106 protein-coding genes, 1 tRNA gene, 3 pseudogenes and 5 riboswitches (2 of these 115 running past the window's edge) are annotated in these 113,280 nt (G+C 63.7%); of the genes and pseudogenes, 45 read left to right on the plus strand and 65 right to left on the minus strand.

The window, feature by feature from the left end:
- A protein-coding gene (locus CD04_RS0100300) for a DUF4010 domain-containing protein (protein WP_031403837.1) crosses the window boundary here: on the minus strand, positions 1–801 show its 5' portion. It extends 450 nt beyond the left edge of the window; 801 of the gene's 1,251 nt are visible here — the first part of the coding sequence; it begins with the start codon at positions 799–801; the stop codon falls past the left edge of the window.
- 108 nt (positions 802–909) lie between these two features.
- Here CD04_RS0100300 and rfbB point away from each other — a divergent pair, with 108 nt between their 5' ends.
- Both rfbB and rfbD read left to right on the plus strand, forming a co-directional pair.
- The gene (gene rfbB / locus CD04_RS0100305; RefSeq protein WP_031403838.1) at positions 910–1,998 is read left to right on the plus strand and encodes a dTDP-glucose 4,6-dehydratase; all 1,089 of its coding nucleotides are present in this window, start codon (positions 910–912) and stop codon (positions 1,996–1,998) included.
- On the plus strand, positions 1,995–2,924 hold the full coding sequence (rfbD, locus tag CD04_RS0100310) for a dTDP-4-dehydrorhamnose reductase (RefSeq protein ID WP_031403839.1): 930 nt from the start codon (positions 1,995–1,997) through the stop codon (positions 2,922–2,924). Before rfbB ends, rfbD begins: the two co-directional genes overlap by 4 nt.
- A gap of 3 nt (positions 2,925–2,927) precedes the next feature.
- Here rfbD and CD04_RS0100315 read toward each other — a convergent pair whose 3' ends face one another.
- Genes CD04_RS0100315 through minC form a run of 4 tightly spaced genes read right to left on the minus strand, consistent with a single transcriptional unit; the run spans position 2,928 to position 5,895 of the window.
- The gene (locus CD04_RS0100315; RefSeq protein WP_031403840.1) at positions 2,928–3,989 is read right to left on the minus strand and encodes a glycosyltransferase family 4 protein; all 1,062 of its coding nucleotides are present in this window, start codon (positions 3,987–3,989) and stop codon (positions 2,928–2,930) included.
- Positions 3,990–4,016: 27 nt separating this feature from the next.
- The gene (gene minE, locus CD04_RS0100320; protein WP_031403841.1) at positions 4,017–4,268 is read right to left on the minus strand and encodes a cell division topological specificity factor MinE; all 252 of its coding nucleotides are present in this window, start codon (positions 4,266–4,268) and stop codon (positions 4,017–4,019) included.
- Between the two features lie 14 nt (positions 4,269–4,282).
- A complete protein-coding gene (gene minD / locus CD04_RS0100325; RefSeq protein WP_031403842.1) occupies positions 4,283–5,095 on the minus strand; it encodes a septum site-determining protein MinD in 813 nt (270 codons plus the stop codon).
- Positions 5,096–5,124: 29 nt separating this feature from the next.
- Positions 5,125–5,895 (minus strand): septum site-determining protein MinC, encoded by a 771-nt coding sequence (gene minC, locus CD04_RS0100330; protein WP_031403843.1) that lies wholly within the window; start codon positions 5,893–5,895, stop codon positions 5,125–5,127.
- Positions 5,896–6,029: 134 nt separating this feature from the next.
- Here minC and CD04_RS0100335 point away from each other — a divergent pair, with 134 nt between their 5' ends.
- Positions 6,030–6,173 (plus strand): hypothetical protein, encoded by a 144-nt coding sequence (locus CD04_RS0100335; protein ID WP_156029988.1) that lies wholly within the window; start codon positions 6,030–6,032, stop codon positions 6,171–6,173.
- Entirely contained in the window at positions 6,170–7,822 is a 1,653-nt protein-coding gene (locus tag CD04_RS0100340) for an isovaleryl-CoA dehydrogenase (RefSeq protein WP_031403845.1), read from the plus strand. The genes CD04_RS0100335 and CD04_RS0100340 overlap by 4 nt, the downstream gene beginning before the upstream one ends.
- A gap of 38 nt (positions 7,823–7,860) precedes the next feature.
- Here CD04_RS0100340 and CD04_RS0100345 read toward each other — a convergent pair whose 3' ends face one another.
- From CD04_RS0100345 to CD04_RS0100355, 3 genes are all read right to left on the minus strand, one after another.
- Positions 7,861–8,439 carry a phosphatase PAP2 family protein gene (locus CD04_RS0100345; RefSeq protein WP_038167842.1) on the minus strand — a complete coding sequence of 193 codons (579 nt, stop codon included), beginning with the start codon at positions 8,437–8,439 and terminating at the stop codon, positions 7,861–7,863.
- A gap of 204 nt (positions 8,440–8,643) precedes the next feature.
- Positions 8,644–9,225: a DUF4337 domain-containing protein gene (locus tag CD04_RS0100350; RefSeq protein ID WP_031403847.1), complete on the minus strand. Its 582-nt coding sequence runs from the start codon at positions 9,223–9,225 to the stop codon at positions 8,644–8,646.
- Between the two features lie 324 nt (positions 9,226–9,549).
- Entirely contained in the window at positions 9,550–10,830 is a 1,281-nt protein-coding gene (locus CD04_RS0100355) for a lipoprotein-releasing ABC transporter permease subunit (RefSeq protein WP_031403848.1), read from the minus strand.
- Positions 10,831–10,961: 131 nt separating this feature from the next.
- Between CD04_RS0100355 and CD04_RS0100360 the strand changes: the two genes are divergently transcribed.
- Positions 10,962–11,951 (plus strand): aldo/keto reductase, encoded by a 990-nt coding sequence (locus CD04_RS0100360; protein ID WP_031403849.1) that lies wholly within the window; start codon positions 10,962–10,964, stop codon positions 11,949–11,951.
- 30 nt (positions 11,952–11,981) lie between these two features.
- Here CD04_RS0100360 and CD04_RS0100365 read toward each other — a convergent pair whose 3' ends face one another.
- Positions 11,982–12,731, minus strand: a complete 750-nt coding sequence (locus CD04_RS0100365) for an SDR family NAD(P)-dependent oxidoreductase (RefSeq protein ID WP_031403850.1) — start codon at positions 12,729–12,731, stop codon at positions 11,982–11,984.
- A 201-nt stretch (positions 12,732–12,932) separates the two neighbouring features.
- On the opposite strand from CD04_RS0100365, the gene CD04_RS0100370 reads away from it, so the two are divergent.
- From CD04_RS0100370 to CD04_RS22355, 3 genes are all read left to right on the plus strand, one after another.
- Positions 12,933–14,027: a hypothetical protein gene (locus CD04_RS0100370; protein WP_051848816.1), complete on the plus strand. Its 1,095-nt coding sequence runs from the start codon at positions 12,933–12,935 to the stop codon at positions 14,025–14,027.
- Between the two features lie 3 nt (positions 14,028–14,030).
- Positions 14,031–15,761, plus strand: a complete 1,731-nt coding sequence (gene recJ / locus CD04_RS0100375) for a single-stranded-DNA-specific exonuclease RecJ (protein WP_051848817.1) — start codon at positions 14,031–14,033, stop codon at positions 15,759–15,761.
- Between the two features lie 87 nt (positions 15,762–15,848).
- Positions 15,849–19,001 carry an EAL domain-containing protein gene (locus CD04_RS22355; RefSeq protein WP_051848818.1) on the plus strand — a complete coding sequence of 1,051 codons (3,153 nt, stop codon included), beginning with the start codon at positions 15,849–15,851 and terminating at the stop codon, positions 18,999–19,001.
- A gap of 43 nt (positions 19,002–19,044) precedes the next feature.
- Here the strand turns inward: CD04_RS22355 and CD04_RS0100385 are convergent, their stop codons facing one another.
- The 12 genes from CD04_RS0100385 to CD04_RS0100440 all read right to left on the minus strand — a co-directional run bounded on the left by CD04_RS0100385 (position 19,045) and on the right by CD04_RS0100440 (position 33,093).
- The gene (locus CD04_RS0100385; protein WP_031403854.1) at positions 19,045–19,749 is read right to left on the minus strand and encodes an ABC transporter ATP-binding protein; all 705 of its coding nucleotides are present in this window, start codon (positions 19,747–19,749) and stop codon (positions 19,045–19,047) included.
- A gap of 8 nt (positions 19,750–19,757) precedes the next feature.
- Positions 19,758–21,686 (minus strand): UDP-N-acetylglucosamine 4,6-dehydratase family protein, encoded by a 1,929-nt coding sequence (locus CD04_RS0100390; protein ID WP_231480406.1) that lies wholly within the window; start codon positions 21,684–21,686, stop codon positions 19,758–19,760.
- A complete protein-coding gene (locus CD04_RS0100395) occupies positions 21,683–23,179 on the minus strand; it encodes a DegT/DnrJ/EryC1/StrS family aminotransferase (RefSeq protein ID WP_031403856.1) in 1,497 nt (498 codons plus the stop codon). Before CD04_RS0100395 ends, CD04_RS0100390 begins: the two co-directional genes overlap by 4 nt.
- Positions 23,176–23,826: a NeuD/PglB/VioB family sugar acetyltransferase gene (locus CD04_RS0100400; protein WP_031403857.1), complete on the minus strand. Its 651-nt coding sequence runs from the start codon at positions 23,824–23,826 to the stop codon at positions 23,176–23,178. Before CD04_RS0100400 ends, CD04_RS0100395 begins: the two co-directional genes overlap by 4 nt.
- Positions 23,827–23,843: 17 nt before the next feature.
- The gene (gene neuC / locus CD04_RS0100405; RefSeq protein ID WP_031403858.1) at positions 23,844–24,989 is read right to left on the minus strand and encodes a UDP-N-acetylglucosamine 2-epimerase; all 1,146 of its coding nucleotides are present in this window, start codon (positions 24,987–24,989) and stop codon (positions 23,844–23,846) included.
- Positions 24,986–26,035 (minus strand): N-acetylneuraminate synthase family protein, encoded by a 1,050-nt coding sequence (locus CD04_RS0100410; protein WP_031403859.1) that lies wholly within the window; start codon positions 26,033–26,035, stop codon positions 24,986–24,988. Before CD04_RS0100410 ends, neuC begins: the two co-directional genes overlap by 4 nt.
- A gap of 13 nt (positions 26,036–26,048) precedes the next feature.
- Positions 26,049–26,744: a cytidylyltransferase domain-containing protein gene (locus CD04_RS0100415; RefSeq protein WP_031403860.1), complete on the minus strand. Its 696-nt coding sequence runs from the start codon at positions 26,742–26,744 to the stop codon at positions 26,049–26,051.
- A 26-nt stretch (positions 26,745–26,770) separates the two neighbouring features.
- Positions 26,771–28,135 (minus strand): UDP-glycosyltransferase, encoded by a 1,365-nt coding sequence (locus tag CD04_RS0100420; RefSeq protein WP_156029991.1) that lies wholly within the window; start codon positions 28,133–28,135, stop codon positions 26,771–26,773.
- 112 nt (positions 28,136–28,247) lie between these two features.
- Positions 28,248–30,047: an asparagine synthase (glutamine-hydrolyzing) gene (asnB, locus tag CD04_RS0100425; protein WP_031403862.1), complete on the minus strand. Its 1,800-nt coding sequence runs from the start codon at positions 30,045–30,047 to the stop codon at positions 28,248–28,250.
- Positions 30,048–30,123: 76 nt separating this feature from the next.
- Complete coding sequence (locus CD04_RS0100430; RefSeq protein WP_031403863.1) at positions 30,124–30,678, minus strand: sugar transferase; 555 nt, start codon at positions 30,676–30,678, stop codon at positions 30,124–30,126.
- 31 nt (positions 30,679–30,709) lie between these two features.
- The gene (locus CD04_RS0100435) at positions 30,710–31,573 is read right to left on the minus strand and encodes an aldolase/citrate lyase family protein (RefSeq protein ID WP_051849184.1); all 864 of its coding nucleotides are present in this window, start codon (positions 31,571–31,573) and stop codon (positions 30,710–30,712) included.
- Positions 31,574–31,605: 32 nt separating this feature from the next.
- Entirely contained in the window at positions 31,606–33,093 is a 1,488-nt protein-coding gene (locus CD04_RS0100440) for a lipid II flippase MurJ (protein WP_031403865.1), read from the minus strand.
- A 199-nt stretch (positions 33,094–33,292) separates the two neighbouring features.
- Here CD04_RS0100440 and CD04_RS0100445 point away from each other — a divergent pair.
- Positions 33,293–33,369 (plus strand) — tRNA-Arg (locus CD04_RS0100445).
- Between the two features lie 278 nt (positions 33,370–33,647).
- Here the strand turns inward: CD04_RS0100445 and traI are convergent.
- From traI to CD04_RS22360, 8 genes are all read right to left on the minus strand, one after another.
- Positions 33,648–35,858 carry a TraI/MobA(P) family conjugative relaxase gene (gene traI / locus CD04_RS0100450; protein WP_051848820.1) on the minus strand — a complete coding sequence of 737 codons (2,211 nt, stop codon included), beginning with the start codon at positions 35,856–35,858 and terminating at the stop codon, positions 33,648–33,650.
- Positions 35,833–36,144 (minus strand): Mobilization protein MobB, encoded by a 312-nt coding sequence (locus CD04_RS0100455; RefSeq protein ID WP_013105715.1) that lies wholly within the window; start codon positions 36,142–36,144, stop codon positions 35,833–35,835. The genes traI and CD04_RS0100455 overlap by 26 nt, the downstream gene beginning before the upstream one ends.
- Entirely contained in the window at positions 36,137–36,814 is a 678-nt protein-coding gene (locus tag CD04_RS0100460) for a hypothetical protein (RefSeq protein ID WP_031403867.1), read from the minus strand. The genes CD04_RS0100455 and CD04_RS0100460 overlap by 8 nt, the downstream gene beginning before the upstream one ends.
- A 177-nt stretch (positions 36,815–36,991) precedes the next feature.
- Positions 36,992–37,435, minus strand: coding sequence for a hypothetical protein (locus tag CD04_RS0100465; RefSeq protein WP_013105717.1), 444 nt, complete (start codon positions 37,433–37,435; stop codon positions 36,992–36,994).
- Entirely contained in the window at positions 37,432–39,183 is a 1,752-nt protein-coding gene (locus CD04_RS0100470; protein WP_031403868.1) for a DUF3987 domain-containing protein, read from the minus strand. Before CD04_RS0100470 ends, CD04_RS0100465 begins: the two co-directional genes overlap by 4 nt.
- Positions 39,180–39,605 carry a DNA primase gene (locus CD04_RS0100475; protein WP_031403869.1) on the minus strand — a complete coding sequence of 142 codons (426 nt, stop codon included), beginning with the start codon at positions 39,603–39,605 and terminating at the stop codon, positions 39,180–39,182. Before CD04_RS0100475 ends, CD04_RS0100470 begins: the two co-directional genes overlap by 4 nt.
- Positions 39,602–39,973, minus strand: a complete 372-nt coding sequence (locus CD04_RS0100480) for a hypothetical protein (RefSeq protein ID WP_156029994.1) — start codon at positions 39,971–39,973, stop codon at positions 39,602–39,604. Before CD04_RS0100480 ends, CD04_RS0100475 begins: the two co-directional genes overlap by 4 nt.
- A gap of 89 nt (positions 39,974–40,062) precedes the next feature.
- Positions 40,063–40,509 carry a hypothetical protein gene (locus CD04_RS22360; protein WP_051848821.1) on the minus strand — a complete coding sequence of 149 codons (447 nt, stop codon included), beginning with the start codon at positions 40,507–40,509 and terminating at the stop codon, positions 40,063–40,065.
- A 350-nt stretch (positions 40,510–40,859) separates the two neighbouring features.
- Between CD04_RS22360 and CD04_RS0100490 the strand changes: the two genes are divergently transcribed.
- The 5 genes from CD04_RS0100490 (at position 40,860) to CD04_RS0100510 (ending at position 44,394) form a co-directional block, all read left to right on the plus strand.
- A complete protein-coding gene (locus CD04_RS0100490) occupies positions 40,860–41,294 on the plus strand; it encodes a putative toxin-antitoxin system toxin component, PIN family (protein ID WP_031403871.1) in 435 nt (144 codons plus the stop codon).
- A complete protein-coding gene (locus CD04_RS0100495) occupies positions 41,294–41,551 on the plus strand; it encodes a hypothetical protein (RefSeq protein WP_031403872.1) in 258 nt (85 codons plus the stop codon). The genes CD04_RS0100490 and CD04_RS0100495 overlap by 1 nt, the downstream gene beginning before the upstream one ends.
- A gap of 439 nt (positions 41,552–41,990) precedes the next feature.
- Positions 41,991–42,608, plus strand: a complete 618-nt coding sequence (locus CD04_RS0100500) for a histidine phosphatase family protein (RefSeq protein WP_031403873.1) — start codon at positions 41,991–41,993, stop codon at positions 42,606–42,608.
- Positions 42,609–42,679: 71 nt separating this feature from the next.
- Positions 42,680–42,744: riboswitch (Fluoride riboswitch) on the plus strand.
- A gap of 46 nt (positions 42,745–42,790) precedes the next feature.
- Positions 42,791–43,165: an HIT family protein gene (locus CD04_RS0100505; RefSeq protein WP_031403874.1), complete on the plus strand. Its 375-nt coding sequence runs from the start codon at positions 42,791–42,793 to the stop codon at positions 43,163–43,165.
- Positions 43,165–44,394 carry an MFS transporter gene (locus CD04_RS0100510; RefSeq protein WP_051848822.1) on the plus strand — a complete coding sequence of 410 codons (1,230 nt, stop codon included), beginning with the start codon at positions 43,165–43,167 and terminating at the stop codon, positions 44,392–44,394. The genes CD04_RS0100505 and CD04_RS0100510 overlap by 1 nt, the downstream gene beginning before the upstream one ends.
- Before the next feature lie 258 nt (positions 44,395–44,652).
- Here the strand turns inward: CD04_RS0100510 and CD04_RS0100515 are convergent, their stop codons facing one another.
- A complete protein-coding gene (locus CD04_RS0100515) occupies positions 44,653–46,008 on the minus strand; it encodes an IS1182 family transposase (RefSeq protein ID WP_031403876.1) in 1,356 nt (451 codons plus the stop codon).
- A 92-nt stretch (positions 46,009–46,100) separates the two neighbouring features.
- Here CD04_RS0100515 and CD04_RS0100520 point away from each other — a divergent pair, with 92 nt between their 5' ends.
- The 7 genes from CD04_RS0100520 (at position 46,101) to CD04_RS0100550 (ending at position 53,517) form a co-directional block, all read left to right on the plus strand.
- On the plus strand, positions 46,101–47,078 hold the full coding sequence (locus CD04_RS0100520) for a MoxR family ATPase (protein ID WP_031403877.1): 978 nt from the start codon (positions 46,101–46,103) through the stop codon (positions 47,076–47,078).
- A gap of 142 nt (positions 47,079–47,220) precedes the next feature.
- The gene (locus CD04_RS0100525) at positions 47,221–48,102 is read left to right on the plus strand and encodes a DUF58 domain-containing protein (protein WP_231480407.1); all 882 of its coding nucleotides are present in this window, start codon (positions 47,221–47,223) and stop codon (positions 48,100–48,102) included.
- 9 nt (positions 48,103–48,111) lie between these two features.
- Positions 48,112–48,639, plus strand: coding sequence for a hypothetical protein (locus CD04_RS0100530; RefSeq protein ID WP_051848823.1), 528 nt, complete (start codon positions 48,112–48,114; stop codon positions 48,637–48,639).
- Positions 48,636–49,661: a VWA domain-containing protein gene (locus tag CD04_RS0100535; RefSeq protein WP_031403880.1), complete on the plus strand. Its 1,026-nt coding sequence runs from the start codon at positions 48,636–48,638 to the stop codon at positions 49,659–49,661. Before CD04_RS0100530 ends, CD04_RS0100535 begins: the two co-directional genes overlap by 4 nt.
- Before the next feature lie 68 nt (positions 49,662–49,729).
- Entirely contained in the window at positions 49,730–51,460 is a 1,731-nt protein-coding gene (locus CD04_RS0100540; protein WP_031403881.1) for a hypothetical protein, read from the plus strand.
- Positions 51,457–52,977 (plus strand): BatD family protein, encoded by a 1,521-nt coding sequence (locus CD04_RS0100545; RefSeq protein WP_051848824.1) that lies wholly within the window; start codon positions 51,457–51,459, stop codon positions 52,975–52,977. Before CD04_RS0100540 ends, CD04_RS0100545 begins: the two co-directional genes overlap by 4 nt.
- An 84-nt stretch (positions 52,978–53,061) precedes the next feature.
- On the plus strand, positions 53,062–53,517 hold the full coding sequence (locus CD04_RS0100550; RefSeq protein ID WP_031403883.1) for a DMT family transporter: 456 nt from the start codon (positions 53,062–53,064) through the stop codon (positions 53,515–53,517).
- Positions 53,518–53,590: 73 nt separating this feature from the next.
- Here CD04_RS0100550 and CD04_RS0100555 read toward each other — a convergent pair whose 3' ends face one another.
- On the minus strand, positions 53,591–54,271 hold the full coding sequence (locus CD04_RS0100555; protein WP_031403884.1) for an MgtC/SapB family protein: 681 nt from the start codon (positions 54,269–54,271) through the stop codon (positions 53,591–53,593).
- A gap of 223 nt (positions 54,272–54,494) precedes the next feature.
- A riboswitch (Fluoride riboswitch) is annotated at positions 54,495–54,567 on the plus strand.
- A 232-nt stretch (positions 54,568–54,799) separates the two neighbouring features.
- Here CD04_RS0100555 and CD04_RS0100565 point away from each other — a divergent pair.
- The 5 genes from CD04_RS0100565 (at position 54,800) to CD04_RS0100580 (ending at position 61,074) form a co-directional block, all read left to right on the plus strand.
- Positions 54,800–56,170 (plus strand): class I SAM-dependent methyltransferase, encoded by a 1,371-nt coding sequence (locus CD04_RS0100565; RefSeq protein WP_051848825.1) that lies wholly within the window; start codon positions 54,800–54,802, stop codon positions 56,168–56,170.
- A gap of 172 nt (positions 56,171–56,342) precedes the next feature.
- Complete coding sequence (locus CD04_RS23480; protein ID WP_156030000.1) at positions 56,343–56,672, plus strand: hypothetical protein; 330 nt, start codon at positions 56,343–56,345, stop codon at positions 56,670–56,672.
- Positions 56,635–57,927 (plus strand): phosphopyruvate hydratase, encoded by a 1,293-nt coding sequence (gene eno, locus CD04_RS0100570; protein ID WP_031403886.1) that lies wholly within the window; start codon positions 56,635–56,637, stop codon positions 57,925–57,927. The genes CD04_RS23480 and eno overlap by 38 nt, the downstream gene beginning before the upstream one ends.
- Positions 57,928–57,934: 7 nt before the next feature.
- A complete protein-coding gene (locus tag CD04_RS0100575; protein WP_051848826.1) occupies positions 57,935–59,563 on the plus strand; it encodes a DNA mismatch repair protein MutS in 1,629 nt (542 codons plus the stop codon).
- On the plus strand, positions 59,560–61,074 hold the full coding sequence (locus CD04_RS0100580; protein ID WP_031403888.1) for a DNA mismatch repair protein MutS: 1,515 nt from the start codon (positions 59,560–59,562) through the stop codon (positions 61,072–61,074). The genes CD04_RS0100575 and CD04_RS0100580 overlap by 4 nt, the downstream gene beginning before the upstream one ends.
- A gap of 78 nt (positions 61,075–61,152) precedes the next feature.
- Here CD04_RS0100580 and CD04_RS0100585 read toward each other — a convergent pair whose 3' ends face one another.
- The 11 genes and pseudogenes from CD04_RS0100585 to CD04_RS0100630 form a co-directional block, all read right to left on the minus strand.
- On the minus strand, positions 61,153–61,470 hold the full coding sequence (locus CD04_RS0100585) for a DUF190 domain-containing protein (protein WP_031403889.1): 318 nt from the start codon (positions 61,468–61,470) through the stop codon (positions 61,153–61,155).
- Positions 61,467–61,850, minus strand: a complete 384-nt coding sequence (crcB, locus tag CD04_RS0100590; RefSeq protein WP_031403890.1) for a fluoride efflux transporter CrcB — start codon at positions 61,848–61,850, stop codon at positions 61,467–61,469. Before crcB ends, CD04_RS0100585 begins: the two co-directional genes overlap by 4 nt.
- A gap of 65 nt (positions 61,851–61,915) precedes the next feature.
- A complete protein-coding gene (locus tag CD04_RS0100595) occupies positions 61,916–63,919 on the minus strand; it encodes a proton-conducting transporter membrane subunit (RefSeq protein WP_031403891.1) in 2,004 nt (667 codons plus the stop codon).
- Positions 63,916–64,467, minus strand: a complete 552-nt coding sequence (locus tag CD04_RS25120) for an NADH-quinone oxidoreductase subunit B family protein (protein WP_369792814.1) — start codon at positions 64,465–64,467, stop codon at positions 63,916–63,918. The genes CD04_RS0100595 and CD04_RS25120 overlap by 4 nt, the downstream gene beginning before the upstream one ends.
- Positions 64,468–64,518: 51 nt before the next feature.
- Positions 64,519–64,782, minus strand: a pseudogene (locus CD04_RS25125) (4Fe-4S dicluster domain-containing protein); the annotation flags it as partial.
- Positions 64,783–64,799: 17 nt separating this feature from the next.
- Complete coding sequence (locus tag CD04_RS0100605; protein ID WP_031403893.1) at positions 64,800–66,320, minus strand: NADH-quinone oxidoreductase subunit C; 1,521 nt, start codon at positions 66,318–66,320, stop codon at positions 64,800–64,802.
- A gap of 1 nt (position 66,321) precedes the next feature.
- Positions 66,322–67,698 carry a proton-conducting transporter membrane subunit gene (locus CD04_RS0100610; protein ID WP_231480409.1) on the minus strand — a complete coding sequence of 459 codons (1,377 nt, stop codon included), beginning with the start codon at positions 67,696–67,698 and terminating at the stop codon, positions 66,322–66,324.
- Positions 67,699–67,783: 85 nt separating this feature from the next.
- Positions 67,784–68,464, minus strand: a complete 681-nt coding sequence (locus CD04_RS0100615; protein WP_031403895.1) for a hydrogenase — start codon at positions 68,462–68,464, stop codon at positions 67,784–67,786.
- A gap of 10 nt (positions 68,465–68,474) precedes the next feature.
- A complete protein-coding gene (locus CD04_RS0100620) occupies positions 68,475–69,419 on the minus strand; it encodes a respiratory chain complex I subunit 1 family protein (RefSeq protein WP_031403896.1) in 945 nt (314 codons plus the stop codon).
- 38 nt (positions 69,420–69,457) lie between these two features.
- Positions 69,458–69,528: riboswitch (Fluoride riboswitch) on the minus strand.
- Positions 69,529–70,107: 579 nt separating this feature from the next.
- Positions 70,108–70,671, minus strand: coding sequence for a GGDEF domain-containing protein (locus tag CD04_RS0100625; RefSeq protein ID WP_081857735.1), 564 nt, complete (start codon positions 70,669–70,671; stop codon positions 70,108–70,110).
- Positions 70,672–70,746: 75 nt separating this feature from the next.
- Complete coding sequence (locus CD04_RS0100630; RefSeq protein WP_051848828.1) at positions 70,747–72,090, minus strand: PQQ-binding-like beta-propeller repeat protein; 1,344 nt, start codon at positions 72,088–72,090, stop codon at positions 70,747–70,749.
- A 486-nt stretch (positions 72,091–72,576) separates the two neighbouring features.
- On the opposite strand from CD04_RS0100630, the gene CD04_RS21225 reads away from it, so the two are divergent.
- Together CD04_RS21225 and CD04_RS0100640 are read left to right on the plus strand one after the other, a co-directional pair.
- A complete protein-coding gene (locus tag CD04_RS21225; protein WP_156030006.1) occupies positions 72,577–72,984 on the plus strand; it encodes a hypothetical protein in 408 nt (135 codons plus the stop codon).
- 29 nt (positions 72,985–73,013) lie between these two features.
- Positions 73,014–74,123: a dynamin family protein gene (locus CD04_RS0100640; protein WP_031403900.1), complete on the plus strand. Its 1,110-nt coding sequence runs from the start codon at positions 73,014–73,016 to the stop codon at positions 74,121–74,123.
- Here the strand turns inward: CD04_RS0100640 and CD04_RS0100645 are convergent.
- Positions 74,052–74,930 (minus strand): annotated as a pseudogene (locus tag CD04_RS0100645) (IS3 family transposase); the annotation flags it as partial. The gene CD04_RS0100640 and the pseudogene CD04_RS0100645 sit on opposite strands and share 72 nt — an antisense overlap.
- 62 nt (positions 74,931–74,992) lie before the next feature.
- Between CD04_RS0100645 and CD04_RS0100650 the strand changes: the two are divergent.
- Positions 74,993–75,313 carry a hypothetical protein gene (locus tag CD04_RS0100650; protein WP_031403902.1) on the plus strand — a complete coding sequence of 107 codons (321 nt, stop codon included), beginning with the start codon at positions 74,993–74,995 and terminating at the stop codon, positions 75,311–75,313.
- 90 nt (positions 75,314–75,403) lie between these two features.
- On the opposite strand, the gene hypE is transcribed toward CD04_RS0100650, so the two are convergent.
- The 18 genes from hypE to CD04_RS0100740 form a co-directional block, all read right to left on the minus strand.
- Positions 75,404–76,471: a hydrogenase expression/formation protein HypE gene (gene hypE, locus CD04_RS0100655; RefSeq protein WP_031403903.1), complete on the minus strand. Its 1,068-nt coding sequence runs from the start codon at positions 76,469–76,471 to the stop codon at positions 75,404–75,406.
- Complete coding sequence (hypD, locus tag CD04_RS0100660; RefSeq protein WP_038167367.1) at positions 76,468–77,631, minus strand: hydrogenase formation protein HypD; 1,164 nt, start codon at positions 77,629–77,631, stop codon at positions 76,468–76,470. Before hypD ends, hypE begins: the two co-directional genes overlap by 4 nt.
- Positions 77,618–78,313, minus strand: a complete 696-nt coding sequence (locus CD04_RS0100665; protein ID WP_031403905.1) for an SIS domain-containing protein — start codon at positions 78,311–78,313, stop codon at positions 77,618–77,620. Before CD04_RS0100665 ends, hypD begins: the two co-directional genes overlap by 14 nt.
- Before the next feature lies 1 nt (position 78,314).
- Positions 78,315–78,596: a HypC/HybG/HupF family hydrogenase formation chaperone gene (locus CD04_RS0100670; protein WP_031403906.1), complete on the minus strand. Its 282-nt coding sequence runs from the start codon at positions 78,594–78,596 to the stop codon at positions 78,315–78,317.
- Between the two features lies 1 nt (position 78,597).
- The gene (hypF, locus tag CD04_RS0100675; RefSeq protein WP_051848829.1) at positions 78,598–80,961 is read right to left on the minus strand and encodes a carbamoyltransferase HypF; all 2,364 of its coding nucleotides are present in this window, start codon (positions 80,959–80,961) and stop codon (positions 78,598–78,600) included.
- Between the two features lie 5 nt (positions 80,962–80,966).
- Positions 80,967–82,406, minus strand: coding sequence for a nickel-dependent hydrogenase large subunit (locus tag CD04_RS0100680; RefSeq protein ID WP_031403908.1), 1,440 nt, complete (start codon positions 82,404–82,406; stop codon positions 80,967–80,969).
- A gap of 39 nt (positions 82,407–82,445) precedes the next feature.
- Entirely contained in the window at positions 82,446–83,447 is a 1,002-nt protein-coding gene (locus CD04_RS0100685) for a HupU protein (RefSeq protein WP_031403909.1), read from the minus strand.
- Positions 83,440–84,801 (minus strand): ATP-binding protein, encoded by a 1,362-nt coding sequence (locus tag CD04_RS0100690; RefSeq protein ID WP_038167370.1) that lies wholly within the window; start codon positions 84,799–84,801, stop codon positions 83,440–83,442. Before CD04_RS0100690 ends, CD04_RS0100685 begins: the two co-directional genes overlap by 8 nt.
- Entirely contained in the window at positions 84,794–86,269 is a 1,476-nt protein-coding gene (locus CD04_RS0100695; RefSeq protein WP_031403911.1) for a sigma-54 dependent transcriptional regulator, read from the minus strand. Before CD04_RS0100695 ends, CD04_RS0100690 begins: the two co-directional genes overlap by 8 nt.
- A gap of 8 nt (positions 86,270–86,277) precedes the next feature.
- Positions 86,278–87,201, minus strand: coding sequence for a hydrogenase nickel incorporation protein HypB (gene hypB, locus CD04_RS0100700; RefSeq protein ID WP_031403912.1), 924 nt, complete (start codon positions 87,199–87,201; stop codon positions 86,278–86,280).
- Position 87,202: 1 nt separating this feature from the next.
- Positions 87,203–87,535: a hydrogenase maturation nickel metallochaperone HypA gene (gene hypA / locus CD04_RS0100705; RefSeq protein ID WP_038167371.1), complete on the minus strand. Its 333-nt coding sequence runs from the start codon at positions 87,533–87,535 to the stop codon at positions 87,203–87,205.
- Position 87,536: 1 nt separating this feature from the next.
- Positions 87,537–88,586 carry a nickel-dependent hydrogenase large subunit gene (locus tag CD04_RS0100710; protein ID WP_031403914.1) on the minus strand — a complete coding sequence of 350 codons (1,050 nt, stop codon included), beginning with the start codon at positions 88,584–88,586 and terminating at the stop codon, positions 87,537–87,539.
- Between the two features lie 70 nt (positions 88,587–88,656).
- Positions 88,657–89,133, minus strand: a complete 477-nt coding sequence (gene hybE / locus CD04_RS0100715; RefSeq protein ID WP_031403915.1) for a [NiFe]-hydrogenase assembly chaperone HybE — start codon at positions 89,131–89,133, stop codon at positions 88,657–88,659.
- Complete coding sequence (locus tag CD04_RS0100720) at positions 89,130–89,351, minus strand: rubredoxin (RefSeq protein WP_031403916.1); 222 nt, start codon at positions 89,349–89,351, stop codon at positions 89,130–89,132. Before CD04_RS0100720 ends, hybE begins: the two co-directional genes overlap by 4 nt.
- A complete protein-coding gene (locus CD04_RS0100725) occupies positions 89,348–90,211 on the minus strand; it encodes a hydrogenase expression/formation protein (protein ID WP_031403917.1) in 864 nt (287 codons plus the stop codon). The genes CD04_RS0100720 and CD04_RS0100725 overlap by 4 nt, the downstream gene beginning before the upstream one ends.
- A gap of 10 nt (positions 90,212–90,221) precedes the next feature.
- Positions 90,222–90,632: a hydrogenase-1 expression HyaE gene (locus tag CD04_RS0100730; RefSeq protein WP_031403918.1), complete on the minus strand. Its 411-nt coding sequence runs from the start codon at positions 90,630–90,632 to the stop codon at positions 90,222–90,224.
- A 15-nt stretch (positions 90,633–90,647) separates the two neighbouring features.
- Entirely contained in the window at positions 90,648–90,971 is a 324-nt protein-coding gene (locus CD04_RS0100735) for a HypC/HybG/HupF family hydrogenase formation chaperone (RefSeq protein ID WP_031403919.1), read from the minus strand.
- A gap of 2 nt (positions 90,972–90,973) precedes the next feature.
- On the minus strand, positions 90,974–91,675 hold the full coding sequence (locus CD04_RS0100740; protein WP_031403920.1) for a HyaD/HybD family hydrogenase maturation endopeptidase: 702 nt from the start codon (positions 91,673–91,675) through the stop codon (positions 90,974–90,976).
- Between the two features lie 438 nt (positions 91,676–92,113).
- Here CD04_RS0100740 and CD04_RS0100745 point away from each other — a divergent pair, with 438 nt between their 5' ends.
- From CD04_RS0100745 to CD04_RS21230, 5 genes and pseudogenes are all read left to right on the plus strand, one after another.
- Positions 92,114–93,214 (plus strand): hydrogenase small subunit, encoded by a 1,101-nt coding sequence (locus tag CD04_RS0100745; RefSeq protein WP_031403921.1) that lies wholly within the window; start codon positions 92,114–92,116, stop codon positions 93,212–93,214.
- Positions 93,211–95,028, plus strand: a complete 1,818-nt coding sequence (locus CD04_RS0100750) for a nickel-dependent hydrogenase large subunit (RefSeq protein ID WP_031403922.1) — start codon at positions 93,211–93,213, stop codon at positions 95,026–95,028. The genes CD04_RS0100745 and CD04_RS0100750 overlap by 4 nt, the downstream gene beginning before the upstream one ends.
- A 57-nt stretch (positions 95,029–95,085) precedes the next feature.
- Positions 95,086–95,805, plus strand: coding sequence for a Ni/Fe-hydrogenase, b-type cytochrome subunit (cybH, locus tag CD04_RS0100755; RefSeq protein ID WP_031403923.1), 720 nt, complete (start codon positions 95,086–95,088; stop codon positions 95,803–95,805).
- A 70-nt stretch (positions 95,806–95,875) separates the two neighbouring features.
- On the plus strand, positions 95,876–97,081 hold the full coding sequence (locus tag CD04_RS0100760) for a HoxN/HupN/NixA family nickel/cobalt transporter (protein ID WP_081857737.1): 1,206 nt from the start codon (positions 95,876–95,878) through the stop codon (positions 97,079–97,081).
- Between the two features lie 105 nt (positions 97,082–97,186).
- Positions 97,187–97,606, plus strand: a pseudogene (locus tag CD04_RS21230) (IS1380 family transposase); the annotation flags it as partial.
- A gap of 434 nt (positions 97,607–98,040) precedes the next feature.
- Here CD04_RS21230 and CD04_RS0100775 read toward each other — a convergent pair.
- Entirely contained in the window at positions 98,041–99,033 is a 993-nt protein-coding gene (locus tag CD04_RS0100775; RefSeq protein WP_231480411.1) for a site-specific integrase, read from the minus strand.
- Positions 99,034–99,710: 677 nt separating this feature from the next.
- Here CD04_RS0100775 and CD04_RS0100780 point away from each other — a divergent pair.
- Positions 99,711–100,772 (plus strand): branched-chain amino acid ABC transporter substrate-binding protein, encoded by a 1,062-nt coding sequence (locus CD04_RS0100780; protein WP_197032987.1) that lies wholly within the window; start codon positions 99,711–99,713, stop codon positions 100,770–100,772.
- 105 nt (positions 100,773–100,877) lie between these two features.
- On the opposite strand, the gene CD04_RS0100785 is transcribed toward CD04_RS0100780, so the two are convergent.
- Entirely contained in the window at positions 100,878–101,192 is a 315-nt protein-coding gene (locus CD04_RS0100785) for a c-type cytochrome (RefSeq protein WP_031403928.1), read from the minus strand.
- A gap of 47 nt (positions 101,193–101,239) precedes the next feature.
- On the opposite strand from CD04_RS0100785, the gene CD04_RS0100790 reads away from it, so the two are divergent.
- The 5 genes from CD04_RS0100790 (at position 101,240) to CD04_RS0100810 (ending at position 107,546) form a co-directional block, all read left to right on the plus strand.
- Entirely contained in the window at positions 101,240–101,599 is a 360-nt protein-coding gene (locus CD04_RS0100790) for a TIGR04438 family Trp-rich protein (protein ID WP_231480412.1), read from the plus strand.
- A 57-nt stretch (positions 101,600–101,656) separates the two neighbouring features.
- Positions 101,657–101,786, plus strand: a riboswitch (glycine riboswitch).
- Positions 101,787–101,790: 4 nt separating this feature from the next.
- Positions 101,791–101,909, plus strand: a riboswitch (glycine riboswitch).
- Positions 101,910–101,956: 47 nt separating this feature from the next.
- Positions 101,957–103,120 carry a glycine cleavage system aminomethyltransferase GcvT gene (gene gcvT, locus CD04_RS0100795; protein WP_031403930.1) on the plus strand — a complete coding sequence of 388 codons (1,164 nt, stop codon included), beginning with the start codon at positions 101,957–101,959 and terminating at the stop codon, positions 103,118–103,120.
- A 47-nt stretch (positions 103,121–103,167) separates the two neighbouring features.
- The gene (gcvH, locus tag CD04_RS0100800) at positions 103,168–103,542 is read left to right on the plus strand and encodes a glycine cleavage system protein GcvH (protein ID WP_031403931.1); all 375 of its coding nucleotides are present in this window, start codon (positions 103,168–103,170) and stop codon (positions 103,540–103,542) included.
- 44 nt (positions 103,543–103,586) lie between these two features.
- The gene (gene gcvP, locus CD04_RS0100805) at positions 103,587–106,502 is read left to right on the plus strand and encodes an aminomethyl-transferring glycine dehydrogenase (protein ID WP_031403932.1); all 2,916 of its coding nucleotides are present in this window, start codon (positions 103,587–103,589) and stop codon (positions 106,500–106,502) included.
- Between the two features lie 114 nt (positions 106,503–106,616).
- Positions 106,617–107,546 carry a methylated-DNA--[protein]-cysteine S-methyltransferase gene (locus CD04_RS0100810; protein ID WP_081857739.1) on the plus strand — a complete coding sequence of 310 codons (930 nt, stop codon included), beginning with the start codon at positions 106,617–106,619 and terminating at the stop codon, positions 107,544–107,546.
- 283 nt (positions 107,547–107,829) lie between these two features.
- Here the strand turns inward: CD04_RS0100810 and selD are convergent, their stop codons facing one another.
- Both selD and CD04_RS0100820 read right to left on the minus strand, forming a co-directional pair.
- Positions 107,830–108,888 (minus strand): selenide, water dikinase SelD, encoded by a 1,059-nt coding sequence (gene selD / locus CD04_RS0100815; RefSeq protein ID WP_031403934.1) that lies wholly within the window; start codon positions 108,886–108,888, stop codon positions 107,830–107,832.
- Between the two features lie 87 nt (positions 108,889–108,975).
- Entirely contained in the window at positions 108,976–109,860 is an 885-nt protein-coding gene (locus CD04_RS0100820) for a LysR family transcriptional regulator (RefSeq protein WP_031403935.1), read from the minus strand.
- Between the two features lie 398 nt (positions 109,861–110,258).
- On the opposite strand from CD04_RS0100820, the gene iscR reads away from it, so the two are divergent.
- From iscR to hscB, 5 genes are all read left to right on the plus strand, one after another.
- Positions 110,259–110,795: a Fe-S cluster assembly transcriptional regulator IscR gene (gene iscR / locus CD04_RS0100825; RefSeq protein ID WP_031403936.1), complete on the plus strand. Its 537-nt coding sequence runs from the start codon at positions 110,259–110,261 to the stop codon at positions 110,793–110,795.
- A gap of 82 nt (positions 110,796–110,877) precedes the next feature.
- Positions 110,878–112,098, plus strand: coding sequence for an IscS subfamily cysteine desulfurase (locus tag CD04_RS0100830; RefSeq protein ID WP_031403937.1), 1,221 nt, complete (start codon positions 110,878–110,880; stop codon positions 112,096–112,098).
- A gap of 57 nt (positions 112,099–112,155) precedes the next feature.
- Positions 112,156–112,578: a Fe-S cluster assembly scaffold IscU gene (iscU, locus tag CD04_RS0100835; RefSeq protein WP_031403938.1), complete on the plus strand. Its 423-nt coding sequence runs from the start codon at positions 112,156–112,158 to the stop codon at positions 112,576–112,578.
- A 27-nt stretch (positions 112,579–112,605) separates the two neighbouring features.
- Positions 112,606–112,929, plus strand: a complete 324-nt coding sequence (iscA, locus tag CD04_RS0100840) for an iron-sulfur cluster assembly protein IscA (RefSeq protein ID WP_031403939.1) — start codon at positions 112,606–112,608, stop codon at positions 112,927–112,929.
- Positions 112,930–112,961: 32 nt separating this feature from the next.
- Positions 112,962–113,280, plus strand: partial view of a Fe-S protein assembly co-chaperone HscB gene (gene hscB, locus CD04_RS0100845; RefSeq protein WP_051848832.1) — the 5' portion only. 299 nt of this gene lie beyond the right edge of the window; the window shows 319 of its 618 coding nt (coding positions 1–319); the start codon lies at positions 112,962–112,964; the stop codon falls past the right edge of the window.

A 113,280-nucleotide genomic window follows, 5' to 3' on the forward strand; every position in this document is an offset into this window, starting at 1 on the left:
GGCGAGGAGCGCCGGCGCGAGCAGGGTCAACAAGGGCGGAGCCAGGAAGCCGACCATTACAGCCAGTTCCAGCACCGTCGCCAAGTTGGAGAGCTGCGCCGCGCTCAGGCAGACGGGAAAAAGATCGGGTTTCTCGCGGGCGCGCTGCGCCATTGCGGCAATGGTGGCCGTGCTGGACACAAACCCGCCAGCCAGGCCAACCAGCGCCAGTCCGCGCGAGTGCCCCAGCCAGCGAACCGCTACATGCCCGGCGCCCTGCACGATCATCACGAGCACGGCCAGAAGCCAAAGCGCATGGGGGTTGAGACCGGCAAGCCAAGTCTCCGGTTTGTTGGGCAGAAGAGGCAAAACCATCAGCACCGCGGCTGCGAGAAACAAGGCGTGGCCAAGTTCGCGCTCGCTCAGGACACGGCGGGCAAAGCCGTGCAGCTGCCGCTTTGCCCACAGCGTCAGCGTGACCAGAACTCCGAGCCCTGCAGCAAGGCCTGCTTCGCGCATTGCCAGCGCGCCCAACAGGACCGTCAGCAGCAAGGCCAGCTCGGTGGTCAACCCGGGGTCGTACCGGCGCGTCTGCTGGTACCCAGCATAGCTATGCAAGGCCACCGCCGCCAGCATGATGGCCAGGGCCCAAGGGCCAAGCGTGCCAGCCACCGCACCAGCGAGCGCGGCGAGCACGAAGCTGCGCAGTCCTGCAGGACTGCGCTCATTTGCGTTTTCGGCGCGTTCGCGCTCGATGCCAATGAGCATCCCCGTCCCGAGCGCCGCCGCCCAGCCGGAAAGATGCCAAGTCTCGATGTCCATGTGTGCATTATCAAGTGTCCATGGTCTTGAGGTGCCTAGAATGCGGCGCATCTCTCCCCAGACGTCCTGCGGCTGACTCGCGGCGCAGGCAACCCGAACGAGGCGTGCATGATCTTCATCACTGGAGGGGCCGGTTTCATTGGCGCCAATTTTGTCCACCATTGGCTATCGGCCACCAACGAACCGCTGCTGGTGTTGGACGCTCTGACCTATGCGGGCAATCTGGAAAGCCTGTCGGATGTGCAGGCGAACGCTCGGTACGCATTCGCCCAAGTGGACATTTGTGACCGTCAGGCGGTTGAAGCGCTCCTGGCGGCGCATCGTCCACGTGCCGTGTTGCACTTCGCCGCGGAGAGTCACGTGGACCGCTCCATCCATGGCCCCGGCGACTTCATTCGCACAAACATCCAAGGCACCTACGAGCTTCTCGAAGCTGCCCGCGCTTACTGGGGCACATTGGCTCACGCGCAGCGCGCAGCGTTCCGCTTCCTGCATGTCTCTACGGACGAGGTTTATGGCTCGCTTGGTCCGAATGATCAGGCCTTTTGTGAGACCACTCCATATTCGCCGAACAGCCCCTATGCAGCGAGCAAGGCCGCCAGCGATCACCTTGTACGCGCCTGGCACCATACCTATGGCCTGCCCGTGCTCACCACGAACTGCTCGAACAACTACGGTCCCTACCAGTTTCCGGAGAAGCTTATCCCTCTGATGATTCACAACGCGCTGGCCGGCAAGTCCCTGCCGCTGTATGGCGACGGTCAGAACGTGCGCGACTGGCTGTATGTCGAAGACCACTGTCGTGCCATTGCCCGCGTACTGGACGCCGGACGGGTGGGTGAAACGTACAACGTCGGCGGGCGCAATGAAGTGCGCAACGTGGACGTCGTTCAATTACTCTGTAATTTGCTCGACACGCTGAGTCCGCGGGCTGATGGCACGCGCTACAGCACGCAGATCAGTTTCGTGGCCGATCGACCGGGGCATGACAGGCGCTACGCCATTGATGCCAGCAAGATTGCTCGCGAGCTCGGCTGGGTGCCGCGGGAAACCTTCGAGACAGGCCTGAGGCGCACCGTGCAGTGGTATCTCCAGCATGGCGAGTGGGTGCAGCACGTGACCAGCGGCGCATACCGCGATTGGCTTGGCAAGCAGTATGGTCGCGATTCTGGAATGGCCGAGGAGTCGTCAGCATGAGCGCTGCCGCGTCGGCGAGTGAGGGCCCCCGTATCCTGCTGTTGGGTGCCGACGGACAGGTTGGCTGGGAGCTGCGGCGCGCGCTCCTGCCGCTGGGCCAACTGTGCGCGCTTGGGCGTTCGCAGATCGACCTCGCGGATTTGCCTGCTTTGCGTACCGCACTGGATACCCAGCGGCCCCAAATTCTCGTCAATGCAGCAGCCTACACAGCGGTGGACAGGGCTGAAGCCGAGCGCGAGCGCGCCATGCGCATCAATGCTGAAGTGCCCGCGCTCCTCGCCGACTATGCGGCGGCAAACGGCATTGTGCTTGTGCACTACTCCACCGACTATGTGTTCGACGGCACCAAGTCGGCACCTTATGTGGAAACGGACGCGCCGAACCCGCGCAGTGCCTACGGCCACAGCAAGCTTGAGGGCGAGCGGGCAATTATGGCCAGCGGCTGCCAGCATTGGATTTTTCGAACTTCATGGGTGTATGCAGCTCGCGGTGGCAACTTCGCCAAAACCATGCTGAAGCTGGCGCATGAGCGAGAACAACTTCGCGTCGTAGCCGACCAGTTTGGCGCGCCCACGAGTGCGGAGCTCCTGGCGGACATCACACTTCTGGCACTGCATCGCGCGCGCCAGGACGACACATTTGCCGAGAGTGCCAGCGGCCTGTACCACCTGACAGCGGCCGGCCACACGTCCTGGCACGGATATGCGCGCTTTGTGCTGCAAAAGGCAGCAGAACGCGGCGTGGCGCTGCGTTGTGCGCCGGAAAATGTGCAACCCATTGCCAGCACCGACTACCCGCTTCCAGCGCCGCGGCCGAACAATTCAAGGCTGGACTGCTCGCGCCTGCAGTCGCTGCTCAAGATTATCTTGCCGCCATGGGAGGTTCAGGTCCAGCGCATGGTTGACGAGGTTGTGCAGGCGGGCTGATCACTACACAAGCCGCCGGTAGGCCCAGCCGTAGGCGACCACAAATAGCGCGCAGCTTCCGATCAGGAGTGGGGTTCTGTTCCACCAGAGCACGGCCGGGCCAATACTGAATGCTGCCAGACCCCAGAGATATGGTGCCGTGTAGGCGTTGACGCTGGTGCGTGCATGGTCGGGCCCACCCAGCTGCAAGGCTCGGGCGAGACGTCGGTAGATTAAATGGTGCAGATGAAGGCTGTCCGCGCGCATGCCGGGACGCCCGCGGAGCATGCGCCTTCGATACACGGAGAACAGCAGTTCCCACGCTGGGTAAGCCAGCACCAGCAACGCAAACCACGGCGAGATCTGCGGGTGGCGCTCGACAAGCAGTACGGCGAGCAAGGCGGAGAGAAAGCCAATGCAATACGCACCGGTGTCGCCCAAAAAGATCTCCCCGCGTGGCCAGTTCCAAAACAGAAACCCGAGCAGAGCCCCCACACCGATTCCCGCCAAGGCCATGATCTGCGGATCATTCACCTTGAATGCCACATAGCCAATGGCGGAGAGAATCATCGCGCCCACCACGGCGGCTAAGCCATGAAAGCCATCGATCATATTCACCGCGTGCGGCATCGCGCCAATCCCAACCACCGCCAGGATCCAGCCCAGAGCCGGCCAATGCTGCAGCAAAGGATCGATGCCGGGGATGTCTAGGCGCACGATGCTGGCGCCACACAAAGCGACTGCCAATGCGGCTGAGAGCACCCCCGCCGTGGCGCGCACCAGCGGCGCGAGATGGCGCCGCAAATCTTCCCATATGGCTGCGAGCATCAGGGGCAGAAGCGCTACGCCTAACCCGAGATTGAAGCGCCACGGCGAATAGCCATTTGCATTAACGACCGCCAAGCCCGCCACGAAGCCAAGGGCAAGCGCCATGCCGCCACTTCGCGGTGTGGGGAGGTGGTGCTTTTTCTGGGTCTCACCCCGGGTTTCGTCCAAACCGAACTTCCAACGGCGGGCGGCGACAATCAGTCCCACGCATCCCAACCAGGAAACGAGTGCAGCAAGGGCAATGCCTTGGCGAATCATGAACGGTCGCGGTGGTCGTGTGGGGGGTCAGCTCTGCTGGATCTCGATTTTGACTTCCAAAACCTCCAGCGAATCCTGGCGCTCAAGTTTGACTTGGATGTCGTTCTGGTTGATTTTCACGTATTTGGAGATGACGGCCACAAGATCGCGTTGCAAGGCCGGCAGGTAGTCGGCTGGCGCACCGGAGGTTCGCTCGTGGGCCAGGATGATCTGCAACCGCTCCTTGGCGATGGAGGCTGTCTTTTTCTTTTCGCCGAGCAGGAAGGACAGAATGGACATGGCGCGGCTCCCGCTCAACGGCCAAACAGGCGCTTGATGAAACCGGGCTTCTGGTAGTCGGTAAAGCGCATCGGTCGCTCTTCACCCAGAAAGCGCGCGATCACGTCCTGGTATGCGGTGGCCACGTCGCTGTTGTCCAGATGAATTGCAGGCGTTCCTTGGTTGGATGCTTGCAGCACCGTCTCGCTTTCTGGCACCACGCCGATGAGTTTCAGGCGAAGAATGTCCTGGATGTCATCGATCGATAGCATCTCGCCCTCGGCCACGCGTTTTGCGTTGTAGCGGGTAATGAGAAGATGTTCGCGGATCGGTTCACCGCCCTCGATTGCTCGGCGGGTTTTGGACCCGAGAATGCCCAGGATACGGTCCGAGTCGCGAACCGACGATACCTCGGGGTTGGTCACAATGAGAGCTTCATCGGCGAAGTGCATGGCCAGCAGCGCTCCACTTTCGATACCCGCCGGGCTATCGCACACGATGTAAGTGAAACCCATCTTGTCCAAGTCCTGCAGCACTTTTTCCACGCCTTCCTTGGTCAACGCGTCCTTGTCGCGTGTCTGCGAAGCGGGAAGCACGAACAGGTTTTCGCAAAGCTTGTCCTTGATGAGCGCTTGGTTGAGGTTTGCCTCGCCCTGGATGACGTTGATAAAGTCATACACCACGCGGCGCTCGCAGCCCATGATCAGATCAAGATTGCGCAGACCGACGTCAAAATCAATCACCGCCGTCTTGTGCCCGCGCAGGGCCAAGCCGGAGGCGAATGACGCGCTGGTGGTGGTCTTGCCGACTCCGCCTTTGCCAGATGTGACGACGATGATTTTTGCCATGGTTGCTTCGTTGGGAAAGGATGAACGGTTTACTTGAGTTTGAGAGATTCGATGCGCAAACTGTCGCCCTGCATCAGCACGTACGCCGGCTTGCCTTGAACGGTAGCCGGCAGAGGTTGATCAGCGGTGCGGTACACGCCCGCGATGGCGACCAACTCGGGCTCGAAGCACGTGCTGAAGATGCGGGCCTGAGTGTTGCCATGCGCTCCAGCCAGCGCACGGCCGCGCAGCGGGGCGTAGACGTGGATGTTGCCCCCTGCAATGAGTTCTGCCCCATGGCTCACCACCTCGACAACGATGAGGTCGCCAGGTGCGTAGACTCGCTGGCCCGAGCGTAGCGGCTTGTCCACCAACAGTGTTCCAGGCGCCGTTTGGCCGTGCAGCTCCCCCGGTTTCGGGCCTGCCTCCTCGGACTGCGCGCTCCCGGAGTGGGTGTTGCTTGCCGCCTCTTCGGGAGATGACACGGTTGCCGCTGGCTTGCGGGTCTGGGAACGGCTTGCAAGCCGTGGCAGACTGCTGTCCTCCCAGCCGAACTGGGTCTCTCCGGTCACGACCCCGATCGGTCGGAGCTGCCTGGCAACCAGCCACGCGGCCAAAGCAGCGACATCAATCCGCTCATCGGGCCCCAATCGGCTCAGATCCAGCACCACGGCCTCACCAGCGAAAAAATCGGGTGAGACGTCAAAACGTTGCTGCAGCGCTGTCTGAAGCGCGTCGACATCTGCCGTCTTGAGCGTCAGATGGAGCGCGTCCACGGCCCCCAGCCGCAAATCAAACAGGGCAGATTTGCGCACGTTCATGGCAGGCGCCGCCCTAGGGGTAGGGTACGGCATACTGGGTGTGCGCAGTGCGGGGTCGCGTGCATCGTCGGAGGCTTCTCAGCAAAGCCTGAATGGTACTTGCACGCCGCGCTGCCACCCGCCTTTACTCAGGCATGATCGTCAACGATGGCACCCTGGACGCGCGTTGGTTTGTCATCCATTCTGGTCTTACCATGCGGAGCATGGTGCAGCGGCTTTCAGTCGCTGCTTCGGTCAACCTCGCGCTGAGTGGCGAGGATTTCTGGAGCCACGGATGAACTGGACAACGCACGGCGTGTGCAACGTGGTCGAAGCGTTAGGCAACTTCAATCGCTACGACACCGACTTGGCTTTGCGCGAAGGTGTGATGCGCGAAGGTGCAGCCTGGGCCGACGAGGCGTTGCACGAAATGGGTGCGGCGCTGGGTCGCGCTGATCTTCAGGAGCAGGCGCGCTTAGCCAATGTGCACAACCCCGTGCTGCGCAGCTTTGATCCACAGGGCCGACGCGTCGACTCCGTCGACTTCCACCCCGCTTGGCATGGGCTGATGCGAGGCATCTTCCAGCGGGGCTTTCACTGCGCCCCCTGGGAGCGGCCCTCGCCAGGGGCGCATGTGGCACGCGCCGCCGGCTATTTGATGCAAGGTCAGGTGGAGGCCGGAACGTTGTGCCCCACAACGATGACGTTCGCCTCGATCCCGATCCTGCGCCGCGAGCAGGCATTGTGGTCGCAGATCGAGCCACACCTGCTCAGCCGCGAGTATGACTCGCGTGATGCACCTCTGAGCGCGAAGATGGGCATGCTCGTGGGCATGGGTTTAACCGAAAAGCAAGGAGGCTCGGATCTTCGCGCCAATACCACGCGCGCTACGCCGGTCGCAGCCGGAGGGCGCGGGGAGCCCTACACCATCGTCGGGCACAAGTGGTTTTTGTCTGCGCCACAGTCCGACGCTCACTTGGTGCTCGCGCATGATGAAACCGGCGCCCTGAGCTGCTTTTACGTGGCTCGTTGGCTACCCGATGGCACGCGCAACGCGGTGCGCGTACAGCGGCTGAAGGACAAGCTTGGTAATCGCTCCAACGCCAGCGCAGAGGTTGAATTCCAGGACGCCTCGGGCACGCTCATCGGCGAGCCAGGTCGCGGGATTCCCATCCTGATGGAAATGGCCACTTATACACGCCTGGATAACGTGCTCGGCAGCTCAGCCCTGCTGCGGGCTGGCGTCGTTGCCGCAGTCCACCATGCCCGCGGGCGTGCCGCTTTTGGGCATATGCTCGCCGAACAGCCGCTGATGCAGGCGGTGCTGGCTGACTTGGCACTGGAAAGCGAGGCTGCCACAGCCTTGGCGCTGCGCTTGGCCGCTGCCTTCGATCGAGACGAGAGCTCTCCACTGGAGGCCGCAATGCGCCGTATCCTCACGCCTGCGGCCAAGCTGTGGGTGTGCAAGCGCACGATCGAGGCGGTGGCCGAATGCATGGAGGTGCTTGGAGGCAATGGCTATGTGGAAGAGCACGCGCTTGCACGCATGCTGCGCGAAGCGCCAGTGAATTCGATTTGGGAGGGGTCGGGCAATGTGATGGCCCTGGACTTGTTGCGCGCCTTTCGACGTGAGTCCCACAGCGCACAGGCCCTTCTTGACTGGCTCGCGAGCGTGTGCTCAGGAGACGCGGCCCTTTCGCGTGCCATTGCCGCGCTCGAGGCATTAATTGCCGAGGCCGCACGTGATCCGCGCATGGGCCGTAGTGTGGCCCAGGAACTGGTGTTACTTGTGCAGGCTGTGCTGCTTCGTCAGCACGCCCCCCAAGCGGTCGCTGACGCTTTTATCGTCAGTCGGCTGGGCTGCGCGCGAAGCGGTCGCATTTATGGCGCATTGCCGCAAGGGGTCGACGCGCGAGCCATTATCGAGCGGGCTTGGTCCGGGGACTGAAGTGTGCCCGAGGGGGGCATGACCAGCGCGAACAAGGTTCAGCGCTTGACTCGTGCGTATCCGGCTAGGCGCAGCGCCTGCGCGGCAAGCCACCCGGAGAACACGCCAATGAGTGCGCCTCCCAGGACATCAGCGGGGAAGTGAGCTCCCACAGCCAGGCGCGACCAACCGACCCACAATGCGAACAACACCAAGGCGACCTTGAGGGCCCAATGTGCACCGGGCAGCAGGCTCGCCATCAGAAGGAAGGCGAAGGCAGTGTGCCCCGAGGGGAAGCTATGGGAGTACTCGGCGCGCCCCAGGACGTGGACCGCGCCTTCGCCCAGCGCCCTCGCTGGCCTGGGAAAGTCCAGCCAAGGCTTGATCGTGGATACGATGCCCCAATCGATGACATAGCCAACCAGGAAGACCAGTACGGCTTGTGCCGCAAGCCAATTGGGACGTTTGAGCGCAAGCCCCAGTGTCAGCGCTGCGTAAATCGGGAAGAGTGTGTGGTCCCCGGCAGCCGTGCCCCACAATGCCAAGTGGTTCCACAGCCATCCGTTGCCGGCGTGATTGATTGCGAGAAACATGCTGTGGTTAAGCCCACCCCAGGAATACCACCACGGACCGTTCATGCCGAGGCCTCCGTCAAGCCGATTTGTGCGTGCTGCATCGGTCTGCGGCGCCAGAGTCATCAAACAGCAACGGGCCCCCAAAGGATGGCGCCTTTCGCACTTGAACCACGGCGAGGGTGCATTCCCGCGCGTTTGCACAGCCCCCTTGCATCGAAGGCGCATCATCGCTTCGAGCGCTGATGGCCTTTGGCGGACAACCCATGCTCATGCCGCCACCCAGCCCAAGGCCAGGACCCATAGGCCCACCCCGGCAAGTGCGCTGAGGATGGCCGCCCCGAAAAGCCACCTGCGCCCCGTTAGCGCTGTGATCGAAGCCAAGGAGATGGCGATCTGCAGGAAGATCAAGCTGCGCGCCATCCCGGTGTGTGGCCGGTTGAGTCGTTCGGACTCCGCGTCGGCCCGACTTGATGCGGCTTCCAGCGAATCGGCCTTCGCCTTGATCTGGGCCTTCTGCTCCTGATACTTCGCAATCTTGGTTGCGATGCCGGGCTGCTTTTCCGGCGGGGACAAATCGCCCGCAAGTTCCATTAAATGCTGCTTGGTGCTTACAGCCTGGTAATAATTCCATTGATCAGAGGCGTGGGTTTTCTTCAAAACGGCCTCATTCTTGAAAAGAAGCACTTCGTTCATCAGGTGGCTACCCTGGTAGCTGACAACGGCGCCCAGCGCAGCCAATAGCGCGGTGAAGATGGCGACCCACTGGTTCAGGGTGTGATTGCCGCTTTCGGCTGCGTGATGCACAGCCTCCTCATGCGGGGCATGGGCATGGACTCCAGACTCACTCATGGCGGACTCTCGTAAGGGATGGGAGATGGCGCGTGTTCGGCGCTGGGTTTAGATGCATGGACTGGTCATCGGTCAAAAGAAGTTTACGGGGTACGGGTGATGGCGCAGGTCGCCCGTAGCGTTCAAGGCTCATCGACGTCTCGCAAGGAACCCGCGATTTGAAGCCCTGTAGCCATTGCGGGTGCGCGAAACACCGGCTCGACGTGTTCATGCAGACAGGCCTTCGCCGACTGGAGAAGTCGTCGGTCTCGCCTGGCTTGGAAAGAGAGTCCGTTGAGGGCTTCGGACTGGACCCGCAGCCACCCAGACCACAGCATGCGGCCTTCACTCGTAGCGCAGAGCTTCTGCTGGCTGCACGCGAGACGCGCGCCAGCTCGGGTAGAGCGTTGCAAGCAGGGATAGGATCAGGGCAACCAAGGTGATTGCGAGGATATCCGAGGCCTTCGGGTTGCTGGGCATTTTGTGAATGAGGTAGACGCTCCGAGGCAAGAACTGCGTTCGGAACATCCATTCCAAAAAGCTCACAATGGGGTCAACGTTGAACGCGATGAGGGTGCCAAGCAGCACGCCGGACAACACGCCGATCACTCCCGTGATTGCGCCTTGCACGACAAAGATGCCCATGATCGAGCGCGGACTTGCACCCTGGGTTCGCAAAATGGCGATGTCCGACTGTTTGTCGGTCACCGTCATGACCAGCGTGGACACGAGGTTGAATGCTGCGACCGCGACGATCATGGCGAGAATGATGAACATCATGCGTTTTTCGATGACAACCGCTTCGAACCAGGTGCGGTTCTGCTTGGTCCAGGGCTGGGCCACCAAGCTGGGCGGCAGCACGGTCTGCAGTTGTTGCGCCACAGCCGGCGCGTCGTCGATATTGCGGGTCTGCACCCGCAGGCCCGTGGGGCCACCCGAAAGAAAGATTTTTTCTGCATCGCCCATGTTCAAGAGTGCAAGCGTGCTGTCATACTCATAGTGCCCCACATTGAATAGGCCCACCACGCGCAGCGTGCGCAGGCGAGGGATCATGCCTGCGGGGGTGAGACTGCCGCTGGGCACCACCATGGTGACCTGGTCGCCGACACCAACGCCCAGGCTCTGTGCCAGGTCGTTGCCGAGCACCACGTTGAACCCACCGGGTGTCAAGGCGCTGAGTGAGCCGGCGACCATATGCGCGGCGATGGCCGATACTTTGTGTTCCTGGTCAGGCTCAATGCCCCATGCCAGCACCCCATAAAGCGTATTGCCCTGCGCCAGCAGGGCCTGGCCCGACACGAACGGCGCCACCCCAGTCACAGCCGGGTCACGCTGCACGATTCCTGCGACGTCATGCCACTGCAGGAGCGGCCCGCCGTCCACACTGAATATCTGGATATGGGGAATGACGTTGAGCATGCGGTCACGCACTTCCGTCTGAAAGCCATTCATCACCGAAATCACCACGATGAGCGCCGCGACCCCTAGCGCGATCCCTGCCACTGAAATGAAGGATATGAAGGATATAAATCCGTTGCGCCGCGTGCGCCGTCCGGCGCGCGTGTAGCGCCAGCCGATGAGCAGCTCAAAGGGCCAGGTGGAAGGAGTCGGCAGAGGTCTAGGCATGGGGGCGCAGTGTACGGTTTTGGCATGCAGACGATTCGTCCTGGGCATGCGCGTGCAGGGAAGGGGTGGGACCGCCTATGCTTTATGAACTACCTTTCCTGGAGAGATGACCCATGACACATTCAACCCCCATGGCCTATCGCCGCCTCGGCCGCAGCGGGCTTCAAGTCAGCTTGTTCTCATTTGGCTCCTGGGTCACGTTCCACAATCAGGTCGATACCGGGGGCGTGCGCGAGATGATGGCCGCGGCGCGCGACGGTGGAGTCAACTTTTTTGACAACGCCGAGGTCTACGCCAACGGTGAGAGTGAACGCCTGATGGGTGAAGCGCTGGCCCAACTCAAATGGGACCGGCTGGACTACGTCGTGTCCAGCAAATTCTTCTGGGGCTTGGACCGCGGCGCGCCTGACAGGCCCCGCATTAACGGGTGTGACACACTCAACCGCAAATACCTCATGCAAGCGGTGGACGGCAGCTTGCAGCGCTTGGGCTTGGATTTCATCGATCTCATATTTTGCCATCGAGCCGACCCGCACACGCCTTTGGAAGAAACGGTCTGGGCGATGCATGACATTATCGAGAAGGGCAAGGCACTTTACTGGGGCACGAGCGAGTGGTCGGCCGATGAAATCCGCTCTGCCTGGGACATTGCCGATCGCCACCATCTGCACAAGCCCGTGATGGAGCAGCCGCAGTACCACCTGTTCCACCGTCGGCGGGTCGAGCGCGAGTATGCGCGCCTGTATGAAGATACTGGCTTGGGGCTAACCACATGGAGCCCTCTGGCCTCGGGCCTGCTAACGGGCAAGTACCGCAAGGGCGTCCCCGCCAACAGCCGTGGAGCGATTGAAAGCGTGTCGTTCCTGCGCGATGGCCTGCTCGACGCACGCAAAAACGCCGCCGTGGGCGAACTCGAAGGTGTGGCGCAGGATCTGGAATGCACCGTCGCTCAGCTGGCGCTGGCGTGGGTGGCACATAACCCACGCGTGAGCACGGTGATTCTGGGCGCCTCGCGGCTGGCACAGTTACAGGAAAATCTGGGTGCCCTTGCCGTGCTGCCCAAACTCACCGTGGATGTCTTGCAACGCATCGACGCCATCACCACTGGGCTCGGGGACTAAGCATTGCCGCCCAGCTATCGCTAGCCTTGGTCAGCTCGCGCCGGACCGGCGGAACACCTTGTCCGCTCGCGCCTGATCGGTGGGGCGGATCACAATTTGGTCCACGTTCACGTGCGCCGGTCGTGTGGTGGCCCACACGACCGCATCGGCAATGTCCTCGGCCAAGAGCGGTCGCGTGTCGGCATAGACCTTGGCTGCGCGTTCGGCATCCCCCGCGAATCGCACAAGGGAAAAATCGGTCTCCACCAGCCCCGGATCTATCTCAGTCACGCGCAGCGGCTTTCCAAGCCATTCCAACCGCAAGGTCTCACTGATGGCTCGCACGGCGTGCTTTGCAGCCGTATAGCCTGCGCCACCCGCGTAGGTCTCAAAGCCTGCGATGGATCCAATGTTGATGACGTGGCCGTCGCCGCTGGCGAGCAGCTTCCCGTGCAGCGCGCGGGTCATCCGAGCCAGCCCCAGCACGTTGCTTTGGTACATAGCCAGCCACTGGTCTTCGTCGAACTCAGCCACCGGTGCCAAGCCCAGGGCGCCACCTGCATTGTTCACCAAAACATGCACCTGCCGCGGCAGCGCTGCAGCAAAGGCCTGCACGCTTGCGATGTCCGTCACGTCAAGCGCGAACGCGTGGCCTGAGATGGTCTTCGCCACGGTGGTGAGCCGGTCTAATCGGCGCGCACCAAGGTAGAGGGTATAGCCGGCTGCAGCCAAGGCGCGGGCCGAAGCTTCACCAATGCCAGAGGAGGCCCCGGTGACGACAGCAATTTTGTTGTTGTTCATGGCAGGATTACGCAACAGAGGTCAAGCGGAGGGTACATCGTATGCGTGGCGGCTCAAAAGCGCGACGTCTTTTTGCTCGCGCCGGCCCCGCAGAGCAAACCCGAACGCCCGGTACGGCTTGCGAGGGCATGACCGCGGACTCGAGGCTTTGCCGGCGATGGTCCGTGATATCCATGGGCGACATCAGCCGATAATGTGCCCATGCACACCGTCCTGATTGACACCGCGCCCGCGGCAGGGGGCACTTGGCAGCAAGCGCTTGCGGGCAACACCATGCCGCAGCTCAGCCGCAGCCTGCGTCTGGCCGAAGTGATCCAGCAGGAGCCGCTGCTTGAAGACGCCGAAGCGGCCTGGCTGACGCCTGCAGAGCGATGGGTCTGCGTGGCACTTGGCTTGGGCGCGCAGATGGTCGGCACGGCGCCGAGGATTACAACGTCGACGGCGATTGCCGGTACAGCCCGAGAGCTGGCGCTTGGCGTCGAGCGCGGGCCATGGGGCGCACTTGCTGCACTTGGTGCCGGGATGGATCTGCGTGGGCTGCCGTGGGGCATGGCGCTACCGGCGCATCTTGAGTTGGGGCGCGAGAGCCTGAGCCTTGCCGATCCGGCTGCTCTGCAATTAGCCAACGACGAGGCGGGCGCGCTGCTCGGTGCCGTGCAGCCGCTCACGAGCGAGGCTGGCTGGCTGCTGGACGCGCGCGAGCCCGCGCGCTGGCTGGTTGCACACCCCAGTTTGGCTGAAGTGGTTACCGCCGATCCCGCCCGGGCGATCGCGCGCAACGTGGCCACGTGGATGCCATCGGGCACGGCTGCGCGGCCTTGGCGACAGTTGCTCACTGAGATGCAGATGGTGTGGCAATACCACCCGGTGAACGAAGATCGCGTGCGCGCGGGCCGACCAGAGGCCAACACATTGTGGCTGCATGGCTGTGGCGTTCTCCCCGCCGATCTGCGTAATCCCTTTGTACTGCTTGGGGAGCCGCCCGCGCATGCGACCGCTTGGTGGCGTGCGGCGCATTCCGGCTTGGCTGTGCTGCCCGCCAGCCGCCGCCCTCATCAACTTCAGGTTGTGCAGCCGCAGACCACCCGAGCGGCGGACCCCCACGAGCTAAAGGGCACGATTGAGGCGCTTGACCGGCTCGCAGCAGATGCGATCGAGCGTGGATTGCAAGATCACGCTGGCGTTCGGGTTGTGTTGGCGGGTGAGCGGCGCTGGATTGCGTTCGAGCTCAGGCGCGCGCGGCGTTGGCAGCTTTGGCGCCGAGCTGATGCGCATGTGTTGCTGGGGCTGGTGTAAGCCATGAGGTTCGTGCTGCGTGATGCGCCACCGCGCATAGTGCATCGACTGCAAGGCGCAGGCATACACCCGCTACTGGCGCGCCTCCTAGCCGCGCGCGGGGTGGACAATCCTGCGGAGATGGAGGCAGAGCTTTCGGCCCTGCTGCCGCCGGCGCTGCTCAAGGGCACCGAGCATGCAGCCCGGATTCTGGCCGATGCCATTGCGCGTGGCGATGCGTTATGCATCGTTGCCGATTACGACTGCGATGGCGCCACCGCTTGTGCCGTGGGCCTGCGTGGCCTGCGAATGATGGGCGCGCGCGCCAGCTACGTGGTTCCAAACCGATTCACGACGGGCTATGGCCTTTCGCCCGCAGTGGCTGATTTGGTCGCGCAGCGGCCCGAGGGAAGGCCCGATTGGATTGTCACAGTAGACAACGGCATTGCGAGCGTTGACGGCGTGGCGCGGGCGCACCAGCTCGGCATGCGCGTGTTGGTTACAGACCATCACCTGCCAGGACCGCTATTGCCCGAGGCTGAGGCCATCGTCAACCCCAACCAGCCTGGCTGTCCCTTTCCAAGTAAGAACTTGGCCGGCGTGGGGGTGATGTTCTACGTTCTTCTAGCCCTGCGCGCCGAATTGCGCGCGCGGGGCGCCTTCACGGCCGCGGCACAGCCAAGGCTCGACAGCTTGCTCGATCTGGTCGCGCTGGGTACCGTGGCTGACGTTGTACGCCTCGACGCCAACAATCGGCTGCTTGTTGCCCAGGGCTTGAAGCGCATGCGTGCAGGCCGCATGCAGCCAGGCCTGCGTGCGCTGCTGGGCGTTGCAGGGCGCGACGCGAACTACGCAAGCGCCTTCGATCTGGGCTTTGCGGTGGGGCCACGCATCAATGCGGCGGGGCGTTTGGCCGACATGACCTTGGGCATCGAATGCCTGCTGACCGACGATCCTGAGCAAGCCCTGCACTTGGCGCAGACGCTGGACGCCATCAACCGCGAGCGCCGCGGCATTGAGAGCACCATGCGCGAACAGGCGCAGGAGGCGCTTGTCCGCTTACAGCAGCAGGGTGAGGCAACAGATCGCGCAGCAATCAGCTTGTTTTCTGCGGACTGGCACGAGGGTGTCGTAGGCATCGTGGCAGGCAGGCTTAAGGAGATTCATCACCGACCAACGTTCGTATTTGCACCAGGCACAGACGGTTGCCTGCGCGGCTCGGGGCGATCCATTGCGGGCTTTCACCTTCGCGATGCGCTGGACTTGATCTCCAAGCGGGAGCCAGGCCTGCTTTTGCGTTTCGGCGGCCATGCGGCCGCTTCGGGGTGCACCATTCCGGCCGATGGTTTCGCGCGCTTTGCCGCGGCCTTCGAAGGCGTGGCACAGGAATGGCTATCGCCGGAGCTGCTGGCGTGCAAGCTTGAGGTGGATGGTGATCTACCACCTGAGTGGTTTGCGCCTGAAGTCGCCCAGCTTTTGCAGTCGCAAGTCTGGGGTCAAGGGTTCACCGCACCTGTGTTCGCGAGCCGCATTGAGGTGCTGCAGCAAGGGCAACTGGGAAGCAATCACTTGAAGGCCCGGGTGCGCGTGCTCGATGGGTCGCCGGGGTCAAGCATGATGCGTGATTTGGTGGCATGGAACCGCACGGATTTCTTGCCCGTGCAGGCGCATGTTGCGTGGCGCCTGGACTCGAACACCTGGCAGGGGCGAACCCAGGTGCGCATGGTTCTTGAAGCGGTGGAAGATATGGGCTGAACCCTGCGTGTGGCGTTTGTCACGCGCGGCACAAAGTCGACGACAAAATGTTGGTCAGCGCGTGGCTTGCGCGTATGCTTTGCGGCTATGCAGAAATCAGAATCTGACGACGGTCTGAGGGAGAAGCAGCAGGGGGACGTATCGCCCCGGCCGACCGTGGACGCCAACGTTGCCACCGAACTGGATCTTCTGCTGCTCAGCGCCGACGAAGATTCCGTGCTTTTTCCCGAGCTGCTCCAATTTCTGCTTCAGCGCGCGGGTGTCGATGGCGTGTGGCTCGGCCACCGTGGGGATGACGGCGAGATCGTATTTGACGCCGCTGCTGGCACGGGCATGGCGGCCTATCTTGACGACGTGCATATTCGCATCGGCGAGGCGGGCGAGGCGCTCGGTCCGGCCTCCCTGGCATGGCACACGGGCTTGCCGCAGATCGTCGTGGATTGGGCGCGCGACCCACGCACGGCGCGCTGGCGTGTGGAAGGCGAAAGAGCCGGCTGGCGTGGGTCGGTCACGCTGCCCCTGCAGGGCGGCGATGGCCGACGGGACCTGCTCACCCTCTACAGTCGTGAACCCGGATTTTTCCAGCAAATCCATCACCAGCGCTTGGTCTGGCACTTGCATACAGTCTTGGGTCTCAAGCTTGGGCGCATGCGACTTTTGCGTGCCCTGCGTGAACAGGGCCAGACTTTGCACTTGCTCAAGGCGGCGATGGAGGCCACCGAGGTCGGCGTGAGCGTGGTCGACGCACAATCGGGGGATTACCCCTTGGTGTACGTCAATCCAGCCTTCACTCGCATCTCAGGTTACACGGAAGCCCAAGCATTGGGCCGAAACTGTCGATTCCTGCAGGGTGAGGAGCATGAGCAGGGGGCCTTGGATGAGGTGCGCGCGGCATTGCGCGAAGGGCGCAGCTGTAACGTTGAGTTGCGCAACACCCGGGCTGATGGCAGCCAGTTTTGGAATGCACTCAGTGTGTCGCCAGTGCGCAACGATGCTGGCGTACTCACCCATTTTGTAGGTCTCATGACCGATGTGAGTGCCCGCCATGCGCTCCAAGCTGAGCATGAGAGCACCCAGGGCCTGTATCGCGCATTGCTTGCTGAGGAAGAGCTTGTGCTGAGTACCGGTGACCTCTCGGAAATGCTGCAGCAGGCTTGCGAGCGCCTCACGGCGAGTGGGCTGTTCCATGCCGCGCTGGTCGGACGCGCGGGCGTGCAAGGCCATATCGATCTCCTGGCCCAATCCGGAAGCATGCACATTAGCGAGGAGTGGTATCGCCCCAATGTGCAGGGAGAATTTGCTGAGCAGAGCTTGGCCGTGCGGGTTTGGAACAGCAAGCAGCTGCAGTTCAGCAACGACTATTTGAATGAGCCCGCTTACACCATGTACCGGGAGAAACTGCGAGCGGCCGGTGTGCGCTCCGTGGCCATTGCGCCCATTTTCCGCGGTGGACACCGTTGGGCCATGCTCGGTGTCGTGTCAGGGCAGGTCGGCATCTTCACGCCTGCGGTCCTGGAGCTTCTCGAGCGGGTTGCACGGCTCATCGGCCACGGACTGGACGCATTTGACCTGCGTCGTCGCCTGCAGCAGGAGCACCGACACATCTCATGGCTTGCCGAGCACGATTTGCTCACCGGCCTGCTCAACCGGCGCGGCTTGCGCCTGCGCTTGGAAGAAGCCCTGTCGCAGGTTGATGCACAGGGTGGGTTTGTCGCCGTGGGCATTCTTGACTTTGACGATTTCAAGCAGTTCAACGACAGCTATGGCCATGCGGCCGGGGACACATTGCTACGCACCGTAGCGGCGCGCCTTGTGGAGGCTGTACGTTCAAGCGACACGGTGGCCCGGCTGGGTGGTGACGAGATCGTGCTTGTACTGCAGGGCATGACGACCCGGGATGACGTGGACCCCATGCTTGCGCGTATACGTAAGGCGGTCGATGCGCCCGTATCCCTGCCTGGCGGCGAACGCATCGTGCATACACGAGCGAGTTTGGGTTTCACCATTTATCCCGACGATACGGCGGAGCCCGACGAATTGTTGCGTCACGCTGCCCAGGCACTTTATGCCATCAAGCAGCAACCGCGTGGTACTGCGGCTCCGTTTTGGCGTGTCTACCAACCCGCAACTGACCGCGATCACTTCAATCACCTTCGTCTGGTACGCGAACGCTTTGCCTCAGGTGGTTTGCGGGTGCACTACCAACCGGTGGTTGAGATGATCAGCGGGCGGGTGGTCGAGGTGGAGGCTCTGGCACGACTTGACGACGGCACGGGCAACCTCATCTCCCCTTTGGATTTCATCCACCAGCTCGGGCGCGATGCTGTTGTCGCCCTTACCGCGGGAGTGCTGCACCAGGCGGTGCGCGATGCTCAGCAATGGCAGCGTGAGCAGGGCGTGGAGCTGAGTGTTGCCGTAAACGTCGACCCGCTGTTGCTGGCCTCCGGCGAGGCCTTGGCCGTGGTGAAGGAAATCGTGCATGAATCGAGATTTCCAGCCAATCGCATTGTGCTGGAGATTCTTGAACACAGCGATTTTCTCTCGTTGGCCACAGCACAGGAGAGCCTCGCCGAGCTGCGTACCTTTGGCTGCCGCATTGCGCTGGACGACATCGGCAGCGCCTACTCGTCCCTTTTGCGCATGAAAGAGTTACCGATCGACATCATCAAGCTCGATCAAAGTTTCATACGCGGCTTGGCCGAGAGGCCGCAGGATTTGCGCTTCGTGCAAAGCCTCACGCAGTTGGCTCGTGGGTTAGGCGTGGAGTTCGTAGCCGAGGGCGCCGAAACGGATGAAATCGTCGAGGCGCTTCGCGCCTTGCGCGTGCCCCAGGCGCAGGGCTGGGGTATCGCACGACCGATGCCGGCAACCGCATTCGGGGACTGGCTCGCCGCGTTGCCGCTATGGCGGGAGCCGAAGCCCATCGAGCGCGGCCTGCTCACCCGTATCGCCGAGCAGTTGGTGGGGCTGGATATGGATCTGCTTATTGTGCGGCACTATCCGCAGTTGCAGCCGAGGCTGCCGATGAACGGCGGGCCGGAGGACTGGCCTGTTGGCCAGTGGCTGGTGCAGGCAGGCCTGCCTACGGACCACCCGCTGGTGCAGTCACACAATGAACTGCACGCCATGTTTCACGACTGGCTCGCCGCGGGCCCCGGTGCAGACGACAGCATGGTCCAGTCGGCACTCGACCATCTGTTGCGCACGGCGGGAGAGTATCTGCGTGGGCAGCGGGCCTGAGCCTGGGGGATGCAAAGGGTGCTTGGCCCGTCGCGTCACCCTTTCAGTCGGCGATATCCGCGGGTTGTCGCATGCTTTGCAGGATCCCTTTGCTGAGGCGCAACACAGTGCCACAGCGCTTGGCGAGCTCCAGGTCGTGGGTCACCAGAACCATGGCGGTGCGATGTTCCCGTGTCACCTGCGCCAGCAGGTCAAAGATCAGCTGCGCAGAATCGCTGTCGAGGTTTCCCGTGGGTTCATCAGCCAGCAACAATGCAGGGCGGGTTACCAGTGCCCGAGCAACCGCGACGCGTTGACGCTCGCCGCCCGACAGCTCACCCGGTTTGTGGAGCATGCGCGAAGCCAAGCCCACAAGCTCCAGCATTTCGCACGCCTTGATTTGCGCGCTGCTCGCCGACTCGCGCCGGATTCGCAGCGGCATCATGACATTGTCCAGCGCGGTGAACTCCGGTAGCAGGTGATGAAACTGGTAGACGAAACCCACGCAGCGATTGCGCCAGCTGCCCTGTTCAGCCGCAGTGAGCGTCGTCCAATCGCGGCCGCACACTTGGATGCTTCCTGCATCAGCCCGCTCGAGGCCGCCCAGAAGGTGCATCAGGGTGCTCTTGCCCGAGCCGGATGCGCCGGTGATGGCTAAGGATTGTGCCGCCTGTACCGCAAGGCTTGCTCCGGCCAGAACCTCCACGGGCTGCGGTCCGCCGTTGAAGCGCTTGTATACGTCGCGGGCGATGAGAACAGGTTGGCTCATAGGGTCAATCAGGAATTGGCGGGCTCATTCGCGGCCCTGTCGTGGGAAGCCAAGAGGCTTGGCGGGGCAACGATCTGCGGCTGATACTCAGGCACGAGCTCAGCGAGCAGCGCCTTGACTTGGCGCACGTTTGGCTCGGGCTGCGCTTCAGTTGCTCCAGGTGCGGCAATTCGGGCAGCCAAGGCGTCAAGGTCCAAGGCCTGCGCGTCAAAGTCGCCATGGCGCGCCACTCTGACTTTGGGATGGGGTGTCGGCAGCGTCGTTTCGTCATCAGCAAGCAGTTCTTCGAACAGCTTTTCGCCCGGGCGCAAGCCTGTGAAAACGACAGGAATTTCATCCTCGCTTTTGCCAGATAGCCGAATCATCAGCCGAGCGAGTTCGACGATCTTGACCGGTTCGCCCATGTCGAGCACATAGATTTCGCCGCTGTCACCCATCAGTCCAGCTTGCAATACGAGTTGGGCGGCCTCGGGAATCGTCATGAAGTAACGCACGATATCCGGATGCGTCACGGTTACGGGCCTGCCGGCGGCGATTTGCTGAGCGAAGCGTGGCACCACACTGCCGCTGGAACCCAGAACGTTGCCGAAGCGTACGGCAACCATGCGCGTCGCTGGGTATTGCCGCGCGAGGTTTTGCAATACGCGCTCCGCCAGGCGCTTGCTTGCGCCCATCACATTCGTGGGGTTAACGGCCTTGTCCGTGGAAATCAGCACGAAGCGCTGTGCCCCGCAGGCGGCTGCGGCGCGCGAGGCGTTGAGGGTGCCCAGTACGTTGGTCCGCACCGCTTCAATTGCATTGTCACCCTCCATCAGCGGAACGTGCTTGTACGCAGCCGCATGGAAGACCACAGCCGGCGCGTGCGCCTCAAACAACGCTTTCAGGCGATCACCCTCGCGAACGTTGGCAGTGAGATACACCACGGGCAGGTCAGGATGGCGTGTCTTGATCTCCTGCTCAAGCTGGTAAATGGCATATTCCGACATGTCCAAGCAGACCAAACGGCCTACGCCGAAGCGAGCAAGCTGCCTGCATAATTCCGAGCCGATGGACCCTCCCGCCCCAGTGACCAGGGCGCAGCGCCCAGCCAGCATGTCCGACAGACCTCGCACGTCGAGCTGTACCGCCTCGCGTCCGAGCAGATCATCGAGTTCAAGACTTCGCGGGCCCGTTGCGACGCCCACGCCAGCCTGCAGCCAGTCGTCGGCACGCGGCAATGTGAGCAGCGCCAAGCGAGCATCGCTAGCCTGCTCCAGAAGAAGCCGGCGCGCTGCCGATCCGGCTGCGCCCGCCACCAGTGCATGGCGCACGCCGAGTCGTCGGGCCACGTCACCCAAATCGAGCAGGGGTCCAAGAACGTCCATGCCTTGGAGGCTGCGTCCAGCCTCCATCGCGTCCGGGGTATAGATTGCCACGGCGCGCCATTGCTGATTGCCACGCAGGGTCTGAAGTGCGGCGGCCGCATCGTCCAGATTGCCCAGCACCAGAAGGGGCTGGGCATTTGCACGCAGCGTTCCCAAGCTGGTGCGCTCAGCGCGCGTACGGGCGAGAAGGCGCAGCGCGAGTAGGCCGCTGCCCGCCAGAAGCGGGTGGATAAATACGATGGACCGAGGAAAATTGGCAAGGCGGATCACCAGCAGGCTGGCGGCAAGCGCCAGCGCAGCCACGCCGGCAGCTGTTGCCAGGCGACGCACGTCGGGCAAGCTGGTGTAGCGCCACGGCGTACGATATACGCCGAACGCCAACAGGCAGCCGCCCCAAACCAGGATCGCGAGCGGCGTGCTGGCCAGGACAATTTGGACGATGTTGGCCGGTGCGTCGTTGCGGAACAGACTAAAGCGAAAGGCAAAGGCCGCGAGCCAAGCCAGGGCTACCGCAGCGGCGTCCTTGAGCGGCGGTAGCCAGCCTATGCGGCTGATGGCGCGTCCCTTCATCATGCACGCTCCATGACCTGGCCGAGTCCTCGGCGAAGAAGTTCACAGACACGGGATTGCTGTTCCGCACTCATGTTTGAACCCGAGGGTAAACAAATGCCCCCTTCGAACAGACTGCGGCTGACGTCCTGATCGGGGCCGTGCGTGAAGTACCTGCAGTTTGCATACAACGGTTGCAAGTGCATTGGCTTCCACACCGGGCGCGCTTCGACGTTGTGCCGATCCAGAAAGTCCAAAAGCGCGTCGCGGCGCATCTGCGCTCGTGGCGCCTTGAGGGCGAAGGCCGACAGCCAGCGGGTAGAGCGGTGTCCATTGGGCTCCTGCATCCAATGAATTTCAGGAAAATCCACAAGTGCCGTCCGATAACGCTCGAACACGGCGCGTCGCGCCTGCACGCGTTGCTCCAGCACACGCAACTGCCCGCGTCCGATACCCGCCAACACATTGCTCAGGCGATAGTTGTATCCGTCTTCGACGTGCTCGTAGTGCCGAGCCGGCTCACGTGCTTGCGTCGAGAGCTTGCGGGCGTGCACGATCAGGTCCTCATCTCGCCCGACGAGCATGCCGCCGCCCGAGGTGGTGATGATCTTGTTGCCGTTAAAGGAAAACACCGCAAGCCGACCGAAGCTTCCGCTCGGCTTGCCTTTGTAGATAGCGCCCAGGGATTCCGCCGCGTCTTCCAGAACCGGCACGTTGGCGGCGTCCAGTATCGGCAGCAGTGCGTCCATTTCCGCGCTCTGGCCGTAGAGGTTGACAATCACTGCAGCTTTCGGAACGATGCCATCAGCGCGCAAGGTGTCGAGGGCGCCGACCAATGCTTGCGGCGACATATTCCAGCTGCTCGGTTCGGAATCGACAAAGACCGGCGTGGCGCCGAGCTGCTTGATCGGATTTGCGCTAGCTACGAAGGTCAGGCTCGAGCACAGCACCACATCGCCCGCACCCACGCCCAGCAGGCGAAGGCCCAGATGGATTGCCGCAGTTCCCGAAATCGTTGCTGCAGCGTATGGCATGGTGACCTGAGCAGCGAGCTCAGACTCGAACGCATCGACATGCGGGCCGAGTGGAGCAATCCAATTGCTTGAAAACGCCTCCTGCACCAGCGTGGCTTCTTCATCACCCAAGTGCGGGGATGAGAGATAGACTTTCTGTGAGAGTTCGCGGCGGGTAATGAGGTCCACCACCGATGCGTTGCCATCGACAATGGGGACGTGGTCAATGCGGTGCGCATCCATGAGGGTCACCACGTCACGCATGGACGCGCCGAGGCCGGCGGTGATCGGCGCCCTTGCAGGCAGCGAGGACACAGGGGCCATGGCGTCCACCCCCGCCAACGCTGCGCGTCGCAAGTCGCCGTCCGTGAGTGTGCGTTGCAAACGGCCCGTGTCGTCCGTAACCAGCAAAATCCCCTGAGCAGTGGCGTCCAATCGGGTCAGCGCTTCGCGCAGGGTTGCGGCTGCAGGAATGTGAATCTGCCGAAAAATGCCAGCGTTCATGCGCTTGCTCCCTCGAGTGGACGTGCGGGCACGCCAGCCCAGGATTGGCCGGCAGGCACATCCGTGAGGGCGACGGCACCGGCACCAAGGGTCACGCCCGCGCCAATGGTCAGATCGCGCAAGACGACGCTGCCAGATCCAACAAGGGATGCAGTGCCCACGCGCACTGCGCCACCGAGCGCGGCCAGGGGCGCAATGTGGCTCCAGGCCCCGATGCGGCAGTCGTGATCAACCACAGCGCCGTGGTTCACAATGACGCCCTCCTCAAGTTCGGCCAGCGGGCCGAGCACGCAATGCGCGGCGAGCAGGCAGCCCGGTGCGATGCGGCTGCTCTGGGCAACACTCGTGCGGGGATGGATGACGCTGACCAACGGGGCGATATTGCGCAACGCCTGGGCTTCTTTTTGACGCACCAAGTTGTTGCCGATCGCCACGTGCAGCGCCAGCGGCTTTGGCAGAGCGTGCAGCGCAGCGGGCGAGACAATGGGCACGCCGGGTAACAGTTGCTGACCCCACAGCGATGGGTCCCGGTCGCTGGCCACCACAGTCCGAAAACATGCTGAGGCCAACGCGGCGTCGACCACCACGCGGCCATGGCCGCCAGCGCCGAAAACGATGAGCAAAGGAAGGGAGGAGGCGGTGGTCATGTAAATGGGCTCAATGCTCAGTAGCGGTTGGCTTTGTGCAGAAGGGCAGGACACAGCGGCAGGGTGGCGAGCAGTTCGTCGATCCGACCGGCCGCTTGACCATCGCCGTAGATATTTTGCTCAGGCAAGCGGTCCGCGGAGAGTGCACCGCGCAGCGCAGCGGCGATGGCCTCTGGATCGATGCCCACATCAACCGCACCGGCGTTGCGCTCCCGTAGGTGTTGACGGCTACCAACGTTGACCACCGGGGTGCCGAAACTTGCCGCTTCAATAATGCCGGATGAGGAGTTTCCGAGCAGCGCTGCAGCGTGACGAAGCGCAGGAAGGTAGCGCGCGCGGGGCAAATGGGTGATCTGGTGCCAGCCGGGTTCGGTAAGCTTTGCGAGCTGCCGCAAAATGGCGTCCGAGCCGGCGTCAGCATTCGGCGCGAGCCACACCACCTCGAACGCGGAGCCGGCGCCTGCCGCGCGCAGTCCCTGTATGAGTGCTGCAGCCTGCGCTTCAGCGCCTTCCGCTTCTTGCACCACGGGATGAAACAACACGAGCACGTAGGGGCCATCCTGCGTGAGCCCCAATGTTTCAAGCGCAGTCTGGCGCGGTGCTCCGAGCACTGCAGGAAGATCATCCAGCCCGGGCGCGCCAACCTGAAAGACGCGCTGGGGAGCCTCACCCATCGCGATAAGCCGCTCACGCGACTCAAGCGTCGCGCAGAAATGGTAGGTGGCGAGCTTGCTGACCGCGTGCCGCATGGGCTCGTCCACGGTACCGGAGCGCTCGCCGCCGTGGATGTGCACTGCAGGCACGCCAAGGTGCAGTGCGGCAATGGCACCAGCCAGCATTTCCCCACGGTCACCGAGAAGCAGCAAGGCGTCCGGGCGCTCGGTGCCGAGCAGTTCGGTCAGGCCCATCAGCGTCTGGCCGACGGCATACGCCATTGCGGGGCGGTTGCGTTCGGCTACGTGCGTAGGGATGCGGGCTGCAATGCGCAGGCCGCTCGCCGCAATTTCATCGACTGTGTGGCCAAACTCCTCGTGGAGATGCATGCCGGTGACAGCAACTGAAAGGTCCAGTCGAGCATCCGCGGCGATAACTTTCAGGGTGTGACGCATCAGGCCGAAGTCTGCTCGCGTGCCGGAGACATAGATGATCCGACGCCGAGTCATGCCAACATGGTCCATTGCAACACGGTGCTTGCGCTCAGGTCGCAGTTCAGACTGCGCCCAATCACGGCATCCAGCTTGGCCGCGGGGATACCGGTTTCGGGACGGCGCAGCAGAACATGTTGGCGTCTGAGCACCGTGCCCGCGGGCAAATCGCAGGCCAAGACCACGCTTCGTCGCGCCACGCGGCGCACCTCGGCTTCCTCGGCTTGCGGCTCTTTCACGCCATTGCCCAACATCGCCTGCAAGCGCCGCAGCTCGAATACCAGAGCAGCAAACTCGGCGGGTTCGCTGGAGGCAGCATGATCCGGGCCAGGCAAGGTGCGGTCCAGTGTGATGTGCTTTTCCAGTGCACAAGCCCCGAGGCTGGCTGCTGCAAGAGCGGCAGTATTCCCGAGGCTGTGATCCGAATAGCCAATCGGGAGACCGGTTGCTGATCGCATGGTGGCAATCGCGCGCAGGTTCAGCGCCGCATCCGCGGCTGGATAAGCCGATGTGCAGTGCAGCAGCACGAGGGGCGCGTCCAAGCCTGGGGCAGGCGGCGGTGCACTGCCGTGTTCCCACACGGACTGCACCCAGCCTGCAGCTAAGCGTACCTCCTCGAGCGTGGCCATGCCGGTGGATAGCAGCAAGGGTAGCCGAGCCGATGCGGCTCGCTCAAGAAGCGGGCGGTTGGTGATCTCTCCAGACGAAATTTTCAGCCGCTTGACGCCCACCGCCACAAGTTGATCCACGGCAGCCTCGGAAAATGGCGTCGACATGAACTCAATGCCGCGCTCGCGGCAACGGGCGGCAAGAGCCTCGAATTGCGCTGGAGACAGTTCCAGCTTGCGCAGCATCGAAAATTGGTCGGTCTCACCGGTATTATCCTGCTGGTACGCTGCGGTGGCGGCCCCTGGCGAGACGAGGTCTTCGGCCCGAAAGGTCTGAAATTTAACGGCATCAGCGCCGGCTGCGGTTGCGGCGTCAACCAAGGCGAGCGCCAGATCCAACCGTCCATTGTGGTTGACGCCAGCCTCGGCAATGATGAATACGCGGTCGATGGACATGCAGGGTTCAAGGTCAGGGGTTTTGGCGCGTGTGCAGCCACTCGGCCAGGGCAAAGTCGTCGGCGGTGTCAATGTCCACCGAGCGCGCAGATGGCATGATATGAGCGGCGACCCGCACACTCCACAGCCCGTTTGCGGCAGCATGGCGTAGGGCGCCGCGCTGCCAAACGTAGATGGATCCGTTGAGTGCCCACACTTTAGGCGCGGCTTGGCGCGCGGCCAGACCATCGCCTTTGCTGATGCGCACGCAGCCATCTGGCTGCTGCTCGATGAGGTTGAAATACGGATTGAAACCGCTGTCGAATGCGCTGAGAACGAGTTCGGCGCCTGGACTGCAGGCCAAGGCCAAGCATCCGTCCAAGTCTTCACGCGCGCGCAGCGGCGAGGTGGGTTGCAGGTCGACGATGCGCGTGATCTCCGCGCCCTGCGCTTCGAGATGCCTGACCAAGTGTTCAATCACCGGCAGCTTTGGGGCGTCGTCACGCGCCAACTCGGCGGGCCGCAGAAAGGGCACGGTTGCACCGGCCTGCGCCGCAATTTCGGCAATCGTGGGGTCGTCTGTGGATACATAGACTGCGTTGATCGCCGGATGAGCACGCGCGAAAGCGATGCTGTGCACGATCAAAGGCTGACCTGCGAAGGGGCGAATGTTTTTGCCCGGCAGCCCCTTGCTGCCGCCGCGTGCACAGATGGTGGCGATGGTTGTCATGATTCACATCCGTGATGAGTACGCAATCAGGCTTCTCCACCGGACGCGGCCGCGCCCCCGATTTGGGGCGCAATAAGCGTCAATGCCTCACCCGCCACGGCCTCTGCAGCGCGGCTATTGCGAGCCCAAGCAGTAGCCGGGGCAGGGTGATCGAGAGCGAAGTCGAGCGCGGCGGGCAGATCAGCAACATCGGGCACACGCTGAGCAATCCCCAAATCCGCGTAGCTGAAGCCGGAAAGCGCACCGGGCGAGCATTGCATCGCCAGGACCGGAATACCCACCGTGGCCGCCTGCAGTCCAACCGTCGTCGTTTGCACCACCACGCAGTCGGAGGCGAGTATCAAGGGGTCGATGGATTCTTCTCGCGGCACACTGAAATGAACCTGCGCGTTGTCCGCCAGCCGTGGGTAGCGATGCCAGTGATTGGGGTGATGGCGCACGATCAGCGCGGCGTCGGGCCGGGTCATGACCCAGGCGCGCAACTGGGACTCCATCGCTTGCGCCAGCGCATCTCCCGCGGGCCAGCGCGTAGCGGGATGCCCGCGCGGTTCGGGCTGTGCCGCGAGCAGGACAATCTTTTTGTTCACCCACCCCAGGCGTTTGCGCAGGGCCATCGCGGCCTCACGCATGGTGGGGTCAAATAAGGCATCGAAGGCAGGGTTGCCGGTAATTGCAATCATTTCGCAGGGCCAGCCGCTCGCCACCAGATTATCGCGTACCGCACCCGCCAACACGCATACACGGCTCGGGTGGCGGGTGCGCGCAGCAAAGGCGTCTGCGAAGAACGACGCTGAACTCGACGAAGGCGCTCGCAGGCGCACGGGGCGTGAAGCCCGCTCACCGACACCCGGGTTGGCACCGACGCCGAAGAGGTCGAGCATCGCCAAGGTCGGAATACCTGCATCGCCAGCAGCGTCTAGCGCCGCCTGCTCGCTGCGCGGCGCGTTGGTTGCAATCACCAGGTCGGGCCGCAGGTGATCGATGACGCGGCGCAGAAAACCAATGGGGTAGAAGCCGTGGCGGCCCTTCTTCGCAAGTACGTCCCGAGCAGCCGCCGGTCCGAGGCGCTGATACAAATCCAGCGCGTTGACGCCCAGGTATGCCAGGGATTCAGCTTGCGGAACGTCTGGGTGGGCGTTGCCCTCTAGCAGGGTGCGGCCGAGTTCCAGCGCTTGCGATTGCTCGGCAGGGGACAACAGGTGCAACAGATCGGCATAGCCCAGGGCAGCCTCACCGGCCTCCAGCGCGGTGCGCTTGGCCGTGGTCAGGGCCAGCAGATCGATATGCACGCCAGGAATGCGCGCGCGCAGTGCGCGTATCACCGGCAGGACCATCGCAATGTGCCCGCCTCCGTAGGCGACCATGAGAATGCTGACTGGTGATCTGTTCATGCGTATTGTCGTGTTATTTCGTGCCCATCAGCGATGGAGCCGATCGAATCGGGTTGGCCAAGTTGCCCATCCAGCGGCGATGCACGTGCGAAGCAACCAGCACGCGGTGCCCCTATCCAATATCAGGCTGGACGCGCTGCGCCCAGAGCTCGAGCGCAGCCAACGCACGCAATTCGCGGGTGTAATTGCCGCTGCCCGCCACATGATCGTCAAAGAGCCTGCGCACCTGCGAGAGCTCGAACAGCCGTCCACAGAGTGCTTCCGGGGCGAATAGCAGATCGTGCAGCCACTGCCTGCGCGGGCCGCGGAACCATTCGCCGATGGGCACCGTAAACATCTGCTTTTTCCGGTGCGCAAGATCAGCGCCGATCAGCGGCTCAACTGCACGCTTGAACCAGTGTTTTTTGTCGCCACCGTGCAATTTCGTGGCGCCGCCTGAACGGAACGCAAATTCCATCACGCGCCAGTCCAGAAAGGGCGTTCGCGCCTCGAGTGAGACTGCCATGCCCATGCGGTCTGGCTTGACCAGATTGTTGCCAGGCAGAAGCAGCATCATGTCGAGAAACAACATTTGGTTGACGCGGTCGAAGTGCCGCGCTTGATCGAGCCAAGGTGCAGCCACGTCTCGTACGCTGTCAATATCGGCCAAGCGCGTGCGCAGCCAAGGCTGGAACAGCGCAGCGCGACCAGCTGCCGTGAACAGGCCTGTGTGCTCGATAAAAGCGTGCCCAAAATCAGCATCGGGAATGCGCCCCAAGACGGGATCAGCGAGAAAGCTGGCATATTTGTCGTAGCCTGCAAAGAGTTCATCGCCACCGTCGCCGGTGAGTACCACCTTAACTTCCGTCGCGGCCAAGCGCGCGACTTCGCGCGTTGGCATGAACGAGGCATCCCCGTGCGGCTGGTCCAAGTGCCATAGCACGTCAGGCCAGGCGTCCAGAAGATCGGGCGACACGATGTGCTCCTGATGCGCCGTGTGGAAGCGTTCGGCGGCCTGGCGGGCGTAGGAAGATTCGTCGAACCGCGCATCGGCAAATCCGATGCAGAAGGTGCGCACCGGCTCACGCACATGCCGTGCCATCAGTGCCACAACGGTGCTCGAATCGACCCCGCCCGAAAGGAATGCGCCGAAAGGCACATCTGCGCGCAGGCGCAGACGCACGGCGTCATCGATCAAGTCCAGAAATTCCTCTTGCCAAGCCGAAAAATGCTGAGGGTGTTCGCGTTGCTCGGCCAAGTTCCACCAGCGCTGCTCCTGGCGACCTTGTCGACTGAGCGTCAGCACAGTACCGGGGGGCACATGCCGGATTCCCGCGAACAGGGTGAAGGGCGGTGGAACGTAGTTGTAGGCGAGATAATGTTGAAGTGCGGGCAAGTCCATGCGCGGGTGCGCAGGCAGGGCTTGAAGGATCGCCTTGATCTCCGAGCCAAACAGCACCTGCTTGCTGTCGTCGTGCACGTACAGCGGCTTGACGCCTATGCGATCGCGGATGAGGTGCACCGTTGGATTGTGGGCATCGCGCGAATCGAAAATGCCAATGGCGAACATGCCGTTAAGCCGTGGCAGAAAGCCCAGCCCTTCGCGCTCATAGAGGCGCAGCAGCACCTCGGTATCGCTGTGGTCCGTTGCGAAGGCGACGCCCTGCCGCTGGAGTTCGGCACGCAGCTCAACATGGTTGAAGATCTCGCCGTTTTGCACCAAGGCGATCCGCCCGTCAGTCGAAACGAAAGGCTGGTGGCCACCCTTCACGTCGATGATGGCGAGCCGCCGGTTGCCCAGGGCCACGCCAGCTGCGGTAAAGCAGCCGCTGTCATCGGGACCACGATGGACGAGGCTTGCGTCCATGCGCGCAAGCACAGACGTGCCGACGCTAACGCCTTGGCGATTGAAATAGCCGTAGATGCCGCACATGAGGTAGGAAGAGCGAAGGCAAAACCAGATGGGAAAGCTGCTATTGTCGCCGGCCAGTCGGTGGCGAAGGTGGGCGTCAGTTGCCGCTGCGCCGCAGGAGCTGTCCGGCGGTCAGCGCCAGGATGTGCAGGTCGCGCAGCAGGCTGTGGTGCCGCACGTAGTCCAAGTCAGCCGCCAGGCGCTGTTTCGGCGTGGCGCGTGAGCGGTACAGCGCCTGCGCCAGCCCGGTCAGGCCTGGACGCACGCTGCAGCGCATGGTCCAGTCCAGCGGGCGGTAATCCGCGGCCTGTGCTGGCACGTCCGGGCGTGGCCCCACCAGGCTCATATCACCGCGAAGGACGTTGATCAATTGCGGAAGCTCATCCAGGCTGGTGCGGCGCAGGAGGCGGCCGACGCGCGTGACGCGCGGGTCGCCGCTGGCTGTGCGGTGCGGGCCGATGCGCGAAGCGCCCACAACCATGCTGCGAAATTTGTACAGTCTGAATGGCTTGCCATGTTTGCCCACCCGGACTTGGGTAAACAACACCGGGCGGCCGCTGTCGACCCATACCGCGAGCGCGATGAGCAGCATCGGGACGACAAGAAAAATGGAGGCTGACAGCGCAATGGTGATGTCGAATAGGCGTTTCATTGGCTGTTGTAGAACCGTCGCTGCCACCGCCTCAGCCAACAATGATTCGCTTGGAGGCGCCTGGTTGAGTGTCTGGTGCTGGCGTCAATGCTGCCGTGGCTTTGGCGATGAGGTCACGCGCGAGCAGACGATCGCTTTCCACCTCCTCCGGTGTGCGGGTGGCCAATACCCCTTCGCAATGCTGCATGCGGGCGATGGCTTGACAGTAGACGCTGCGCCAGTCACTTTCCGGAGCCTCCAGCATCTCGCGGTTGAATGTGCGAGACAGGATGACGCTTGTGGAACCGAGCCGCAAGTGCTCACCCAGCACCACGCGACCCGGCAGCAGCCCTTCGTCTAGCCGCGCAATGCCACCGAACCCGAGGCGTTTGTCCGCGCTGCGCGCGGTACGGGCAATCCGGTCCAAGGTGCCGTCCGCAAGCGGTTCGAACATAAAGCGCTGACCGAGTTGGCGGTGCAAGTCGTTTAGGCCGACATAAATCTCGTCGAGGCCTGCCAGCCCAGCCCATTCCGGCAGGGTAGCCAGCGCGCGCCGAGTCTCCAGAAGCGCAATGCATCGCGCTCGGCCAGCCACGAGGTCGGCGAAGGTGCGCAGCGTGGAGGCTTCCTCAAACATCGGCAGCATCAGGCTGTCGGCACCTGCGGCGATCGCCTGGTTGATTTCAGAAGCGCTTGCGCTGTGAATCGGGTTGACCCGCACGATCAGATGCGCGCGCGGTGCAGCGGCGCGTACCTTGCCAACGTCCTGTGGTTGATGGTCGGAGATGAAGGTGCCGAGCCCGCCCTGGCGCTCCTTTTTACCCATGTGCTCTAGATCCACCATGATGCGCGGCACGCCGCAGCCGTGGGCAAAGGCGGCGAACGCGGGTTGGTTTGTAATCTGGATCCAATCCATGCGTGTGAGCGACAAAGTCGCAAGTTGCGAAATCACCGCCGAGTGTAACGGCGCGCAAGCGCTTGGCGGGCCACTGCGCCCAGTGCATCCCAGCGCAGCAGCGCGGCTGCACCGATGGCGAACACCAGCGCGGCAAGCACGGCCTCGATGAGCATCGGCCACGGCGCAGCTGCGCCGTGCGCGAGGATTGTTGCGAGCAATCCAAGCAACGCGCACGCGATAGCCAGCATGCTTAGGTTCCTGATTTCCACGTCCAGGGTATGCCGACTCAGGCGTTGCCAAAGAACCACTGTGGCCACAAGGTACCCAGCGCCATATGCCGCCAGTGCTCGCCACCATGCATCGGGAAGTGCCCAGCCCAGAACAAGCAGGGCCAGCAGCCCCAGGCCATAGCCGAGGACCTGATCGGCGATCCGGCGGTGGCTATTCAGTCGCGCGGACAGCACCAGTTGGGCGGCCTGCAGCGGCAGCAAACACAAAATCCACCTCATGGACTGCACCACCTCAGCCTGGCTGGCGGGATTCATGCGTCCCCAGCCAAAAAGAAGCCGCACGCCCAGCGGCGCAATCAGCATGCCGCAGGCGCCGAGCAGGGCGGCCACAAGCAGCATGGACTGCATCCACTGCCGCCCGCGTTCGCGCGCGCCTGCGGCGTCGCCTGACGCCTCGGCTGCGGAAAGTCGCGCAAGGGCCAACGCTGCGGCCACGGCGAAGACCGTGTGCAGCGGCAACTCACCCACGCGCTGGGCGTAGTGAAAGACACCCAAGCGACCGGGTCCGGCATCCGACGCAAACGCCCGCGCGGCCAGGGTATAGAGAACGGTCAGGCCGGATGCAGCCAGTGCCAAGGCCGAGGCGCGCAGTGCGTCGGCATCGGGCCAGCGCGCGGTCGTCACGGGTGCCGGAGCGCGAACGCTTGCAGCCCAGCGCATCAGGGCCAGCCGCGCAATCGCCGCCGCAGCAATGCCTGCGGCGATCCAGTCAAATCGGCCCAGCCTGGCGGCCAGCAGCAGCCCGGTAATGAGCACCAGGTTGAACACGACATGCCCGGCATATTGCCATTGCAAGCGTCTTTGGGCCTGAAGCGCCGCCGCACCCACCATCGCCACAGCACCGGCGGGCAAGGCGATCAGCGCCGAAAGCCCCAGGGCACCGGCTGCAAGCCGAGCGTCGAGTGCTCCCAAGCCGGGCGCCAGCCAGTGCACGATGACGGAGCTGAACAGCCAGCTCACGACGCCCGCGCATGCAAAAATCGTCAGCGCAAAGCGGCTCCAGCGCGCAGCCTCGTTCGCAATCGCGTTGAGCGGCCGTCCTGCCATCCGCGGCACCATGACGGCCGGCACCGCCGCACCCCACAGCAAGGAGACGGTGAAATCGGGGTAGGACAGTACAACGAGCGCCGCGTCCGCGTGACCGGAAAGCCCAAATTGGCTCGCGACGACCGCGTCGCGCACGACCCCTAGAAGGCGGCTTGCCGCGAGCAATAAAAGACTGAGCGAGAACACGCGCACGATTGACATGGCCCGTGATTGTCGCTTGCTCCGACCTGTGAATGCCCAAAGTTCGTGTTCCAGGATAGCCGCGACGAGCTGCGAGACCACCCACGCCGAAAGGGGTGGGGCCATTTCGCGGGGAGCATGCCGGGTGTGCCACGCACACCCGGCATCGCAAGGGGCTGGTCAAGTGTGGGTTGAGTCGTGTATGATTTGCGCTTTGCATGCGCCCGTAGCTCAGTTGGATAGAGTACTTGGCTACGAACCAAGGGGTCGTGGGTTCGAATCCTGCCGGGCGCACCAGTTTTATTAAGTAAATCAAGGTATTAGAGAACAATGCCCGACCTAAACAGTCGGGCTTTTTTTCGTCTGTTGGGGGGCGAATTCCACCTGAATTCCCCCTAGATTCCCCCAAAGCATACCCACACCGCCCCTTTTACAGATCCCCTTGCGGTTCCCCCCACGGGGGTGCCTGCGATCTCATGAGCGCGTCCAAGTTCCGGGCCGTGCCAACCACCTCCGGCTTACAGCAAAGAAACTTAGGACGGCCCACCGTCTCTTTAAAACCGGGTGATCTGCGCTCACCGCCCCATCCCTTGCTCTCGCTTGCGCTGCCGCTCGATTGCCGCCATGAAGCTGGCGAGGCCGGCGGCCACGCCATCGCCGCGGCGGCTGATGATTCGATCCGCCACTTCGGCGATCAGCCCGTGCCCGTCTGTCCCCTGGGCGCGGGCGCAGTCATACGCGTCAATGAACGCCTTGACAGTGCCGCTGCTGCGATCGCCGTCCACCCAGCGATCAACGGTCTGCTCCATCGACCGGACCGCCTGCTCGTGAGGGCCTGCCGCTCCTGCCTGTTTTTCAGGCGCAGCGGCGACTGTCTGACTGGCAGCAGCGGGTAGGCGGTGCGGTGCCGGTTTATCCCCAGAATCTGGGGATAAGTCGTCGGCCTTCTCGGGTTCTGTGCGCCTGCGCTCCGCAGTCTGTTCTCCCTTCATCGTCCGCGTGGGCATTCTCTCGGCGCGCATCCGCGCCTGCTCGTCGGCGACGATAGGCTGCAAATCGGCACTGGTGACGACGATGCCAAGCCGCACAGCCTCACGCACCGCCCGCTCCCGAAACTCACTGCTCCCCGTGATGTCCACCTTGCCTCCGTATTTCTGCGCGGCGATGCGCAAGGCCGCTTCCAGGGAGTCATCTGCCTTGTCGTGCATGACGATGCGCGGCCCTGTGTCGGTGAACTTCGCCTGGCCATCCTGCCCACGGTAGATTACCAACTGGCGCTTGTGGTCGATCTGCACATCGAGCGCGGCCACGGTGAGCTTGCGCAGCGGGTCGAGATCTTCGCCCTCGATGCCGTCCTGCTGCTGGTACTTCTTGCTGTTGCCCTGCTCGCGGTAGCGGATGCCGCGCAGCGTTGCCTTGGCCGCTTCATCGCCCAGATCGGCCAGCTGCTCTAACCAGGTGCGCCACACTTCGGTCCGTGGAGTCTTGGCCGTCAACGCTTTGCGCTCGACGGCCTGGCGCTTTTGGAGTCCTTCCTTGGCCTTGGCTTCTTCCCATGCACGGTAGCTGAGAGCAACCTTGGCGTCCATGCCATCGCGCCGATGCTCCGCTAGTGCGGTGGCACGTTCTCCGCGTAGCGTGGGGATCAACGCTTGCCGCTCGTCACGGTGACGCGCGGTCATCGCCTTGCGCAGCGCCTGGCGCTGTTTTCTGATTGCCTCCTGCTCGGCCTTGAAGCGCGCAGCCAGCAGGGCGCGTGCCTGGGCGCGCGCAGCACGGCGGCGCTGCCGTTCGGGGTCGGCGCTGGCATGCTGCGGTTCACCCCGGAGGCTGGCGCGCTGGCCGTCCAGCGCAGCGGCATACCTCACTTTGGGTTCTGGCATGGGACCGCGTGATGGCTCATAGGGGCCAAGCGCTTTTTCCAGGGCGTTCTTACTTGCCCACCGCCCCATCTGCGACGCCTTGGCCGCCAACACGCGCCCATCGTCGAGCGTGGCTGTTACCACCATGCCCGAACCCTTGGGCTGAATCGTCACGCCATAGAGCGCTGCGGCTCGGTGCACGCTGTGCCAACTTGCCCCTGGGGACTGCACGGCGGTGCGAATGACCTGAGCCGGTTCCCCTGCAAGCCACGTCTGAAACGACTGTGCCCCGGCGTTGCGATGCTCAGCCGCCTTGGCCGCGTTGCTCACGCGCTGCCCCCCGTCGAGCTGCCCCAGGGTGGTGCGCTCGGCGCGGCTCATGCGCACGATGCCAGCCTTTCCCTGATCGTGGACGACGCCATAAGGGCCGGGGCTGTGGCGCCAGCCTTGAGCAAGCTCGATCTCGCGCATGGCTTTGTCCAGGAGCAGCCAGTCATACTTGGGCACCTTGGCCGTATGGCCGTCAGCATGCACGCGGTTGACGATCAGATGCACATGATCGTGATCGGTGTCGCGGTGCAGCGCCCACAGTGCATCGTGCCCCTCGAAGCCCAGCGTTTTCATGACGTGTTCGCACGCGGCGTCGATCTGCTGGCGCTCGGGATGCTCGGCCTCCTGCCAAGCGAGGGTGACGTGGTACACCGGCCCGCGCGCAGTCGTGTTGCGTGCCGCCGCAGCCGTGGCGTCGAGGATGTCGATGGCGGTCTGGCGATCCTCTGGGGTGTCTAACGGGCAGTCGAGGTTGAGCGCGCCCATCTCGGGGCTGGGTTCTGCGACCTGGTCCGGGTTGTCGCGGGCGATATAGCGCACGGCTTCGCCAAATCCGCGTGAGACCGCTTTACGTGTGATGACTTTGGCAAGCATCGGCGACCTCGGCGATGTGCTGGATGGTGGCGCGCCATTGCGTCAGAGCCAGCTCCACGGCGCTGCGGTCGAGCTGGCCGCGTGCGGCTAGATGCTTGAGCAGTCCGCCTTGACGCCGCAGCTCGGCTTGCAGGGTTTGCAGCCGGGCCACGCGCGTATCGCCACGCAGAGCGATGGTGCGCAGGTAGCTGCTTGTCGTCAGCATCGCCGCATCGGCCATATGGCGGATCAGTGCAGCCTCGGCAGGCGTTGCGCGCAGCGCCAGGTGAACGGTTCGCTCACGCATGAGAGTCTCCCGTCATGCGTGCGCGCAGCTTGCTCGGGTAGAGCTTGTCCCCCGGCGACGCCTTGCGTTCGATGTCGATGCGCCGCTCCACGGCATTGGCACCAAAGCGCTCAATGAGCGCGATGATGATCTTGCGGTCGCTCTCGGTCACGCCTGACGCACCGAAGCCGAGCTTGCCGCTTTTGAGCAGCATATCGGCGCGTTCGTCGGGTGATTCCCCGATGGCTTTGAACCCGGCGCTTGGTGGCCCTTCAAGCTGCTTGCGCAGGCGATAGTCCTCGTCGGATTCGTCATCCCGCTTGTCGGAACCATCGGCCCAGCTTGGCTGATCGTGGATGTCGCGCGGTTTGGCCGTGATGACAGGTGCCGGAGTTGCGGTTGTGGTCTCGGTCTTGGCAACCTCCGACGCGTGCGGCACGGTGGGCTGCGATGTCATGCCAGCGCGTCCAAAAGCCGCCAGCAGTGCCGAAGGACGCACGCCAAGGGCGGGAGCAACGAGCCGCGCGTAGCGCGCCAGCGGCACACCGCTTTGGTGCAGTGCCTTGATGTCAGCGATACGCTCGGTCACGAACGCATCGCTGACCGTGCGCGCTGCAGCTTTGCCCGTGAGCTGACGTGAGAGTTTTGCAGCCTGATCGATGCGTTCAAAGATGGTGGATGATTGAGTCATGTCGATGCTCCATAAAGGTGTGAGAAACGCAGTGCCGAGACGCGGGACAAAACAGGGTGTCGGGCGCAGCCTGACCAATGGGCCGGTTTCGCCTGAAGCGCGAGCGCCAGGTGAAACCTAGGCTTACCTTGCCCCACAAAAAAAAACGAGTCTGCGCAGTGTGTCGTGGTGTGCCCATTAGGCTGTCCCTTGATCGTGGCGGAAGAAACCTTGTCGTATCGCCCGCCCAGTTGGGCTCACACACCAATGCGGCAGGCCGTAGGCAGCACCGTCAACCGGGGTCAAGGTGTCAGGCAGATCAGGGTCGCGAAGTGCCTCGCGAAGTGCCCGCCACGGCAGGCCAAGGTTGCGCGCCAGCAGGCCGGTTGACGCGCGCGCGTTGGCCTCGGCTTCGTTGCGCGATAGGCCACCGTCGCATTCGAGAATTGCCGCACGTTCTTCGAAGTGCTCACGCAGGTTTTCTGCCCACAGCAGCGCCATCAGATCAGGCTTGGCTTGGCAAATCGCTTCGCGCAGATCATCGGCCAGGCGCGAGGCCGGGGACACGATCAACGTGTCGCCGTCGGGTTGGATGGTGAAGCCCGATGTGCGCAGATGAGCAAGCAGGGCGCTGGGATTCATAGCGCCACCTTGTCATCGTGCGGGGCGAGCTTCACGGTTTGCGGGCTTCCCCTTTGGGAATCCTGCGAATCCTGCGAATCCTGCGAATCCTGCGAAAAGCCTTGCTGCGCTTGGCTTTGCCCCAGTTGCGAAGGCTTGCGAATGCTTGCGAATTCGCAGGCCGCAGGGGTGGTCGTTCGCAGGGTTTCGCAACCATTCGCATGGCCCACAAACCCAGTATCCATGCGGGTTTTCGCAGGATTCGCAGCATTCGCACGGACCGTTTGCGTTTTCGCCTGATCCACTCCCAGTGCGCGCACTGCACCGGTGCCGACGGCCACCAGCCCGGCGGCTAAAAGCCGGTCAAGGGCTGCGTCCCTTCGGCTTGCAGATCGGAGGATCGCCGGGCCAATACGGGGAATGTCACGGATTGGCATCGGCTCGCCCCTCGGGGCGAGCCAGCGATAGAGCGTCAGTGCCCAGTCGGGCGTCGGATCGGCCTTGCCACCCAGCGCCGTCAGCCAGCTTTGCAGCGTATAGCGCACCAGGCGGATCGCGTTTTGCGCAGCTTCGCAGTCGATCATGGGCTTGTTCGCCCATGCCGCCATCACACCTGCAATGCGGCAAGCCTGCTCGGTTGCCCGCAGAGCGAAGGGCCGCACGGGGCGCAGCTCGCCGCGTCGGGCCTCGTGCTCCATGATCTCGAAGAACGCCGCCAGTTCCTGCCGCGCATCGGCGGATAGTTCGATGACAGGTAAATCGTCGCAGTGATCTGGCATGGGATCACGCAACAGTTCCGTGCAGCGCGCCAAGAAGCCGACAATGGCTGGCGATTCGTCGGGCAGCCAAGGGCGGAACACGCGCGGGGCAAGTTCCTCGGGCCATGCCAGTAAGAAGCGGGGCCAAAAGCCGATCCCCGATAAAGACTCGTCAGATAGGGTGTCACCCAACGCCTCGGGTTGCGCCAGCAGGTGCGCCGACAAGCGCACGCCGTAGCGCTCAAATCTTCCGCCGCCGCCACGGACAACGGACAGGTGCCCACGATCCCACAGGCCGCACAAAGACGCCGCCGTCTTGGTGCGATGGTCTTGGCTCATGGCATGCCCGGCGAGCATGACGCCTGCCTCAGTCGAAAACACGCCTTGCCCGGCGACACCTTCGGCATACGAGCGGTGCAGGCCCTCGATAGTGATGTCGCCTGCCAGCCGGTAAGGGGCAGGGGGAGGGGACGCAGGCTTGGGGGCATTCTTGCTCCGCTCAGAGCAGGCTTCCTCATACACCTCCACCTCCCGCAGCCATGCCTGCCCCACTTCGCGTTGAAATTCATGGATCGCGCGCAGGGCCACGCGGTCAGCCATGTCCTTACCATCGCCGGATCGCGCCACGGTCAAGCAATATAGGCTCAGGGGTCGGACTCCGCCGTCGATGGTGCGCACGTTGGCCCGCGATTGCGCCAGCAAGGCGGCGGCTGCGAGGAACGATTGCCCGGCCATGGCGGGGGATACTTGCGCACCGTAGGCCAAGTCACATGCCGCTTGCGCCAAGGGACCAAGCGCATCGGTCGGGTAGCCATCGCTGCCTGCGTCAAGCTCCGGTTTGAGTAACACTTCCGCCCGGCGGATTGCGGCAAGCAGCGGCAAAGGCTCTAATGCGGCTTCTGGCGTTTGTGGGGCAAGATGTTGACCAACACGCTCTGCCAGGGCGTCGAGAATGGACGCGCCACGCGCAGCGTGATCAAATTTTCGGGTTGCTTCGGCAATCACGCTCATGGCCGCATCCCCGCGAGTTGCACCCCGGCAAGAATCCGGGCGTGCGCCACGCTCACGCGCTGACGGTCAGGCTCGGGCAGGGTTTGGCCTTCGCGCAGCATCGCGGCAGCCATGCAGACGATCAGGCTTTCATGCTCGATAGCGCGCAGCACATCGACAGCAGGGAATGGGGTGCGTTCGCGCGGTCGGTGATGATCGACGGCTTGCGGGGGCAGGATGTCTTGCCAGCCTAGCCCCACGGCTGCAAGAATGGCCTCGGCGTCGCAGCCCGCGAAACAATGAAAAAGTACGCGCCTATCGTCGAGTTCTCGAACCGAAAGGCTCGCGCGACAGTCGTCATGGGCGGGGCAACGCGCCAGCCACCGACCGGGGCCGGTGCGCTTGACGCCCGAAAGTCGATCAAGCAGGGTCAGGGCCGTCATCGCGCGCCTCCCGATCCGATGGTGGCGTGCGTTGCCACAGCCTTGCGGGGGCGGCCACGTTTGCGTGGTGATGATGCGGGAATCAGCTCTGCGCTGGGTCGTGGCGCGGCGGCCTCAGGTGCGGTGCTTTTTGTGGCAAGCCACGCAGCCAGGGCTGGCAGCATGACCACGACGCGCCCGCCGATATACGTTGTCGGCGGATAGTCGCCACGCTCGCGGCGTTTTTGTGCGGCCGTGATGCTGGTATAGCCCAGCGTCTGGCAAAGATAGGAGTCATCCAGGGCCATGACCATCGGCGCGCCCTGGGCGATCAATGCGCTGAAGAGCGTATCAACGCTAATTTCGTGGGTAGAACTATGGGGTGACATGGTCATCCTCCGTCATGCGCTGCTTGGGAGGTACGACGCGGGCTGCGCAGTGCGCAGCAAAACCGAGGAACGGAGTGCAGCCCGCGCGTCTAGGCGCGGGAGATCGGCGCGGGGACGACGCGCGCGGTGATGGCGATATGGGCGATGCGGCGGTGGGCGATGCGCACAGGCGGCAGGATGGCCGCCTTACACGTCAAGGCTTGCAGACGCGGCACGACCACGGCACGCAGTGCAGCGGCCACGCCTACGGCATCGATTGTCGCGCGTAGGGCTGAAGCGATCAGAGCGATGTTGGCGCGCGCAAACTCGCGCGCCTGACGCGCAAAAAAGCGTGGGACACCGGCGGAGGTTTCTACCGCCGCAATGAGGGTAACGAGTAGCGCGATGATCGCCCAAGCCGCACCGGCCAAGATCGCCCCGTTTCCAGCAATCAAACCCATGCCAACGCCAGCCCCCAACACCGCCCCTAGGACAGGACGGTGCTTCACGATGGGCCGCTCCAATGCGGCGCGCAAAATCACGGGGCTAATCAACATGCGCTAAATGTAGTGCATGGCCTTGGTCCGGGCAACTACAGGTAGTGTTTCGATCAGTGTTTTGTTGGTTTTTTCAATCTGGGCAAGGTAAGCCTAGGTTTCACCTGTCGCGCTCGCGCTTCAGGCGAAACCGGCCCCTTGGTCAGGCTGCGCCCGACACCCTGTTTTGTCTCGCGTTTCGGCACTACGCTTCTCACACGTTTTTGGAATCCGGGCGATTCTCGATGCGGGCGCCTTGTACCCAGCATCGACCCTCGCTGACCTCGACGACCTGCTGACCATACCTGCTGAGTGGCGCTGGTGGGCGGCCCTTTGGGCAAACAGATCTTGCTTGTTATATCATCGGCAGTATGAAAAAGCGCGTTGTGCTCGATACCAATGTCTTGGTCGCTGCGTCACGCAGTCGCCTTGGCGCATCGTTCGCTGTGCTACGCGCGATGCGTGAGGGCCAATTGTTGGCGCTGGCATCGGTGCCCCTGGTGCTTGAATATGAAGCCGTGCTCTCGCGCCCGGAGCAGCTCGCTGCGAGTCACAGGACGGCACCGATGGTGGAGGCTTTCCTGGACGCGTTCTGCCTGCTGGCCGAACCTGTGGAGTTGTTCTTTCTCTGGCGGCCGCAGCTCCGCGATCCTGCCGATGAGATGGTGTTGGAAACCGCGCTCAATGGCCGGGCCGATGCGCTGGTCACACTCAATGGCCGCGATTTCGTGCCTGCCCATCGGTTTGGCCTTCCGGTCCTCACGCCCGGAGCCTTTTTGCAAACCCTTCAATCGGAGAGATTCTGATGGCCAACTATGCCTTGCGCGTGCCCGATTCGCTCATGGAGTATGCCAAGAAAGTGGCGCTCGATGAGCATGTCTCGATGAATCAGTTTTTTGTGACCGCCATTGCCGAAAAGGTGTCAGCGCTCAAGACGAGCGCTTATTTCGCGCAGCGGCGTAGCCGTGGTGATCTCACGGCGTTCGACGCCTGGCTGGAGGCTAGCCCGGATGCTGTGCCGGTCGCAGGCGATGAATTGTTGCTGCCGCCAGGCGCAGCGTGATCACGGCGCAGCACTTTGCAGCTTCACAGGGGTTGAAGTCAGCCCAGTGTCTTCGCCAATTTCTCTTCCTCGATGTGAGATGTGGCTCCGTTCGTCTGCGGCCGATGGACCTGGCTATACGTCAACGGCAGCTTCAAGGTGCGGCGGTCATTCGACCAATTATGTCGACCGGCAAGTGCTCGGCCGGAACGGACGGTCAGATTCCGCGGTTCACGGCCGCATCTGAATGTCCGCTTGGTCAATCACCAAACGGTGCTGCGGACCCACACCCGCCATTTGGTTTGGAGAAAAGCGCCTACATGACCGATTCGCGCTTTTCCCGGCAAGATGCAGTGACAGTGACTTGCCGCAGACACCCTTGCGAGGCAACATGGCCACGCCGCGAATGTCGGCATGGCCAGCACGGGCCTATTCCGTGTCTTTACGCAAGGAGCATCACATGCACATCGTTCTCACCCGTCATGGCGAGGTTGAAGGCATCACGCCGCCACGCTTTCGCGGTCGTATGGAGCTGGCACTTACTGATCTGGGCCGACGCCAGGCCACAGCGCTTGGCCAGACCATCGCCACTCAGTTCCAAGCTGCGGCCATCTACACCAGCCCGATGCAGCGCTGCCGCGATACCGGCGCGGCCATTGCTGCAGCCTGCGGCCTGCCAGCGCAGGTGCAGTCGGGCATCGACGATTTCGACTACGGCGAATGGCAATGGAAAACCCATGAGCAAGCCCGCGCCGAGTTCCCGCGCGACTTCGCGCTGTGGAAGCAAACTCCCCAGTGGATGCGATTTCCCGGCGGCGAATCCTTGCAGGCGGTGGCGCTGCGCACGGCCGACGCGCTGCGCGAATTGCTCGCCGGCCATGCCGACGACACCGTGGTGCTGGTGGCGCATGACAGCGTCAACCGCGTGCTGCTGATGCAGGCGCTGGAGTTGCCGCTTTCAAGCTATTGGCGCATCGAGCAAAGCCCTTGCTGCATCAATGTGCTCGACATCCACGCGGATGCTCAGGTGAGCGTGCACCGGGTCAACGATACTGCCCATCTGCGCGGCTTGACCTGAGTATGCAGCCCAAGGCGAGCAGACATGAACTAACAATTCGAAACATGCCATCTGCTTCAGCTTTGTTGTAATGCATCCCAGGAGATGACATCCTCCTGACCCCAACCGCCTCCAGGCTGATGATGTCTGTTCTGCGCTCCGTGTCGCCACGCTGCGCGTCGGACCATGCCGAGGAGACGACGATGTCCGCCACCAAGCCCTGCCCGTTCTGCCAGATCACAGAACCGGTACTGCGCAACAATCTGGCCTATGCGATTTTCGATCGCGACCCGGTGACTCCGGGGCACATGCTCATCATTCCCTATCGCCATGTGGCCGACTGGTTCGACACTACCTGGGACGAGAAGCGAAGCCTGCTCGCGCTGGCCGACAACGCCCGCACCCTGCTCAAGCGCGAGCACGACGCCGACGGCTTCAACCTCGGCGTGAACTGCGGACTGGCCGCCGGCCAGAGCATTCTCCACGTTCATCTGCATCTCATCCCCCGCTACCACGGTGACATGGACGACCCGCTGGGCGGTGTACGCGGCGTGATCCCGGCGCGGCAGAAATACTGATGCGGGCGCCCGATCTCGACGCTGTCGACGGCTCACCAGTGAGCCCGGCACGCAAGCGCCAGGCGTTGGCCTTCGTGCTGACGATCGGCGTGCTCAGCTTGTTCGCCGACTGCACTTACGAAGGTTCGCGCAGCGTCCTCGGCCCCTATCTCGGTCTGCTCGGCGCTTCGGCCCTTGTCATCAGCAGTGTCAGCGGGCTTGGCGAACTGGCGGGGTATGCGCTGCGTTTGCTGTCGGGTCGCGCCGCTGATCGAACCCAGGCTTTCTGGCCCATCATCCTTGTGGGTTACAGCGTGCAGATGCTGTCAGTGCCGGCGTTGGCGTTGGCCCACACCTGGCCCCAGGCCGCCTTGCTGCTCGTGCTCGAGCGCATTGGCAAAGGCCTGCGCAACCCGCCGCGCGACGCCTTGCTGGCGCATGCCGGGCAGAGCCTGGGCGGCTACGGCTGGGCTTTCGGCCTGCACGAAGCGCTGGACCAGACCGGCGCCGTGCTCGGGCCGCTACTCGTGGCGGCGGTCTTGCTGTGGCAGCATGACTACCGCCTGGTTTACGGTTTGTTGCTCATCCCCGCGCTCATCAATCTGACCCTGGTGCTCAGGGCCAGACACACCTACCCACGGCCGCAAGATCTGGAGCCGACGCCGCGGCCCGACGCCGCACCGAGCAGAACCTATGGTCGCGGCTTCTGGCTGTACCTGGTGGCAGCCTGCCTGGTGGCCGCCGGCTTCGCCGACTATCCGCTTTTGGCCTACCACCTGCATCGATACGATGCCTTGCCCGGCACATGGATTGCCGAGGCCTATGCCCTGGCGATGGCGGTGTCGGGCGGTGGTTCGCTGTTGCTGGGCCGCTGGTTCGATCGCATCGGCACCCGCCTGTTGCTGCCGCTCACCGTGGCCGGTGCGCTGTTCGCGCCGCTGGTGTTTCTCGCCGGGCCGATGTGGGCCTGGCTCGGCGTGGCGTTGTGGGGCCTGGGCATGGGTGTGCACGAGTCCATCATTCCGGCCGCCCTGGCGCTGCGCGTTAACCCGCAACGCCGCGCCTCGGCCTACGGCCTGTTCACTGCCGCCTACGGCATCGCCTGGTTTGGTGGCAGCGTGGTCATCGGCCTGCTTTATCCAGTGTCGCTGGACTGGCTGGTGGTGTTCTGTCTCGGCACACAGTTGGCCGCTTTGCCGCTGTTCGCCAGCTTGGCTGCGAGCGACGCACAACTGAAACACTCGCCGTAACCACGGCGCCACTCATGGCAGCTTATGCGTATATTGCGATGTCATCGCGTATGGCGCATCTTGCCTATTTCCCGCACCCTAGGAGACCGTCGGACTTGAGCCCGAGGGGCGGGGGTGGCGGCGGTGAGCCGCGCGGTTTATGCGCGGCCAGGCACGCCGCCAGCGTCTTCATCACTTGCACAGGCTCCTGGGCGGCCCGTTGGGGCGCAGAGCAGGTCGTGCGGGGCGCGATCTGGGCGCACTTTCCCTCTTTGCTCGTCACCCGGCGCGCAGCACATGCATGCGCTTGATGTTCCAGGCCATGGTCACGAGGTTCCACTCGCCTCGCGCCTTGTGCAGCCCGCGCATGCTCATCTGACGCCAGCCCATGACGTGCTTGATGATGCCGAACACGGGCTCGACGGTCTGCTTGCGCAGTTTGTACAGCGCCCGGCCTGCCTGTGTGCACAGGCGGTGGGCCATGTTGGCGACCGGCTCCGCAGTTCGCGGCGCGTCGGGGTCGGGCCCAAACCGTTCGGCCAGGGGCACGTGATGCGACTCGCGCTTCATCGCCAGCAGCGGCTCGATTCCCGCCTGCACGCAGGCGAGCACGTTCGCCTGGCTGCAAAAACCGTTGTCGGCAACGAGGGTCTGCACGTTGCCAAGCGCCCCGGGCAACGCCGCAATCTGCTCGAGCGTGGACACCACTTCGCGCTTGTCATTGCAGGCCTGCGTGACGTGCGCGGTGACCACCATCATCGTCTCGATGTCCACGCCGGCCTGGGCGTTGTAGCTCTGCTCGAAGCCGCCGCCGGACACCGGCATGATGCGCGACTCCTCGTCCGTCAGGTTGACCTGGTCGCTGTCCTGGGGTCCGGCCTGGGGCGGCTCAGGGTCCCGCCCGCGCGGCTTCTTCCCGGCCTCGCGCTGGGCCCGGCGCTTGGCCTCTTTGGTCTCGAACTCCTGCTGCTCCGCTTTGAATCGTTCGGCGGCGCGTTGCGCAATCTTGGCCTTGGCCTGCGCGATGGCGCTCAGGCGGTCCTCGCGGCGCGCGATCTCGGCGGGCACATCCATGCCATCGGGCGCGCTGGAGCGATCATCCTTCTCCGCCCGCGCCAACAGGTCCTGGACTTCCTGGCGCAACTGCGCCTCGATCTTGTTGGCATGCCCCCACGACAGCGCCTTGTGCTTGCTCGCGCTGGCTCGGATCTTGGTGCCGTCCAGCGCAATGTGCCCGAGCTTGAGCAACTTCATCTCGCGCGCCAGCACCAGCACCTGCACGAACAGCGCCTCGATCTCCTTCAGAAAGCGCCGCCGGAACGCGGCCAGCGTATCGTGGTCCGGATGCGTATTGGCCGCCACAAAGCGGAACGCCACCGAGTCGTAGGTCGCGCGTTCGATCTTGCGGCTCGAATGCACCCCGTTGGCATACCCGTAGATCAGCAGTCCCAGCAGCACCGCAGGGTGATGCGCGGCCGAACCCCGGCCCGCGTACTGCTTGACCAAATCGTCCAGATCGAGCCGATCAATCACTTCGACAACAAAGCGCGCGAGGTGATCACTGGGCAACCACTCGTCCACCGACGGCGGCAGAAGGTAGGCCGTGTCTCGATCAACACAAACAAAGCGACTCATCGCGAGGAACTCCTCAATGGACTGTCGCCATTGTCTCGGATCGAACCATCAGGCGAAAGCCTGGAAAGTCCGACAGCCTCCTAGCCTGGATCATGAATTTCACGCACCAATCCGATATTGCCGCGTTGCGTCTCCAGCTCAATGCCGACATCGTTGGCCAGACGGCGCTGCTTGACCGGCTGGTGATTGGCCTGCTCACCGGCGGCCACCTGCTGCTCGAAGGCCTGCCCGGGCTGGCCAAGACCACAGCGGTCAAAGCACTGGCGGCACGGGTCCGCGCCAGTTTTCAGCGGGTCCAGTTCACCCCCGACCTGCTGCCTGGCGACCTCACCGGCACCGAGGTGTTCAACCCGACGGACGGTACGGTGCGCTTTGTCCGTGGTCCGCTGTTTCATGACATTGTGCTGGCCGACGAGATCAACCGCGCGCCCGCCAAGGTGCAGTCTGCCCTGCTCGAAGCCATGCAAGAGCGCCAGATCACAGTGAGCGGCTTGACCCATGCGCTGCCACCCCTGTTCCTGGTGTTGGCAACACAAAACCCGCTAGAACAAGCGGGCACGTATCCCTTGCCCGAGGCGCAGCTCGACCGTTTTTTACTGCATGTGCGGCTGGACTATCCGCAGGCCGACGAAGAATTGCGTATTCTGCAAATGCATTTGCAGGCGAACTATCCGACACGGTCGATAATCGGCCGCGATGCGGAACATCCCATCGATCTGGCCACCGTGCTCACTGCGCGGCAAGAAGTGCTGCAAGTCCATGTGGCTGAGTCGTTGCAGCGTGCCATCGTCGATCTGGTGCGGGCCACGCGGCAGCCGCAGCAGCATGTGGCGCGTCTGGCTGGGATGGTGACAGCCGGGGCGTCCCCACGCGCAGTGCTGGCGCTGGCGGACGCAGCGCGGGCGCTGGCCTATCTACGCGGTCGCGACTTTGTGTTGCCCGACGATGTCATCGCACTCGCTCCCGATGTGCTGCGCCACCGCATCGTGCTCTCGCTCGACGCGGGATTGCAGGCGATGAGTGCCGATGCATTGATCGCTGATCTGCTGTCCGCCACCGTTTGGCCCTGAGCGCATGATGGCGTGGGTCGATGATGTGCTCCGGACGGTGCGTCGGACACTGCGCGCTCCCGCGGCCCCAGACGCCGCGCGTCCCTTGCTGCCTGCCGATGACGCAGCCGCGCTGATCGCTCAGGCGCGTGGAGCGCGCACGATGCCTGTGAGTCGGCCGGTCGGACAGCGCGCCTCGGGCGACAGCCTCTCAGCCTGGATGGGACGCGGGCTGGACTATGCCGAAAGCCGCGTCTACCAACCCGGCGACGACCTGCGCGATCTGCACTGGCGGCTGCTGGCGCGCACCGGCAAGCCCTACATCAAAGTGCATCAGGAGGAGCACGCGCCGGCGACGCATGTGCTGCTCGACCTGCACCCCGGCATGGCGTTCGGCACGCGGCTGCGTACCAAGGCGGAGCAGGCGGCGCGCATGGCCCTGCTCGCTTGCGCGACCCTGGCGCTGGCCGCCGAAGGCGCATCCGGCGCCATGGGGCTGACGCTGTGGCGGCACGTGCCGCGCGCTCTGGATCTGGGCCGCGGTCTACCGGCGATGCAACGCTTGGCACGGGTGCTGGAGCAGGAACGGGTTGTGCCTGCGGCGAAGTCGGATCTGGATGCAGCCCCCCCGGACGTGGCAGCAGCTTTCGAGACCTGGGCGCAGCGTCTGGTACGAACCCTGCCCAACGGCTCGCGCCTGGTGCTGGTGAGCGACGCTGCGGGTTGGGATGTGCCTGGGGTCGACTCCGCGCTCTGGGCCTTGCGCAGCCGTGCCGAGGTGCTGGTGCTGCTGGTGCGTGACCCGGTGGAATACGCCCTGCCGTCAGGAGACGCACTGGCTGCAGCCACCTTCGTTGATCTGCTGCAGCGGCAAACCGGCACCTTGCCAGGAGATGACGCGTTACGCACCACATTCACCCGCCTTGCGCTGCAGCGCCGTGACGCTCTGCTGGCTCGTTGGCGCGCACATGGCCTCATCTGCCTTGAGGCAGGGGTGGAACAGGCCGATTCCGACGTGCTGCGCGTGCTACGGCAAGTCGTTTGAGAACTTGGCATGGACCGCATCGCCGCACTGGCTGACATCATCCCTCCCGCACCGCCGCCCCCATTGCCGCCGGCCGCGTGGTGGCAACTGCCTGCTGTGTGGCTGGCCGCCGTGATCGTCACGCTCGTCGTCGGGTGGGCCTTACTCTGGCTGCACCGCAGCCGGCGCTGGCGACGGCTGGGCGATGCTGTCGCGCAGATCTCGCTTGGATCCGCCAACAACCCTGGAGCGGTGAACATGGCGCACAGGGCAACCGCACTTGCCGCGCAATTGCGCGCCGTGTTACCCGAGAGCGATTGGCCGTCGGCATTGCGCCTAACGCTGGATACTTTGCGCTTTGCACCGAGGTCAGCAACAGAAGCGCTAGCCGCGCTGCAACAAGTGGCCGCTGCCATCCAAGCCGCCAGCTGTCAGGCAGCGCGTGCCGCTTGGAGGCCGTCAAACCCGGCACAAGCCGTGTTTGCCCGAGCGTTACGCCATATGGCCCAGGACGCTGCGCGACCAACGTCACCGATTCAGGCACAGATCAGAGCATGAAAATCGCTGCGGAACTCACCGGATTTTTGACGGCGTTGCACTGGGCGCAGCCCTTGGCCTTGCTTGCCCTGCCGTTGGTGCTTCTGCCCCTGTTCGCGGCCAGGCGCGGGGGCGAGCCGACATCGGCGCAGGCACCCCAACTCCTGCATCCAGACCTGCACGGTTTGTTGCAACAACCTCGCCCAATCCGTAGGCCACGGCTCGTTCCATGGCTGCGCACGCTGGCGCTGGCAGCCTTCGTCGTCGCGCTGGCACAGCCGCAGCGTCTGGGGGCGTGGATCGCCTCGGCTCCCGAGGGTCGCGACATCGTGGTGCTGCTCGACACCTCGCTGACCATGAGCCTGCGCGATCTGCAGTGGGATGGTCAATCCGCCTCGCGGCTCGCCGTGGCGCAGCAGGTGTTCGCGCGCTTCGCTGCCAACCGCACGGGCGACCGCTTTACACTGATTGCGTTCGGCAGCCATGCTGCCTCCTTGCTGCCGCCCACGTTCGACGTGCGCATGGCCGGGCAGATGGCGGGGCTGCTGAGCGTTGGGCAATTGGGGAACGACACCGCACTGGGCGACGCCATTGCACTCGCGTTGCGTCAGGTGCAGCCGCAGCGTGGGCTGCACCCCATCCTCATCTTGTATTCCGACGGCGGCGTAAGCAATACCGGCAGCATCAGCCCGGCTGACGCCGTGGCGCTGGCACGGCATCAGGGGGTCAAGATTTATGCCGTCGAGGTTGGCCCCAGCGCTGACACCGGAACGCCTTACACCGTCCCTGCCTATTCCGGGCCGCAGCCCGATATGCGCCTGATCGCGCAGGCCACCGGCGGGCGCTTCTACTTTGCCGCCAGCCCCGGCGCGCAAGAGGCGGCGGTCCGCGACATCGGTGCGCTTAACCCACGGCTGCATCCCCCACCCACACGACGCGCGGTACAACCTTTGTACGTTTGGCCCTTGCTCCTCGGTGCGGCGCTATGGTTGCTGGCGGCATTTGCCGACGACGGTTTGTGGCGACGGAGGCTGCGACCATGACCGGGTGGAGTGGGTTGTGGTCACAACCCTGGTTCTGGTCGCGCCCTTGGGGGTTTGGACTCCTTGCCATGCCGGTTGTGCTTGCCTTGTTGCGGCTGGCAAGGGCGCAGCAACAGCGCGCGCAGGCACTGGCTTATGCCGACGCCCCCTTGCTGCCATTCGCCACCCGTCAGCCTGGACGACGTGCCGCAAGGGGCGCCGTGGTCTTCGACCTTGTGCTGTGGACGCTGCTCGCCTGCGCCGCCGCGGGCCCGCGCCAGCCCTTGCCCACCACGGCGGACGGCGCGCCAACGGGACACCGCATGGCGGTGATGGTGCTGCTCGACACTGGAGCACAAGCCGCACAGGCCAGCGGCAGCATCAGCCCGCTGGAGCAAGCACGGTTGCTGCTTGCCGGCCTGTGGCCGCGTCTGCAGGGTGAGCGGCTGGGACTCATGGCTTATGGTTCGCCGCCGAACAGCGCGCGCATCAGCCTGGTGCAACTCCTGCCCCCGACCCATGACGCTGCAATCTTCGGCCACTTTGCGCGCCTGGCACGCCAAAGTCTGTTGACAACCGACCAAGCGACCACGGCCTTGTCGGGTTTGTTCGACTTGGCGCGTCGACGATTGGCGCAGCAAGACGTCGCTGGCGAGGCCGCAGCGCTGCTACTCGTCGCAGGCGCGGATGTGCCGATCACAGCAGGCTCCGACCCACGCGCCTTGGGTCGCCAAATGCGTGCAGCGCGGTTGCCGGTATTTGTGCTCGCCCTGCCAGGCCTCGACACGGCGCAGGCCATCGCTTTGCGTACCCTGGCCGACAGCAGCGGCGGGGTTTATGCCGCCGTGCCGCCTGGGCAAACGTCGATTGCAGTATGGACCGACCTGTACGACCGAGGGATTGCTCGCATTCCGGTGGCTCAAACCAACTTGCCGCAGCAGATCCTGCAATGGCGCGAGCTCTTTGAGCTGTTCCTGCTTCCGGCCTTGTTGCTGATGCTGTGGCGTGATGGGCCGCTTCGTGCGCGGCACCAGCGTCCTTCCGGCAATCTGCTGCTCCTGATGATGTTCGGCATGCTGGCGACAGCGGTAGTAGCGCCACCCGCTGCACGTGCCGCCATGGCGTCGCCCCAGCAAGCCTGGACGGCCTGGCAGGCCAAGGACTATGCCCGCGCACAGGCGATCTACGCCGCCTTGCCAGGCTGGAATGCACGCATGGGCGAAGGCGCCGCCGCCTATCGCAGCGGGGAATTTCAACGGGCGGCGCAGGCCTGGCAGCGCGCGTTGTTGGATGCGGACACGGCGCAACAACGCTTTGCCGCGTTCTACAACCTGGGCAATGCGTCGATGCATCTACCGGGCACGACCCTGGAAGCCGTACAGGCATATGATGCCGCGCTGCGCATCCGCCCGCACGACTCCGCCGCGCTGCGCAACGCGCGGCTGGCACAGCGGCAATACGAAACCCACCACCCGCCCGGCTATCTGGTGGGCATCGCCAAGCGTGGCCCAGCCGTCGCCCAAGGGCGCTTCGGCCGGCAGTCGTCGGACACACCCTCGCAGATGCGGCACAAGCCGCCGCCGCTGGCTGCGGCGCCACTGCATCAAGCAGAGGTGTTGGCGGCCCAAGGCAAGTTGGGTACGCTGGCTGCACCGACCAATATCGCGAAGGCCTGGCAGCCCCCGATGCTCGATTGGGCCAGCGCCGACAAGCGCACCCAGCTTTTACGTGACGCAACACAGGCGCTTTGGCAGGCGCGCGCAGACATCGACAGCCGTGCCGCACGGGATGCGGCGGCGCAGGAGGGGCGGGCGCAATGAGTTCGAGCGTATTCATCATGCGCGTGGGCATGGCCTTGCTGGAGCTGGCCTACGCAACCGGATGCGCCACAGCGGTGGCACAGAGTCTGCAATGCAGCGTTGGCAGCCAGCCCGCCCGACTTGGCCAAGACTTCACCTGGACCATCACCGGACGTGATTTGGCCCAACCGCTGCCCACATTCACCCCAGCCCAGTTCGCCCCCGACTGGTTGCTGCAGGGTCAGCAAGAATCGAGTAGTGGCGATGCCTCTGGGCATAGCGATCAGTCGGCCACGCTGGTCCTCTACCCGCTGCGCGCCGGAGCGCTTGCCCTGCCAGCCGTCGCGGTGGGCGGTCAACAATGCCCAGTGCAGACGGTCAAAGTGGTCGACCATGCCCAGGGTGAAGCGCCGCTGCAATGGCGCACCCGCTTCGCTCCGGCGCGACCCTACCAGATGCAGCAAATGCGCGTGGAGTTGCGCGTGATTGGCGGCGGCAATCTGGTGTGGACCACGCCGCAGCCCCGCAGCCCCCAAGCGCTGCTGACCCCGCTGGCCCCGGACAGCCGCACCGAAACCGTGGACGGCAAGCCCCAGCAGGTGCAGGTGTTTGCCTGGAGTGCGCTGCCGCTGAAGGCCGGTGAGATTGACGTGGAATTCGGCTTGCTGCGCGCCTATGCCTTTGGTCAGTTGCGCGTCTATGCGCCACCGGCGCTGACGTTCGAGGCGCAAGCCTTGCCGCAATGGTGGCCTGCCGAGGGCTTGATTGGCAAACCACAGGTGCAGACCCTGCAGGCCAGCCGGCAGTTGCGACTCGGCGAGACCGGGGAATGGCGGTTGCGGTTGCAGGGGGCGGGAGTCGATCGGGCGCAGGTGTTACGCGTCTTCGATGCCTGGCGTGCGCAACCACAGCCCGGGTTGGAGATCGCTGGGGTCGAAGTGCGGCGTGGCAGTGAAGGACCCGATGAGCTGGGCTTGACCGGGGGCGCCTGGGAGGTCAGGGTGTTCTTCCGTCCACTCAGGGCCGGCACTCTCAAGTCAGCCGCATTGCGGCTGGACTATTTTGATCCGCGCACAGCACTGCCCGCCGTCGCGTGGTGGTCCCCGCCAGTAACCACGGTGAACGATCCACGCCCGGTTCATTTGGCGCAGGGCCTGGGCGGTGCACTGGCCCTGCTCGGTCTGCTGTTCGCGCTGCGTGCGACCCTATGCTGTCTGCGCCGCCGCCGTGCACTGCGGCTGGCTTTAGCGCGGCTGGCTGCCGCGCATTCCGCCGACGCCCTGCGCCGTGCCTGGCTGGATCTGCCGCCAGGTCGTGAGCAACGGCCGGCACCGACACTCGACGCCTGGCTGCTCGCTGCTGCGATGCAGGATGACGCCACGCTTCGCGGCGCGGCGCTAGCGCTGCAGCATCAGCTTTACACCGCGTCCGGCGAGCAAGTCAGCAAGAACAACACAACAGCACCGGCGCATGCGGCCGTGCTGGCTGAACGGCTGCAGCAGAGTTTGACAGCTTGCGGGTGGTGGCTGCGGCGGTGATGGTGTCGTTGCCATGCTCAAGCGGCAAGCCCATCTCGACGCACAATGCTGGACGCTGGCGGCGAAGCCGCGATAAGCTGGCGCATGTCGCAATTCGCCGCCCTCGTTGGAATCAGCCTGCTCGCCGTTGTCGCTGGACTGAGTTTCGTCATGCAGCAAGCGGTCAATGCAGATCTGCGAGCAAGCCTGCACTCCGCCGCTTGGGCAGGATTCGTGAGCTATCTCGGTGGAACGATCTGCATGCTCGTCCTTGCCCTGGTTTTGCGTGACCAGGTGCCACAGGCCAGCGCCATCGCCCGCAGCCACTGGTGGGCATGGAGCGGCGGGCTGTTCGGGGCCATCTATATCGGCATTTCCATCGTGCTCGTGCCCCGAATCGGTACGGCGGCGTTCGTGGCGCTGCTCGTCGCTGGCCAGATGCTCTCCTCCCTGATCTTCGACCACTACGGCCTGTTCGGCGTACCACGGCACCCGGTCGATCTGGTGCGGCTTTCAGGCGCCTTCTTGCTGGTGATCGGCGTGGTGCTGGTGCGCTACTGAGGCGTGCCGAGAAGTCCGTAAACGGACTCCCACCGCGGGGTTCAAAGAATCTTGAGAGCGGCTCTTCATTTCCTTATGAGGATCTGCGCTGGCACTCCCGTACGCCCGTCATGCGCTCCAGCCGGATGCAGATCGCGGCGTACTCCCGGTCACTCACCCGCGATAGAACAATGGACACTTCGTCGAGGTCCGCATTGTCCTCGGCATGCTGGGCGATGAATTGCTTGATGCGCGCACTGCCGCTGCCCAAGGCCTGGTGCACGCTGTCGAACGACACGCTGCCGCGATCGGCCAGAAAATCCACGCTGCGCTGCTGCTTGACAGCAATGAAGCGGCGCTCCAGGGGTTTGAGGCCAGCCAGAATGAGCAGGATGATGAAGGTGGCACCAACCGCCGTGGTGTACATGCCCCCGCCTACGGCCAGGCCGATACCGGCCACCGACCACAGGCTGGCCGCCGTGGTCAGACCGCGCACGACCTCACCGCGCATCAAGATGGCACCGGCCCCGAGAAAGCCGATGCCGGAGACCACCTGCGCCGCCACCCGCGAAGGGTCGAAATCCACATTTTTCTGACTGAGCGCGTCCGCGAAGCCAAAGGCCGACACCAGCATGATCAGCGTCGCTCCGACACAGACCAGCATATGGGTGCGTAGACCCGCGGCCCAGTTCAGCCGCTCCCGCTCGAAACCGATCACACTGCCGAGTGCGGCAGCAAGCAAGAGGCGAAATAACATCTCGTATTGCGGGATCATGATGGCTTGGTTGTCATGGAATGCAAACCGGCACCGGCTGTGAGTCTGCGGTGCTATTTGCGCTTTTCTTTTTTTATGAGCGCCTTGGCATTCTGCGCCTGATGCAGAGGCATCGTGTGGCTACTCATTGCAGGCAATGATCTGGTTGCCGCCAGCCCTAAGCAACCGCTTACAACTGCATCCGGTTTGACTGTTGATTTTAGGGAAAGCCAGACTTAGACTGGGTCCACAAGGCGATGGAGTTCGCCGACACTTTGCCCGCCAAGTTTTACAGGGCTGATGACTCCTACCCAATGCGCGCCAGCCGCGCATCCTGTTGTCACAGGTTCAGGGAGGAGCCATGCAAGTATCCACAGCACGTTTATGCCTGCAGCCGATTGATCCGTCGGCCAGTGCCTTGCTGCGCCCAACGCTGTGCCATACAGCGCGCTGCGTTTTCCCCTCCGCCCGCAATTTTTTTGTCCCCGGTGCGGCCTGTCCAGGCGGCGCACCGGGTTTTTGCGTTCAGCGTGTTCCGGAGACCCTGTCATGATCAGTCTTGCCATCGAACGCCCCATCGCTAGACGCCTTGAACGCCTGCCGCTGCCCTGCACCCTGGTGATGCCCGGTGGCCAGCGCATCGGACCGCCTTCGGCGCATCTCGTCTTGCATGCGCGCGACATGCGCGCGCTCATGCATCTGGCCACCGGCCAGATCGGCCGTCTGGCCGAGGACTATGTCGAAGGCCGTCTCGAGATCGAAGGCCGCCTGCGCGACCTTATGATGGCCGCGCCCGCTTTGCTCGGCACAGATCCCACGCGAGAGCCCTCGGCATTCATGGCGCGCATCCTGCAGCGCCTGCAGCGCGCCGTCTGGGAGCGCACCCACCACAGCCGGGCCAAAGACGCGGCGCAAATTCAGAGCCATTACGACGTTTCCGACGATTTCTACGCGCTGTGGCTCGATCCACGCCGGGTGTATTCCTGTGCCTATTTCACCGATCCTGCCATGAGTCTGGCGCAGGCCCAGGAGGCCAAGCTCGACCACATCTGCAAGAAGCTGATGCTGCGTCCCGGCGAACGCTTCATCGACATCGGCGCGGGTTGGGGGGGGCTGCTTCTGTGGGCGGCCGAGAACTACGGCGTGGACGCCACCGGCATCACGCTGTCGCGAAACCAGTACGCCTATGTCAACCGGCTCATCGAGCAAAAGGGTTTGCAGGGCCGTGTGCGCATGCTGTTGCAGGATTACCGCGACGTGGACGAGTCGCAACCCTTCGACAAGGTGGCATCGGTGGGGATGTGCGAACACGTGGGCAGGCCCAATCTGCCGACGTATTTCGCCAAGATCCGCAGGCTGCTCAAGCCGGGCGGTTTGGTTATGAACCACGGCATCACCGCCGGAGGCACCGACAATTCCCAACTCGATGGCGGCATGGGCGACTTCATCGAGAAGTACATCTTCCCAGGCGGGCGTCTCGTGCACGTCAGCGTCATGCTCGACACCCTCGCGCGCGGGGGGCTGGAGCCGGTGGACGCCGAATGTCTGCGGCCGCACTATGCGCAGACCCTGTGGTGCTGGCTCGATGGTCTGGAGGCACACGAGGCCGAGGCGCGGCGCGTGCTGGGCGACAAGGCGGAAAAGGTGCTGCGCGCTTACCGGCTCTACCTGGCGGGCTCGGCCATGGGCTTCGAGCAGGGCTGGATTTCGTTGTTCCAGATTCTGGGCTCGCGCCCGAATGGGCAGGTCGAGATGCGCCTGGAGTTCGCCACCACACTGCGCGCGGCGCAAAGTGAATATCCGTTCAATCGGGAATATATGTACGCCCAACCAGACACCGATGAGACCGCGCAAGCGATGCGGACTCGCTTGCGTGCTGCCCAGACTGCCGCGCCACAACGGCGCATGGCCGAGTTCTGAGCCATTGACGCGATCCGTCCCGGAGCTTGAGATGAGTAACCCCCAGGCCGCTCGCCCCGAAAGGCGAAACCGACGTGACGCTTGGCTGATGACTTGCCCGTGTTGGCGCAGACGGTCGGGAACGGCCAGCGACGCTAAAGCCAGGGCCCGAGCCGATCCGTTCGGCGCGTCGATGGCGGGCGCGCTGCAAAAACCCGGTTGCCCGGGGTGCGTCAACCTGGCCGAAGGCGGGCGCCAGCATGTTTTCTCGTTCCTCAACGGGAACTACGGCGAGCGGCCGATCATCGGCGAGCTCAACAAGTCGCTGGGGTTTTGTCCCAAGCGTGACGCGGTGCTGATGGAGTGCCCGGCCAACGTTCGGCGGTGGCGCAATGTCGGCCCCACAGCCCGGGCGCCGTGGCGGTCACGGCGCCAACCGAACCCGTCTTTTGATCTCCATTTTTCCCAACGATCCGGAACTTTCCATGTCATCACTCCTAAATTCCCCGATTGCCGCTCTTGATGCCATCGAAATCCTCGACTCGCGTGGCACGCCGACGCTCAAGGCCACCGTCACCCTGGAGTCGGGTGCGAGCGGCAGCGCAGCCGTACCCAGTGGCGCGTCCACCGGCAAGCACGAGGCCATCGAGTTGCGCGACGAGGACCCGAAGCGCTACTTCGGCTTGGGTGTGCGCAAAGCCATCGGCCATGTGAAGGGTGAGATCGCCGATGCCCTGGAAGGCCGCAATGCGCTGGACCAGCAAGGCATCGACGAGATCCTGATCCGCCTGGACGGCAGCAAGGACAAATCCAACCTCGGCGCCAACGCCATGCTGGCGGTAAGCATGGCGGTGGCGCGCGCCTCGGCTGCCGCCTGCGAGCTGCCTCTGCACCGCACCGTGTGCGACGCAGCCTCTTTCCTATTACCCATGCCCATGTTCAACGTGCTCAATGGCGGGCGTCATGCCCTGAGCAGCAGTCTGGACTTTCAGGAGTTCATGATCGTGCCACTGGGGGCCCCCTCGTTTTCCGAGGCGGTGCGTTATGCGGCCGAGACTTTCGCCACCTTGCGCAAGCTGCTCCTCGCCATGGGCAACTCCACGGCGGTGGGCGACGAGGGCGGATTCACACCCAAGCTGGTGGGTGGCAACGAGGCTGCATGCCAGCTCATCGTGCAGGCCATTGAGCGAGCGGGCTATCGACCCGGTGTTGACCTTGCCATCGCGCTCGATCCGGCCGCAACCTCGTTCGACAGAAATGGTGCCTATTGGCTGGTGCGTGCTGGCAATCGTCACTACACCAGCGAGGACATGATCGATCTCTACGCTGGCTGGTTGCACAAATACCCGATCGTCTCGATCGAGGACGGCTTGGCCGAGGACGATTGGCAGGGATTCGCCGCGATGACGCGGCGCCTGGGCGACCGCATTCAGATCGTTGGTGACGACAACTTCGTCACCAACACCCATTTCATCCAACGTGGCATTGACGAGCACACGGCCAACGCCGCGCTCATCAAGCTCAACCAGATTGGCACCGTGACCGAGACCATCGCTGCCGTGCGACTGTGCCAACAAGCGGGTTGGGGCACGGTGATCTCGCACCGCAGCGGTGAAACGGAAGACACCTTCATTGCCGACTTTGCGGTGGCGGTTGGTGCGGGGCAGATCAAATCGGGCTCGCTGTCCCGCAGCGAGCGTCTGGCCAAGTACAACCGCCTGCTCGAAATCGAGCGCGAATTGGGGCCCAAGGCCGAGTTCGTCAATCCCTATCTCTGAGTTTTCCGTGGACGCGCCGCAAGCCCAGCCGCCAGTCTTTCACAGCATTGTGTTCCCGTCGCTGGCGCACGAGTCGGCCGCGCAACCGCGCGCAGACTTGCGCGACGTGTTCCACGATTTGTTCCTTGATCAAATTTTTGATGCGGCGTACGGCGGCTTTGCCCCCAAGGAACAAACCACTCTCTACACCGTGCGGCCTGACGAAGAGGCCCCCTACCGCGCCGCGGTGCATGCCACCTTGCAAGCACTGTTCGCCTCGCCGCTGACCGGGCTCGACGTTGTGCGCTACCGCCAGGACACGATGCGCGACTTGCAGCAGGACGCTGTCTGGCGTGCCATGCAAGTGTTCCAGACCGGCGCACGCACCATGCGCGAAAATCTGCGGCGCGCCGAGCGGGCGTTCAACGTCATCGAGGGGCAGCGCTGGTTTCTCGACGCGGTGCTGGCGTATGGCGACGCGGTGGCTGCGCTGCACGGCGCATTGGACGCCGCACAGTTGCAGTCGCAAGCGTTGCGCGCCTTGCGGCAGCATCTGGCTGCCCTGCGGGCTTCGCCCGGCCATACCGATCTCGTTGCCCAGGCCAAGGCGCTGGCGAATGATCTGGCCAAGGTGCGCTATGCGGTGCGCGTAGACGGTGGCACGGTAGCCGTGCTGCAAGACCCAGCGGAGCCCGACTACAGCGCGGCGATCGCACGCACTTTCGCGCGCTTTCGCCAGGGCGAGGTGCGCGACTACCGCGCGCAATTCACGCCCGCCTCGGGGCTCAATCACGTCGAGGGGATGATCCTCGACCGCGTGGCCATGCTGCACCTCGAGGTGTTTGACCGGCTGGCGCGGTTTCGTGCCGAGCATGATGATTTTGCCGACGCGCGCCTGCTGCGTCTCGACCGCGAGCTGGCCTGGTATCTGTCATGGCACGACTTCACGCAACGCTTCACCCGCACCGGTCTGCGCGTGTGCCTTCCCGAACTCACCACGCAACGCGGGCAGATCGAAGCGAACGATGCCTTCGACGTCGCCCTGGCGCGCAATCTGGTGGAGGCTGGACAGGCGGTGATCAGCAATGGCTTTGCCTTGCGCGGGAAAGAGCGCATGATCGTCGTCACCGGCCCCAACCACGGTGGCAAGACCACGCTGGCGCGTACCTTCGGACAACTGCACCACATCGCCAGCCTGGGCCTGCCGGTGGCCGCCAGCAGCGCCACGCTATTGCTGTTCGATCGGATGTTTACCCATTTCGAGCGCGTGGAGGACATCGGAAACCAGCGTGGCAAGCTGCAAGACGATCTGGTGCGGATGCACCGCATTCTGGCCGCCGCCAGCTCGCGCAGCATCGTGTTGATGAACGAATTGTTTTCCTCGACCACCCTGGACGACGCGCTGGAATTGGCGCGCCGTATCATGTCGCGCCTCTGCGCAATCGGTGCGGTGTGTGTGTTCGTCACCTTCCTCGATGAGCTCGCCGCGTTCGACGCGCAGACCGTGAGCATGGTCGCCACGGTGGACGCGGACGATCCCACGGTGCGCACCTTCAAGGTCGTGCGCAAGCCGGCCGACGGCAAGTCATACGCCCTGGCGCTGGCGGAGAAATACGGTGTCACGCGTGAGCGCCTGCTGGCGAGGATCGCGCCATGAAAGCGCATCTGCTGTTTCCTGACCGCGATATCGACCTCAAGGCCGAGCCGCCAGGGCAATGGCGCGAAGTCGGGCAAGACCTCGAACTCGACACGCTGCTCGCGGCGATGGCCGCTAGCGACGCCTTTCTGCACGCGGTTGCCTCCAGCGTGCTGCTGGCCGCCACAGGCGAGGGCGACGCCCGCATCATTGCCTGGCGGCAGGCCGCGTTGCGCGACGCGCTCGCACATGCGCCGGAACTGCGCGCGCTGTATGCGCTGGTGGTCGAGGCCATCGAAAGCCGCAAAAAACATTTGTTTGGTCTCAGCATGTTCGGCCGCTACCCGCGCTCCAATCTGCACGGCGCGGTGGAGCTCTTGCAAACCTACATGCAAATGCTGCGCCGCCTGCGTCAGCAGGCCGACACGCTGGCCAGCGGCTTTCGCTCCGAGGCCTTTGGCACGCTGTTCACCACCTTGCAACGCGAAATTGGCGACGATTACTTTGCCGAAGTGCAAGACCATCTCGATACCCTGCGTTTTCGCCACGGCGTGCTGCTCAGCGCCAGCCTCGGCCCCGGCAATGCGGGTACGGGCTATGTGCTCCATGCGGGCAACGCAGCGCGTCCAGGCTGGCTGGCGCGGTTGCTGCGCAAGGCGCCGCCGCAATACGCGTTTCGCCTCGCCGACCGCGACGAGGCCGGCGAGCGCATGCTGTCTGAACTGGTCGATCGCGGCATTAACGAAGTCGCCAACGCACTGGCGCAGGCCACCGAGCACGTGCTGGGTTTTTTCGAGCTGTTGCGGGTTGAACTGGCGTTTTTTGTGGCTTGCCTGAATTTGCACGAGCGCCTGGGCGTACTCGGCGTGGCCACCTGCATGCCGACGTTTCATCCCATTGGCACGCGGCGTCTCACTGTGCGTGCGATGCGCGATCCCACTCTGGCGCTGACGTTGCAACGTGCCCCGGTGGAAAACGATCTCGACGCCGACGGCAAGGGGTTACTCGCCGTCACCGGCGCCAATCAGGGCGGTAAGTCCACGTTTTTGCGCGCGATGGGGCTGGCGCAGGTCATGTTGCACGCGGGCCTGTTCGTGGCCGCCGAGGCTTACGCGGGTGAACTCGCGCTGGGGGTTTTCACGCATTACAAGCGGGAGGAGGACGCCACGCTGCAAGGCGGCAAGCTCGACGAGGAGTTGCTGCGCATGAGCGCCATCGCCGATCGCATCGTGCCCGGCGCGCAGTTGCTGTCCAACGAATCGTTCGCCTCGACCAACGAGCGCGAAGGCTCCGAGTTGCTGTTGCAGGTGGTCGATGCGCTGCGCGAGCGCGGCATCAAGGTTGTCCTGGTCACGCATCTGTATGACGCGGCGCGTCGCCTGGTCAACCAGGCTGCGCCCGACACCCTGTTGCTGCGTGCGCAGCGGCGCGACGATGGCACGCGCAGCTTCAAGCTCGTCGTGGGCGTGCCTTTGCAGACCAGTTTCGGCGCTGACCTCTACGCCGAAGTGTTTGGGGGTGAGTCGGTTTGATGCGTATCGAGCGAAGAAACGCAGCCTTTGTCTTGCATCAGCCGCGTGGCCTGTACCCGTAAAGCGTGGGCAGCATGCTCAGTCGCAGCCGCACTGCGCCTGCCAGGAGACGATATGTCCGGCGGGCACCATCTGCTGGATATGCGGCAGCACGGCCGCCACCACCTCAGGGTCGTCATAGAACTCAAGCACCAGCGGCAGGTGCACGGTCATGCGCAGCAGATCGTCGGAATGCACTTCGCCCTTGCTGCCGAAACCGGCCACGCCGCGAAAGACGGTGACGCCGTGAACCTTGTGCTGGTCATGCAGCAGCTTGAAAATTTCCTGCATCAAGTTATGACCATCAACCTTGTCACCTTCCTTGATATAGATGCGTGCGATCGTGACTGTTTTCATACGGAAACTCCAAGGTTGCGTGACAGATACGCGCCGAAGATCGCCGCCGCGATCGACAGCACGACTGAGCCGCCGACATACAGCCCGGCCTTGACCAGCTCGCCGTTTTCAATGAGGTTGAGCGACTCCAGCGAGAAGGTGGAGAACGTGGTGTAAGCCCCCAGTCCACCCGTGAGGATGCCGGTGCGCAGCTCGGGGCTGAGGTTGATGCGTTCCAGAGTTTCAAAAAACAGAAAACCCATGAGGAAGGACCCCAGCACGTTGATCGACAGCGTGGCAAAGGGGAACGAACGCCCCAGCACACCTTGAACGACGATGCTCTGGCCGTAGCGCGCGAACGCGCCGACGATGGCGAAGATGGCGATGAAAACGTAGGTCATGCGAAACATCCAAAATGTTGGCAATGAAAAAACTGCCGCACCGCAAGGCACGGCCCAAAAAACGCTCAGGCCGGACTCCACACCAGCACCAAGCCGAACACAACGATCAAAAGCAAGCCGATATACGCGAGATAGGCGTTCATAAAACCGTTCTGTAAAAAGCGCAATTTGCGCGCCAGCCATTGCACCGCTTGCACCGCCGGGGTGAACAGCAGCGGGCCAAAAATCGGCGCCTGGGAATAGTCGAACTGCAATTCTTTCAGGAAATACGGCTTGCCATCGAACCGCCGTGCCACGGCGTTGTGCGGGCGATAAATAAAGTTGTAGAACACCCGCATTGCGTTGGAGAACGACAGTGCCGTGGTGGCTCCGGCGTGCGCGGCGTAGTCTTCGCCGCCGCACCACAGTGGCGCATGGCGCACCGGGTAGCGGCGTCGTCCCCACACCAGCGCCAGCGGAATCAGCGCCAGCAGCGGCACCGTGATCACCAGCATGGTGGGAGAGATGAAGGCAAACCCGGCCGATAGCGGCACCAGCAGCCAGTCATGCGTCATCTGCTGCGGCGCTTGCATGGTGGGCCACACCGAGCTGGCCATCTGTGGCAGCCAGAACACCAGGCTTACGGCAAACGCGGGCACGGCCATGCCGGTGACGAGCACGGCCCAGCGCTGCAGGGGAGTGAGCGTGGCCTGGTGCTTCCGATGTTGCGCGGCATGTTTCTCGTTCTGCCCCAGCAGGCCGACGCCGAACAGCTTGACCATGGTCGCCAGGGCGATGGCGGCGGTCAGCGCCATGCCGGCGCCGGCCAGCGCGAGCGCGATGCGCGAGCCGTCGCCCTTCAAGGTGAAGTCGTGGAACAGGGTCTGGAACAAATACCATTCGCTCACAAACCCGGCGGTGGGCGGCATGGCCGCCAGGCTCATGGCCCCAAACACCGCGCCTAGGCCCAGGGTGAGCGGCGCATGGCGCAGGATGGCGCTCTGCCGCAGGTGATGATTGCCCTGCAAGGCCGCAGCGGCGTCGGCGCTGAGGAACAGCGTGCCCTTGGCCAGGCTATGGCCCATGAGGTGCAGCATGCCCACGGTCCAGGCCAGGCTGCTGAGCATGTCTTGCCCACCGGCGCGGAAGATGAGCGCCGCACCCAAAGCCGTGACGGCCACGCCCGCGTTTTCAGCGGAGGAAAATGCCAGCAGCCGCCGCCAGTCGCTCTGCTGGAAGGCGTAGAGGATGGCCAGTATTGCGGTGAAGGTGCCTACCGCCAACACGATCACGCCAAAGGCCGCGAGCCATGGCGGGTTGCCCGTCCACTGCAGCAGCGCGCGGCCCAAGGCGAAGTAGGCGGCGTTCATCACCACGCCCGACATCAGCGCTCCGGTGGCGCCGCCGCCGCTGCCGTAAGCGCCTGGGTACCACTCGTAAAACGGCAGCAGTCCGAGCTTGGCGCCAAAACCCACCAGCCACAGCAGGCCGAGGAAAAACGCCGAGGCCACACCCCATTGCGTCCATTGCAGCGCATAGGTGCCGAAGGCGAGACTTTGGCCCAGCATGAGCACGGCCAGCAGCAGCGCCACGCCGCCAACTTCGAGCAGGGCGAGCATGAACAGGTTGTCATGCCCGGCGTGCACGCTGCGATGGTCGGCCAGCAGCATGAGCGCGCCGCCGAAGCCCATCAACTCCCAAGCAATGAGAAAGCTCGCACCGTCCTGCAGGCCATAGACGCCCAATGCGCCCAGCAGCGACAGCGCCGCGCCCGCCGCCCAGCCGCGCGCATGCCCCGTGCCGCCGAGCAGGCTGGCGAAGAAGGCGGGCAGCAGCGCGGGCAGCATCAGCCACAGCGCGGCCGCGTCCGGGTGGAACACCACGGGCGTGTCGCCGAGCTGCAGGATGGCCTGGCCCGCGTCGCCACCGGGCAGGCCCCACAGCGCGCCCAGCGCGGCCAACACGCAGCCCAGACCGAGCAACCAGCGAGGCAGGTCGGTGCCGATGAACAGATCGGTCAGCAGCGCCAGCAGCCAGGCAAGCGCCGCCAGCCCGAAGGCCCAGAGCGTGATGGTGTCAGGCAGTTTCATGTGGGCGCCCCTTGCCCTGCGCGATGGGCGTCATGGACGCCGCCGTGCACCTGCTGCGGTCTGCGTTGCAGCAGCAAGAGCAGGGCTTCGATCAGCGCAGCCGGGTTGGGCGGGCAGCCGGGCAGCCACACGTCCACGGGCAGCATGCCGTCCAGCCCCTGATGGCAGGCGTAGCCGCCGCCGTTGGTGCCGCCGCCGGTGGCACAGGTGCCTGCAGCCATCACCCAGCGGGGCTGGGGCATGGCGTCATAGGTGCGCAACAGCGGCTCGCGCATGGCCGCTGTGACTGGGCCGGTGACCAGCAGCAGGTCGGCAAAGCGCGGCGAGGGCGTGAAAAAAATGCCCAGGCGGTGCAGGTTGTAGAAGGGGTTAAGTAGGGCTTGCAGCTCGCTCTCGCAACCGTTGCACGAGCCGGCGTCGACATGGCGGATGTGCAGGCTTCGACCGAAGGCCTTGAGTTCCTGCTCAAGTGCGGTGGCATTCGCCTCTCCCTCACCCGGTGGGGAGGGTTGGGGTGGGGAGGACTGCGCTCCGCCAAGGCTCACCAGATCCGCCTTGTCGCGCACGCCGAAGGCCCAGTCATGGCTGATGCTGAACGCGCCATCGGGACAGACTTCGGTGCAGAGCTGACAACCCACGCAGCGGGCGTAGTCGAGTTGCACTTCGCCAGTTGCATTGCGGGTGATGGCCGACGCGGGGCAGGCGGCGACACAGTCGGCGCAGCCATTTTTCTCTGTGATACAGCGCGCCGCGTCGAAGCGCGGCAGGCCGAGCACGCCCTCTTGCCCATCGGGGCCGGGGCGTTCGGGCCAGGGGGTGGTAGCGCGGCCTTTTTGCAGGCCAAACCAGGTCCAGACGGGCATGATGTTTCCCCTTCCTTTCAGCGATCAGCGCCAGCGATGGACAGGCCGAAGCTGGCTTCGTTGATGGCGTAATCCATCATGTTGCTGTCCTCCACGGTGAACGGAAACACCCGCCAGTTCGAGAACGACGGATCCTTGATCTTGACGCGCTGCAAGCGTGTGCGGTCGGCGGTGAGATGCACTGCACACAACAGCCCGCCGCGCGTGGCTTCCGCCCAACCCAGGCCTTCGCCTTGAGGGTCTGGCTCTTCCATCACGTCAAAGCGCAGCACCGCGCCGGGCTTGGTGCGGCCGATGGTCTGGCGGATGATGGCCAGCGACTCGCGGATTTCCTCCATGCGTACCAGTGAGCGTGCATGCGCGTCGCCGCCCTGTTGCACCGGCACGGAGAAACGCACTTTCTCGTAGTTGGCATAGGGATGATCGCGGCGCAGGTCGCGGTCGAGGTTGCTGGCGCGTTCAATCGGCCCGGTGGCGCCCTGGTCGAACGCCATCTGCCGCGGCAGCACGCCGGTGGTCATCAGCCGGTCGAGGTGGCTGCGGGTGGCTTCCAGGCGTTGCAAATAGCGGTCGATCTCGTCGCTGATGGCGTCGAGCGCCTTGTCCAGGCCGCTGATGTCGAGATCGCGCCGCAGGCCGCCGGGGGTGATGAGGCCGCGCAAAAACCGGCTGCCCGTGAGTGGGCCGTTGATCTGCTTGACCCGTTCTTCGAGCAAATGGCCTTCGGCCTCGCCGACCTTGAGCGTGGTGGTCTTGGACAGGTGGCCGAGGTAATGCAGATGGTTGTAGAGCCGCTCCAACTCAGCCAGGATGACGCGCAGATAGCGCGCACGCGGCGGGGCGCGCCAGCCCATTGCGCCTTCCACCGCCTGGGCGTAGGCTAGGCCGTGCGCGACCGAATCGATGCCGCTGACGCGCTCGGCCAGCACCGCGCCTGTGCGCCGGTCAGCTCCTTGAAATCTGGCTTCCATCGCGCGGTGTTTGTAGAACAGCCGCGGGTGATAGTGCAGGATGCCTTCGCCGATGTAGAAGAACAGGAATTGCGCAGATTCCACAATGTCCGCCCGCACCGGGCCGAAAGGCAGGCGCTGGATGTCGGGGCCGAGCACCTGCGGCACTGTTGGCGGTTGCAGCGAGAAATCGAGCGCGGGTGCATCACGATCGAAGCCATGGGACAAGGGCGCCGGTTCGCGCGGCATGCCTTCGTGCAGCACTAGCGGATTGGGCTCGGGATGATCGGTGAAGCGCAGGCCGTACAGGTCCATCATCTCGCGCTCATACCAGCCCAGCAGCGGCAGCTTATTGGCCAGCGAGGGGAGGGTGCGGTCTTCGGGCCGCACGCGCCACACCTTGTAGGGCTGGTTCGCGCCCTGGCTGAGCACATATAAAACGTCGAGTTCGCCATCGGCGCAACCGCAAGCGTAGGCCATCTGCATGCGACCGTGGGCGCTCGGGGCATCACCCAGGTCGGTGAGCAGGCCGCCGGCTGCGGCGAGCAGGGCGGCCGGGGAGAGGCGGGTGGTGTCGCAGTGGCGCATGTCACACCCCTCCCAGTTGCGTGGCGATGCCCGCCAGATGGGTCCAGATCGGCGGCAGCCACCATAGGCCGAGCAGCAGGATGGCGACCAGTGCCACGGCCATCGGCGCGACATGCACGAAGCGCAATTTCAGATGCGGCGCATGCTTCGGACGCGAGCCAAAATACATGGCGCGGAAGTGGTTGAGAAAGCCGATGAAAATGACGATGAGCAGCACGGCCATCCACCATACCGCCCACGGATTTGTACTCACCATGCCGCCGCGCAGGATGGTGAGTTCCGAGAGAAACAGGCCGAACGGCGGCGCCCCGGTAATAGCCACGGCACCGGCCAGCCAGATGGCGCCCGAGCGAGGAAAAAAGTGCAGCACACGGCGGATATTGGCAATCTCCTTGCTCTCGTAAGCGTGCATCATGTTGCCCGCGCCGAAGAACACCAGCGACTTGGTGAGCGAGTGATTGAGCATGTGATACAGCGCGCCGATCACCCCCAGCGGCCCGCCGAAACCGAAGCCCAGCGCGACCACGCCCATGTGCTCCACGCTGGAATAGGCGGCGAGGCGCTTGATGACGGTCTGGTGGCTGATGAACAGCGCTGCCACCAGCAGGCTGAACGCGCCCAGCACCACCAGTGCGGTGCGCGCCGTGGCCTCGATGCGGGTGTGCTGCAGGATGTTGAGATAGCGCACGATGCCCAGCATGGCGCAGTTGAGCAGCGCGCCCGACAGCATGGCCGACACCGGCGCCGGGCCCTCGCTGTGCGCATCCGGCAGCCAGGTGTGCATCGGCGCCAGGCCGACCTTGGTGCCGAAGCCCACCAAGACCAGCAGGAAGGAGAGCAGCAGCAACACCGGCTCGGCCTTGGGGGCGATGCCGGCGAGGTTGGCCCAGGTCATGTCGTACTCCGGGCCGAGGATGAACGTGCCGGCCCAGTAAAACAGCACTGTGCCCAGCAGCGCCAGACCAAGACCTGCGGAGACGATGACGATGTACTTCCACGCCGCTTCGATGCTTTCCGGCGCGCGCTGAAAGCCCACCAGAAACGCGCTGACGATGGTGGTGAGGTCAATGGCGATCCAGTACAGCCCGGGGTTGTTCTGCACCGGTGCCAGGAACATGGTGAGCGCGAACGCGGCGAACAGGCTGTAGAAGCGGTGCAGCCGCGCCAGCTCCCCATGCATCCAGCGCATGTAGCCAATGGCGTAGACGCTGGCCAGCAGATAGACGATGGCCAGGCACAGCATCACCCACACGCCGAAATCGTCGAGCAGTAGGTAGTGGTTCAGCGCGGTGATGCCGTGGTCTGGCGTGGCGATGAGCAGTACGACGACCAGCACGAAGTCGATCACCGCCGCTGTGAGATTGAGCGCTTCGGCCACGCGGCTGCGGTGCGACATCCAGCTTCCCGCCATGGCCAGCGCGGTGACGATCCAGATCGCATACAAGACATTCCAGATCATGGCCTCACCCCACCAGCCGAGTGAGTGCGCGGCTGCTCGTGGAGCCAACTTCCTTGTGCAGGTAGCGGATGAGCATGCCGAAGGTGGAGACGATGATCAGCAGGTCGAACAGGATCACCATTTCCAGCAACAGCGGCATGCCCGGCACCAGGATTTGCGAGCCAAGAAAAATGCCGTTCTCGATCACCAGCAGGCCGAGGATGGAACTCACCGCCTCCGCGCGCAGCACCAGCATCAGAAAGCCGATGAGCTTGAGCGCGAACATGGCGGTCAGCGCCAGCACGGCGATGTTGTCCACCAGGTTCATGCGCACCCCAAGCTTCTCCGCCACAGCGTAGGAAAACAGCACCAGAAAGCCGCCGAGCACGATGCTCGACGCCGGTTGCAGCAAGGGCGTGAACTCGCGGTTCTGCCCCAGGCCGTTGACGATGCGCACGAGCAGGTATGGCAGCAGGGTGCCGCGAAACAGCGCGGTCAGTGCGGCGATGAAAATCAGCTCCGGGTAATGCCCGGTGATGCCGATGGCCAGCGACAGCGCCGCAATCACCCATGACTCGGCGGCGAAGGCCAGGATGTGGTTCTTGATCCAGTGCGAGCCAAGCATGACGAAGGCCAGGATGAGCGCGATGATGATCAGCAGGCTGAAGATGGATGCCTGCACGCCGCCGAGGTGGAAGATCAACATGGCATGCTCCTCACACCTGCCGCGCGACGATGGCGAGGACGGCCATCAGGAAGGACAGCGCCAGCGGCTCCTGATAACGGTAAAAGCGCAGGCGCGACTGCGATGTGTCGACAAACACCATCACCAGTCCGAGGGCGAACCACTTGGCCAGCAGAGCGAGGGTGGCGCCGATCATGCCCAGCGCCGTGCCTTGTTCCGACAGGCCCCAGGGAATGGTCAGCACGTTGAGAAAGATGGTGTAGAGAATGGCCTGTTTCATCCACGAGGCCCACTTGAGCAGCGCCAGCAGCGGGCCGGAGTATTCGAGGATGCGCGCCTCGCCGATCATGTAAATCTCGTAGTGGATGCTCGAATGGATGGGCAGGCGCTCAGTCTCCACCGTGAGCAGAATGAAAAACGCGGCGACGAGAAACAGGTGTGCCGGACTCCAGAACACCGCCGGGCTGGCAACCAGCAGATGGTTGACGACAAAGGGCAGCATGGCCTGCGCCAGCAGGGTGATGCCGACGAACACCATGATCAGCGTCGGCTCGGCGAGGATGGCGAGCATGGCCTCGCGGCTCGATCCAAGGCCGCCGTAAGGGTGGCCGCTGTCCAGCCCAGCCACCATGATGGCGAAGCCGCCCAGCGTGAGGATGAGACCGCCGCCCAGAATGTCACCCATGTCCGACAGCGGCAGCGGATAGTTGGTCAGCACCGGAATGAGGATGGGCACCGTGAGCATGGCCGAGAACGCCACGATAGGCGCGGCCCAGAAGATCCAAGACGCCGTTTCCGGCACCACGATCTCCTTGCGGAACCACTTGAACAGATCGCGGTAGGGCTGGAAGATGCTCGGCCCCTGGCCGCGCTGCACCTTTTCCTCCAGCGTGGCGATGAAGCCGTGCAGCAGGGGAGACAGCAACACGATGACCAGCACCTGGGCGACTTGTTGCCATACGGCTTGTGCTTGCATCGACTCCTCCCATGCAGACCACTCACCGCACGCAGCGGCACTGGGTAGGAGTCATCAGCCACCGGCTGGCGCCGGGGCGGTTGCGGCGAACTCCATCGCCACCTCGTTTGTAATCAGTTTAGAACCGTCATCAAATTTCCGTCAAGGCGACCATGCGGCCAATTGCCCCTTGCCACCTGTCGCTTCTGTCAAATTCCGTTGAAAAACGTAGTTGTCGGCTCTGAGTTCCCATTTTGTCGACTTATTTATCGACTGCTGAGTAAAGTCAGCATGGCGTCTACATGAGACTCAAAAAGCAAAAAACCAGCGGCTTGGCTCGGCTTATTGCTTGAATCTATTGGCTCGCTGGATCGGACAAAAACGAGAACTGGAGGATCACGCTGAAGCCATAAATCGGTTCTAACGGCGAGTACGCGAACGGAACCATGAATATCACCTATTGCGGTGCAGCCCGACCGCAGCTTCTCGACGCTCACGACGACCACCTTCACGTCGAACGTGAGCGGAGACCAGTTCGGCGCCCACCCGGGCTTCCAGGGCATCGTGACGTTGTCCGGAGTGGTCGAGCCGTCTCCGCTCAACAACAGCAGTGGCTGCCTGTACTCTTCTTCGCAGCGCCGTGCACCATCGCGCAGATCAGCAGCGGCTCGCTGAGCGCCAGTTACGCCGAGGCTGCGCATGGCAGCAACTATATTTCGTAGTGGCCGGGCGGTTTGCGCAGGCGCGGCGCCCACGCCTGCCGCCCATGCCGGCTTGACGATGCCGATGTAGTTCGCCCGGCAATCTTGGCCTCGTACATCGCGTGGTCGGCACGCGAGAAAAAGGCCGGGAAGGTCTCGCCGGACGACCAGGCCGCGAGCCCGAGGGATACCGTTACAGCGAAACGCTCCGGCATGTTGAATCCGGTCGATGCCAGTGGTTCGTGGATGAGCTTCGCGCAGGCCAGCGCATCGCCGATCGACGTGTCTGGCAGGACGATGAGGAACTCCTCGCCGCCCCAGCGCCCGACTTCCGCGCCGGCGCGCAAGGTCGAGTGAATGATGCTGCCGACATGGCGCGGGACTTCGTCACCGGTGGCGTGACCGAAGCTGTCGTTGATACCCTTGAAATGGTCGAGATCCGCCAGCATGATCGTCAGCGGCGCGCCGGAATGGACGGTGCGCTGGATTTCCCGCGACAGCAGGACCTCGATTCGCCGCCGGTTCCACAGGCTGGTCAGGCTGTCGCGGCTTGCCAGTTCCTCGAGCTTGATGGCGGTTTGCTAGAGCCTGGATCGCAATCGGCTGATGTACGTCCGACGGCCGGCCCGCGGGCCAGCCGTCGCCCCTCAGCCTGTGGCGCCGAGATCGGACAGCGGGATCGCCTGCAGGTAGCCGGCGTTGGTGCCGATAAAGTAGGTGCCGCCGACGGCCACGCCGTTCTGCGGGCCGTAGCCTCCCAGGCCAGCGTCGTAGACGTGGGTGATCGCGCCGTCGTGGCGATCCAGCGTGAAGATCTTGCCGCTCCCCGTCGGTTGGATGAGCTTGTCGCCGACGATGGTCGGCGCCGCCTTCATCCCCGGCCCGAGCCTGGAGTGCCAGAGGATCCTGCCGCTGCGCGAGTCGATCGCGTACTCGGCATGCGTGACCGGGCTACCGGTGTAGACGATTCCGGCGTCGACCGCGGGCACAGCGTCCTTGTTGCGCGGCGGGGTCTTGCCCGTGCCCAGCAGCGTGCTCCACAGCAGCTTGCCGGTGGCTATCTCAATGCCGAGTTCCTCGGATCCGGAGACGCCGTGCTGGCCGCGGCTGCGTGTCTCGATCTGGCCCACCGCGACCGCACCGGCGACCGCCCAGGTGCCGTCGCCGCCGCTGCTCGAGAAGATGTGCGCCGGGCGCACGGTCCACAGTCGCTTGCCGGTGGCAGCATCGACAGCATAGATGTCGCTGGGATGGGTCCCCCCCATCATCACCACGTTGCGCTTCGGGTCGTAGGTGGCGGAGGACATGCTGACGAAGGAGCCGATGGAGGTCTTCCACTTCAGCGCACCGGTGGCGGCATCGAGCGCATACACGTGGCCATCGCCGTTGCCGAAGATCAGCAGTCCGTGCGCGAGCACCGCCGAAGGCATGTCTTCGCCGCGGGTCGGGTAGCTCCACACCAGCTTGCCGGTGGCGGCGTCAACGGCATCGATGGCCGAGACGTCGGTGCCGCGGACCACGCCGGCGTCGCGCACGCCGAAGCGCTTGGCGTGGCTGTACGCGAACACCGAGTTGCCGGCGCCGACGTACACCAGCTGGCGGCCGCCAGCGCTGGCGACCACCGGCGTGGTCATCAGCTGGTTGTAGGCGTCGAAGGACCACTGCAACCGGCCGCTGCGCGCGTCGAGCTTGTAGAGCCAGCCGTTGTCGTTCGGCGCGTACACCGCGCCGCCGGCGACGGCGACGCCAATCGGCCAGCCGACGAGGTCGCGGATGGTCGTGTTGCTCTTCACCGCGGCGCGTGCCGCGGCGGCCCCGGGCGTGTCGAAGGTCCAGTGCTCGGCGGGAAATCCCGACGCGAAGGTTGCGTTGTGGCCGGGCTGCAGTGCGTACATAGGCCAAGTCGCAGGCGTTTCGGCGGCCCACGCGGCCTGGGCGCACACGAGGGCTGCGGTGAGCATCGTGCATGTGGCGTAACGGGAATGGGGCATCGGGGTCTCCTGGCTAGTCGTGCGTCGGGGTTGTGCTTGCGGTGGATGCAGCGGCCGCAAGCTGGATAGTGCAAGTCATGTCCAGCCGAGTGTCGATCGGGCATGGGAGCGAAGCATCGCAGCTTTGACGGAACGCAAGAATGGCCGCGAAGCTCGCGGCGGCCACTATACCCGAAGCTCATTGTCTGCTGCGCGCCTCGCCGATGAAGTCCAAGCTGCCGTCCCCACCGTCCAATGTGGACAACATGCTGCCGGGACTGCTCGAGCAGATCCGGCAAAAGTCGGACGCGGGCGATGCGCCCGGCGGCTCACGGCAAGCCAGGCAGACTGGACGCGTCCTCGCCCAGCTGCGGCTGCTGAGGTCGCTGGTCGCGGCGGGGTTACGCCGATTTTCCGCTCATCGCCTTCCACTGCAAGCCGCGGCGGCGCGATCGGCATCGACTGGGTTCCGATACTCTATGCCGTCGCCATGGCGGTGGCGTGGACGTGGCCCGGTCAGTGGTGTTCCGCCGCCTGTACGACCGCTACGGCCTGAAGGTGCTCATTCCCCCGACACTAGCCGGCGCCTTGTTCGCACCGCTGGTGTCGTTGGTGTGCTACGGCAGTTTCGGGTTCGCCATGGTCGGCGCGCCATTGTGGGGCCTTGGCATGGGGGTGCATGAATCGGGGACCCAGGCAGCGCTGGCGCACCGGGTGTCGTCGCAGCGTCGTGCTTCAGCCTACCGGCTGTTCACCACCGGCAACGGCATCGCCTGGTTCGCCGGTAGCGTGGTCATCGGGGCGCTCTACCAGTGGCCCATCGCCACCATGGCGGCCTTCTGCCTGGCATGCCAGTTCGCTGCCTTGCCCCTGTTCACGAGGGTCGCCGGGCCCGGAGCGTCAGCCGCCCGGTGAGGCCGGCATGAGAACGAACGACCAGAGGCATGAACGACGCCCGTCGCACCGAGTTGCTTTCCGTCCTCCGGCAGATCGACGAGGTCCTGGCCGGGGTGTGCAGTCGCCTGGGCCCAGGAGCGAGAGACCGGCTGTTTCCACCCTGCAGCCCGGATGCGGCTCCGGTCCAGGAGCGGCTGGTGGCAGACCATGTCCGCGACCTGCGCGCAGTCGTGCGGGCGTCGCTCAAGCGCCTGAGTATCTCCGCCCCGCATGCCACGTTGGGTTCGCTGCGATCCGCACGAGTAGGGCTGATCGATGCGCAGCGTGCCCTGGACGGCCTCGATCCCTTCCGGTTTGCCGCTCGGGGCGAGGTTGCAGACGACGAGGCGCGGGAGCTTCGTGCCCTCGTTTCCGATCTAGCGGCGCGGCTCGACGCCATGGACGCCTACTTGGCGCAGGGCGGGAATGCAGTTCGGTCCGCGCGTTTGATGCGCGAGGGCCAGCTACTGGCCATGGGAGCCCTTTTCGCAGAGATCGAGCGCATCGTCGACACCTACGATCTCGTCGTGCTTCGTCGCCCTGTCGCGATGCTCGGAACACGGTTGGATGTTCCGATCCTGCAGGTCGCCGCATTTGGCCGCGTGAAGGCCGGGAAATCTGAGCTTCTCAACCGGATTCTTGGTCAGCCCGTGCTTCCGGTCGGTGTCACGCCCATCACGGCGGTTCCCGTGCGCATCGTCTACGGAGCCTCGCCCATTGGCCAAGCGGAGTTTGCCGATGCGCTCATAGAGAGCTTCGACCTCGGGCGTATCGCCGAGTTCGTGAGCGCCCAACAAAATCTAGGCAATGCGCGCCATGCGACGTGTCTGGAGATCCGCCTGCCGGTTGATCTGCTCAGCGGGGACATTGCCCTTGTCGATATCCCCGGCGTGGATCACCCGGAAACCCTTTCGGGTGGGGACACCATGGCCAGCATCGAACGCTGCGACATCGGTCTCGTGTGCAGAGTTGTCCACGGCGGCGGCGTCGCTTGCGACGAACGCAAGCCGCGGTGGACAACTCGGGGCGCACCGGGGACTTCCATCTTATGCGGCCTGTTTTTCGGTCGGCAGGTTGGCAAAGTAGTGCGCATCCGGCGTGGCATCCTGCAAGCGTGAATGCGCCCGGCTGCCGTTGTACCAAGTCATGTACTCGGCAATGTCGGCCCGCGCGGCGATCACGCTGCCGTAGGCCTTGAGATACACCCGCTCGTACTTCACGCTGCGCCAGAGTCGCTCCACGAAGACGTTGTCGCGCCAGGCCCCGCGCCCATCCATGCTGAGCTGGCAGCCACGCTCCAGCGCGGCGTCGGTGAACTCGGTGGCGGTGAACTGGCTGCCCTGATCGGTGTTGACGATCTCGGGCGTGCCCCAGCGGGCCAAGGCCTGCTCGATGACCTCCTTGGCATGGCAAGCCTCCAGCGTGATGGCCCCCTTGTGGGCCAAGACCCGGCGGCTGAACACATCCACCACGGCGGTGAGGTAGACGAAACCCCTTGCCATCGCAATGTAGGTCGTATCGAGCGCCCAGACCTGATTGGAGCGCGCAGTCGTCAGTCGGCGCAGCAGGTAGGGGTAGATCTTGTGGCCGGGCGCATTTTTGCTGGTGCCAGGCTGCGGGGCCAGGGCCGCGATGCCCATGCGCCGCATGAGTGTGCCGACGTGACGCCGGCCCACCTGCCACCCCTCTTGGGCCAACTGCCGACGCAGCATGCGCGCGCCCATGAAGGGATGCTCCAGATGCAGTTCGTCGATCTGGCGCATCAGGGCCAAGTCGGCTGGGCTCGTGGGCTGGGGTAGGACGTACACCGCACCGCGGCTCATGCCCAGCAGTTGGGCCTGACGCGTGATGCTGAGTTTGTGGTCTCGGTCGATCATCGTCTTGCGCTCAGCAATCCCGCCTTGGTGAGCGCTCCCTCTAAAAAATCTACAGGGACTCCCCCCGCAGTCAAGAGATGTGGATGGTTTTTCCTTGATGGCGATTTTTCTTGCCTCTGCATGAATTCAAGGCGCACCCGAACGAGGAACAGACTGCACATCTACAGACGGCCTTGTTGCACGACCAGCATGCGGACCCAGATACGAACCACGCAGCGGGGCTCCATTCGTTCTTCGGCTTCTTCAGCCAGGCCAACGTGATCGCCTGCGGCGATGCCGGGGTCGACCCGCTGCTGCGTAAGCAATGGGATGGACGCTCCCACCTTCCGCGGCATCGTTGTGCCAAAGTGGAGGTATCAACAACCACTCAACTGCCAGGAGCGTCCATCCCATTGCTTACGCAGAAGGTTCCCAATTCGCCAATCGGCTGACCACTGGGGTCTCCAAACTTCGTGACTGTGCTGCCCACCGAAGCCATGGTCAGAGCGCCCTCGAGACCCCGGGAGACTCAATTCTGCCGTTCAACAGATCCGCGGCAGCTGATCGCCGAAGAGCATGTCCACCCTGCGGTCGCCGCCGAAATGCGTGGCGAGCACGACGGTACCTTTCGGCGCCTCGCGCACGGTGCCGATGGCACGGCTGTCGCGTCCGGCGGGATGGGCGCGCATCGCGGCTAACACCGCCTCGGCATGCTCGGGTGCGACGATGGCGACGATCTTGCCTTCGTTGGCGAGATACAACGGGTCCAGCCCGAGGATCTCGCATACTCCACGCACAGCTTCGCGAATGGGCAGGGCGTCTTCTTCCAAACGGATAGCGCAGCGACTTGCTTGGGCGAACTCGCTGAGCACGGTCGCCACGCCGCCGCGGGTGGCGTCCCGCATGCAGTGGATGTCCGGGCAAGCGGTGAGCATGGCGGCGATCAACCCGCCCAGGGGCTGGCAATCCGACTCCACACCGCTCTCCAGAGCCAGCTCGCCCCGGGCATCGACGATGGCCGCGCCGTGGTCGCCGATGTGGCCGTTGATCAGTACCACGTCGCCGGGTCGGGCACGGTCGGCGCGGATGTCTATGCCGTGGGGAATGATGCCGATGCCTGCCGTGTTGATGAACAGCTTGTCCGCGCCGCCGCGTGGCACCACCTTGGTGTCGCCCGTGACGATGCGCACTCCCGCCGCCACCGCTGTAGCCTGCATGGAGGCCACCACCCGGCGCAGCTCGGCGATGGGCAGCCCCTCCTCGAGGATCATGCCGCAGGTGAGGTAGAGCGGGCGCGCGCCGCTCACGGCCAGGTCGTTGACGGTGCCGGCCACGGCGAGCTTGCCGATGTCGCCGCCGGGGAAGAACAGCGGGGTGACAACGTAGGAGTCGGTGGTCATCGCCAGCCGGTTGCCGTGCGCGGTAAGTTCGGCAAGGTCGATGCGCGCCTGGTCTTCGAGGGTGGCGAGCATCGGGTTGTCGAAGGTGCGCACGAACAGGTCGTCGATCAGGTCGCGCATGGCCTTGCCGCCGCTGCCGTGTGACAGGGTGATTTGATCGTCGACGACTTTGCCACTGCGCCGGCGCGGGAAGGAGTCTGGAGCGTTCATTCGGCAGTGTCTAAGTGGGCGGCCAGGCGCGCGTCGGGCTGCACCCGGCGGGGCTGGTGGCCATAGTTGTAATAGGCGGCGCAAGCGCCTTCGGACGACACCATCAGCGCGCCCAGTGGCGTTTCGGGTGAGCAGGGGGCGCCGTAGACCTTACACTCCCAGGGACGGATGGTGCCCTTGAGCACCTCGCCGCACTGGCAGGACTTTGGATCGGCGATGCGCAGGTTGGGCACCGCGAACTTGTGCTCGGCATCGAAGGCGGCGTACTTGCTGCGCATGCGCACGCCGGAATGGTCGATCGATCCAAGGCCGCGCCATTCGAAGAACGCGCGCAGTTCGAACACGTCGCTGATGGCCTGCAGCCCCGGCGGATTGCCGCCGGCGGGCACCACGCGGGCGTACTGGTTCTCCACCGCGCAGCGGCCCTCGGCCATCTGGCGGATCAGAATCCACAGCGACTGCAAAATGTCCAGTGGCTCGAAGCCAGTGATCACGATGGGGCGGTGATAGTCCCGCGCGACAAACGCAAACGGCGCCTCGCCCACCACCATGCAGACATGGCCGGGTGCCAGAAAGCCGTCGATCTGCATGTCGGGCGAATCGAGGATGGCCTTGATGGTCGGGACCGTGGTGATGTGGTTGCAGAACAGTGAGAAATTACGGAGACCTTCGCGCTCGGCCTGCTGCACGGTGAGCGCGGTGCTGGGCATGGTGGTCTCGAAACCCAGAGCGAAGAACACCACCTCGCGGTCCGGGTTGCGGCGGGCGAGGTCCAGCGCGTCCAACGGGGAATACACCATGCGCACGTCGGCGCCGTCGGCCTTGGCCTGCAGCAGGCTCTTCTGCGAGCCGGGTACGCGCATGGCGTCGCCAAAGGTGGTGAAGATCACCTCCGGGCGCTGGGCGATGGCGATGCAGTCGTCGACCCTGCCCATCGGCAGCACGCACACCGGGCAGCCCGGGCCGTGGATCATCTCGATGTGCTCGGGCAGCATCTGCTCAAGGCCGTAGCGGAAGATGGTGTGGGTGTGTCCGCCGCAGAATTCCATGATCTGCAGCGGGCGGCTGTGCGCGGCGGGAATGCGCTCGAGCAGCACGCCGATCTGGTGTACCAGGGCGCGCGCCTTTTGCGGGTCGCGGAATTCGTCAACGTACTGCATGGTCGGTGTCCTTGATTGCGCCGCGCTGGTCGGCCAGCAGGGTGTGGGTCAGATCCCAGAGGATGTGATAGAGCGAGACGTGCACTTCCTGCACGCGGTGGATGGAGTCGGTGTCGACGACCAGGCAGTGGTCGAGCAGGCCGCTGCGGCGCATCGCGCCGCCGTCGCCGCCGGCGAAGCCGATGGTGCGCAGCCCCATGTCGCGCGCCTTGGCGAAGGCCTGCATCAGGTTGTCGGAGTTGCCGCTGGTGGAAAGCCCCACCAGGCCGTCACCGGAGCGCGCATGCGCTTCGAGCTGGCGGGCGAACACGTGGCGCACGCCGATGTCGTTGCATACTGCGGAGAACATGGCCATGTCCATCACCAGATTCATCGCCGGCAGCGCCGGGCGTCCCGCCGTGACGGGATGCTGGAACTCCACGCAAAAGTGTGCGGCGTCGCAGCTGGAGCCGCCGTTGCCCATGGCGAACATCTGCCCGCCGCCGGCATAGACGGCGGCCAGGGCGCGGGCGCAGGCCACCACCTCCTCGGCATGGTCGCGGTAGAAGCGTTCCTTGGCGGCCATGCTGTCCGCACTCTTGCGCCGCACCGATTCGAGCAGCGCCGCGTGTTCCTGCGTGGCGTCCTTGGGATGGCCGTGGAGGAAGGGGTAGAGGCCTTCGAGCGCAGAGGGCGTGTCCATCTCAGGCTCCCGAGGTCTGGCGCATGGCGTCGAGCTCGGCCTCCATCTCGCCGAGCTCGGCGAGCAGATCCAGAGTCTTGCGGGCTTCGTCGGCGTCGATGCGGCTCATCGCGAAGCCCACGTGCACCAGCACCCAGTCGTCCACGCACGACGCGGGCGGGTGGTCGGCGTCGACCACGCAGGCGATGTTGACCTGGCGCCGCACGCCGGAGACTTCCACTGTCGCCAGGCAGGCGTTGGCGTCGACGATGTCGACGATGCGGCCGGGAATTCCAAGACACATATCAGTTGCTCCAATTCGGTTGAAGAGCGCGGGCGGCGGCGATCACCGCCTGCCCCAGAGCAAGGCCGCCATCGTTGGCCGGCACGCGCCGGTGCATCCACACCGGGAGATCGATGTTGACCAATTGGTCCTGTAGAAGTTGACTGAACAGCGCATTCTGGAATACCCCGCCCGATAGTGCGACAGCGGCAAAGGCACTGCTGCCTGCAACGCTGGCGATGGCCTGCGCCCAAGCCGCGGCTAGGCCGTTCAGGAAGCGGCGGGCCACAGTGCCCGGCGCGGCGTGACGCTGCAGATCTGCCAGCAGCTCGGGCCACAGCGGTGCCGGGTCCAGGCGCAGCAGGCCGTCGACTTCGGTCAGCGCGAAGGCATAGGCGCCGGCATCCGTGCTCGAGGTCGCCAGGGATTCGAGCGCCATCGCGGCCTGGCCTTCGAAGGTCTGTACCTCCGCATGCAAGCCGAGTGCGGCGGCCACCGCATCGAACAGCCGGCCGGTGGAGGAGGCCAGCGGCGCGTGGGTGCCGGTGGAAACCATGCGGGCCAGAGTGTCGAGTGGTTTGCCGTGCAGATGCCGCATTGCGGGCAGGTCGGCGTGGCGGGCGAGCAATTCGGACGCAGCGGGAAGAGCCAGGAGTTGCGCGGCAAGGTTGCGCCAGGGCTGGCGGCTGGCGGCGTCGCCGCCGGGCAAGGCGGCTGGTCGCAGGCTGGCGAGACGGGTGCTGGTAGTGTAGTCCACGCGCAGCAGCTCGCCGCCCCAAAGCATGCCGTGGTCGCCCAGGCCCAGACCGTCGAGGGCCAGGCCCAATATGGGCGGACCATCCAGTGCATGGCCATGGTCGGCCATGCAGGCGGCGATATGGGCGTGGTGGTGCTGCACCTCGGCGAGGCGCAGGCCATCGCGCGCAGCCAGTCCGCGGCCGCGGCGGGTGGCGTGGTAGCCGGGGTGCAGATCCACCGCGACGATGGCGGGCTGGTGGTCGAACAGCCGGGACAGGCGATCCAGCCCGCATGCCGCATCGGCTGTCGCGCTGGCGTCGCCGAGGTCGCCGAAGTGCTGGGACAGGATGGCGCGGCCAACGCCCAGCAGGCAGGCGGTGTTCTTCAGTTCCGCGCCGAACGCGGTGATGGCCGGTGCGTCGCCGAAGCCTTCGGGAAGCGGCAACGCGCCGGGGGCATAGCCGCGGCTACGTCGCAGCGGTTGCAACGTACCGCCGATGCGGCGCAACACCGAGTCGTCGAGGCGGTTGAGGATGGGGCGGTCGTGCAGCAGGAAGGCGTCAGCGATGTCGTCGAGACGGTCGAGGGCCTCGGCGTTGTCGATGCACGGCGGCTTGCCCGAGGCATTGCCGGAGGTGAAGACCAGCGGAGTGTCGAAGCTGGCGAGAAGCAGGTGATGCAGCGGGCTCATCGGCAGCATAAAGCCGAGCAGCCGGGTATCGGGGGCGATGGTCTCGGGCAACGCGAGCGAGCTCGTAGCCTCGAGCAGCACGACTGGCGCTGCAGGGCCTAACAGGGCGTGTTCGTCATCGGGCGTGATCGCGGCGTAGCGGCGCACCATGTCCAGATCGCGAGCCATCAGCGCCAGAGGCTTGTGCGGGCGGTGCTTACGAACACGCAGCGCGTCCACCGCGCCGGCATTCGTGGCATCGACCACCAGATGGAAGCTGCCGACGCCCTTGACCGCGAGGATGCGTCCAGCGCGTAGCAGATCGACGGCCGTCGCAATTGGGTCGCCCGCGACGCGCTCGCCACCCTGCTCCAGCCAGAGGGTCGGGCCGCAGTCTGGGCAGGCAATAGGCTGAGCATGGAAGCGCCGGTCGGCTGGGTCGGCATACTCGGCGGCGCAGCGCGGACACATGGCGAATCCGGCCATGGCGGTGTTGGCGCGGTCGTAGGGCACAGCGCGCACGATGGACAGGCGCGGCCCGCAGTGGGTGCAGTTGGCGAACACATGGTGCCAGCGGCGGTCGGCTGGACTGTTCACCTCAGCCAAGCAGTCTGGGCAGGTAGCGGCGTCCGGAGCGACGTCGGTCGTGGCACGGCCGCCCTCGCTGGCGGCGATGGTGAAGTCCTCAGGCGGCATGCCGGCGGGCAGCGGCGTGACCTCGATGGCTTCGATGCGTGCCAGCGGTGGGCAGTCCGCACGCAGCCGAGCCGGTAGCGCGGCGAGCGCGCCCGGTGCGCCCCAGGCGGCGATGTGCACGCCGTCCGCGTCGTTATGCACGCTCCCGGCGAGGCCGAGCGCCCGGGCCACCCGCCACACCATGGGCCGGAATCCCACGCCCTGCACGACGCCGCGTACCCGCAGCAGCCGGCCCTGGACGGCAGTCGGCGCGGTGTCGACGCGGAATTCTGCGGCGCCCATGGCGGTCAATGCACGGTGCAAACCATGCACGGATCAAATGAACGCACGACGTGCTGCACGGCAGCGCTGTCGGCGCCGTCCGCCCCAACGGGCGTACCCACCAGCGCCTGTTCCAGCGCACCGGGAGTGCCTGCGGTGTCGCGCGGCGAAAAGTTCCAGGTGGTCGGGGCGATGATCTGGTAGTTCAGGATGCGCCCCTTGCGGATGCGCAGCCAGTGGCCGAGGCTGCCGCGGGCGGCTTCCACCAAGCCGGTGCCGTCCGCCTCGTCTGGCATCTCGGCGGCGTTGCAGAACGGTGCGCCAGGCTGGAGCGTCGCGACCCACTGTTCCATCGCGGGTACCACGCGGGCGAGTTCGAGCAGGCGGGCGACCACCCGGGCCTGCACGTTGCTGCCCTTGAACGCGAGATCGCGGGCGAGCGGGTTGCCGTCGACCATCTGGCGGGCGAGGGCGCCGGTTTCCATCACGGCACCGTCCAGCCGCGGTGCCTTGCACCAGGTGTAGGCATCCGGGTTGTCGAGGCTGGTGAGGGTGCAGCCGTGGAGCGGATGCATCGGCCCTGTCTGACCATGTAGCCAGGCGTGGGAGATGTCCTCGGTGATGGCATTGGTGTCAAGCGGCTTGGACGCGCCGTCCCAGGTGCCCCGCGCGAGCAAGTGACTGCCCTGCAGGGCATAGGCGCCGTAGCTTAGGAAGCGGCCGCCGCCGCGGCCGAGCTGGTCGAGGCGGAGCGCGTCCGACAGTCGCAGGAAATGGGCGAAGTCGCCTTGCGGATGGGCCCGCGCCCAAGTGTGCAGCGTGGCGGCGGAATCGAGTGCGGACACCTGCTCCAGCCGGTCGGCGAACAGGGTGGTTTCGAGAAAGCGGCGGAACAGCGCGACGATGGTGCGCAGCTGCGCCTTTTCCTGCGGTTCGATGGCGCGGGTGGTGCCGCCTGGTTGCAGCGCCAGGCTGTGCGGCCACTTGCCGGCGAGGATGCCTGTGAGATGCAGGAAGGCGGCGCGCGCGGGCAGCATGTCGCGCGAGGCGGTGCCGGTCTGCGCCTTGAAGCGCGCGGTGGTGGCCGGAAAGTCCGGACGATCGGCGTATTCAGCGCGGGCGAAGTCCGGCATGAAGAACAGGTAGAAGTGGGTGAGGTGGTCGCAGAGGTTCTCGCAGGCCAGCACCAGGTTGGCGGCCAGCGCACCGTTGTCGGCCTCTGTCACGCCCATCGCGGCCCGCAGCGCGGCGGCGGCGGCCATCGACTGCGACACCGAGCAGATGCCGCAGATGCGCGGGGTATAGACCAGGGCGTCGCGCGGATCCTTGCCGTGCAGGATCTGCTCGAAGCCGCGGTACAGCGGCGAGTTGACCCAGGCGGCGGATACCGCGCCGTCGGCGATCTCCACCTGCACCTCGAGGTCGCCCTCGACGCGGTTGAACGGGCCGAAGATGCGTCGGGTCACGCGCGCGATTCCTCAGTGGTGTTGGCGATCATGCGCATGTCACTTGCTCCGCTTGACCGAGGGGCGCACCTTGATGTGGTCGGCCACCGCGTTCTTGCGTAGGCGGTCGGGTGTGGCGGCCTTGGAGAGCGAGGCCAGCGCGACGAACCAGGCCTTGGGCATGTCGCTGGGTAGGCCGACCGGGATGCCGCCGATCTTGCGCGTTTCGGTGAAGGGGCGGCCCGGCTCCTCGAAGCGCGGCGCGGTGCAGTTGATGCAGGCATAGCCGCCCTTGAGGCAGGAGCCGCCGCCATTCCAGGGCCGCAGGTTGCAGTCCGCCCGCGCCTGGGTTCCGAGGCAGCCCATGTGTTCCATCATACAGCCCTGGTCGGAGGGCTTTTCGGCGCTGGCCTTGAACTCGTAGAACTCGTTGCGCGCGCAGCCGTGATGCACCAGATGGTCGGTATAGCTGCGCGGGCGGGCGAGTTCGTCCAGGGTGTCGTCGCCGAGTTCGCCCAGGGCGAGCTGGGCGAGCGTGTCGGTCACCCAACCGGGATGCACCGGGCAGCCGGCGACGTTGACCACCGGCAGGCCGCCGGGTGAGATCCATTGCGCGGGCAGCAGCGCGCCGTGACGGGTGCTGTCGTATTGCAGGCCGGTGGCCTCGGCGGTATTGCTGCCCGCGGCGGTGATGCCGCCGAAGGCCGCGCAGCTGCCGACAGCCACGGTGTAGCGCGCCCTCTCGGTGAGTTCGGCCAGCCAGTCGCGCAGCGGACGGCCGGTGCCGGCCAGCATGTGGAAGCGACCAGTGCCGCCGGGGCCATGCATCACCGAGCCTTCGAGGCAGAGGATGTCCAGCCGCCGCGTGCCATCGATGATGGCCCGCAGAAGGGCGACGACCTCGCCGTTGCTGGCCTCGCTCAGCGAGGGATGCCAGAGCAGGTCGATACCCGCGAGGTCGAGTGCGGTGTAGAGGTCCGGCCCTTCCGCATTGAGCAGCGACATGCTGCAGCCGCCGCAGCCACCGGATTGCAACCACAGCAGACTCAGACGTTCAGCCATGCTGGGCCTCCATCGGGATGTCAAGAGTGAACTCGGCGCCGCCATCGGGGTGATTGCGCACGCTGAGCGCGCCGGCGCACTGGTCGGTGGCTAGGCCGTAGCTGATGTACAGACCCAGACCGGTTCCCTTGCCGACGGCCTTTGTGGTGAAAAACGGGTCGAACACCCGCAACAGGTTGTCCTCGGCGATGCCGGGCCCGTGGTCGCGTACCTGCACCTGGGCGAAGTCGCCGGCGGCGGCCACGCGGAGATCGAGCCGCGGCTGCCCCCGTCCCTCCATGGCGTCGTAGGCGTTCTGGATCAGGTTGATGAGGATCTGTTGCACATAGCCTTCGCCGCCGTGCACCGGCAGTTCAGCGGGCATGTCGAGGTGGATCTGCGGGGTCTGCCGAACGGCCTTGCTCACCCAGGTGAGGCTGGACTCGACCAGGCGGCAGAGATCGAAGGTGCGGCGCTTCTGCCGCTGCGGCGTGACGAAGCGGCGCAGGTTCTGCACGATGTCGCTGACACGCTCGGCGCCTTCGAGCGAGCCGTCGATCAGCGGTCCGAGATTCTTCAGGATGCGGTCGATGCGGTTCTGGACGCGCGCCTTTTCCAGCACGTCAGGGGTGGCGCCCCGCTGCACCAGCTCCAGGTAGTCGCGCAGGTGTCCACCGTAGCGCTTGAGGGTGTGCATATTGCCGAATACGAAGCTGATGGGGTTGTTCAGCTCGTGTGCCACGCCCGCCACCAGGCGGCCGAGCGAGGCCATCTTCTCCGACTGCAGCAACTGCTGCTGCGTGGTCTTGAGTTGGCGATGGGTGTCTTGAAGGTCCCGGTAGGCGCGGCGGAGTTCGCCCAGCGGGCGGCCGGTAATGACCATGCCTGAAAGCGTACCCTCGCTGTCATAGCGTGGGCTGCAGTTCACGGCCAGTGGAACCGCCTCGCCGCCGGCCGCAAGGATTTCGATCTCGCAATCGAGGATGTCGCCGGTGCGGATGTGGTCGGGGAAGTTGGCGATCATCAAGCCTGCCGAGGTGCTGAACAGCGCAGACAGGTTGGTCCCGACCAGCTCGGCCTCGCTGCGGCCGAGCAGATTGACCATTGCCTTGTTCGCGCGCTGGATGCGGCCCTGCACGTCGGCGACGACGAGCACGTCGGACATGGACGACAGCACGCTGTCGATGAAACGTTGCACCTCTTCCAGCGCGGCGTTCTTTTCTTCGAGGTCCACCTGGTAGCGCACCAGGTCGGCGTAGATCTCGTCCATGCGGTGGATCACTTCGATCCACGCTTCCTCGCTCAGTCCCATCTGGGCGGGCTGCGACGTGGGTACGCCGGACTCGCGCAGGGCCTTGCGACGCAGCTCAGCCATGGTCGGCCCACTCCTCGATCTGCTCGATCTTCTCCAGTCCGTAACGTTCGAGCTTGCTGCGTAGGCCAACGCGCGACAGCCCCAGCTCCTGCGCCGCGCGAGTCTTGTTCCAGCGATGGCGGATGAGGGTTTCCTTCACGATGCGCGCCTCCAGAGACTCCATCCGCTCCTTGAGTGAGCCGTCGATGCCGGCGAGCAGTTCGAGCGCCTCGGCCGCCTCCTCGGTGGTGCCGCGCAGGATATGCGGGGAGATCAGCTCGGCGCCGAGCTGGTCGGTGGGTGCCAGCACGAGCATCCGCTTGATCTCGTTCTGCAGCTCGCGCACATTGCCTGGCCAGTCGTAGGCCTGCAGGCAGGCCAGCGCTTCGTGCGTGATGCCGCGCACCGTCTTTCCAAGTGTGCGCATGGCCTCCTGCAGCAGCGACTGCGCCAGCACCGGGATGTCGGTGCGGCGCTCGCGCAGCGGCGGAATGGCGATGCTGAAGGTTGCCAGCCGGAAGAACAGATCCTGCCGGAAGCGGCCCGACCGCACCTCCTCCTTGAGGTCGCGGTGCGTGGCGGCCAGCAACCGTACGTCGACCGTGCGGCGGGTGTTGCTGCCCAGCGGGCGGATCTCGCCCTCCTGCAGCACTCGCAGCAACTTGACCTGGAAGGCGGGGGAAATGTCGCCCACTTCGTCAAGGAAGATCGTACCGCCGTTGGCACGCTCGAACAAGCCGATGCGATCTTCCACCGCGCCGGTGAAGGCGCCGCGTTTGTGACCGAACAGTTCGCTTTCCAACAGGTCGTCTGGCAGGGCGCCGCAGTTCTCGGCGACGAACGGCTTGTCGCCGCGCAGGCTGTTGTAGTGCAGGGCACGGGCGAACAACTCCTTGCCGGTGCCGGATTCGCCGCACACCAGCACGTTGACGTCGTAGGTGGAGACGGTGCGCACCGTGTCGCACACCGCGTTGAGCAGGCTGTCGGGCGCGCGGATGATGCCCTGGTCCCAGTCGAAACGGGCCTGCAGCACGCGGCGCTTTTCCTGCAGGCTGTTGCTCAGGGTGGCAGGCTTGAGCTTCAGCTCGATGGAGAGTTGTTCGTTTTCGCGCTGCAGGCGGAACAGGTCCACCGCGTTGTGCAGTTTGAGAAGCAGGTCCGGGGGTGTCCACGGCTTGCTGATGAACTGGTAGATGCCAGCTTCGTTGATCGCCTCGATGATGTCTTCCGAATCGGTGTAGCCGGAGAGGATCATGCGGATCACCTCGGGCCACTGCTGACGTACCCGGGAGAGGAACTCCACCCCGGTGGTCTCGGGCATGCGCTGGTCGCACAGGATGACCTGCACCCACTCCTTTTCCAGCAGCGCTCCCGCCGCTGCGGCGCTGGTTGCGCTGAGCACGTCGAAATCGTCCTCGAGCACGCGCGTGAGTGCCTCGACCGAGCGCACTTCGTCGTCGACGACCAGGATGGTGGGCTTGGCGGCCATGGGTCGGTTCAGGCGGTGGGGGCGTCGGCACGCAGAGGCAGCGGGCGGCCGATCAGGCGGGTGCGGCGCGACAGGCGCAGCCATTCGTACCATGCGTCCAGCCCCTCGCCGCTGTGCGCCGAGACCAGCAGGATCTGCAGATCAGGGTTGACGCGCAGTGCGGCGTCGATGCAGCGATCAACGTCGAAATCCAGGTGGGGGAGGAGGTCGATCTTGTTGATCAGCATGACGTCCGCAGCGTGGAACATGTCTGGGTATTTCAGCGGCTTGTCCTCGCCCTCGGTCACCGAGAGAATGGCCACCTTGTGCGCCTCGCCGAGATCGAAGGCCGCTGGACAGACCAGGTTGCCCACATTCTCGATGAACAGCACGCCTCCCTGCTGCGGGTCGAGTTGGGTGATGGCGTGGCCGACCATGTGGGCGTCCAGGTGGCAGCCCTTGCCGGTGTTGACCTGCACGCTGCGCACGCCGGTGGCGCGGATGCGGTCGGCGTCGAGCGAGGTTTCCTGGTCGCCTTCGATTACCGCCAGATCAAATTCGCCGCGCAGGGCGGTGAGGGTACGGGTAAGCAAGGCGGTCTTGCCCGATCCGGGGCTGGAGACGAGGTTCAGCGCCAGGATGCCGCGCTGCCGGAAAAGCAGCCGGTTGTCGTGAGCATAGCCGTGGTTCTTGCTCAGGATGTTCTGTTCGATCTGCACCATGCGCGACTGGCTCAACCCCGGCGCATGCGCACGCGCCGGGCCGTTGCCGTAGTGGTGGTTGGCACCGCCCGCCACCGCTTCCACCGCATGGGTGAGGTCGTGCGCATGATCGTGTTCGTGCGCATGGTCATGGCCATGGTCGTGCGAGTGATGATGCGCGGCATCGGTGCCGGCCAGCGCGTGGCCATCGACGCGGGCCTCGTCCTCGGAACAACCGCAAACGGTACACATATCAGTCGACCTCCAGTTCCTTGATGCACATGTCGTCGCCTCCTTCTACCACCACTTGGTGGCCGCCGCAGAGCGGACAGGGGTCGAAGCGTTGGGGGATGTCCACCCGCGTGGCGCAGGGGATGCACCAGGCCTGCGCGGGTGTGGTGTGAATCTCGAGCTCGGCGCCCTGCGCCACGCCGTGCGCGGCAACCACGTCGAAGCAGAAGCGCAGTGCGTCCGCGTCCACCGACGACAGGGCACCGATGTCGAGAATCACGCGCCGCACCCGCTTGAATTGCTGGACGCTGGCCTGCTCTTCGATGATCTGCACGATGCTTTCGCACAGCGACATTTCATGCATGGGCGGGCTCCGGCGCGGCTTGCGGTGTGGTGAACTGCAGGGTGGCCAGCACGCAAGGGTCGATGGTCTGGACCACCAGTCGCGCCTGTTTCTGCACGGTTTCCAGCGTACCGGGCCCGATGCTTGCAAGCAACTGCGCGGCCAAGCCCTGCGGATGGGAATTCCATTCGGTGGGGGCCAGGATACGGTAATGCGCGATGCGCTGGTGAGCGTCGAGTTCGGCATGGTGGATCAGGCGTCCGCGTGCACTGTCCACCCAGCCCAGGCCCGCCGCTGCGGGCGGGGGCGGGGCGGTATCGTCGCCCTGCCTGAGGGTGACGAGCACGGTGCAAAGATCCACCAGTCGTGCGGCCAAGCGCCCGAGCAGGCCATGGAGGGCTGCGGCAGTCACCAGCGGGTGGTCGCGGTGCCGGGCGGCCGGGCCGGTTTCTAGGCAGGCGCCGGCGTGGGTGGGCTGGCTGACGAACTCCAAGGTGTCGTCGGCAACGAGCGCAGTGCAGAGGCTGTCGGGCGGCAGCGATTCGAGCGTCGGCAGTTCAATGGCGGGCAGGGCGGTCGCGCAGCCGTACAGGGCGTCGAGCCAGCGCGGCGCCGCTGCCTCGACTGTCGACCGCGCCCAGCGGCGCATTGCGTCGATCGCGTCGAACGCCAGGAACTCGGCAGGCGGCAGCCCCATGGTGTGGTATCCCACCCAGTCGACCAGGGCGTCAAGGGCAGCCGGGTCTGCCGTGGCGGCATCGGTGCGGCAGACGATCTGTCGGAGGTCGTCGGGATTGGGTGGGGCGCCGCACAGCACGGGCCAGTCGCGGTGGATCTGCAGCAGGTGCTCGCGCACGGTCTCGAACTGCACGCGGCAGTGCAGGGCGCGGCGCTGGGCTGCATTCATCGGCGGCAGCGAATCTCGCAGAGCATCACGCGCGGCGGCGAGCTGGGCATGGCCGCACAGGCTGAACAGCAGGGGCAGAAGCTGCACGGCCTGGGCGGCGGTGCGCCCTTCGAGCAAGCGCATGGCCTGCACCGGACGCTGGTTATTGATGTGCACGACCCGTCCACCCGGGGCGGCGTCCCGAGGTGGATGTGTAGGTGTTGCTGAGCAGCGTGCATGGCGGGGCTCAGCGTTCGGAGCGGCCGAACAGGAAGCTGCGCCGGGAGGCGATGCCTGCGGGCTCGTCGTCGGTGTCGGTGTCGAACATCAGCGCGAGCGCGTCGCGTGCGGCGGCCACGGCTTGTTCCTGGTTGGTGAATGCGTCCATCGGCGAGAAGAGCGAGCCACTGAGGTGGTGTCCGACTTGCGGCAGATGGGCTGCGAGCAGGCCGTAGCTGCCGGTGGGTAGATCCATCGCCCGCGTAGTGCCCACCTGGGCGGGTGGCAATTCCCGCCCACCGGGCAGCGACTGGGCAAACACGTTCATGCACCAGGGGGTGACGATCACGCCGACGCACAACCCGTCCCATTCACGCAGGCCGACGGCCTCGACCCGCAGTGCGGGGTTGACGATGGGCAGGCCCAGCATGTGCGTGTTCTGGACGTGGCGGTATGCCTCCTCCAGCGAACGGCCGATGGGACCGATGTGAGCATTGGTGCTCATGTCTCGTCCCGTACCACCATGAAGTGCATGGCCTCGCCGTCGCATTCGGGGCAGCGCCAGTGCTGCGGCAGTTGGCTGAACGGGGTGCCCGGTGCAATTTGCCATACCGGGTCGCCCACGGCGGGGTCGTATACGTACCAGCAGATGCGGCACTCCAGCCGCGCGTGGTTGCGCAAGCGAGAGGCGTCGCCCATGTAGGAACCTTCGAAAGTGTTCATTGGAACAGGGTGAGGATTTCGCGCAGGCGATCGGCAGTGTCTGCGAAGTCTTCTGGCGCCGCTAGTGCGACTTCCGGCACGTCGACGATCTCGATGGTGTTGAGGATCAGCGCGTCCTGCGAGTTGAAGTATTTGACCCACCACACGTTGGGCAGACGAGTTGCGCCGATGCGGCAGTTGCCGTACCCGCGCGAGAGAATGGTGGCCGGCCCCACGCCTAGCTCGGTGCCGAGGTGGATGAGGTCTTCGCGGGTCAGCGGCAGCAGGGTGAGATTGATGACGTGTGAGGGATCGCCGTGCGAGTAGTTGGCCATCTTGTCCGCGATCTCGCTCAGCAGCGCCGGCGCGTTTTGCACGCCAGAGATGGGCGCGGCGTTGGGATCGAGCCGGCTCTCAGACAGCGCGGCAGAGTTGCTGGAGCGCACGGACTGAGGTATGTCGGCGATTTCGATATGGTCGGTCAGCACGTTCTGCACCGCATCGACTCGGCGAATGCGCCACACGCCGGTGAGTACGGCTTCCTGAGCCAGGATGGCACCGCCGGGCTGGTCGATGGTGACGCTGACCTCGCCTGCGCCGAGGATTTGGTTGATGCAGGCAAGGTCATCCGCGTCGAGACTTGAGAGATCATGAGCGATGGCATCTTCTTCGCCTGGCGCGTAGGCGCGGGCGGTGACGAGCAAGTCCTCTAGAAGGTCGCGCACGCGGTGGCGATGGTGCAGATCTTCGGGCTCGGGCAGGGAGATGGAGTCGTGTGTGTACATCTCCTTGGGCATGGCCATGTATTCGAGGGTGTCATCTTCTACAGGTTGGCTGCCGGGACCGACGGCGACGATTGGAATGTCGATGGACTTTGGCATGGTCGTGTGTTCAGGCGGGGATGATGGGAATGCGCGGGGCAGGTGGCCGCACCGGGCCCGCGTCGAGAAAGCCCTGGATCTGCTCCAGGTAGTCAGCCCAGTCCTGGATCTTGGAGATGGTGCCGAGGTACTGGTCCTTGCGGAGAAAAACAAGTGAAGGCCACAGTTCGAAGCCGTACATTGCCTGCAGGGTGCGCTCGTCTTCCCGTGCGACGACGGCCGGCGTAATGCGGCCATGGAAATGCCTGACCAACTCGGGCAGCACCACGGCAACGTCGTTGGCCTCGGGGGTATTGGCGGGATCCGCGGTGAAGAACAGCACGGTGTTGTCGGCTGCGCGCAGCACGGCGTCGACTGTCTTCGTGGTCACGCGCGGATAGCCGAGTTCTTCGGTCAGACGGTCGATCAGCGAGGTTGACATTGGGGGTGGTTCCTTTCAGCGGTCAGGAGGGGCGGCTGCGCCGCGCAGGTGATCAGGTAGTTGGGGCTCGCGCCCCACCAGGTCGGCGAAGAGGCGGTCGACGTCGGGGGCCTCACCGCGCATCACGGCATCAAGCGCGGCGAGGGCATCCTGGATGCGCAGGGCCTCCTCGGGTTCGAGCAAGCCGCGCGCATGGCCGAGGAAGACCAGTACCCAGGTTCCCGAAGGTTGTGGGCCGACAAGGGACATGTCGACCGCTTCCTGTGCGTCGCCTGGGCCGGCACACAGGGAGAAGAACTCGTGCATCTCGACGATGCACATGGGGCGGCCGATGCACATGATCAGAGGGGGCGACGGCTGTCAACGTTGACGCTCAGGCGCGGCCAGGCGTCGTGCTGGTGTTTAGGATCGAAGCGAATGTCCGGGTCTGCCAGCACACGTGGATCCCCGGTGCGCAGAGCGGTCTTGGCGTCAGGCCGGCCTGCCTCGTAGCGGGTCTGGTCGAGCGCCTGCGGGCTTAATTGCTCGGACTGGGCCAGCGGTTCGGCGCGGTACCTGGCCTCCACGCCCAGCCGTGCCAGCCAGCGCAGGCCTGCGGTGATGGCCGGCTCGATCTGCGCCTTGACCAACTCGGTGAGACTTCCGCCGAAGTCCTCCAGCGTATGGGGCTGCACGCCGACCAACGCGAGCTGGCGCCGCTTGCCGCCGAGCAGCTCAGCCGTCATCAGAACCTCCTGGAATCCGGTCTGGTGCAGACTCATCTTCTTCGCGCCCATGAAGCGGGGCACGTCTTCGCCGATCACGCAGTGCAGCGAGCCGGGCTCCAAGCCGTAGTCGACCGCGTCGAACACCAGCAGTATGTCCGCGTCCTGAACATGGTGGACGAGGTAGATCCCCTGTGTGCCGCCGTCCATCAGGCGCACGTTGTCGTCGAAGTGATGGGTGCGATGCAGTGCCTCCACGGCACGCACTCCGAATCCTTCATCGGCCCAAAGCAGGTTGCCGATGCCCAGGATGAGCACCGACGGTTGATTGTCCAGCATGGCGTTGTCTCCTTGCATCTGGTTGCTCCGCGGTCAGGGGTGGAAACCGGCCTGCCGGGATGCGCTTTCCATCGAAGTGAGCAAATGCAATGCCAGCCCCGCTGGTCGCGCTAAGTGCCTGATTGCATTCAGATCTGACGCTGGCTTTCCAATGCGGCCTGGAATAACTGCAAAACAGGTTTCCACATAAGCGAATGAAATGGAATAAAGGTATGCACTGAAATGGCGGTGGTCGCCAGAGTGGCAGGAGCGGTTAGCTGGCTTCCAGTGCCGCATCGACGCCGGCTATGCGGCGACCTGGGGTAAACCATGAAATCCACGGTTCTGCACAGCTAATTCTTTGATTTTTCTAGGGGTAATGCACTGGCACACGAATTGCATTCGACTGGCAGCACAAAGGGCTTCCGGTGGAGCCGCAAAACTAGGAGGAGGCAGGCCATGTCGGTTACGGAAACGTTCTACGAAGTCATGCGGCGCCAGGGCATTTCACGTCGCAGTTTTCTCAAGTACTGCAGCCTGACGGCGGCGGCGCTGGGCCTGGGCCCGCAATACGCGAGTGAAATCGCCTACGCGATGGAGAACAAACCTCGCCTGCCGGTGCTCTGGCTTCATGGGCTGGAATGCACCTGTTGCTCGGAGTCGTTCATCCGCTCGGGTCACCCGTTGGCCAAGGACGTGATTCTGTCCATGATTTCGCTGGACTATGACGACACCCTGATGGCCGCTGCCGGCCATCAGGCGGAGGCCATCGTCGAGGAGGTTGTCACCAAGTACAAAGGCAACTACATCCTTGCCGTGGAAGGCAATCCGCCGCTGAACGAGGACGGCATGTACTGCATCATCGCCGGCCAACCCTTCGTGGAGAAGCTGCGCTACGCGGCGAGCAACGCTAAGGCCATCATCTCCTGGGGCTCATGCGCCTCTTGGGGCTGCGTGCAGGCGGCCAAGCCAAACCCGACGCGGGCGACGCCGGTGCACAAGGTCATCACTGACAAGCCGCTCATCAAGGTGCCGGGGTGCCCGCCGATCGCCGAGGTGATGACCGCAGTGATTACCTACATGCTCACGTTCGACCGCATGCCCGAGCTCGACCGCCAGGGTCGGCCGAAGATGTTCTACAGCCAGCGCATTCACGACAAGTGCTACCGCCGGCCGCATTTCGATGCCGGCCAGTTCGTCGAGGCCTTCGACGACGAGGGCGCGCGCCGCGGCTACTGCCTCTACAAGATGGGCTGCAAGGGACCGACCACCTACAACGCCTGCTCGACCACGCGCTGGAACGACGGCGTGTCCTTTCCCATCCAGTCCGGCCATGGTTGCATCGGCTGTTCGGAGGACGGGTTCTGGGACAAGGGCTCCTGGTACGCCCACCTTACCGACATCAAGCCCTTCGGCGTCGAAGCCAATGCCGATGAAATCGGAGCGGCTGCCGCCGGTGTGGTGGGCGGAGCCGTGGCGGTGCACGCCGTGGTCAGCGCAGTCAAACGTTTGCGCAGCAGCAAGCAGAGCGAGACGGAACACAAGGGAGATAACGAATGAGCACGGTGACCACCCCCAACGGCTACACGCTGGACACCTCGGGTCGGCGCGTGGTGGTCGATCCGGTCACCCGGATCGAGGGCCACATGCGCTGTGAGGTCAATGTCGACCAGGACAACATGATCCGCAACGCGGTGTCCACCGGCACCATGTGGCGGGGCCTGGAAGTGATCGTCAAGGGTCGTGACCCGCGCGACGTCTGGGCCTTCGTGGAGCGCATTTGCGGCGTCTGCACCGGCTGCCACGCGCTGGCGTCTGTGCGTGCGGTCGAAGACGCGCTAAATATTAAGATTCCAAAGAACGCCTATCTCATTCGCGAAATGATGGCCAAGACCCTGCAGGTCCACGACCACGTGGTGCACTTCTATCACCTGCACGCGCTGGACTGGGTAAACCCTTTGAACGCCCTCAAGGCCGATCCGAAGGCAACGTCGGTGCTGCAGCAGACGGTGTCGCCGAACCATCCGCAATCCAGCCCCGGCTACTTCCGTGATATCCAGTCGCGCATCAAGAAGTTCGTGGACTCGGGCCAGCTTGGGCCGTTCAAGAATGGCTACTGGAGCAACCCGGCCTACAAGCTGTCGCCCGAGGCCGACCTGATGGGTGTCACGCATTACCTCGAAGCGCTGGACATGCAGCGCGAGTTCGTGAAGGTGCACACCATCTTCGGCGGCAAAAACCCACACCCCAATTACCTGGTGGGCGGCGTGCCCTGCGCCATCAATATGGACGGCGACCTCGCCGCAGGCGCTCCACTGAATATGGAGCGCCTTGAGTTCGTGCGCAGCCGCATCCATGAGATGGTGGAATTCTGCAGGAACGTCTACGTGCCCGACGTGATTGCTATCGCCAGCTTCTACAAGGATTGGCTGTACGGCGGTGGGCTGGGCGCCAAGAGCGTGATGGACTACGGAGACTACGCCAAGGTGCAATACGACAAGTCAACCAACCAGATGCCTGGCGGCGTCATCCTCAACGGCAATTGGGATGAGGTGTTCGAGGTCGATCCGCGCGATCCGGCCCAGGTCCAGGAGTTCGTGACCCACTCCTGGTACACCTACCCGGGGCAGGAGAACAAGGGACTCCACCCCTGGGACGGCATAACCGATCCGAAATTCGAGCTCGGCCCCAACACCAAAGGTACCAAGACCAATATCCAGGAGATCGACGAGTCGGCCAAATACTCATGGATCAAGGCGCCACGCTGGAAAGGTCATGCGGTGGAGGTTGGGCCGCTATCTCGCTACACGCTGGCATACGCCAAGAAGTTCCCGCATCAACGCGAACAGGTGGACCGCGGCGTGGCGTTCTTCAACCAACTTGCCGGCACGAATTTGGATGCAAAGGCCGTTTTGCAGACCACGATCGGCCGCACCTTGGCGCGCGCCCTGGAGGCCGAGTATTGCGCCGACATGATGGTGGATGACTGGAACGACCTCATCGCCAACATCAAGGCGGGCGACACGGCGACCGCCAACATGGAGAAGTGGGACCCGAGCACCTGGCCCAAGGAGGCCAAGGGCGTTGCGACAGTGTCTGCCCCGCGTGGCGCGCTGGGTCACTGGGTGCGCATCAAAGATGGTCGCATCGAGAACTACCAGGCCGTGGTGCCAACCACCTGGAACGGATCGCCGCGCGATCCAGCCGGGAACATTGGCGCTTTCGAGGCTAGCCTGATGAATACCAAGATGGAGCGCCCGGACGAGCCAGTCGAGATCTTGCGCACCCTGCACAGCTTCGACCCCTGCCTGGCCTGCTCCACTCATGTGATGAGCGAGGACGGAAGTGAACTCACCCGGGTGAAGGTGCGCTGACAGCGTGGCCTGCGCCTTTGGCCGGGCCACGCGCCATTGACCAATCAGGAGACAAACATGAGCGCGCAGTCCACGCATCAAACCCATGCCGAGCCGGCGGTGTATGTTTACGAGGCACCGATCCGATTATGGCACTGGATCCAGTTCTTTGCCATCGCGACGTTGTGCGTGACAGGGTTTTTTATCGGCCATCCGTTGCCCAGTCAGCCGGGCCAGGCCTACGACCACTTCCTGATGGGCTACATCCGTTTCGCCCACTTCACGGCAGCGTACATCTTCATCATTGGCTTTTTATTTCGCATCTACTGGGCCTTCGCGGGCAATTTGCATGCCCGCGAAATCTTTCTGCCGCCCTTCTTTCGAGGCGAGTACTGGCGCGGTGTTTGGCATGAGATTAAGTGGTACCTGTTTCTCGCCCGCGAGCCGAACAAGTATTCAGGTCACAACCCGCTCGCCATTCTGGCGATGCACGTCATGTTTGTGTGGGGATCGATCTTCATCATCCTCACTGGGCTCGCCCTATTCGGCGAGGGAACGCTGGAAGGTTCATGGCAATACGATTGGTTTTCGTCATGGATCACCCCGATCTTCGGACAGCCCCAGGCTGTGCGCACCGCGCACCATTTAGCGATGTGGTACCTGATCACGTTCATCCTCGTGCACATCTACGTGGCTATTCGCGAGGACATCATGTCGCGCCAGTCCATCGTCAGTTCCATGATCAGCGGCTGGCGGACCTTCAAGGACACCCGCCGTGTCAAGGGTGACGAGTTCTGAGTAAACTCCTCGGGGCGGTGCTCATGTCGGCCGCGTCCTGCCATCTAACCGACATTCTGGGATTGATCGCTTGAACTGCGATGCAACAGCCGTGCTGACGCCCCGCCCACGTGCGCGCGGGCTGGGCGCCTTGAGGTTTGATCGAGATGAGTGGGCGCAGCTCGCCGGCTACTACGGCTTTATCGTCGTGCTGCACCTTGCCGGATGGGGGCTCTACCTTTATTACGCCGAGCGTTACCCTGCGATGATCGGTCTGGGGCTGACGGCCTACCTCTTCGGGCTACGCCACGCCTTCGACGCCGACCACATCGCCGCTGTCGACGACACCGTGCGGCTGCTCGTGCAGGAGGGCAGCAAGCCCCTCGGCGTCGGTTTTTTCTTTTCTCTGGGCCATTCCACGGTGGTCTTCCTGCTGACGGTGTTCGCCGCGTTCATGGTGAGTGCTGTGAAGACCCATATGCCGGAGATGCAGCACATTGGCGGTATCCTGGGTACGGGCGTGTCCGGCATCTTTCTGGTGATCATCGGGGCGCTTAACCTGTTGATCCTGCTCGATCTGCTCAAGGTATGGAACGGAGCTCGACGCGGGGTGCACGACCATCATCATGTGAATACCTTGCTGGCCAAGCGCGGCCTGTTCTACCGGCTGTTCGGCGGACGGTTGCAGCGGGTCATCAAGCAAAGCTGGCAGATGTATCCGGTGGGGTTCCTGTTCGGCCTTGGGTTCGATACGGCGTCCGAGATTGGCCTGCTGGCCATGACCGCAGGCGCTGCCACGGGCAACCTACCGGTTCCGGCCGTGCTGTCGCTACCCATTCTGTTCACCGCGGGGATGTCCGCCATGGACACCACAGACGGCGTTCTGATGACCAAGGCCTACGGCTGGGCGCTGGCCAACCCGCTACGTCGGATCTTCTACAACATCAGCACCACCTTGCTGTCGGTGCTGGTCGCCCTCGTCCTGGGTGGCGTTGAGTTGCTGCAGGTGATCATCCCCGCCATCGGCTGGCAGGGCAGGGTAGCCGATGCTATCGTGAACCTGAACCTCGGTGATCTGGGCTATCTGATCGTCGGTCTGTTTTTGGTCGCGTGGCTGTCGTCGCTGGTCGCGTGGGCGCTGGGCTACAAGCGTCGAGCGACCCAGGCGGTTGCTGAGCCGACGCTGCACCGCCACGAGCATGCCCACGACGACGGGACCAGCCACGAGCACTTTCACTGTTCGCGCCGGCCGCAGACTGAGCCAGCCTACCGACAAATCGGTGAGCCATACCAATGATTGCGGAACGCGCATGAAGCTTCGGTATCGTCTTGCGGTAAGCGGCTCAGCGAGAGACGTCGTTAGTCCGCCGAGATTTGGCTCATTCACCGTCGGCGGCAACACCCCGAGATCATCTTGGAGGGCTGGACGACAAGCTTGCCCAAGGCCATCAGCGCCGAGGCGATCATCGACCTGTACGCCGGGCACGCCACGCACGAGCAGTTCCATGCGGAATTCAAAACCGACATGGATCTGGAGCGACTGCCCTCGGGGAAGTTCGACACGAACGATCTTGTCTGCCAGCTTGCGGCCCTGACGATGAACGTGCTGCGCCTCATGGGTCAGCAAGGGCTGCTGGGGCCGCATGCACCGGTGCGCCATGCGGCCAGGCGACGGCGTCTGAAGACTGTGATCCAGGAGATTGTCATCCGCGCAGCACGCGTGATCAACCATGGCGGGCGGCTGTGGTTGGGACTGGGCGCCAACGACAATGCAGCCCGTGCCTTTTGCGATCTGCATGCGCAGTTCGCCGCCAGCGGCTGAAGACGCAGCACGCGCTTGTTCAACCCCACTGGACACCAACATCAAGGACTCGGCGGGAGAATGGCTGCGCGCAACCCATCCGAAATGACCGATCAAGGGGGCCCATCGTCTGCGCACGGCCCCAAAAGCATCATCGCCACGGTGATCGACCCATGAATCTGTGGGCAATCGGGAAAATTGGCACGCCACGATCAGATCTCAGGTCAGTGGATTATCCAAGGTCACGGATTCAGGAATGTTATCTGCCCACTCTATTACGATCGCCGTCTACTCGACCTGTTCCAGCATCGGCAAATCTGGCCGGAGCCCTTCAGGATGCGAGATTTGACATCCAACTCGCCCTCACCCTGATTGACCGACAGAACCAACATGCAGTTCCAACACGCCATTTCAGATGCCCGTACCTCGCTTGAGATCGTCGTTTGAGTGCTTGCTTACCCTAGCTTCTGCGCCAACTTCTCCGCCTCGATGTGGGTGTAGCGCTTGAGCATGGCGAGTGACTTGTGGCCGGTCATCGAAGCCACTTCCATGACGCCAAGGCCTTTCTCGAACAAGCGCGACGTGGCTTCGTGGCGCAGATCGTGGAAGTGCAACTCGGCCAGGAATGCCTGATCGGGCTTCTTGGCAGACTTGGCGCAGTCGGCTTGATACGCAGCCAGGGCGCGGGCCTTGCAGCGCTGCCAGAGCTTTTCAAAGCTACCGTTTTCCTTGTTTGGCTTCCACGAGAACACTTTGCAATCGATCCTGCGTGGCAGGTTTTGCAGGGCTTCTACGGCAGCGCTGGACAGAGCCACGGTGCGGCTCTCGCCATTCTTGGTGTCCATCAAGTGCGCCGTGCGCCGCTGCAGATCGATCCGTTCCCATTCCAAGCCGAGCAATTCGCCCATGCGCATGCTGGTCTCTACTGCCAGCACGATGACTTGGCGAAGGCCAAGCGCCCGCCCTTGATCTGCGCCCTTGAGCAAGTAATCGAGTTCACCTGGCCGCAAGCGCCGATCCCGTGCCTTTGGCTCGGCGGGCTTGCGAACCGTGCGCACTGGGTTGCCGGCAGGGAGCGGGATCGACAGCTCGCGCTCGGCGAATGCGAAGAGAGTGGATAGGGCGACCAGATGATGCTTTGCGGACTTCGGGGCATAGCCCTCGGCGATCAGATGATCGCGCCATGCTGCAACATCGATGCTGCGGATGTTGCCCAGGAAAAATGCTCCGAAGCGCGTCTCGATGTTGCGCAGCAGGGTTGGCCTGGCCGCATCGCGCAGCGTGGGCAGCACCGATACCCGGTAGCGTTGGCACAGCTCCGCTACAGTCACACGCTGCGCCTGATCGTTCAGCGCCGCGATGTTGCCGCGCTGCGCTTCGCGCTCGACCTCACGTGCCCATGCTTCGGCGTCAGCCTTGAGGTCAAAAGTCCGACTGAGCGATGGCATGCCCCGCCTGCGGATTTGTGCTCTCCACCCGTTTTTGCGTTGTTCGATATGCGCCATGCATTCCCCCTGGATTCCCCCAAATAGCCTTGTCAAAAACTTGGAAACCTTGCAATCATTGGCTTGCAAGCCTAATGCAATTCTGGCTACGAACCAAGGGGTCGTGGGTTCGAATCCTGCCGGGCGCACCAGTCTTGCTAAGAAAAGCAACATGTTTTAAAGAAAAGCCCACACATTAACGTGGGCTTTTTCGCCTGTGTGGGCATTCCATGCCCGCGCGTGAATGGGGTCGCGGGACCTCGGTGAGCCTTTTGCGCGATCGCTTCCCGCACGGGATGGGCGATGATTCTGCGTCCAGATGATCACCCCCGCCAACCACCAAAGCGGGTGGCATTTCCCTTGGACAATTTCCTCGCCTCGATGTCATGCTGTAGGGCCTGAGCGTGGGCGCGCTCTAGCGTTCCCCCATCCTGGCGCCCTCCGTGGCCACAATGCCCTTGTCGGGGACCATGCACAATGCATCCGCATTCCTCTATGACCCTCAAACCATGACTGGCAACTCCCGCGTTGCGCGTTTCACTGTTTGTCTTTTGGCTCTGGCCTGCAGCGGGCTGGCGCGGGCTGGCGCGCCTGATGGCTTAGCTAGCCCGCGCCAGACGACGCCGGATCAACAACCTTCGATGACCGTCGTTATCGGCAGTGCAGCACCTCTTTCCGGAGCGCAGGCGGCATTCGGGACGGACAATACCGACGGCGTGCGCATGGCTATCGACGATCTGAACAAGAGAGACATCCAAATCGGCGGCCACAGGGTGGTTTGGAGGCTCGACGCGCAGGACGATAAGGCGGATCCGTCAAGGGCAGTGCAGGTGGCGCGAAGATTTGTCGCCGAGCATGTGAATGGCGTGATTGGCCACTTGAACTCAAGCTGCACAGCAGCTGCCGCGCCGATCTATGCATCGGCTGGCATTCCAGAGATCACGCCATCGGCCAGCGATCCGAAAATTGCGCAGCACGGCTATCGGTCCTTTTATCGCATTATTGCGAACGATTATGCGATCGGTGCCGGCCTCGCGTTGTATGCACAGAAAGGCCTGAAGGCAAAAACAGCGGCCATCGTGGACGATGGGACTGACTATGGCAGCAGTATTGCGCAGGCCTTCGCGCGTGTAGCAAAGTCCTTAGGGATCCAGATTCTGGATCAGGAAAGCGTGAACCCGACAGCAACCAAATTTGAAGAGATCGTCGACAAGATCGGGCGCCTTGAACCGGACGTTGTGTTCTACGGCGGCATGGCACCTCAGGCCAGCACTTTGTTGCAGCAAATGCGCAGACAAGGCAGCAAAGCGCGATTCCTTGGTGGCGACGGGATCTGCACGCCGGAGTTTGCCAAGCTAGCGGGCACGGCTGCGAATTCGAACGTCATCTGTGCCGAAGGCGGCGTGCCCATGGCGAGAATGCCCTCCGGCTCGGCGTGGAAGGATCGCTTCGATGCCCAATTCGGCGCCTCGACTTTTCAACTCTATGCGCCTTACGCCTATGACGCCACAATGCTGTTGGCGCAAGCGATGATCGAGACGGGCTCCGTGAGCCCCCAGATTTACCGCCATGCCATTCGGCACATAGGCTATGACGGCGTGACCAAGAGCAACATTCAGTTCAACAGCGACGGCGAACTTGTTGATCCCGCAATCACGATTTCGAGTTTTCCGGGTGGCCACAAAACAGCGCTCAGCCGATGAGCTTGGCTCAGCGATCCGGCGATCCGCAGTGTGCTTTAGCGAGTCATCACAAAAAAACGGGGGCGCAGAGCGCCCCCGTTTTCATAACAGCATGGTGCCGAGAAATTACTTCTTCATGCTCAGAATCCAAGTCACCAGCTCTTTGGCTTCCGCCGGGGTGACCTGAGGATTGGCAGGCATGGGCACTGGACCCCACACACCGGAGACACCGTGCAGCACGGCGTTCACCAGCGTGGCTTCGGCCCCCGGCTTGCCAGCGTACTTGGCGGCCACATCTTGGTAGGACGGGCCAACGAGCTTCTTGTCCACTGCATGGCACGCCAAGCAGTTCTTGGACTTGGCCAGGGCAGTCATGTCGGCGGCGTACGCTTGCGACACGCCGGCAACGGCTAGACCGACAGCAATCACAATTTTTTTCATTCCAGATCTCCAAGGTTGAGCGAAGCTATCCGCTATAACGCCACGGCATGCAGACGGTTGACATGCTTGATGCACTCAGCGCAACAGCAGCGAGAATGCTAACCGACACGCAGGTGTTTACATGTAAATCGGAACTGAATATTGATCCTGGCTCAGGGGGAACAGCGATGTGGATCTTGATTGTTGCAATCGTGCTACTCGGTTTGAAGCTGGCCGCAATCGGCCCTTTTGCCAATCTGTCGTGGTGGTGGGTAGCTGTGCCGCTGGCATTGGTATTTCTGTGGTGGGAAATCATTGATCCCATGTTTGCCGTGTCGCAAAAACGCGCTCAGCGTGAAATGGATGATCGCAAGAAGGAGCGCAACGAACGCGCGCGAAGATTTCTCGGTATGCGTCCACGCAAGTAAAAAAAGATGGGAAGCGACAGGGGACGCGAGCAGCCGCTGATGGGCATGCGATACACTCGCCAACTGTCAGGAGAGTGTCGACGGGCTTGCAAATTGCGCGCGGCCCGAAGGCCGCCGAAGGCGTAAATCCGAGCAGCTTTGAGGCTGTTGGGGTGTACCGCTCAGGCAAAAGGACTGACGACACCCTCACGGGTGACCTCACTGGAGAGCGGCGCCCGTTTTCGGGGGCCCACCGAAGGGGCAAGCCGGGCGGCATGCATGCATGCTCCGTACGGTCAATCTCTCAGGTACCAAGGACAGCGGGGCGTCATCGCCGGAATTGGCCCGGCGGATTTCTGCACGCCTTTGGAGACGCCTGTGTCTGCCTCTACTGAATCTGTCCTGCTGCAAACGCCCTTGTTTCTCGTGCACCATGTGCTTGGTGCCAAGATGGTGCCGTTTGCCGGGTATGCGATGCCGGTGCAGTATCCATCGGGCATTGTGGCGGAACACCGACAGACCCGCGAGTCAGCTGGGCTGTTTGACGTCTCGCATATGGGGCAAGTGCGCATCACCGGACCGGACGCGGCTGCTGCCCTGGAGAGCCTTATTCCGATCGATGTACAGGGCTTGCCCGTGGGGCGGCAGCGCTATGGCTATTTCACCGACGACGCCGGCGGCATCCTGGACGATTTGATGCTCACCCACCGGACGCGTGCGGACGGACAGGGAAGTGAGTACTTTTTGATCGTTAATGCGGCCTGCAAGACGCAGGATTTGGCTTGGATGCGCGAGCGCATTGGGGCGCGCTGCCATATCGAGCCGTTACCGGATCAGGCACTCATAGCCCTGCAAGGGCCGCAGGCGGTGACGGCGCTGCAATCCCTGCTTCCCGATGTGGCCAAATTGCGATTCATGGATGCGGCGTGGTTTGCGCTGCCCCCGACGATCGGCAAGCACCCGGTCTTCATCAGCCGCAGCGGCTATACAGGTGAGGATGGTGTGGAGATTTCGGCGCATCAATGGGATGCGGAGCCGCTGGCAAGCGCGTTGTTGGCATTGCCCCAAGTCAAGCCAGCAGGGCTTGGTGCGCGCGACAGCCTGCGCCTGGAAGCGGGGCTGTGCCTTTATGGCCACGATATGGACACGCATACAACGCCCGTTGAAGCCAGTTTGCAATGGGCCATACAGAAAGTTCGGCGCACGGGCGGTGCTCGCGCTGGCGGTTTCCCCGGGGCAACGCCCATTCTTGCGCAGATCGACGATACATCACGCGTGGCGCGCAGGCGCGTGGGCCTTGTCGCCGACGAGCGCGTTCCCGTGCGTGAAGGCGCCGAATTGCAGGACGCTGACGGACGTGCCATCGGCCACGTAACCAGTGGCAGCCTGACGCCAACGGCCGGAAGACCCATCGCGATGGGTTACGTGCAAAGCTCGGCCGCAGACATCGGTTCCATGCTTTTCGCCTTGGTGCGTGGCAGGCAGATTCCCATGCATGTCACGTCCATGCCTTTCGTGCCACATCGCTACTCGCGCGCCTGAAAGCGCGCGGGTTCTCGTTCTCGTTCCAACACGTCCTGGAGTCCACTATGACACTCAAGTTCACCGCAGACCACGAATGGGTCCGTCTCGAAGCCGACGGTACTGCCACTGTGGGGATCACACCCCATGCGCAGGACGCATTGGGCGACGTGGTGTTCGTCGAACTGCCTGGCACAGGCAAAACCTACGCTCAAAAAGATGCGGCCGGTGTCGTCGAATCCGTCAAGGCTGCTGCTGATGTGTACATGCCCATTGCGGGGGAAGTCGTCGCTGTCAATGATGCGCTGGTGGCCAATCCTGCGTTGGCCAACACCGATCCGCAGGGAGCGGGGTGGTTTTTTCGCGTGCGCCCAACCGACTTGTCCCAGATCGATACATTGATGGATCAGGCCGCGTATGACAAATTGTTGCAAGGTGCCTGAGCTGTGCCCGTGTCGGACCGGCCTCCCTTTTTTTGAGTACATCCATGTTGATGCAAACTGAACCCACTCTGGCCGAGCTTGAAGATAGCGCGGCTTTCCAGCGCCGCCATATCGGCCCGAGCGCCGCTGATCAAAATTCCATGCTGCACGCCCTCGGGCAACCTGATCTGGAGGCGTTGATGCAGGCGGTCATTCCCGCCGGTATTCGCCGCAAGCGTAAGTTCGAGCTGCCTGCGGCCTTGGGCGAGCAGCAGGCGCTGGTTGAGCTTCGTGACGTGGCCCAGCTCAATCAGGTCATGCGTAGTTTCATCGGCCAAGGCTATGCGAATGCTCACATGCCCGGCGTCATCCAGCGCAACGTGTTGGAGAATCCAGCCTGGTATACCGCCTACACCCCGTATCAACCCGAGATTAGCCAAGGGCGGCTGGAAGCGCTGATCAACTTCCAGACGATGGTGACGGACCTCACGGGGCTCGATGTCGCCAACGCGTCGATGCTGGACGAGGCAACCGCGGCGGCTGAGGCCATGACGCTGGCGTTGCGTGCGGCAAAGAGTGCGAGCCGCAGCATGTACGTGGCCAATGACGTGCTGCCGCAGACGATCGAAGTCATCCGGACTCGCGCCCGCCCCCTCGATTTGCAGGTGGTGGTCGGCCCCGCCGCACATGCCGCCGATTCGGACCATTTTGCCGTGCTACTGCAGTACCCCGGCGTGGACGGCGGCATCCATGACTTTCGAGCGTTGATCAAAGGAGCCCATGCAAAGGGTGCCGTCGTCATTATGGCGGCTGACATCCTGGCGCTCACGCTGCTTGCGGCTCCTGGCGAACTTGGTGCGGACATTGCCGTGGGCAATACCCAGCGTTTCGGTTTGCCTCTGGGTTTCGGCGGGCCACACGCCGCCTATATGGCCGTGCGCGACGCACTCAAGCGCCAGATGCCTGGCCGCTTGGTTGGCGTGAGCGTGGACGCTCATGGCAACCCGGGGCTGCGCTTGGCACTGCAGACTCGCGAGCAGCACATCCGCCGCGAAAAGGCAACCAGCAATATTTGCACTGCCCAGGTTCTCCCAGCAGTGCTGGCCAGCATGTACGCCGTCTATCACGGCCCACAGGGGCTGCGTCGCATCGGTCAACGCGTCCATGCCTTCACGGCTATTTTGGCTGAGACGCTCAAGCACCAGGGCTGGAAGCTGCAACACGAAGCGTTTTTCGATACCCTTACCGTGCTTACTGGTGCGCACACCCAAGCAGTCCACGCAGCAGCACATGCGGCGGGGATCAACCTGCGCCGTGCCGGTGCGGACCGAGTCGGCGTGACCCTGGATGAAACCGCGACACGCGACGATGTGCTTGCGCTGGTCGGTGCTTTCGGCAGTGCGCGCGGCTTGCGGCCGCCAGCCGAGAACTTGTTTGACCCTTATGCCAAGGGCGTCGCCACGCGATACCCGGCGGAGCTCGCCCGCAGCACGGCCTATTTGACGCATCCCGTATTTAACCGCTATCACAGCGAGACCGAGATGCTTCGCTATCTGCGTCGTTTGGCCGACAAGGACATTGCCCTGGATCGGGCGATGATTCCCTTGGGGTCATGCACGATGAAACTCAATGCCACGAGCGAGATGATTCCCATCACCTGGCCGGAGTTCGCTGCCATTCATCCTTTCGCGCCAGCTGAGCAGACACGTGGCTATGCACGACTGGCTGCCGAACTGGAGCAGTGGCTGGCCCAGGCCACTGGGTACGATGCGGTAAGCCTGCAGCCCAATGCGGGCTCGCAGGGGGAGTACGCGGGGCTGCTCGCGATCCACGCATGGCATGAAAGCCGGGGCGACACGCGCCGTAATGTTTGCCTGATACCTTCCTCGGCGCATGGCACCAACCCCGCGTCCGCGCAGATGGCAGGGATGCAGGTGGTGGTGGTGGCATGCGATGCGAGCGGCAGTGTGGATCTGGATGATTTGCGGGCAAAGGCGCAACAACATGCGGAACGGCTTGCAGCCTGCATGATCACCTACCCATCCACGCATGGCGTGTTTGAGCCGCGAGTGCGGGAAATCTGCGACATCGTTCATGAGTTCGGCGGCCAAGTGTATGTGGATGGGGCCAACATGAACGCCATGGTGGGCTTGGCCAGTCCGCCCGAGTTCGGGGCCGATGTGTCGCACCTGAACCTCCACAAGACCTTCTGCATTCCTCATGGTGGTGGCGGACCCGGGGTGGGCCCGGTTGCAGTGCGCTCGCATTTAGCCCCTTTCTTGCCAGGGCATGCCGCGAGCGGTGATGCGGGAAAGGCCGTGGGGGCCATCAGCGGTGCTGCACTCGGCAATGCCTCGGTGCTACCCATTACCTGGATGTATATCCGCATGATGGGCGCAGAGGGCCTGACCGCGGCCAGCGCCGTGTCCATCCTCAACGCGAATTACATGGCTCACCGCCTGGCGCCTCTGTTTCCGGTGCTCTACACGGGCGACAGCGGTTTCGTGGCGCACGAATGTATCCTGGACCTCCGCAACTTGAAGGACAGCAGTGGCATCAGCAATGAGGACGTGGCCAAGCGATTGATGGACTACGGATTCCATGCTCCAACCATGAGCTTTCCGGTGCCGGGAACGCTCATGATCGAACCCACCGAGAGTGAATCGCTCGCTGAACTGGATCGCTTTGTCGACGCTATGGTCGCCATCCGCGCTGAAATTGCACAAATCGAAGAGGGGGTCTGGCCGCGGGACGATAATCCCTTGAAGGGTGCACCGTTTACCGCCGCTTCAGTCCTCGGCGCTGAATGGACACACCCCTATGCGCGCGAGCAGGCCGCCTTTCCCGTCCCCAGTCTGCGCGCGCACAAGTATTGGGCGCCGGTGGGACGCATCGACAACGTCTGGGGCGATCGCAATCTGCAATGCGCCTGCATCCCGGTAAGCGACTATGCAGTGGATTCGGACGTAAAAGGCGCGTAACACGGGGGGGCTGGCCCTGAGTGAGCAGTCGCGGGCGGTCCAGACGCTGGCCAGGGCCTTCTCATCGCAGGAATCGGAATGCAGGGGCGATGGATGTGGTCATAGGCTTATGGCATGCGCACTCCAGACAGCCCATCCCCCATGCCTGCCGACGACGTCTTTGTGTCGCAGATCGCGCTCAAGCGCACACAAGCCGCCATTGAGCGGCTCGTTCTCGCTGGGCACGAACTACGGCTGGACGCTTTGGCTTGCGCGGTTGGTTTAAGTCCAGGACACTTTCAACGCGAATTCAGCGCGTGCGTGGGATTGAGTCCCAAGCGTTTTGCCCAAGTCCTGGCCAAGGAGCGCCTTCTGCATGCCTTGCGGGCGGATATGCCGGTATTGCACGCCGCATTGGAGGCGGGACTCTCAGGTCCGGGGCGGGCCCACGAACTGCTGATCCACGCCGAAGGCGCGACCCCTGCACAGGCACGACAGGCTGGGAGAGGCATGCGCATTACCGCCGGGATGGTCCACACCGAGCTTGGGGTCATGTTCGCAGCATGGACCGGCCTGGGATTCTGCGCGTTGGAATTTGCGCGGAGTGGTGCGCCTGATGAAGCACACGAGCTTCAGGCGAGTCTGCAAACGACTTGGCCAAACGCCCTCTGGGCGCGCGACGATGCGATGCTCCAGGCGCGTGTGCGGGGTGCACTGGACTCGGGAGGTCACGCCGCCGTGCACGTGCGTGCCAGCCATTTTCGCTTGCGTGTGTGGCAGGCGCTGATGCAATTGCCGCCAAACGCCCTCGTAAGCTACGGCGGTCTCGCGCGAGCTTTGGGTCGACCCGACGCTGCGCGGGCGGTGGCCGGAGCCGTGGCAGCCAATCCCGTGGCCATTTTGATTCCATGCCACCGCGTGATCCGCGAAAGCGGCGAGCTGGCTGGCTATCGCTGGGGTATCGCGCGCAAGGCCATGCTCATTGCGCGTGAGCAGGATGTTGGGAGCTCCATAAAGGGGTGCGATGGCGTGTCCGCCGCGCGCGTTGGAGTCGCGCAAGCGTAGTTTGGTCCTTCAAAAGACAACCCGCCACCGTTGTGCGTGTCGACGCGGTCTTTTTTCGGCGCTGAGGGTCGCGCTCGCGCAACACGCACATGGGAGACCGGCATTCGGACCCTCAAAACAGACCCGTCTGCTGGATCCGATGCGTCGGATTTGTCAACCGGCTCAATCGTGTCGACCGCAGACCGTCGGTGCAGCGCCGCAAGCCCGTGGCGGGAGACCTCGGGATTCGTGGCAAGCAGGAAACTCTGCTGTGGGCTCAAGATCCCGACCGGGCCGCAAGGGATCAGGTAACCAGCACCCGGGCTGGGCCGTCCAACATGTGGCCAATCACGGCAGCGTCCATAAAGCCCTCGTCGCGAAAAATTCTCAGCACTGCATCCCTGGCGGCTGCCTCGCATGTCACTAGAAGGCCGCCAGAGGTTTGCGGATCAGTCAGCAGCGCCTGCATGAGGGAGTCTGCGGTGCGCAACTCCACGTCCTGGCCATAGCTTGCCCAGTTGCGATTCGAGGCGCCGGTCACCATGCCTTGGGCAGCCAGATCACGCACACCGGCGATCAGTGGCACGTCCCCGGCGTTCACGTGTGCACTCAGTCCGGAGCCGCGGCAGATCTCGAGAAGGTGGCCAAGGAGTCCAAAGCCAGTCACGTCGGTGATCGCGTGCACACCTGGAAGCTCCGCTAGCAAAGGCCCAGGGGTGTTGAGTTGGGTCGCGGTCTGCACCATGCGGTGGTAGGCATCGGCACCCAGATTGTCCTTTTTCAAGGCCGCCGAAAGCACGCCTACGCCCAAAGGCTTGCCCAGGACCAGAACGTCACCAGCGCGGGCGTCTCGGTTGCGGCGAATGTGTTCAGGACGCGCCAGACCCAGCACTGCAAGCCCGTAGATGGGCTCAACGGAATCGATGGAATGGCCCCCTGCTACCGGTATGCCTGCGCGTGCGCAGATCTCCTGTCCGCCGCGAAGGATGGCAGCTATCGTCGAAGACGGTAGGACATGAATGGGCATGCCCAGAAGCGCCAAGGCCAAAATGGGTCGCCCGCCCATGGCGTAAACATCAGAGATGGCATTGGTGGCGGCGATGGCACCAAAGTCGCGCGCGTCGTCGACAACTGGCATAAAAAAATCCGTTGTCGCAATCAGGGCTTGCTCACTATTGAGCAAATAGACCGCCGCATCGTCTGAGGTCTCGATCCCGACGAGCAGCTCCTTGGGGGCTGGAAACAACGGGTTTTGTTGCAGGATCGAGCTCAGCACGCTCGGGGCGACCTTGCAGCCGCAGCCGCCCCCATGAGAGAGGGACGTGAGGCGAGGCGCGACATCAGTACGGTTTTCCTGGGCCATAAAGAAGAAAGGAGCGTTGAATGGAGTGAATGCGGGAGGGGCGGCGGATCAACACAATGGCCAAGCGCACGCGCACCGCGTGAACGCTCAGGCCGCGGCCTCACGCCACGAGTCGCAGTGATCGATGAACCGCTGCAGGGGAGGGGAGAACACCTTGCGCTTGGGATGGATGCGGTAAAGGGTGCGCTCCAGGATCGGTAAAGGAGTATCTACGCAAACGAGTCGGCCCGTGGTGAGCAGATCCTGCACGACGCGCAACGGCAGGCAGCTAACGCCGAGTTGTTCCGCTACGGCATGCTTGATGGCTTCGGAGTTGCCGAGATGCATGGTCGATCCGAATCGCTGGACGTGCGGCAGCAATAGCGCTTCGACAGTCTCGCGCGTGCCTGATCCAGGTTCGCGCAGGATCCACCGCGCTGCACCCAGTTGCGCCAACGTGGCATGCTCCTTGGCGAGCGCGTGGGTGGGGGCGGCCACGACAACCAGTCTGTCGGTCACCCAGGGGCAGACCTCAAGTTCATCGTGGTGGCAGGCACCCTCGATAAACCCGATATCCACCTCATAATCGGCCACGGCCTTGATCACGTCCTGCGTGTTGCTGACCTCAAGCTGGAATTCCGCTTGGGGCCACAGTCGTTGATAGGCTCCCAGAACGGCAGGCATGAGGTAGTTGCCGATCGTGGTACTGGCGCTCACCCGCAAGGCTGCGGCCCCGTCGACAAACAGCGTTTCGACTTCTCGGATCTGGTCCAGAAGGGCAAGCGCGCGCGGTAGCAACAGGCGACCGGAGTCATTGAGGACCACGCGTTTGCCCACGCGGTCGAACACGCGGGTGCCAAGTTGCAATTCGAGTTCAGCAAGAGCCGCGCTCACTGCGGACTGCGACAACGAAAGCTGTCTGCCCGCCTCGGTCGTGCTGCCAGCGCGAGCGATCGCGACCATTACATCAAGTTGTCTCAGGGTCAGACGCATTGAAATTTCAAGTTGATTGGCCGTAATTGTCGCCTGTAATCGCTAAAAAGACCGAAGCCGAATGTCAGGGAGGGGCCAAACGCAACCTGAAGGACATATGGAGCCATTGATGATGTGTCGTTGAGTCGCGGTATCCGGAAGAAAACTGTGTCAAAACAAGGGTTTGAAAAAACCTGAAATCCTGAGCGGAACTAGGGGTTTTCAAACGGGTCTCACCACAAGAAGAAAGGTGAGGTACAGAAAGCAATGCAGTTTGTCCTAGACAAAATGTCTTAGTAGTTGACGGTTTCACTCAGGGTTCTGCTAGAATCCTACTGAATTCGTCAAGTATTGAGTGGGTGCGTGCCAGCCGATTTGGCGGCTGTGACGGTCATCCGCTTCTACACTTGGAGATCATCATGCGACTGACAACAAAGGGGCGATTTGCGGTGACCGCCATGATCGACGTGGCCATGCGTCAGCATCTCGGACCCGTTACTCTGGCCAGCATCAGCCAGCGCCAGCATATTTCCCTCTCTTACCTGGAGCAGCTTTTCGGCAAGCTGCGCCGGCATGAGTTGGTCGATTCGGTTCGCGGCCCAGGCGGTGGATACAGTTTGGCCCGTAAACCTGAAGAGATCAGCATCGCCGACGTCATTATCGCCGTGGACGAGCCGCTCGACGCCACGCAGTGCGGAGGCAAGGAAAATTGTCACGGCGAGGATGGCGAAGGTCGTTGCATGACGCATGACCTTTGGGCGGCGCTGAACACGCGCATGGTGGAGTTTCTGGATTCTGTCAACCTGAAGACCATGGTCGACCAGAATCTGGCACAGGGTGTGACCATCGAGGAAGTAGCCGTGGTGCGTAAACCCGTGTCGCCCATGCCGGCAAGCAAGCCTGTAAAAGTACGTGCGCCAAATTCCGTGTTCAATCTAGCCCAGAACATGGGGTGAGCGCCCTGGAGAGCAGGGGCGTATCGCTACGCCCTTGTCGCCAATCGGTCCTTCCATGCCACCTCATTCACGAGTCTGAACCATGTCGAGCACTCCGCATTTCCCTATTTATATGGACTACGGCGCAACCACGCCTGTCGATCCACGCGTCGTCGACGCAATGGTTCCTTGGTTGCGCGAGCACTTCGGCAACCCTGCATCACGAAGCCACGCGTGGGGGTGGGAGGCCGAAGATGCAGTGGAAAAGGCTCGTGCTCAGGTTGCGGATCTGGTGAACTGTGATCCCAAAGAATTGGTATGGACTTCAGGCGCCACGGAGTCGATCAACTTGGCGCTCAAAGGTGCAGCACATTTTTACCAGGCTCGCGGGAAACACATCGTCACGCTAAAAACAGAGCACAAGGCAGTGCTGGACACCTGCCGCGAACTCGAACGCCAGGGTTTCGAGGTCACCTACGTCGACGTGCAGCCTGACGGGATGCTGGACATCGCCAGCTTTACAGCAGCGCTGCGCCCGGACACCATCCTGGCCTCGGTGTTATTGGTAAACAACGAGATTGGCGTGATCCAGGATGTTCATGCGATCGGTGCGATCTGCCGGCAGCGCAACATCATCTTTCACGTGGATGCCGCGCAGGCGACCGGGAAGGTCACCATCGACCTCAAAAATTGGCCAGTGGACCTGATGAGCTTGGCCTCACATAAAACGTACGGCCCCAAGGGCATTGGCGCGCTGTTCGTGCGCCGCAAACCGCGCGTGCGCATTGAGGCGCAGATGCATGGTGGCGGCCACGAGCGTGGTATGCGTTCGGGCACATTGCCCACGCACCAGATCGTTGGCATGGGCGAGGCGTATCGGCTCGCCAAGCTGGAGATGGGTACTGAAATCGAACGCATTCGCATGCTGCAAAGGCGTCTTCTCGAAGGCATCATGGATATTGAGGAGGTCTATATCAATGGCAACCTCGAGCACCGTGTGCCGCATAACGTCAACGCAAGCTTCAATTTCGTGGAAGGTGAGTCGCTGATCATGGCAATCAAGGGGATTGCCGTGTCCAGCGGCTCGGCCTGTACATCGGCCAGCCTGGAGCCGTCTTACGTTCTGCGGGCCTTGGGACGCAGCGACGAGCTTGCGCATTCGTCGTTGCGCATGACGATAGGCCGCTTCACGACCGCTGAAGATATCGATTTTGCGATCAGCGTGCTCAAGGAGAAAGTGACCAAGCTGCGCGAGCTCTCGCCCTTGTGGGAGATGCACCAGGACGGCATCGATATCAGCACGATTCAATGGGCGGCGCACTAGAGCCACCAACCAGAGCCGCGGCTCAGCGCGGCGCGGAACGCACTTCAGGAGATCATCATGGCCTATAGCGACAAAGTCATTGAGCATTACGAAAATCCCCGCAATGTGGGCTCTTTTTCCAAAGACGACCCCATGGTGGGCACCGGAATGGTCGGTGCACCAGCGTGCGGCGATGTGATGAAATTGCAGATCAAGGTCAACGCGCAAGGCATCATCGAGGACGCACGCTTCAAGACCTATGGGTGCGGTTCCGCGATTGCCTCCTCTTCCCTCGTCACCGAATGGGTCAAGGGCAAAACGCTGGATGACGCGCTGCAGATTCGTAATACGCAGATCGCCGAGGAGTTGGCGCTGCCCCCCGTGAAGATTCACTGTTCCATCCTCGCTGAAGACGCCATCAAGGCCGCCGTAAAGGATTACCAAATGCGCCGGGCTGAGACAGCGTCCAGTGCTGGCGATTCCGAACCCAAGGCGGCTTGAGCCGTCATTTGATCGAGGAGTCATGGCATGCCCATTACGTTGACCGAAAGCGCAGCAAAGCATGTAGCGAACTACCTTGCCCAGCGTGGTAAGGGTGTGGGCGTGCGTCTGGGGGTGAAGACAACCGGTTGCTCAGGGCTCGCCTACAAGTTGGAGTACGCAGATGTGGTCAGCCCGGAGGATCAAGTTTTCGAGAGTTATGGGGTAAAGGTCTTGATTGACCCCAAGAGCCTGACCTACCTTGACGGCACGGAACTGGACTTCGTGCGCGAGGGTCTGCAGCAAGGCTTCAAGTTCAATAACCCCAATGAGCGCGATCGTTGCGGTTGTGGCGAATCGTTCAGGGTTTGAGCTTGGGTGCCGTTTCACAAGCCGCTTCGCGCATGTCGTTGAGTCCCAAACATGAGGTGCAGGATCGAGCCGATTTGCGCCAGGATCATTTCAGCCTCTTTGGGCTTCAAGCGCGATTCTCGATCGATGTCGAAGCGTTGACCCGCTCGTGGCGGCGCTTGCAGGCTGCGGTGCATCCAGATCGCTTTGCGGGCGCTGGTGCTGCTGAACGGCGTCTCGCCATGCAATGGTCGACTCAGGTCAATACGGCCTACCGCACGCTGCTGGATCCGCAGGCACGCGCTGCCTATCTTTGCGAGCTGCGCGGTGTCCCGATTGACGCCGAGCGCAATACCGCGATGCCCGCCGACT

The organism is Thiomonas sp. FB-Cd (assembly GCF_000733775.1).
In the GTDB taxonomy this organism is placed as follows: domain Bacteria; phylum Pseudomonadota; class Gammaproteobacteria; order Burkholderiales; family Burkholderiaceae_C; genus Thiomonas_A.

Coding starts and splice junctions, on each gene's coding strand:
- CD04_RS0100480 (WP_156029994.1), bottom strand. CDS start 39,973: ATGTCACCCCATAGTTCTACCCACGAAATTAGCGTTGATACGCTCTTC.
- CD04_RS0100520 (WP_031403877.1), top strand. CDS start 46,101: ATGAATTTCACGCACCAATCCGATATTGCCGCGTTGCGTCTCCAGCTC.
- CD04_RS0100745 (WP_031403921.1), top strand. CDS start 92,114: ATGTCGGTTACGGAAACGTTCTACGAAGTCATGCGGCGCCAGGGCATT.
- CD04_RS0100395 (WP_031403856.1), bottom strand. CDS start 23,179: ATGAACGCTGGCATTTTTCGGCAGATTCACATTCCTGCAGCCGCAACC.
- CD04_RS0100420 (WP_156029991.1), bottom strand. CDS start 28,135: ATGAACAGATCACCAGTCAGCATTCTCATGGTCGCCTACGGAGGCGGG.
- CD04_RS0100315 (WP_031403840.1), bottom strand. CDS start 3,989: ATGATTCGCCAAGGCATTGCCCTTGCTGCACTCGTTTCCTGGTTGGGA.
- minC (WP_031403843.1), bottom strand. CDS start 5,895: ATGAACGTGCGCAAATCTGCCCTGTTTGATTTGCGGCTGGGGGCCGTG.
- CD04_RS0100540 (WP_031403881.1), top strand. CDS start 49,730: ATGCCGGTTGTGCTTGCCTTGTTGCGGCTGGCAAGGGCGCAGCAACAG.
- CD04_RS0100370 (WP_051848816.1), top strand. CDS start 12,933: ATGCACACCGTCCTGATTGACACCGCGCCCGCGGCAGGGGGCACTTGG.
- CD04_RS0100690 (WP_038167370.1), bottom strand. CDS start 84,801: ATGGCTGAGCTGCGTCGCAAGGCCCTGCGCGAGTCCGGCGTACCCACG.
- iscA (WP_031403939.1), top strand. CDS start 112,606: ATGCCCATTACGTTGACCGAAAGCGCAGCAAAGCATGTAGCGAACTAC.
- CD04_RS0100460 (WP_031403867.1), bottom strand. CDS start 36,814: ATGACTCAATCATCCACCATCTTTGAACGCATCGATCAGGCTGCAAAA.
- rfbD (WP_031403839.1), top strand. CDS start 1,995: ATGAGCGCTGCCGCGTCGGCGAGTGAGGGCCCCCGTATCCTGCTGTTG.
- CD04_RS0100640 (WP_031403900.1), top strand. CDS start 73,014: ATGAACGACGCCCGTCGCACCGAGTTGCTTTCCGTCCTCCGGCAGATC.
- selD (WP_031403934.1), bottom strand. CDS start 108,888: ATGGCCCAGGAAAACCGTACTGATGTCGCGCCTCGCCTCACGTCCCTC.
- CD04_RS0100365 (WP_031403850.1), bottom strand. CDS start 12,731: ATGAACAACAACAAAATTGCTGTCGTCACCGGGGCCTCCTCTGGCATT.
- recJ (WP_051848817.1), top strand. CDS start 14,031: ATGAGGTTCGTGCTGCGTGATGCGCCACCGCGCATAGTGCATCGACTG.
- CD04_RS0100455 (WP_013105715.1), bottom strand. CDS start 36,144: ATGCGTGAGCGAACCGTTCACCTGGCGCTGCGCGCAACGCCTGCCGAG.
- CD04_RS0100820 (WP_031403935.1), bottom strand. CDS start 109,860: ATGCGTCTGACCCTGAGACAACTTGATGTAATGGTCGCGATCGCTCGC.
- CD04_RS0100525 (WP_231480407.1), top strand. CDS start 47,221: ATGCCTGTGAGTCGGCCGGTCGGACAGCGCGCCTCGGGCGACAGCCTC.
- CD04_RS0100360 (WP_031403849.1), top strand. CDS start 10,962: ATGGCCTATCGCCGCCTCGGCCGCAGCGGGCTTCAAGTCAGCTTGTTC.
- CD04_RS0100465 (WP_013105717.1), bottom strand. CDS start 37,435: ATGAATCCCAGCGCCCTGCTTGCTCATCTGCGCACATCGGGCTTCACC.
- hypA (WP_038167371.1), bottom strand. CDS start 87,535: ATGTCGCTGTGCGAAAGCATCGTGCAGATCATCGAAGAGCAGGCCAGC.
- CD04_RS0100685 (WP_031403909.1), bottom strand. CDS start 83,447: ATGGCTGAACGTCTGAGTCTGCTGTGGTTGCAATCCGGTGGCTGCGGC.
- CD04_RS0100535 (WP_031403880.1), top strand. CDS start 48,636: ATGAAAATCGCTGCGGAACTCACCGGATTTTTGACGGCGTTGCACTGG.
- CD04_RS0100415 (WP_031403860.1), bottom strand. CDS start 26,744: ATGACAACCATCGCCACCATCTGTGCACGCGGCGGCAGCAAGGGGCTG.
- eno (WP_031403886.1), top strand. CDS start 56,635: ATGTCATCACTCCTAAATTCCCCGATTGCCGCTCTTGATGCCATCGAA.
- traI (WP_051848820.1), bottom strand. CDS start 35,858: ATGCTTGCCAAAGTCATCACACGTAAAGCGGTCTCACGCGGATTTGGC.
- CD04_RS0100440 (WP_031403865.1), bottom strand. CDS start 33,093: ATGTCAATCGTGCGCGTGTTCTCGCTCAGTCTTTTATTGCTCGCGGCA.
- CD04_RS0100475 (WP_031403869.1), bottom strand. CDS start 39,605: ATGACGGCCCTGACCCTGCTTGATCGACTTTCGGGCGTCAAGCGCACC.
- CD04_RS0100630 (WP_051848828.1), bottom strand. CDS start 72,090: ATGCCCCATTCCCGTTACGCCACATGCACGATGCTCACCGCAGCCCTC.
- CD04_RS0100550 (WP_031403883.1), top strand. CDS start 53,062: ATGTCGCAATTCGCCGCCCTCGTTGGAATCAGCCTGCTCGCCGTTGTC.
- CD04_RS0100565 (WP_051848825.1), top strand. CDS start 54,800: ATGATCAGTCTTGCCATCGAACGCCCCATCGCTAGACGCCTTGAACGC.
- rfbB (WP_031403838.1), top strand. CDS start 910: ATGATCTTCATCACTGGAGGGGCCGGTTTCATTGGCGCCAATTTTGTC.
- CD04_RS0100735 (WP_031403919.1), bottom strand. CDS start 90,971: ATGTGCATCGGCCGCCCCATGTGCATCGTCGAGATGCACGAGTTCTTC.
- neuC (WP_031403858.1), bottom strand. CDS start 24,989: ATGACTCGGCGTCGGATCATCTATGTCTCCGGCACGCGAGCAGACTTC.
- CD04_RS0100740 (WP_031403920.1), bottom strand. CDS start 91,675: ATGCTGGACAATCAACCGTCGGTGCTCATCCTGGGCATCGGCAACCTG.
- iscR (WP_031403936.1), top strand. CDS start 110,259: ATGCGACTGACAACAAAGGGGCGATTTGCGGTGACCGCCATGATCGAC.
- CD04_RS0100810 (WP_081857739.1), top strand. CDS start 106,617: ATGCGCACTCCAGACAGCCCATCCCCCATGCCTGCCGACGACGTCTTT.
- CD04_RS0100595 (WP_031403891.1), bottom strand. CDS start 63,919: ATGAAACTGCCTGACACCATCACGCTCTGGGCCTTCGGGCTGGCGGCG.
- cybH (WP_031403923.1), top strand. CDS start 95,086: ATGAGCGCGCAGTCCACGCATCAAACCCATGCCGAGCCGGCGGTGTAT.
- CD04_RS0100350 (WP_031403847.1), bottom strand. CDS start 9,225: ATGAGTGAGTCTGGAGTCCATGCCCATGCCCCGCATGAGGAGGCTGTG.
- CD04_RS23480 (WP_156030000.1), top strand. CDS start 56,343: ATGGCGGGCGCGCTGCAAAAACCCGGTTGCCCGGGGTGCGTCAACCTG.
- CD04_RS0100615 (WP_031403895.1), bottom strand. CDS start 68,464: ATGTTGATCTTCCACCTCGGCGGCGTGCAGGCATCCATCTTCAGCCTG.
- hybE (WP_031403915.1), bottom strand. CDS start 89,133: ATGAGCACCAATGCTCACATCGGTCCCATCGGCCGTTCGCTGGAGGAG.
- CD04_RS0100470 (WP_031403868.1), bottom strand. CDS start 39,183: ATGAGCGTGATTGCCGAAGCAACCCGAAAATTTGATCACGCTGCGCGT.
- CD04_RS0100580 (WP_031403888.1), top strand. CDS start 59,560: ATGAAAGCGCATCTGCTGTTTCCTGACCGCGATATCGACCTCAAGGCC.
- minD (WP_031403842.1), bottom strand. CDS start 5,095: ATGGCAAAAATCATCGTCGTCACATCTGGCAAAGGCGGAGTCGGCAAG.
- CD04_RS0100515 (WP_031403876.1), bottom strand. CDS start 46,008: ATGAGTCGCTTTGTTTGTGTTGATCGAGACACGGCCTACCTTCTGCCG.
- gcvH (WP_031403931.1), top strand. CDS start 103,168: ATGACACTCAAGTTCACCGCAGACCACGAATGGGTCCGTCTCGAAGCC.
- CD04_RS0100505 (WP_031403874.1), top strand. CDS start 42,791: ATGTCCGCCACCAAGCCCTGCCCGTTCTGCCAGATCACAGAACCGGTA.
- CD04_RS0100335 (WP_156029988.1), top strand. CDS start 6,030: ATGATCGTCAACGATGGCACCCTGGACGCGCGTTGGTTTGTCATCCAT.
- CD04_RS22360 (WP_051848821.1), bottom strand. CDS start 40,509: ATGTTGATTAGCCCCGTGATTTTGCGCGCCGCATTGGAGCGGCCCATC.
- CD04_RS0100345 (WP_038167842.1), bottom strand. CDS start 8,439: ATGAACGGTCCGTGGTGGTATTCCTGGGGTGGGCTTAACCACAGCATG.
- gcvP (WP_031403932.1), top strand. CDS start 103,587: ATGTTGATGCAAACTGAACCCACTCTGGCCGAGCTTGAAGATAGCGCG.
- CD04_RS0100605 (WP_031403893.1), bottom strand. CDS start 66,320: ATGCGCCACTGCGACACCACCCGCCTCTCCCCGGCCGCCCTGCTCGCC.
- CD04_RS0100500 (WP_031403873.1), top strand. CDS start 41,991: ATGCACATCGTTCTCACCCGTCATGGCGAGGTTGAAGGCATCACGCCG.
- CD04_RS0100400 (WP_031403857.1), bottom strand. CDS start 23,826: ATGACCACCGCCTCCTCCCTTCCTTTGCTCATCGTTTTCGGCGCTGGC.
- CD04_RS0100670 (WP_031403906.1), bottom strand. CDS start 78,596: ATGTGTCTTGGAATTCCCGGCCGCATCGTCGACATCGTCGACGCCAAC.
- CD04_RS0100340 (WP_031403845.1), top strand. CDS start 6,170: ATGAACTGGACAACGCACGGCGTGTGCAACGTGGTCGAAGCGTTAGGC.
- CD04_RS0100410 (WP_031403859.1), bottom strand. CDS start 26,035: ATGTCCATCGACCGCGTATTCATCATTGCCGAGGCTGGCGTCAACCAC.
- CD04_RS0100780 (WP_197032987.1), top strand. CDS start 99,711: ATGACCGTCGTTATCGGCAGTGCAGCACCTCTTTCCGGAGCGCAGGCG.
- CD04_RS0100830 (WP_031403937.1), top strand. CDS start 110,878: ATGTCGAGCACTCCGCATTTCCCTATTTATATGGACTACGGCGCAACC.
- CD04_RS0100435 (WP_051849184.1), bottom strand. CDS start 31,573: ATGGATTGGATCCAGATTACAAACCAACCCGCGTTCGCCGCCTTTGCC.
- hypE (WP_031403903.1), bottom strand. CDS start 76,471: ATGAACGCTCCAGACTCCTTCCCGCGCCGGCGCAGTGGCAAAGTCGTC.
- CD04_RS0100775 (WP_231480411.1), bottom strand. CDS start 99,033: ATGCCATCGCTCAGTCGGACTTTTGACCTCAAGGCTGACGCCGAAGCA.
- CD04_RS0100785 (WP_031403928.1), bottom strand. CDS start 101,192: ATGAAAAAAATTGTGATTGCTGTCGGTCTAGCCGTTGCCGGCGTGTCG.
- CD04_RS22355 (WP_051848818.1), top strand. CDS start 15,849: ATGCAGAAATCAGAATCTGACGACGGTCTGAGGGAGAAGCAGCAGGGG.
- CD04_RS0100530 (WP_051848823.1), top strand. CDS start 48,112: ATGGACCGCATCGCCGCACTGGCTGACATCATCCCTCCCGCACCGCCG.
- CD04_RS0100585 (WP_031403889.1), bottom strand. CDS start 61,470: ATGAAAACAGTCACGATCGCACGCATCTATATCAAGGAAGGTGACAAG.
- CD04_RS0100510 (WP_051848822.1), top strand. CDS start 43,165: ATGCGGGCGCCCGATCTCGACGCTGTCGACGGCTCACCAGTGAGCCCG.
- CD04_RS0100725 (WP_031403917.1), bottom strand. CDS start 90,211: ATGCCAAAGTCCATCGACATTCCAATCGTCGCCGTCGGTCCCGGCAGC.
- CD04_RS0100720 (WP_031403916.1), bottom strand. CDS start 89,351: ATGAACACTTTCGAAGGTTCCTACATGGGCGACGCCTCTCGCTTGCGC.
- CD04_RS0100430 (WP_031403863.1), bottom strand. CDS start 30,678: ATGAAACGCCTATTCGACATCACCATTGCGCTGTCAGCCTCCATTTTT.
- hypB (WP_031403912.1), bottom strand. CDS start 87,201: ATGTGTACCGTTTGCGGTTGTTCCGAGGACGAGGCCCGCGTCGATGGC.
- CD04_RS0100555 (WP_031403884.1), bottom strand. CDS start 54,271: ATGATCCCGCAATACGAGATGTTATTTCGCCTCTTGCTTGCTGCCGCA.
- CD04_RS0100695 (WP_031403911.1), bottom strand. CDS start 86,269: ATGGCCGCCAAGCCCACCATCCTGGTCGTCGACGACGAAGTGCGCTCG.
- CD04_RS0100790 (WP_231480412.1), top strand. CDS start 101,240: ATGCAGACGGTTGACATGCTTGATGCACTCAGCGCAACAGCAGCGAGA.
- CD04_RS0100620 (WP_031403896.1), bottom strand. CDS start 69,419: ATGCAAGCACAAGCCGTATGGCAACAAGTCGCCCAGGTGCTGGTCATC.
- CD04_RS0100490 (WP_031403871.1), top strand. CDS start 40,860: ATGAAAAAGCGCGTTGTGCTCGATACCAATGTCTTGGTCGCTGCGTCA.
- iscU (WP_031403938.1), top strand. CDS start 112,156: ATGGCCTATAGCGACAAAGTCATTGAGCATTACGAAAATCCCCGCAAT.
- crcB (WP_031403890.1), bottom strand. CDS start 61,850: ATGACCTACGTTTTCATCGCCATCTTCGCCATCGTCGGCGCGTTCGCG.
- CD04_RS0100385 (WP_031403854.1), bottom strand. CDS start 19,749: ATGAGCCAACCTGTTCTCATCGCCCGCGACGTATACAAGCGCTTCAAC.
- CD04_RS0100750 (WP_031403922.1), top strand. CDS start 93,211: ATGAGCACGGTGACCACCCCCAACGGCTACACGCTGGACACCTCGGGT.
- CD04_RS0100730 (WP_031403918.1), bottom strand. CDS start 90,632: ATGTCAACCTCGCTGATCGACCGTCTGACCGAAGAACTCGGCTATCCG.
- CD04_RS0100390 (WP_231480406.1), bottom strand. CDS start 21,686: ATGATGAAGGGACGCGCCATCAGCCGCATAGGCTGGCTACCGCCGCTC.
- CD04_RS0100545 (WP_051848824.1), top strand. CDS start 51,457: ATGAGTTCGAGCGTATTCATCATGCGCGTGGGCATGGCCTTGCTGGAG.
- hypF (WP_051848829.1), bottom strand. CDS start 80,961: ATGGGCGCCGCAGAATTCCGCGTCGACACCGCGCCGACTGCCGTCCAG.
- minE (WP_031403841.1), bottom strand. CDS start 4,268: ATGTCCATTCTGTCCTTCCTGCTCGGCGAAAAGAAAAAGACAGCCTCC.
- hypD (WP_038167367.1), bottom strand. CDS start 77,631: ATGCAGTACGTTGACGAATTCCGCGACCCGCAAAAGGCGCGCGCCCTG.
- CD04_RS0100495 (WP_031403872.1), top strand. CDS start 41,294: ATGGCCAACTATGCCTTGCGCGTGCCCGATTCGCTCATGGAGTATGCC.
- asnB (WP_031403862.1), bottom strand. CDS start 30,047: ATGTGCGGCATCTACGGCTATTTCAATCGCCAAGGCGTTAGCGTCGGC.
- CD04_RS0100665 (WP_031403905.1), bottom strand. CDS start 78,313: ATGGACACGCCCTCTGCGCTCGAAGGCCTCTACCCCTTCCTCCACGGC.
- CD04_RS0100355 (WP_031403848.1), bottom strand. CDS start 10,830: ATGCCTAGACCTCTGCCGACTCCTTCCACCTGGCCCTTTGAGCTGCTC.